General features: G+C 32.5%; 97 protein-coding genes and 1 tRNA gene (2 of these 98 cut by a window edge). 54 read left to right on the plus strand and 44 right to left on the minus strand.

The features are described from left to right. The 9 genes from DU428_RS07355 to DU428_RS07395 all read right to left on the minus strand — a co-directional run. Positions 1-1,534, minus strand: the 5' portion of a protein-coding gene (locus DU428_RS07355) for an AAA family ATPase (protein WP_113966008.1). The gene continues 428 nt to the left of window position 1, outside the view; only the first 1,534 of its 1,962 coding nucleotides appear in the window; it begins with the start codon at positions 1,532-1,534; the stop codon falls past the left edge of the window. Positions 1,535-1,610: 76 nt separating this feature from the next. Beyond that, positions 1,611-2,657, minus strand: a complete 1,047-nt coding sequence (locus DU428_RS07360) for a hypothetical protein (RefSeq protein WP_113966007.1) — start codon at positions 2,655-2,657, stop codon at positions 1,611-1,613. 115 nt (positions 2,658-2,772) lie between these two features. Then, positions 2,773-4,113 carry a coiled-coil domain-containing protein gene (locus DU428_RS07365; RefSeq protein WP_113966006.1) on the minus strand — a complete coding sequence of 447 codons (1,341 nt, stop codon included), beginning with the start codon at positions 4,111-4,113 and terminating at the stop codon, positions 2,773-2,775. 262 nt (positions 4,114-4,375) lie between these two features. Further along, complete coding sequence (ettA, locus tag DU428_RS07370; RefSeq protein WP_113966005.1) at positions 4,376-6,067, minus strand: energy-dependent translational throttle protein EttA; 1,692 nt, start codon at positions 6,065-6,067, stop codon at positions 4,376-4,378. Continuing rightward, a complete protein-coding gene (locus DU428_RS07375) occupies positions 6,067-6,249 on the minus strand; it encodes a CAL67264 family membrane protein (RefSeq protein WP_072349490.1) in 183 nt (60 codons plus the stop codon). The genes ettA and DU428_RS07375 overlap by 1 nt, the downstream gene beginning before the upstream one ends. A 77-nt stretch (positions 6,250-6,326) precedes the next feature. Then, positions 6,327-7,046, minus strand: coding sequence for a pirin family protein (locus tag DU428_RS07380; RefSeq protein ID WP_072349491.1), 720 nt, complete (start codon positions 7,044-7,046; stop codon positions 6,327-6,329). Continuing rightward, complete coding sequence (locus tag DU428_RS07385) at positions 7,043-7,483, minus strand: MarR family winged helix-turn-helix transcriptional regulator (RefSeq protein WP_072349492.1); 441 nt, start codon at positions 7,481-7,483, stop codon at positions 7,043-7,045. The genes DU428_RS07380 and DU428_RS07385 overlap by 4 nt, the downstream gene beginning before the upstream one ends. Positions 7,484-7,493: 10 nt before the next feature. Next, positions 7,494-8,309 (minus strand): GNAT family N-acetyltransferase, encoded by an 816-nt coding sequence (locus DU428_RS13595; RefSeq protein ID WP_072349493.1) that lies wholly within the window; start codon positions 8,307-8,309, stop codon positions 7,494-7,496. A gap of 1 nt (position 8,310) precedes the next feature. After that, positions 8,311-8,667 (minus strand): DoxX family protein, encoded by a 357-nt coding sequence (locus DU428_RS07395; protein ID WP_072349494.1) that lies wholly within the window; start codon positions 8,665-8,667, stop codon positions 8,311-8,313. Positions 8,668-8,813: 146 nt separating this feature from the next. Between DU428_RS07395 and DU428_RS07400 the strand changes: the two genes are divergently transcribed. After that, a complete protein-coding gene (locus tag DU428_RS07400; RefSeq protein ID WP_072349495.1) occupies positions 8,814-10,442 on the plus strand; it encodes an acyl-CoA carboxylase subunit beta in 1,629 nt (542 codons plus the stop codon). Between the two features lie 64 nt (positions 10,443-10,506). Here the strand turns inward: DU428_RS07400 and DU428_RS07405 are convergent, their stop codons facing one another. The 3 genes from DU428_RS07405 to DU428_RS07415 are packed head-to-tail and all read right to left on the minus strand — an operon-like array spanning position 10,507 to position 13,580. Further along, positions 10,507-11,580, minus strand: coding sequence for an AMP-binding protein (locus DU428_RS07405; protein WP_072349496.1), 1,074 nt, complete (start codon positions 11,578-11,580; stop codon positions 10,507-10,509). Next, the gene (locus tag DU428_RS07410; protein WP_072349497.1) at positions 11,580-12,545 is read right to left on the minus strand and encodes a CPBP family intramembrane glutamic endopeptidase; all 966 of its coding nucleotides are present in this window, start codon (positions 12,543-12,545) and stop codon (positions 11,580-11,582) included. Before DU428_RS07410 ends, DU428_RS07405 begins: the two co-directional genes overlap by 1 nt. 3 nt (positions 12,546-12,548) lie before the next feature. Continuing rightward, positions 12,549-13,580, minus strand: coding sequence for an o-succinylbenzoate synthase (locus tag DU428_RS07415; protein ID WP_207802364.1), 1,032 nt, complete (start codon positions 13,578-13,580; stop codon positions 12,549-12,551). Between the two features lie 86 nt (positions 13,581-13,666). Between DU428_RS07415 and DU428_RS07420 the strand changes: the two genes are divergently transcribed. Then, positions 13,667-14,611 (plus strand): sterol desaturase family protein, encoded by a 945-nt coding sequence (locus DU428_RS07420; RefSeq protein ID WP_072349498.1) that lies wholly within the window; start codon positions 13,667-13,669, stop codon positions 14,609-14,611. 9 nt (positions 14,612-14,620) lie between these two features. Next, a complete protein-coding gene (locus DU428_RS07425) occupies positions 14,621-15,412 on the plus strand; it encodes an SDR family oxidoreductase (RefSeq protein WP_113966004.1) in 792 nt (263 codons plus the stop codon). Between the two features lie 93 nt (positions 15,413-15,505). Here the strand turns inward: DU428_RS07425 and DU428_RS07430 are convergent, their stop codons facing one another. The 3 genes from DU428_RS07430 to DU428_RS07440 all read right to left on the minus strand — a co-directional run bounded on the left by DU428_RS07430 (position 15,506) and on the right by DU428_RS07440 (position 18,062). Beyond that, the gene (locus tag DU428_RS07430; RefSeq protein ID WP_113966003.1) at positions 15,506-16,183 is read right to left on the minus strand and encodes a metal-dependent hydrolase; all 678 of its coding nucleotides are present in this window, start codon (positions 16,181-16,183) and stop codon (positions 15,506-15,508) included. Between the two features lie 94 nt (positions 16,184-16,277). Beyond that, on the minus strand, positions 16,278-17,171 hold the full coding sequence (gene menA, locus DU428_RS07435) for a 1,4-dihydroxy-2-naphthoate octaprenyltransferase (RefSeq protein WP_113966180.1): 894 nt from the start codon (positions 17,169-17,171) through the stop codon (positions 16,278-16,280). Between the two features lie 51 nt (positions 17,172-17,222). After that, positions 17,223-18,062 (minus strand): 1,4-dihydroxy-2-naphthoyl-CoA synthase, encoded by an 840-nt coding sequence (locus DU428_RS07440; RefSeq protein WP_072351732.1) that lies wholly within the window; start codon positions 18,060-18,062, stop codon positions 17,223-17,225. Positions 18,063-18,321: 259 nt separating this feature from the next. Here DU428_RS07440 and DU428_RS07445 point away from each other — a divergent pair, with 259 nt between their 5' ends. Further along, positions 18,322-18,750, plus strand: coding sequence for a hypothetical protein (locus DU428_RS07445; protein WP_072351730.1), 429 nt, complete (start codon positions 18,322-18,324; stop codon positions 18,748-18,750). A gap of 27 nt (positions 18,751-18,777) precedes the next feature. Here DU428_RS07445 and DU428_RS07450 read toward each other — a convergent pair whose 3' ends face one another. From DU428_RS07450 to DU428_RS07475, 6 genes are all read right to left on the minus strand, one after another. Beyond that, a complete protein-coding gene (locus DU428_RS07450) occupies positions 18,778-19,614 on the minus strand; it encodes a CvfB family protein (RefSeq protein ID WP_113966002.1) in 837 nt (278 codons plus the stop codon). 116 nt (positions 19,615-19,730) lie between these two features. Further along, complete coding sequence (locus DU428_RS07455) at positions 19,731-20,075, minus strand: DUF2853 family protein (protein WP_072351727.1); 345 nt, start codon at positions 20,073-20,075, stop codon at positions 19,731-19,733. Positions 20,076-20,201: 126 nt separating this feature from the next. After that, on the minus strand, positions 20,202-21,962 hold the full coding sequence (menD, locus tag DU428_RS07460) for a 2-succinyl-5-enolpyruvyl-6-hydroxy-3-cyclohexene-1-carboxylate synthase (RefSeq protein ID WP_072351725.1): 1,761 nt from the start codon (positions 21,960-21,962) through the stop codon (positions 20,202-20,204). Between the two features lie 225 nt (positions 21,963-22,187). Further along, complete coding sequence (locus DU428_RS07465; protein ID WP_072351723.1) at positions 22,188-22,598, minus strand: hypothetical protein; 411 nt, start codon at positions 22,596-22,598, stop codon at positions 22,188-22,190. Between the two features lie 24 nt (positions 22,599-22,622). Next, positions 22,623-23,750: a chorismate-binding protein gene (locus DU428_RS07470; protein WP_113966001.1), complete on the minus strand. Its 1,128-nt coding sequence runs from the start codon at positions 23,748-23,750 to the stop codon at positions 22,623-22,625. Then, positions 23,750-24,175, minus strand: coding sequence for a PaaI family thioesterase (locus DU428_RS07475; RefSeq protein WP_072351720.1), 426 nt, complete (start codon positions 24,173-24,175; stop codon positions 23,750-23,752). The genes DU428_RS07470 and DU428_RS07475 overlap by 1 nt, the downstream gene beginning before the upstream one ends. A 41-nt stretch (positions 24,176-24,216) precedes the next feature. Between DU428_RS07475 and DU428_RS07480 the strand changes: the two genes are divergently transcribed. Then, on the plus strand, positions 24,217-24,852 hold the full coding sequence (locus DU428_RS07480; RefSeq protein WP_072351719.1) for an alpha/beta hydrolase: 636 nt from the start codon (positions 24,217-24,219) through the stop codon (positions 24,850-24,852). 23 nt (positions 24,853-24,875) lie between these two features. On the opposite strand, the gene DU428_RS07485 is transcribed toward DU428_RS07480, so the two are convergent. Further along, positions 24,876-25,823, minus strand: coding sequence for an NAD(P)H-dependent flavin oxidoreductase (locus DU428_RS07485; RefSeq protein WP_113966000.1), 948 nt, complete (start codon positions 25,821-25,823; stop codon positions 24,876-24,878). Between the two features lie 223 nt (positions 25,824-26,046). Between DU428_RS07485 and DU428_RS07490 the strand changes: the two genes are divergently transcribed. Then, positions 26,047-26,766 carry a Crp/Fnr family transcriptional regulator gene (locus DU428_RS07490; RefSeq protein ID WP_113965999.1) on the plus strand — a complete coding sequence of 240 codons (720 nt, stop codon included), beginning with the start codon at positions 26,047-26,049 and terminating at the stop codon, positions 26,764-26,766. Between the two features lie 188 nt (positions 26,767-26,954). Next, the gene (locus DU428_RS07495) at positions 26,955-27,467 is read left to right on the plus strand and encodes a hypothetical protein (RefSeq protein ID WP_123796493.1); all 513 of its coding nucleotides are present in this window, start codon (positions 26,955-26,957) and stop codon (positions 27,465-27,467) included. Between the two features lie 89 nt (positions 27,468-27,556). Here DU428_RS07495 and dnaK read toward each other — a convergent pair whose 3' ends face one another. Next, positions 27,557-29,461: a molecular chaperone DnaK gene (gene dnaK / locus DU428_RS07500; protein WP_113965997.1), complete on the minus strand. Its 1,905-nt coding sequence runs from the start codon at positions 29,459-29,461 to the stop codon at positions 27,557-27,559. Between the two features lie 220 nt (positions 29,462-29,681). Here dnaK and DU428_RS07505 point away from each other — a divergent pair, with 220 nt between their 5' ends. The 3 genes from DU428_RS07505 to DU428_RS07515 all read left to right on the plus strand — a co-directional run bounded on the left by DU428_RS07505 (position 29,682) and on the right by DU428_RS07515 (position 32,832). Beyond that, the gene (locus DU428_RS07505) at positions 29,682-31,103 is read left to right on the plus strand and encodes an L-serine ammonia-lyase (protein ID WP_072351711.1); all 1,422 of its coding nucleotides are present in this window, start codon (positions 29,682-29,684) and stop codon (positions 31,101-31,103) included. 151 nt (positions 31,104-31,254) lie between these two features. Beyond that, positions 31,255-32,073, plus strand: a complete 819-nt coding sequence (gene panB, locus DU428_RS07510) for a 3-methyl-2-oxobutanoate hydroxymethyltransferase (RefSeq protein WP_072351709.1) — start codon at positions 31,255-31,257, stop codon at positions 32,071-32,073. Positions 32,074-32,121: 48 nt separating this feature from the next. Next, on the plus strand, positions 32,122-32,832 hold the full coding sequence (locus tag DU428_RS07515; protein WP_072351708.1) for an RluA family pseudouridine synthase: 711 nt from the start codon (positions 32,122-32,124) through the stop codon (positions 32,830-32,832). Here DU428_RS07515 and DU428_RS07520 read toward each other — a convergent pair. The 4 genes from DU428_RS07520 to DU428_RS07535 all read right to left on the minus strand — a co-directional run bounded on the left by DU428_RS07520 (position 32,829) and on the right by DU428_RS07535 (position 36,591). Then, positions 32,829-33,644, minus strand: a complete 816-nt coding sequence (locus DU428_RS07520; protein ID WP_083585103.1) for a sensor histidine kinase — start codon at positions 33,642-33,644, stop codon at positions 32,829-32,831. The two genes, DU428_RS07515 and DU428_RS07520, sit on opposite strands and share 4 nt — an antisense overlap. A 23-nt stretch (positions 33,645-33,667) precedes the next feature. Further along, a complete protein-coding gene (locus DU428_RS07525) occupies positions 33,668-34,240 on the minus strand; it encodes a hypothetical protein (protein WP_123796495.1) in 573 nt (190 codons plus the stop codon). 191 nt (positions 34,241-34,431) lie between these two features. Beyond that, positions 34,432-34,941: a hypothetical protein gene (locus DU428_RS07530; RefSeq protein ID WP_072351704.1), complete on the minus strand. Its 510-nt coding sequence runs from the start codon at positions 34,939-34,941 to the stop codon at positions 34,432-34,434. Positions 34,942-35,022: 81 nt separating this feature from the next. Continuing rightward, a complete protein-coding gene (locus DU428_RS07535) occupies positions 35,023-36,591 on the minus strand; it encodes a YifB family Mg chelatase-like AAA ATPase (protein ID WP_394340974.1) in 1,569 nt (522 codons plus the stop codon). Between the two features lie 172 nt (positions 36,592-36,763). Here DU428_RS07535 and DU428_RS07540 point away from each other — a divergent pair, with 172 nt between their 5' ends. Then, complete coding sequence (locus DU428_RS07540; protein ID WP_113965995.1) at positions 36,764-37,741, plus strand: NAD(P)H-dependent flavin oxidoreductase; 978 nt, start codon at positions 36,764-36,766, stop codon at positions 37,739-37,741. Between the two features lies 1 nt (position 37,742). On the opposite strand, the gene DU428_RS07545 is transcribed toward DU428_RS07540, so the two are convergent. The 5 genes from DU428_RS07545 to pabB all read right to left on the minus strand — a co-directional run bounded on the left by DU428_RS07545 (position 37,743) and on the right by pabB (position 45,062). After that, positions 37,743-38,705 (minus strand): YheT family hydrolase, encoded by a 963-nt coding sequence (locus tag DU428_RS07545; RefSeq protein ID WP_113965994.1) that lies wholly within the window; start codon positions 38,703-38,705, stop codon positions 37,743-37,745. Positions 38,706-38,713: 8 nt separating this feature from the next. After that, positions 38,714-40,336, minus strand: a complete 1,623-nt coding sequence (gene ade / locus DU428_RS07550) for an adenine deaminase (RefSeq protein ID WP_072351698.1) — start codon at positions 40,334-40,336, stop codon at positions 38,714-38,716. Between the two features lie 80 nt (positions 40,337-40,416). Next, positions 40,417-42,378: a protein-disulfide reductase DsbD family protein gene (locus DU428_RS07555; protein WP_113965993.1), complete on the minus strand. Its 1,962-nt coding sequence runs from the start codon at positions 42,376-42,378 to the stop codon at positions 40,417-40,419. Further along, positions 42,375-43,688, minus strand: a complete 1,314-nt coding sequence (tilS, locus tag DU428_RS07560; protein WP_072351694.1) for a tRNA lysidine(34) synthetase TilS — start codon at positions 43,686-43,688, stop codon at positions 42,375-42,377. The genes DU428_RS07555 and tilS overlap by 4 nt, the downstream gene beginning before the upstream one ends. Positions 43,689-43,760: 72 nt before the next feature. Continuing rightward, positions 43,761-45,062 (minus strand): aminodeoxychorismate synthase component I, encoded by a 1,302-nt coding sequence (gene pabB / locus DU428_RS07565; RefSeq protein ID WP_072351693.1) that lies wholly within the window; start codon positions 45,060-45,062, stop codon positions 43,761-43,763. 80 nt (positions 45,063-45,142) lie between these two features. Here pabB and DU428_RS07570 point away from each other — a divergent pair, with 80 nt between their 5' ends. The 4 genes from DU428_RS07570 (at position 45,143) to DU428_RS07585 (ending at position 50,536) form a co-directional block, all read left to right on the plus strand. Further along, on the plus strand, positions 45,143-46,033 hold the full coding sequence (locus DU428_RS07570) for an aldose 1-epimerase family protein (RefSeq protein WP_113965992.1): 891 nt from the start codon (positions 45,143-45,145) through the stop codon (positions 46,031-46,033). Between the two features lie 40 nt (positions 46,034-46,073). Beyond that, positions 46,074-47,429, plus strand: a complete 1,356-nt coding sequence (locus DU428_RS07575; protein ID WP_072351690.1) for a DEAD/DEAH box helicase — start codon at positions 46,074-46,076, stop codon at positions 47,427-47,429. A gap of 178 nt (positions 47,430-47,607) precedes the next feature. After that, on the plus strand, positions 47,608-48,195 hold the full coding sequence (locus DU428_RS07580; RefSeq protein ID WP_113965991.1) for a hypothetical protein: 588 nt from the start codon (positions 47,608-47,610) through the stop codon (positions 48,193-48,195). A 97-nt stretch (positions 48,196-48,292) separates the two neighbouring features. Further along, positions 48,293-50,536: a transglycosylase domain-containing protein gene (locus DU428_RS07585; RefSeq protein ID WP_113965990.1), complete on the plus strand. Its 2,244-nt coding sequence runs from the start codon at positions 48,293-48,295 to the stop codon at positions 50,534-50,536. 86 nt (positions 50,537-50,622) lie between these two features. Here DU428_RS07585 and lpdA read toward each other — a convergent pair whose 3' ends face one another. The 3 genes from lpdA to DU428_RS07600 form a co-directional block, all read right to left on the minus strand. Continuing rightward, on the minus strand, positions 50,623-52,023 hold the full coding sequence (gene lpdA, locus DU428_RS07590) for a dihydrolipoyl dehydrogenase (RefSeq protein WP_113965989.1): 1,401 nt from the start codon (positions 52,021-52,023) through the stop codon (positions 50,623-50,625). A 162-nt stretch (positions 52,024-52,185) separates the two neighbouring features. Continuing rightward, positions 52,186-53,781 carry a S41 family peptidase gene (locus DU428_RS07595; protein ID WP_113965988.1) on the minus strand — a complete coding sequence of 532 codons (1,596 nt, stop codon included), beginning with the start codon at positions 53,779-53,781 and terminating at the stop codon, positions 52,186-52,188. Positions 53,782-53,819: 38 nt separating this feature from the next. Next, on the minus strand, positions 53,820-54,278 hold the full coding sequence (locus DU428_RS07600; protein ID WP_072351683.1) for an Lrp/AsnC family transcriptional regulator: 459 nt from the start codon (positions 54,276-54,278) through the stop codon (positions 53,820-53,822). Positions 54,279-54,458: 180 nt separating this feature from the next. On the opposite strand from DU428_RS07600, the gene DU428_RS07605 reads away from it, so the two are divergent. From DU428_RS07605 to ribB, 11 genes are all read left to right on the plus strand, one after another. Further along, complete coding sequence (locus DU428_RS07605) at positions 54,459-55,661, plus strand: aminotransferase class I/II-fold pyridoxal phosphate-dependent enzyme (protein ID WP_113965987.1); 1,203 nt, start codon at positions 54,459-54,461, stop codon at positions 55,659-55,661. A 189-nt stretch (positions 55,662-55,850) separates the two neighbouring features. Then, a complete protein-coding gene (gene nhaC, locus DU428_RS07610) occupies positions 55,851-57,317 on the plus strand; it encodes a Na+/H+ antiporter NhaC (protein ID WP_113965986.1) in 1,467 nt (488 codons plus the stop codon). 142 nt (positions 57,318-57,459) lie between these two features. Beyond that, positions 57,460-58,098 carry a peroxiredoxin gene (locus tag DU428_RS07615; protein ID WP_072351677.1) on the plus strand — a complete coding sequence of 213 codons (639 nt, stop codon included), beginning with the start codon at positions 57,460-57,462 and terminating at the stop codon, positions 58,096-58,098. A gap of 24 nt (positions 58,099-58,122) precedes the next feature. After that, positions 58,123-58,431 carry a thioredoxin family protein gene (locus DU428_RS07620; protein ID WP_072351675.1) on the plus strand — a complete coding sequence of 103 codons (309 nt, stop codon included), beginning with the start codon at positions 58,123-58,125 and terminating at the stop codon, positions 58,429-58,431. Positions 58,432-58,488: 57 nt separating this feature from the next. After that, positions 58,489-58,746, plus strand: coding sequence for a DUF6952 family protein (locus DU428_RS07625; protein WP_072351674.1), 258 nt, complete (start codon positions 58,489-58,491; stop codon positions 58,744-58,746). Positions 58,747-58,868: 122 nt separating this feature from the next. Further along, entirely contained in the window at positions 58,869-59,369 is a 501-nt protein-coding gene (gene tpx / locus DU428_RS07630; protein WP_072351672.1) for a thiol peroxidase, read from the plus strand. Positions 59,370-59,467: 98 nt separating this feature from the next. Then, positions 59,468-59,839: a diacylglycerol kinase gene (locus tag DU428_RS07635; protein WP_113965985.1), complete on the plus strand. Its 372-nt coding sequence runs from the start codon at positions 59,468-59,470 to the stop codon at positions 59,837-59,839. A gap of 157 nt (positions 59,840-59,996) precedes the next feature. Beyond that, entirely contained in the window at positions 59,997-62,402 is a 2,406-nt protein-coding gene (locus DU428_RS07640; protein WP_113965984.1) for a DNA translocase FtsK, read from the plus strand. 30 nt (positions 62,403-62,432) lie between these two features. Then, a complete protein-coding gene (locus DU428_RS07645) occupies positions 62,433-63,068 on the plus strand; it encodes a LolA family protein (protein WP_072351666.1) in 636 nt (211 codons plus the stop codon). A gap of 34 nt (positions 63,069-63,102) precedes the next feature. Next, entirely contained in the window at positions 63,103-64,935 is a 1,833-nt protein-coding gene (locus DU428_RS07650) for an LptF/LptG family permease (RefSeq protein ID WP_113965983.1), read from the plus strand. A 16-nt stretch (positions 64,936-64,951) separates the two neighbouring features. After that, complete coding sequence (gene ribB, locus DU428_RS07655) at positions 64,952-66,106, plus strand: 3,4-dihydroxy-2-butanone-4-phosphate synthase (protein ID WP_072351664.1); 1,155 nt, start codon at positions 64,952-64,954, stop codon at positions 66,104-66,106. 124 nt (positions 66,107-66,230) lie between these two features. Here ribB and DU428_RS07660 read toward each other — a convergent pair whose 3' ends face one another. The 3 genes from DU428_RS07660 to DU428_RS07670 all read right to left on the minus strand — a co-directional run bounded on the left by DU428_RS07660 (position 66,231) and on the right by DU428_RS07670 (position 68,691). Beyond that, on the minus strand, positions 66,231-67,433 hold the full coding sequence (locus tag DU428_RS07660) for a DegT/DnrJ/EryC1/StrS family aminotransferase (RefSeq protein WP_072351663.1): 1,203 nt from the start codon (positions 67,431-67,433) through the stop codon (positions 66,231-66,233). 98 nt (positions 67,434-67,531) lie between these two features. Then, on the minus strand, positions 67,532-67,993 hold the full coding sequence (locus DU428_RS07665; RefSeq protein ID WP_072351662.1) for a thioredoxin family protein: 462 nt from the start codon (positions 67,991-67,993) through the stop codon (positions 67,532-67,534). A 62-nt stretch (positions 67,994-68,055) separates the two neighbouring features. Then, positions 68,056-68,691: an NAD(P)H-dependent oxidoreductase gene (locus tag DU428_RS07670; RefSeq protein WP_072351660.1), complete on the minus strand. Its 636-nt coding sequence runs from the start codon at positions 68,689-68,691 to the stop codon at positions 68,056-68,058. Positions 68,692-68,868: 177 nt separating this feature from the next. On the opposite strand from DU428_RS07670, the gene DU428_RS07675 reads away from it, so the two are divergent. From DU428_RS07675 to DU428_RS07765, 19 genes are all read left to right on the plus strand, one after another. Further along, positions 68,869-68,953: transfer RNA gene (locus DU428_RS07675), tRNA-Ser, on the plus strand. 273 nt (positions 68,954-69,226) lie between these two features. Further along, entirely contained in the window at positions 69,227-70,474 is a 1,248-nt protein-coding gene (locus DU428_RS07680) for a site-specific integrase (protein ID WP_113965982.1), read from the plus strand. A 98-nt stretch (positions 70,475-70,572) separates the two neighbouring features. Then, positions 70,573-71,409 carry an RteC domain-containing protein gene (locus DU428_RS07685; protein WP_113965981.1) on the plus strand — a complete coding sequence of 279 codons (837 nt, stop codon included), beginning with the start codon at positions 70,573-70,575 and terminating at the stop codon, positions 71,407-71,409. Positions 71,410-71,635: 226 nt separating this feature from the next. Then, positions 71,636-71,935, plus strand: coding sequence for a helix-turn-helix domain-containing protein (locus tag DU428_RS07690; protein WP_113965980.1), 300 nt, complete (start codon positions 71,636-71,638; stop codon positions 71,933-71,935). A 26-nt stretch (positions 71,936-71,961) separates the two neighbouring features. Next, positions 71,962-72,771, plus strand: coding sequence for a transcriptional regulator (locus DU428_RS07695; protein ID WP_113965979.1), 810 nt, complete (start codon positions 71,962-71,964; stop codon positions 72,769-72,771). A 96-nt stretch (positions 72,772-72,867) separates the two neighbouring features. Continuing rightward, positions 72,868-73,473 (plus strand): ATP-binding protein, encoded by a 606-nt coding sequence (locus DU428_RS07700; RefSeq protein ID WP_113965978.1) that lies wholly within the window; start codon positions 72,868-72,870, stop codon positions 73,471-73,473. Positions 73,474-73,710: 237 nt separating this feature from the next. Next, positions 73,711-73,950 carry a helix-turn-helix transcriptional regulator gene (locus tag DU428_RS07705; RefSeq protein ID WP_102996206.1) on the plus strand — a complete coding sequence of 80 codons (240 nt, stop codon included), beginning with the start codon at positions 73,711-73,713 and terminating at the stop codon, positions 73,948-73,950. Next, the gene (locus tag DU428_RS07710; protein ID WP_113965977.1) at positions 73,922-74,239 is read left to right on the plus strand and encodes a HipA N-terminal domain-containing protein; all 318 of its coding nucleotides are present in this window, start codon (positions 73,922-73,924) and stop codon (positions 74,237-74,239) included. Before DU428_RS07705 ends, DU428_RS07710 begins: the two co-directional genes overlap by 29 nt. Next, complete coding sequence (locus tag DU428_RS07715) at positions 74,236-75,192, plus strand: HipA domain-containing protein (RefSeq protein WP_113965976.1); 957 nt, start codon at positions 74,236-74,238, stop codon at positions 75,190-75,192. The genes DU428_RS07710 and DU428_RS07715 overlap by 4 nt, the downstream gene beginning before the upstream one ends. A gap of 21 nt (positions 75,193-75,213) precedes the next feature. Continuing rightward, positions 75,214-75,606 carry a hypothetical protein gene (locus DU428_RS07720; protein ID WP_113965975.1) on the plus strand — a complete coding sequence of 131 codons (393 nt, stop codon included), beginning with the start codon at positions 75,214-75,216 and terminating at the stop codon, positions 75,604-75,606. A gap of 230 nt (positions 75,607-75,836) precedes the next feature. Beyond that, the gene (locus DU428_RS07725) at positions 75,837-81,002 is read left to right on the plus strand and encodes a DEAD/DEAH box helicase (RefSeq protein ID WP_113965974.1); all 5,166 of its coding nucleotides are present in this window, start codon (positions 75,837-75,839) and stop codon (positions 81,000-81,002) included. Positions 81,003-81,004: 2 nt separating this feature from the next. Beyond that, a complete protein-coding gene (locus DU428_RS07730) occupies positions 81,005-83,815 on the plus strand; it encodes a helicase-related protein (protein WP_113965973.1) in 2,811 nt (936 codons plus the stop codon). Positions 83,816-83,817: 2 nt separating this feature from the next. Beyond that, on the plus strand, positions 83,818-87,948 hold the full coding sequence (locus DU428_RS07735; RefSeq protein ID WP_113965972.1) for an Eco57I restriction-modification methylase domain-containing protein: 4,131 nt from the start codon (positions 83,818-83,820) through the stop codon (positions 87,946-87,948). 142 nt (positions 87,949-88,090) lie between these two features. Next, positions 88,091-88,486 (plus strand): hypothetical protein, encoded by a 396-nt coding sequence (locus tag DU428_RS07740; protein WP_113965971.1) that lies wholly within the window; start codon positions 88,091-88,093, stop codon positions 88,484-88,486. Between the two features lie 18 nt (positions 88,487-88,504). Then, the gene (locus DU428_RS07745) at positions 88,505-93,082 is read left to right on the plus strand and encodes a sacsin N-terminal ATP-binding-like domain-containing protein (protein WP_113965970.1); all 4,578 of its coding nucleotides are present in this window, start codon (positions 88,505-88,507) and stop codon (positions 93,080-93,082) included. 115 nt (positions 93,083-93,197) lie between these two features. Then, a complete protein-coding gene (locus tag DU428_RS07750) occupies positions 93,198-93,872 on the plus strand; it encodes a HEPN domain-containing protein (RefSeq protein WP_113965969.1) in 675 nt (224 codons plus the stop codon). Positions 93,873-93,890: 18 nt separating this feature from the next. Continuing rightward, entirely contained in the window at positions 93,891-95,384 is a 1,494-nt protein-coding gene (locus DU428_RS07755; RefSeq protein ID WP_113965968.1) for a DUF2779 domain-containing protein, read from the plus strand. Positions 95,385-95,432: 48 nt separating this feature from the next. Beyond that, positions 95,433-99,860 (plus strand): DEAD/DEAH box helicase, encoded by a 4,428-nt coding sequence (locus tag DU428_RS07760; RefSeq protein ID WP_113965967.1) that lies wholly within the window; start codon positions 95,433-95,435, stop codon positions 99,858-99,860. Further along, complete coding sequence (locus tag DU428_RS07765) at positions 99,853-103,743, plus strand: UvrD-helicase domain-containing protein (protein ID WP_113965966.1); 3,891 nt, start codon at positions 99,853-99,855, stop codon at positions 103,741-103,743. The genes DU428_RS07760 and DU428_RS07765 overlap by 8 nt, the downstream gene beginning before the upstream one ends. Positions 103,744-104,568: 825 nt before the next feature. Here DU428_RS07765 and DU428_RS07770 read toward each other — a convergent pair. The 5 genes from DU428_RS07770 to DU428_RS07785 all read right to left on the minus strand — a co-directional run bounded on the left by DU428_RS07770 (position 104,569) and on the right by DU428_RS07785 (position 106,829). Then, a complete protein-coding gene (locus DU428_RS07770) occupies positions 104,569-104,901 on the minus strand; it encodes a helix-turn-helix domain-containing protein (protein ID WP_113965965.1) in 333 nt (110 codons plus the stop codon). A gap of 322 nt (positions 104,902-105,223) precedes the next feature. Further along, complete coding sequence (locus tag DU428_RS13415) at positions 105,224-105,397, minus strand: hypothetical protein (RefSeq protein ID WP_165839152.1); 174 nt, start codon at positions 105,395-105,397, stop codon at positions 105,224-105,226. 4 nt (positions 105,398-105,401) lie between these two features. Further along, positions 105,402-105,644 carry a hypothetical protein gene (locus DU428_RS07775; protein ID WP_113965964.1) on the minus strand — a complete coding sequence of 81 codons (243 nt, stop codon included), beginning with the start codon at positions 105,642-105,644 and terminating at the stop codon, positions 105,402-105,404. Between the two features lie 28 nt (positions 105,645-105,672). Beyond that, a complete protein-coding gene (locus DU428_RS07780; RefSeq protein WP_113965963.1) occupies positions 105,673-106,071 on the minus strand; it encodes a DUF5675 family protein in 399 nt (132 codons plus the stop codon). Then, entirely contained in the window at positions 106,071-106,829 is a 759-nt protein-coding gene (locus DU428_RS07785) for a hypothetical protein (protein ID WP_113965962.1), read from the minus strand. Before DU428_RS07785 ends, DU428_RS07780 begins: the two co-directional genes overlap by 1 nt. 1,453 nt (positions 106,830-108,282) lie before the next feature. Here DU428_RS07785 and DU428_RS07795 point away from each other — a divergent pair. The 9 genes from DU428_RS07795 to DU428_RS07840 all read left to right on the plus strand — a co-directional run bounded on the left by DU428_RS07795 (position 108,283) and on the right by DU428_RS07840 (position 114,870). Further along, entirely contained in the window at positions 108,283-108,612 is a 330-nt protein-coding gene (locus DU428_RS07795; protein ID WP_113965960.1) for a hypothetical protein, read from the plus strand. Positions 108,613-108,897: 285 nt separating this feature from the next. Then, positions 108,898-109,215: a GNAT family N-acetyltransferase gene (locus DU428_RS07805; RefSeq protein ID WP_113966179.1), complete on the plus strand. Its 318-nt coding sequence runs from the start codon at positions 108,898-108,900 to the stop codon at positions 109,213-109,215. Positions 109,216-109,308: 93 nt separating this feature from the next. Then, on the plus strand, positions 109,309-110,199 hold the full coding sequence (locus tag DU428_RS07810; protein ID WP_113965959.1) for a pirin family protein: 891 nt from the start codon (positions 109,309-109,311) through the stop codon (positions 110,197-110,199). Positions 110,200-110,204: 5 nt separating this feature from the next. After that, positions 110,205-110,597, plus strand: a complete 393-nt coding sequence (locus DU428_RS07815; protein ID WP_072351655.1) for an OsmC family protein — start codon at positions 110,205-110,207, stop codon at positions 110,595-110,597. Between the two features lie 202 nt (positions 110,598-110,799). Further along, on the plus strand, positions 110,800-111,489 hold the full coding sequence (locus DU428_RS07820; protein ID WP_113965958.1) for an SIR2 family NAD-dependent protein deacylase: 690 nt from the start codon (positions 110,800-110,802) through the stop codon (positions 111,487-111,489). 215 nt (positions 111,490-111,704) lie between these two features. Continuing rightward, on the plus strand, positions 111,705-112,127 hold the full coding sequence (locus DU428_RS07825; protein ID WP_113965957.1) for a DUF1810 domain-containing protein: 423 nt from the start codon (positions 111,705-111,707) through the stop codon (positions 112,125-112,127). Positions 112,128-112,194: 67 nt separating this feature from the next. Further along, on the plus strand, positions 112,195-112,755 hold the full coding sequence (locus DU428_RS07830; RefSeq protein WP_113965956.1) for a hypothetical protein: 561 nt from the start codon (positions 112,195-112,197) through the stop codon (positions 112,753-112,755). Between the two features lie 114 nt (positions 112,756-112,869). Beyond that, entirely contained in the window at positions 112,870-113,673 is an 804-nt protein-coding gene (locus tag DU428_RS07835; protein ID WP_113965955.1) for an SDR family oxidoreductase, read from the plus strand. Between the two features lie 135 nt (positions 113,674-113,808). Continuing rightward, positions 113,809-114,870, plus strand: a complete 1,062-nt coding sequence (locus DU428_RS07840; RefSeq protein WP_113965954.1) for an endonuclease — start codon at positions 113,809-113,811, stop codon at positions 114,868-114,870. An 81-nt stretch (positions 114,871-114,951) separates the two neighbouring features. On the opposite strand, the gene DU428_RS07845 is transcribed toward DU428_RS07840, so the two are convergent. Next, positions 114,952-115,343 carry the final stretch of a universal stress protein gene (locus tag DU428_RS07845; RefSeq protein ID WP_072351647.1) on the minus strand. Its footprint extends 427 nt past the window's final position, so only the last 392 of its 819 coding nucleotides appear in the window; the start codon falls outside the window, past its right edge — the gene reads right to left on this strand; it ends in the stop codon at positions 114,952-114,954.

Consider the following 115,343-nt stretch of genomic DNA (forward strand, 5'->3'; position numbering starts at 1 on the left):
CACTTGGTTTATCAACTATTTGTAAAATTTCCCCCATACTTTTTGCCAAACCTTGATCGGATAGATATTTATAATGCTTAGGGTCATTCATATTTATAAAATCTGGCATGGTATTTTGCATTTTCCTCCACCATATATAATCTTGATCTACAAAATCATGTTCAGTACGTGCTCCATCTATTTTAAAACGCCCTTGTACACGAGAAATCACCGCCTTGTCTAACATTTCTGGAAGGTTGGTAAACAAACCAATAGAACTGTTTCCGTAGTTTACAGCATAAGCTCCTTCGGTATAGCGTAAAAACACACCAATTACTTCTTTTACTCCTGCAGAAACTCCTTGAGCTGTTCGTTCTTGTAAATTATTCTCAGCATCATCAATTGGTGCAAAAATTAATTTTGTTGGATCTTGCAAAGGCTTCATCCATTCTACCATTTTTTCAGCAGAACCTCCTTGAAAGGTACTTATCAAAGTATCTGGCATTGGGTGGAATAAAAACGGAATATCTAAATGATCGGCATGTTCTTTCAGTCTAGTTGCAATGGCAGCAATGAGCATACTCTTTCCTGTTCCCGGAATTCCGTAACCCATAAAAACGGGCATAAAACCACCTAGTTCTTGAAAGGGATTCTTTTTAACTTCAAAATCATAGCTTAGCATACGTTCTGTTAAACGTCTTGCAAAGTGCTTTGCATCTTTGTTTCCTACAATTTGTTCGAATTGAATTTTATTAAACGCGACACTTTTTGCCGTTCCTTGAAACATATTATCCCATCCCGAAATGGCAAAATCAGAGTTTTCTAACTTATAAGTTCTATCTACAATGGTTTCGGTGTATTCTAAACTGCTTTTACGAAGTTGTATTTCATCTATTAAAGCTTCAAAATACACTACAGCAAAATCAACAACATCCTTATCTGATTTAATAATATCTGGATGTGCCAAATACTTATCTAAATAGAATAAATTACATGAAATTCCTTTTAACGGACTAAGTAGTGACACCTCTGGAATTCCTGCAAATTTTTGTTTCATTACAGATAAATCATCGGAAGCATGTGGTTTTAAATCATGTAAAATTTTATATGCAGATGCAAAAAGCATAAAGGCCGTAGCTGTGTACATTTTGCTTTCATATTCTCGTCTTCCGTTGGTATCTAAAGCCGATTTATTTTGATTTAAAGTAGTTAAGCCTGAAGCATCATAATAACTATCCTTTACCCAAATACCTAGCGTAATCCCCTCTTGAATCGCATATAAAGCTTGGTTTAGATATATTGGTATCGCAACAGACTCGGGTAATAGTCGTTTTTTTAAAGCTAAAATAGTTTTAGAAATAGACGTCGTACTTATATTACTTCCATTTTTTGCTCTGGATAAATACAGTAATATAGATGCATCGTTAGCATTTTTATCCTTGTTTTTAGCTCGTTGGCTTTGCTCCCATTGTACAGATTTTAAATAAGAAGTTGCTTCATCACGAAGCATATCTAATTCATTTTGTTTTATAGGAAAAGTTGTATTGTGTTCCATTCTTTTAGTCGTTAGTATACAGTATTTAGTGCTTAGTATTCATTACTGATAACTGAGGTATATACTGTTAACTTTTTTAATTATCTATGCTTAATTCTGAAATTTGAATTGGAGCTTTCTCCAGTTTATTCATTATTTCTGGTGTTTTATTATATAGCAATTGAATGATTCTGTGAGGTGCAAATACGTAACGTTTTCTATAAATCGCATCCCATTTTTGATAGATTTGCTTACTGAAGAAGCCACCTTCTTTAAATTCACTTTGCGATTTTAATTCCTCTATTTTAAAAGAAATAGCATACGAGTTTAATGGAATAGTTTTACTCGCAATTCCCTGTAGTATAGCATGAGTTACTAAGTTTTCATCTTTGGCAAATACATTGTGTATTGGACCTAAATCTACTCGTTTTATTAGTTTTGGAAATACTTTTGCTAAACGCTTATCTATAGAATAAGCCATAGTATCAAAAGCCATTTCTCTATCTGCTACATTTTTTAAGGTTATGTAAAGATCCTCTCGTACTTTCTCTATATTACTGCCTTCATAATCAAAATACATATAGCAAATAAATGGACGGTTATGAGATACATCATAAAAACTCCAACTAACTAAATACTTTGCTGGGGCATTTTCTGGCGCATCTAGTATCTTTCCTTGTACAAACCGATTAAATATATATTCTTTTTTAGCCGAAGTATAGTACACAATTGAAGCGGCTTGAAATAACTTCCTTTTAGGAATTGCCTCTTTTTTCCGAAGAAGTGTGTCAAGAAACTCATCTTTTAAAGTTTCTACATTGGTAAGCTTTTGAAGATAACTTTCCCGAAGTTCTAAATCATTAAATAAATAACGAAACTCTAAATAATTAGGAAAACCGGAGTCGGTTAAATCTACTCGCATGTTTTCTTCTTCGTCATACATATATTTAATACGCATTGCCTCTATAGAATACAACAGTAAATCAGAATATTGTTTGAACAAGAGTATTTCTTGCTGGTTTAATAATTGATTTCGTTGCACAGCTACAAGAAGCTCTTTTAGAGCAAAGTCCATCATTTTATGATAGAAAACGTATTGCTCTTTGGAGTCTAATTTTGCCGAATCTAAAGGTGTTACAATCATAAAAAAATGGACGTTTAATCTATAGGATCTATGTAGCGAGTTTTAATAATAGCGTGAATAGTTAAGCCCTAGCAGATTCTTCCTTGAAATCAAAAGTTACAAGGGCCTTAATATGTTAACCTAATAAATCATCCTCGTTAGCTTCTGGCTTTGGCTTTTCTGATGGTTTGCTATCTCCAGAAGGAGCATTTGCATCTGCTTTATAATACTCTTCAAAAATCTCTTTCATATCAATACCGTAGCGGTCTGCAAAGTTTTTCTGAATTTCAGAATCTTTAGCTCTAATTTCGCTTAATGCTTCTGCATAACTACCATAAACCCCTTGCATCACTTTTTCGTGTACAGGAATATTGTCCATCATTTCCTGACGGGCTTTTGCACTTGCTGTATGCATTGCTGCAAGCGTTTCGCCAATATGCTCATCTGTTTTTACTCCTAGATGTTCTAGGATAGCTGCAAATTCTTGATCGGTTCTAGCTTTTAATGCAATAACATAACCGTCGTAGTATTTTAATCTCTCGTCTGTATCCGACTTTAATTTAGCACGATGTGTTTGTAAGTTACTGCGTAAAGAAGTTAGTACTTTAATGGTTAAATTATGTTTGTGTACAAAACTATCTTTAGAAGCTGCTAAGGTTGTGTAAGCGTTTTTAAGTCCTTCTAACTCCTCTACCGCTTGCTCTAATGTGGTTACTTTTGATAATGCATCAGAATACTCTGTAGATTGCTTATCTGAAACCTCTTCTAATGCTTGGCGTGATTGCTTTAGTAATGAGTATTTCTCTTCTAGCTTATCTTCTACTTCTTTCTTTTTTTGAAGTGCCTTTGTGTGATTATTACTTGCTTCTACAATAGCAGTTTTAAGACTTTCTTCTACTTCTTTAATTTCAAGTTCTCGATCTTTTAACCTTTTAATTGCAGCTTGACTTTTAAAGGATAGTTCGTTTAAAAGTGTTTGTACGTCAGCATTTTCTATACGTAACTGAAACTTCGCTTTTGCTTTATTATCTGCTGCATCTCTTTCTTTTTGCGCATTTTGAAGTTCCTGCTCTGCATTCTTGATTTTGCTTTTTCTTCCCCAAAGGTTATTCCACCAAGTATCTGGTTTGTTATTTGCGTCTTCCAATTGCACTCTAGCACGTTCTAAGCGCTTAACAGCATCGTCTATTATTTTTTGTTCTTCGGCATTTAAGGCTGAAAAACCTTCAAACATAATTCCAACCTCATCTTGATAATCGGTAAGATCTTTAATAGCATCTAAAAGAGTGGTTCTATCCTTCTCTGCCATATCTACAACATTATCTAATGTTGCATTTAAAATTTTCTGACGACTTTCGGGATCATCTTCTTGTGCCAATTTAGACTTCATTTGGTCTATGGCTTTTCCCCAATTCACATCTACTTTCTCCGTTTTTTCGTTGGAATTTGTTTCTAATAAATCAAAATCATCAGACATACTTATAAAATTTTAGGTTAATCGATTAGTTGCTAAGCAATTTCGATAAAAAATATCAGTTACTGAAACGAAATCGCTTAAAATATAAGTAGCAGAATTTTATAATTTGTTACAAGTTGCTTTTAAAACTTATCTAGTAATTTGCCATAAATGAAATATTTACGATTATAACAAAATAGAAAAACGAAGTATTTACTTCAGGGCGTGAAACAAAAAAAGCCTGCAATTGCAGGCTTTTATTTAATAAATAAGTTGATTTGAATTATCTAACTAACTTTTTATATTTAATTCGTTTTGGCATTAAATCTCCACCAAGACGTTTCTTTTTGTTTTCTTCATACTCAGAGAAACTTCCTTCAAAGAAATACACTTGCGAATCTCCTTCAAAAGCTAGAATATGCGTACAAATTCTATCTAAGAACCATCTATCGTGACTAATTACTACTGCACATCCTGCAAAGTTTTCTAGCCCTTCTTCTAGTGCTCTTAGTGTATTTACATCTAAGTCGTTTGTTGGCTCATCTAATAAAAGAACGTTCCCTTCTTCTTTTAGTGTCATTGCTAAATGCAAGCGGTTACGCTCACCACCAGAAAGTAGTTTTACTTTTTTATTTTGCTCAGAACCTGAGAAGTTAAACCTACTTAAATAAGCACGAGAATTTACTTGTCTACCCCCCATCATGATAAGCTCTTGCTCATCACTAAAGTTTTGCCAAATTGTTTTCTCTGGATCTATATTAGAGTGTTTTTGATCTACATAAGCCAGTTTTGCTGTTTCTCCTACCTTAAACTCTCCTTTATCTGGAGTTTCCTCTCCCATAATCATCCTGAAGATAGTAGTTTTACCTGCTCCATTCGGACCAATAACACCAACAATTCCAGCCTGTGGCAGATTAAAGTTTAGATCTTCATATAACAACTTATCGTCATAACCTTTGCTTACACCAATAGCTTCAATCACATTGGTCCCTAAACGAGGTCCGTTTGGAATATAGATTTCTAGCTTTTCGTCTAACTGCTTTTGGTCTTGACTTAATAATTTATCGTAGTTATTTAAACGAGCTTTTTGTTTTGTTTGGCGACCTTTTGCTCCTTGACGTACCCATTCTAACTCACGCTCTAATGTTTTTTGTCGTTTTGAAGCAGATTTACTTTCTTGTGCCATACGTTTAGATTTTTGGTCTAACCAAGAAGAATAATTTCCTTTCCAAGGAATCCCCTCTCCTCTATCTAACTCTAAAATCCAACCTGCTACGTTATCTAAGAAATACCTATCATGCGTTACAGCAATTACGGTTCCTTTGTATTGTGCTAAATGATGCTCTAACCAATGTACAGATTCTGCATCTAAGTGGTTGGTTGGCTCATCTAATAATAATACATCTGGTTCTTGTAAAAGCAAACGACATAAAGCAACACGACGACGTTCTCCTCCAGAAAGCACAGATATCTTTTTGTCTCCGTCTGGAGTACGCAAAGCATCCATTGCTATTTCTAACTTGGTATCTAATTCCCAAGCATTAGAAGCGTCTATTTGATCTTGTAATTCGGCTTGTCTGTTCATAAGCTTCTCCATTTTATCTGGATTGCTATAAACTTCTTCTAAGCCAAACATATCGTTAATCTTATTGTACTCATCAAGAATTGCAACAGTTTCTGCTACACCTTCTTTTACATTTTCTAAGACTGTTTTTTCTTCATCTAACTGTGGCTCTTGCTCTAAGTATCCTACAGTATATCCTGGAGAAAATACTACGTCTCCTTGGTAATTTTTATCTACTCCAGCAATAATTTTAAGCAAAGTAGATTTACCAGAACCGTTAAGTCCTAGTATTCCAATCTTCGCTCCGTAAAAGAAACTTAAGTAAATATTTTTTAAAACCGGTGTTTGTGCACTTTGAAATGTCTTAGTTAAACCAGACATTGAAAAGATTACTTTTTTATCATCGCTCATTATACTCTACCTTTTAATGCGTTAAAAACCCACGCTATTGCAAAAAAGCCAATTCCTACAGCTGCAAATCCCCAACCTGCAACATCATCATATCTAAAAGCTCCTAAAGCAATAAGCCCTAATCCTACAAAAATCATTACCCATGTTGCCCATGCTAACACAGTATTTTTATTCATTGCCATTTTCTATTTCAATTATAGTTAGTTAAATACAAATATCTATATTTTGTATAAATTTATCATGAAAAATTGCTTCTAATTTATAATAAAGGAACTTCTATAAGTAGTATTTCAGAATCTTCCTTAGATTTTATTTCAAAACCTTCTGTTTCTGAGATTCCAAGAGCATCTCTTGTATATAAAGTTTCAGCATTAATTTCTATTTCTCCATAGATATTCATAACATAAACTGCATGATTTTCACTTTTTAAGGTATAGGTGAAACTTTTGTCTTTGCTTAAATCTATTCTAGAAATTAAAGCATCTTGGTGAATTTTCAAGCTTCCTTCTAAATCTTCATCTATAGAAGAAACTAGTGTTTGAAGCTTGTTTTTCCTTTCTTTAGTATCAAATCGATTTTGATCATATCTTGGCGATACATTTTGCTTATTGGGGATAATCCAAATTTGAAATAAGCTTAAATGTTTATCATCAGAACCATTAATCTCTGAATGCTCTACTCCAGTTCCAGCACTCATAACTTGTACTTCGCCTGCAAGTACTTCTTGCCATTCCTCATGCATATTATCTCGGTGTTTTAACACACCGCTTAAGGGAATGGTAATAATCTCCATATTATCATGTGGATGCGTACCAAAACCCATTTTAGGAGCAATTATATCATCGTTTAAAACACGTAAAACTCCAAAATGTACTTTATCCTTATCAAAATAATTTGCAAAACTAAAGGAATGATTTGCTTGCAACCAACCATGATTTGCAAAACCTCTACTGTCTGCTCTGTGAATTATTGTCTTCAATTTCTTATTTTATCTAATAAATTACTTAATTGAACTGCTTCATCTTCGGATATATTCTCTAGTAAATCTTGATGATCTGCCTTTGATATATCCTCTAACAATTCTAAACCTTGTGTTGTTATTTCTATGTTTACTACTCTACGATCGTTAGGACATGGAGTGCGTTCAATAAGATCTTTAGCATGAAGCTTATCCATTAAACGAGTAGCATTTGGAGATCGCTCTATCATTCGTTCTTTAATAGTTTGCACCTTTAAAGGCATTCCTGCTCCTTTCAAAATTCGTAACACATTAAATTGTTGTGCTGAAATATTGAATGGTTTGAAAAAAGCATTTTGATAACTGCTAATCCAATTTGCTGTAAATAGAATATTAATCATTGCTTTTACTTTGCTATTAGGAAAAGTAGATTGTATGTCTTTAGAAATATCTCCCATAGCCCTAAGTTTAAGCCAACCTTTCGGCGTACTCTTCTTTTTTATTAAATACAGCGGCTGCGTATGAACAGGAAGGAGCTGCTTTTATTCCTTTTTCTTGCATAAACGCAACAGCTTTTTCAACAAGTTTATAACCTACTCCTTGTCCTTTTAAAGAAGGATCTACTTCCGTATGATCTATATCAATTTTCTTATCGCCAATGTATTTATAAGTCATTTCTGCTACTTGTACACCATCAACTTCTATATAGAACTTTCCTTCTTTATCCGTTTCTGTATGTTGAATTTGTAAAGCGAAAACATTTTCTTTAAAACGCTTAACTTCCTCCAGTAATTTCGCATTCAATTCCTCGTTTACTATTTTTCCATCTGAAAAATTATCTGCAAAAAACGGTAAAGAAAAGGATGCTACAATATTTCCTTCGTGAAAACGAAACCTATCTTTAGCGATAGCTAAAACAGAAGCTCCTCCTCTACCTCCTGGAGATGCCGCCATTAATAACATTGGTTTCTTTTTAAAAGTTTTAGTATCAATTCTAGACATCCAATCAAATAAATTCTTAAAAACCGCAGAGTAAGCTCCGTTATGTTCTGCTAAGGAAAGAATAATTCCGTCGGTATTTTTAATTTCTTCAAATAGTCTTTTAGCATTTTCTGGATGTCCCATTTCAGCTTCTAAATCGACACCAAATAACGGAACATCAAAATCATTTAAATCTAAAATTTTCACCTCTACGTCTTCTACTAAGGAAGCTGCATAGGCTGCCAATTTTTTATTCATGGATTTTTTACTATTACTTCCTGCAAATGCTATAATTCTCTTCATATTATGCTTGTGTTTTTTTGTTAAAAATATATGATACTATTAATAAGATTAATGCTATTAAAGCTGAAAAATGCTCTCCATCATTAATCATAAAATGCGCAAAGAATGCTAAAATAAACGCAAAAAAGAATCCGGAGTATGCCCACTCTTTAATGACATTAAAATTAGGATTCCAAATTGCAGCTAAACCCAATAATTTTACCACAGCATAAGGGTAAATAATATAGGTTGGGTAACCGAATTGCGTAAACATTTTTGCTACTTCTTCATAATTAAAAAAGTACATTCCAGCTGAAAACAGTATTAAAACTGATAATAATCCTGTTGCTACATAATAGATAATCTTATTCCTTTTCATATAAATATTTTTAATTTAGATAGGCAAATTTACAATAAAAATATTTATTCACCTAGGAAAATACTTCCATGTGAAATGATTTATCAAATATTTAGCTTTTAATACAAGCTTTGGTTTTGTAAATTCGTGGCAAATATTTAACAGGAATGGATATAAATTTTAATAAAAACGAAGACCACAATAAACTTTTAGTTTCCGATTTAACCAATCGATTAGAAAAAGTAAAGCTAGGTGGTGGTGTAAAACGTATTGAAAAACATCATGCTAAAGGCAAAATGACAGCAAGAGAACGCATAGATTACCTACTAGATAGTAAGGCTAAATCTATTGAAATTGGTGCTTTTGCTGGTGATGGAATGTATGAAGAACACGGTGGATGCCCTTCGGGAGGTGTTGTTGTTAAAATTGGTTATATAAAAGGAAAACAATGCATTGTTGTTGCCAATGATGCTACGGTAAAAGCAGGAGCTTGGTTTCCTATTACCGGAAAGAAAAACTTACGTGCACAGGAAATAGCAATAGAAAACAAACTACCTATTATCTATTTAGTAGATTCTGCAGGGGTATATTTACCAATGCAGGACGAAATTTTCCCAGACAAAGAGCATTTTGGTCGTATTTTTAGAAATAACGCTGTAATGAGCAGTATGGGAATTACTCAAATTTCTGCTGTAATGGGTTCTTGTGTTGCTGGTGGTGCTTATTTACCAATCATGAGTGATGAAGCCTTGATTGTAGATAAAACTGGGAGTATTTTCCTTGCGGGAAGTTATTTAGTGAAAGCTGCTATTGGAGAGACTATAGATAACGAAACACTTGGTGGTGCAACTACGCATTGTGAAATCTCTGGTGTTACAGATTATAAAGCAAAAGACGATAAAGACGCTCTAGATACTATTAAGCGATTAATAGATAAGATTGGCGACTATGACAAAGCTGGATTTAATAGAGTGAAGCCTATTAAGCCTTTAGAAAAACAAGAAGATATTTACGGAATCCTTCCTAAAAGTCGTGCCGATCAATACGATATGTATGAAATCATAAAACGATTGGTGGATAATTCGGAATATGATGAATATAAAGCTGGATACGGAAAAACTATTATTACAGCTTATGCAAGAATTGATGGTTGGGCTGTAGGTATTGTTGCTAACCAAAGAAAACTAGTGAAAGCCAAAAAAGGGGAAATGCAGTTTGGTGGTGTAATCTATAATGATAGCGCCGATAAAGCAACTCGTTTTATTGCTAACTGTAACCAAAAGAAAATTCCTCTAGTGTTTTTACAAGACGTAACCGGATTTATGGTTGGAAGTAAAAGTGAACACGGCGGAATCATTAAAGATGGTGCTAAAATGGTAAATGCAGTAAGTAATTCTGTAGTACCAAAATTCACTATTGTTATAGGAAACAGTTACGGAGCAGGAAATTATGCTATGTGCGGAAAAGCTTATGACCCAAGACTTATTGCTGCTTGGCCAAGTGCAGAATTAGCTGTAATGAGTGGAAACTCTGCTGCTAAAGTACTTTTACAAATTGAAAAAGCTTCTCTTGAAAAGCAAGGAGAAAAAATTACTCCAGAAAAAGAAGAAGAACTTTACAACAAAATCAAAGACAGATACGATAACCAAGTATCTCCTTATTATGCTGCTTCAAGAATTTGGACAGACGCAGTGATCAATCCTTTAGATACTAGAACATGGATTAGTATGGGTATTGAAGCTGCAGACCACGCTCCTATCGAGAAAAAGTTTAATATGGGAGTTTTACAAGTGTAATACCACAATATTTATAAAATTAAAAAGCGACCAATTTGGTCGCTTTTTTTTGTTTTGTATTTAACTACTTTAAGGCTTTAATCGTTTCGTGCCGAAGGACTTTTCCGTTAGCACTTTCTATAAATTTTTCAATAGCGTATATTTTCTTCGGAACTTCAAATTTATCTAAACCTTCAAAAACGGAAGCTTCTAATGTATTAGATGTACTTTCTAAAACTAAAATAAGTCGTTCCCCTAATACTGCATCTGCTTCTTTTGTAATAAAAAATCTACCTGAAATAGTTTTAGCAAGCTTCGCTTCAATCTGTTCTGGAAACAACTTCACTCCTCCAGAATTAATAACATTGTCATAACGGCCTAACCATTCAAAGGAATTTTCTGCATGTAATTTCACAACATCATTGGTAATGATTTTTTCTTTGGAAAGTTTAGGTGCTTCAATTACTAAACAATTTCTATCATCCTGACTAATATTAACATTCGGGAGTATTTTAAAATTATTAGAAGTTGCTAGTTCTTCAGAAGACAAATTATTGATTTTCTTTACTGCAATATGCGTGATGGTCTCCGTCATACCATAGGTTTCGTAAATATTTGCCTTCACATTTTGGATGGCTGCTTTTAAACTAGGAGAAACCGCTGCACCACCAACAATAATAGTCTTCATATTATAGATTTGAACTTTGGTTTTTTGAAGCTGCAAAGGTATCATGGCGCAAAACTCATAATACTTTTCAGTATCAAAAACGGGTAAAGAAGTTGGCTCGATTAGATCTATTTCCAATCCTAAAACCATAGCACGAACAAGCATCATTTTACCTGCAATATAGTCTGCAGGCAAACAAAGAAGCGCTTTATCTTTTGGTTTTAAATGGAAGAATGCTCCAGTTGCTATGGCTGAGTTTACCATAGCTTCTTTTTTCAGTTTAATTGATTTTGGTGTTCCGGTAGAACCTGATGTTTTCACCAAAACATAGTCCTTATCATCTAACCAATCTATTAAAAAATCACCGATTACTTTTTCAAAAGGAAGTCCGTGTTTAACGTGACTGTAGGCTACTTCTTTTAATTCTTCAAAAGAATAACTACTACCGTTTATTTTAAAACTCTCATGAATTTCTTTGTAAGACGCTTCCACTAGTCTAAAATTTTATAATCTTCTTTTATTGGTTCTTCTACTCTTCCAAATAATTTATCTTTCCAATCGGCCCATTGATACTTCTTAGCTAGAATAAAAATAAGAATAGGAAATACTACAAAAACAGGCATAAATACATCTAAAAACCCTGCGCTAGTTGGTTCGGAAATATCTTTTAAAAGGGAATCTGTTTGTAAGGCTGTCCAATCTGCAGTTACCAATAAAGCGGTAAACAAATTATTAGCTGCATGAAATCCTAAAGCTAACTCTAAACCATCATCCATAAGGGTAATAATTCCTAAGAAAAAACCAGTCCCTATATAATAAACCATGATGATATACCCCAACTGTCCTACTTCTGGGTTTGCAATATGCATTAATCCAAAAACTACCGAAGTAAAAATTAATGGAAACCATCTAGTTTTAGTAATTACTCCCAAACCTTGCATTAAGTAGCCTCTAAATAAATATTCTTCTAAGCTAGTTTGAAGTGGAATAAATAGAATTGCTATTACTGCTAGGGTAAGAAAGGGTACTAATTGGAAATTCCATTGATAAGATTCTGGTTCTAGGTAAAAATCTAGTAAAACAAAGAAAGAGGATACTACGCCCCATAAAATAAAAATAAACCAAAATCTGCTCCAATCTATTTTCTTTCTAGTTGTAGTTAGTTCGGTAAATGATTGTTTGTGAATGGTTTTTGTATTGAAAATTAAACCAACCAAACCAATAGCAAAAGAAAGCAACATTAAGAAAAGGAATAAGTTGTTTCCTAGAATATCGGACATACCAGCAATATCTGTTGGGAAATCTCCATTTATAATTCCTTCTGTTCCTATAGAATATAAAAGCGCTCCAATAAGCGGAAAAGAGCCAATTACCTGCCATACAAAAAATATTATAAGGATTCCTACTACATACCTCCACCACTCGTGTAATGATTTAAAAGCTTGTTCTATATACATATTCTATAAATTAATTTTCCAGTTTTTGTTATTGTCTATTTGCAATGTACCATTTTTTACTGTTAACGGACTTTCAAAATTATTGGTAAACAATCCTCCTGTACCTAGACCTTGAGGCATTTTACTTTGTAAAGTATATGTGAATTGTGCAATAGCATTTAATCCAATATTACTTTCTAAAGCACTAGTTATCCACCACCCTATTTGTTGTTTATTAGCTAAATCTATCCAGTTTTTACTTCCAGAAATACCACCAACCAAAGCAGGTTTTAAAATAATATATTGCGGCTGTAAGGTTTGTAGTAGTTTCTCTTGATTTGTTACACCAAACACACCAATTAATTCTTCGTCTAAGGCTATTGGCAGTGGCGTATCCTCACAAAGCCTAGCCATTTCCTGTATTTGACCTTGTTTTATAGGCTGTTCTATGGAATGTAAATCTAAATCGGAAAGCACTTTTAATTTCTCTAAAGCTTCTTTTGGAAGAAAAGCACCGTTAGCATCTACTCGTAATTCAATATCATCAGCTGAAAACTCTTTTCGTATAGATTGCAGAAGTTTGATTTCTGTTTTAAAATCTATAGCTCCAATTTTCATCTTGATACAAGTAAAACCAGCTTCAATTTTATCTTTTATTTGCTGCTTCATAAAAGCTTCCGATCCCATCCAAATCAATCCGTTGATAGGTATTGCATCGCTTCCTTCGGTAAAAGAAGAAGGAAACAAATTATGGTTTTCAGAATTTAAATCTAAAAAAGCTTGTTCTAAGCCAAATTGAATACTTGGGAATGCTATTAATTCCTTCAGTAATACATCTAAACCTAAATGAATATTATTACACGTCCATTGCAGCTTCTCTTCGTAGTTTGGCAAGTCATCTGCGCTTAACCCTCTAAAAAGTGGGCATTCGCCAATTCCTTTCTTGCCTTCATTTTCAATAATTAGAAACCATGTTTCTTTGGTTTTTAAAACTCCACGAGAAGTTCCGCTAGCTTGTTTGAAATTTAAAATATATTGTTGGTAAGTTGCTCTCATAATTATGTTCAAAAATAGACAATAAATTTTGTAATTTGCATAAGCCACAAAAGTAGGGTTTATAGTAAACAATTAGAAAATAAGAAATGACAGAATTCCCAGATATTATACTTTATGCTATTCCTTTTTTTGCTCTCTCCATGCTTTTAGAGATTTTTATTACTACTAAAGAAAATATTAAAAGCTATCAAGCAAAAGATGCTATTTCCTCTATTACTATGGGCTTAGGAAATGTGTTTTTAGGGTATTTTACAAAGGCTTTAGTATTACTAAGTTTCTTTTATGTGTATGAGAATTTCAGACTTTTTACCATTCCTGTAGTTTGGTGGAGTTTCATTCTTATTTTCTTTGCAGATGATTTTGCTTATTATTGGTTTCATAGAATTTCGCACGAATGCAGACTATTTTGGGCTTCGCATGTAGTACATCACTCATCACAACATTATAATTTAAGCACTGCTTTGCGTCAAACATGGTCTGGAGGCTTCTACACATTTATTTTTTGGCTATGGCTTCCTCTTATAGGTTTTCATCCCGGAATGATTATTCTACAAATGTCTATAAGCCTGATATATCAATTTTGGATACATACGGAAGCTATTAATAAAATGCCAAAATGGTTTGAAGCAGTTTTTAATACACCTTCTCATCACAGAGTCCACCACGGTAGCAATCCTTTATATCTAGACAGAAACCATGCTGGAATTTTAATTATTTGGGATAAACTTTTTGGCACTTTTCAAGAAGAGCTAGAAGAAGAAAAGGTTGTGTACGGCTTGGTTTCAAATATAAACACTTATAACCCTATAAAAATTGCTTTTATAGAATGGATACAAATGTTTAAAGATGCCTTTACCGGAAGAAAATCCTTAAAAAACAGATTACTATATTTTATAAAACCTCCTGGATGGAAACACGATGGAACAGGGAAACTAAGTTCGGATTTAAGAAAAGAATGGCTGCAAGGCAATATGCAACCACAATCGGTTATAAAAAAAGAAGTTTTTATTAAAAAAGCTACCAGCCAATAAAAGTAGAATATGACATTTAACAACAAAATAGTATGGATTACAGGTGCTTCTAGCGGAATAGGCAAAAGTTTAGCGTTAGCACTTTCTAAAGAAAACTGCAAGCTCATTTTGTCTTCTAGAAGAAAAACAGCACTAGAAAAAGTCAAAAGCCTCTGTGATAATCCAGAAAACATATCTGTTTTAACTTTAGACTTAGCTGAAACCGAAACTCTTGCTGATATTACAGAAAATGCCATTTCTATTTTCGGAAAAATAGATATACTTATCAATAATGGCGGAATAAGTCAGCGCTCAGCAATTATTGAAACCAAAATTGCCGTTGACAGAAAACTCATGGAGGTGGATTATTTAGGCACAGTTGCTTTAAGCAAAGCTCTTTTACCTCATTTTGTTGCTAATAAATCTGGACATTATGTTGTGGTTTCAAGTTTAATGGGAAAATTTAGCTCGCCGTTTAGATCTGCTTACTGTGGAGCAAAACATGCTTTACACGGATTTTTTGATGCCTTACGATTGGAACATGATGCTGATAATATTAAAGTCACTATGATTTGTCCTGGCTTTGTAAATACGAATGTTGCAAGAAACGCACTTACTGCAGACGGTAGTAAACAAGTAGAACAAGATAGTATGACTGAAAACGGTTTACAAGTAGATGTTTTTACGAAGAAAATGATTCGAGCTATTCGAAAAGAAAAGTTTGAAGCTTATATAGGGAAAAAAGAAATACTTGGAGTGTACTTAAAAAGAATATCGCCAAGACTTCTTCATAAAATGGTTTTACGAAGTAAGGTTCGTTAAAACTGCACTAGGAATACTTTTAAAAATAAAAACCTTAAAGGTATAGTTTTGCACTATTCTATAAGGTTTTCATTTAAATTGTAAAAGCTTTTCCTATAGCTCTATACTCTCACCTATTTCTAACAACATAAGATCTTTATCTTTGTTAAAGAACATACGTTTTGCCATTTCATGATCTATTTCAATATATCCAAAAGTATCAAAGTGATAGCCTAATACTTTATCGCACTGCACAAAATCACTAGCAATAATAGCGTCTTTAATTCCCATGGTGAAATTATCTCCTATAGGTAAAATCGCTAAGTCTAAATTTGTTTGCATAGGAATAAGTTTCATATCATAAGTTAGAGCAGTATCTCCAGCTATATAAATATTTTTATGCTCTCCTTCAATCACAAAACCACCTGGTTGTCCGCCATATTTTCCATCTGGAAAAGAAGATGTATGAATAGCGTTTACATATTTTAAACTTCCAAATTCAAAATCCCAAGAACCACCGTGATTCATAGGGTGTGCTTCTAAACCTAAAGCTTGAAAATGCGAAACTATTTCGAAGTTAGAAACAATTACTGCATCAGTACGTTTTGCAATAGCTTCAACATCTAGAATATGATCTTGATGTGCGTGTGTTAGCAAAATATAATCGGCTTTTAAATCATCTATATTTATATGAGAAGCCTTAGGATTTCCTGTAATAAACGGATCTACTAAAATATGTATATCTTCTATTTGTATTCCTAAACTGGCATGTCCGTAAAATGTGATTTTCATATATAAATTTTTTAAAAAAGTAAATTACAAAAAAACGCAGACCTACTATAATTTACCTCTGAGTTTTTCTAATCGTAAAAATATATCTATAAAACTATATTAATTGTCCTATACCTAATAAAACAGATAAAAAGAAAGTAGTTAATGCTAGTTTTTTAAGCTCTGGGTCTAATAAAACAGGCTTCGTGTTATCCTTTACGGTTTTAAGATGAATACCTAATGGAATAAATGTAATTAGATAAATGAAGTTATTGGGAGATTCATAATTTAAAACTCCAAATAATAAAGACAAAACCATTGCTGTGACAACTAAAAAGTAATGATAATATTTAGCTTTAACACTTCCCATTTTAACAACCAGCGTGTTTTTATTTGCCTTTCTATCAGATTCTATATCCCGCATATTATTCAAGTTTAGTACAGCCGCACTTAGCAGTCCGATAGCACAAGCAGGCAAAACAGTAATAAAATCTAGCTGTTTACTATATAAAACGTAACACCCAATTACACTTACTAAGCCGAAAAACACAAAAACAAAAACATCTCCTAAACCTCTGTAACCATAAGCATTACTTCCAACAGTGTACTTTATAGCTGCATAAATAGAACTTACGCCAATAATAAAAAACAATAGTGCTAACAGAAAGTGATCGGAACCAAAAGCTGCAAAGATCAAACCTACCGATAAAATAAGGCAGATAATAATGTTTAGCTTTATCCCATTAAGCATACTTTTTGCGGTAATATTACCACTTTGCAAAGCACGCATTGGCCCTATCCTATCTTCATTATCTGTTCCCTTTACTCCATCCCCATAGTCGTTAGCAAAATTAGATAATACTTGTAAGCTTATGGTTGTAAGCATGGCCAAAGTAAAAATTTGCCAATTAAAGATACCTTTTGAAGCAGCTAAACAAGAAGCTACTATTATTCCGGAAACCGAAAGTGGTAATGTTCTTAGTCTTGCTGCTTCGAGCCAGTGTTTTATTTTCAAAGTATATGTTTTAGAATTCTTAAAAAGTTTTTTACTCCTTACAAATTAAGGAATCCACTTTTTAGGAAAGTTTGGCTTACGTTTTTCTAAGAATGCATCTCTACCTTCTTTGGCTTCGTCTGTCATATAAGCTAATCTAGTGGCTTCACCAGCAAAAACTTGTTGCCCAACCATACCATCGTCTGTTAAGTTCATTGCAAACTTAAGCATCTTGATAGATGTAGGTGATTTTGCTAATATTTCTTGAGCCCATTCATAAGCAGTATCTTCTAACTCATTATGAGGAATAACCGCATTTACCATTCCCATTTCATAAGCTTCTTGAGCAGAGTAATTTCTTCCTAAGAAAAAGATTTCACGGGCTTTTTTCTGTCCTACCATTTTTGCTAAGTAAGCAGAACCATAACCACCATCAAAACTAGTTACATCTGCATCTGTTTGTTTAAAAATAGCATGTTCTCTACTTGCTAAAGTTAAATCGCAAACAACGTGTAAGCTATGTCCGCCACCAACTGCCCAACCTGGAACAACAGCAATTACTGCTTTTGGCATAAAACGAATTAGTCGTTGTACTTCTAATATATTCAATCTGTGGTAACCATCTTCACCAACATAACCTTGGTGACCTCTAGCTTTTTGATCTCCTCCTGAACAGAAACTCCATATGCCATCTTTGGTAGAAGGTCCTTCTGCTGATAATAAAACTACACCAATACTAGTATCTTCCCCTGCATCATAAAATGCATCATAAAGTTCTTTAGTGGTTTTTGGTCTAAAAGCATTTCTAACATTTGGTCTATTGAAAGCAATTCTAGCTACACCATTACATTTCTTATATGTAATGTCTTCATATTCTTTGGCAGTCACCCATTTTATTTCACTCATATTCTTTTTTTTGGTTTGTAAAAATACTGATTTTTTTCATTTCTATTGACAGACTATATCACTTAGCAATTGCTATTTCTAAATAACCTCACCCAAACCATTATAATAGTCTAATTTTCAATAAATTATGTAATTTCTTACTAATTATGTGCAATATAACTTTCATTATTGCTTTTAAACGAAAATTATTAGGAAACCTTAATTTTATTGAAACTAAAACCGAAAAGACTCATACTTTTGTACCCGATAAATTACATAAATGAAATTAATTGAAACAAATTATAAGTCTTCTGTTTTAAAAGAAGCAATTACACCATTTGGTCACATCTATTTTTTTAATAATTATATAGTTTCTGAAGCCAAGGAAGGAGTTAATCTAGATTGGAATTTCTTTCAAGAAACTTTAAAAATTATAACCAATTATTATGGTACAAATAGAAAAATAAGTTTAATATCTAATAGAGTTAATAACTATTCGGTAGTACCGACCATCTGGTTAGATTTCTATAGAAAAAATCCTAACAACATTTTAAAATCCATGTCTTTTGTAACTTACACAAAATTAGCATACTCAAATGCAAGACTAGAGAGCTCTTTTTTTAACTGTAAAACAGAATGTTTTACAAATCTTGAAGAAGCAATTAATTGGACAGAAAATTTAACTCCTTTTATATCAAAACAAATATAAAAGGAGTAAATTTATAACTGACTTTATTTATTTTTTTAGTAAATAAATTCCGTCTTCTTTTATATCAATTTCTTTTTGCTTGTATAAGTTTCCTATAGCTTTTTTAAAGCTCTTTTTACTCATTTGAAGCGTATCTTTTATAGCATCTGGACTAGACTTATCCGTAAGGTTTAAATAGCCACTATTATCTTGAAGATAATGCATTATTTTTTCAGCATTAGGTTCTATATTTCTATATCCTACTTGCCCTAAAATAATATCTAATTTATTTCCAGGTCTAATTTTCTTTACAACACCTTGCAGTTTATCTCCTACACTAATATCTTGAAAAATATTATCGTTATAAATTAAACCTGCATGCTTTTTATTTACAATAACATTCCATCCTATATCACTAGGGTGAGAAGCTATTAATTCTACCTCATCAAATTCTGAAACGGTAAGTTCTTTATTATCTAAAAAATGATTGGTTTTACTAGATGCTACCAATCTATTTGTTTCTTCATCTATATAACAATAAACCAAATACCAACCTCCTTTTTTCATTTTGAAGGCTTGTTCTTTATATGGGCAAAATAACTCTTTTAGCATTCCCCAATCTAAAAATGCTCCGTAATTATTTACTTCATTACAACGTAATAGAGCAAACTCGTTACGTTGAATATATGGTTTATCTGTAACAGCAACCATACGCTCTTCATTATCTAAATAGACAAAAACTTCTATATTTTCTCCAATTTCAAATGCTTCTGGAACGTATCTGTTAGGTAATAAAACCTCATTATCATCTGCATCACTCAAGAACAATCCTGGTTCTGTTTCACGTATTATGGTAAGTGTATTGTATTCTCCTATATGTATCATGCTACAAAAGTAATAATATTAAAAGTTAAAAATGCTATTTATTTTCAAACGAAATGACTCAAAAATGAAAAAAGCGTTACATATAGTAACGCTCTGTAATATATTAAAAAAAAAGACTATTTATTATAAACAGACTCTTTCTTGAAGTGCTTAGCTAATAAGTAGTATACAACTGCTCTGTATTTGTTTCTGTTTGAACGACCATAAGTTTCCATAACAGAATCAATTGCTTTATCTAATTCTGAACTATCTTTTAAACCCAATTTCTTAATTAAGAAGTTGTTTTTAACTGTTGCTAGTTCCGATTCATCAGATCCTGAAACTGTAGATGCATCTGCATTGTAAATAGAAGGACCACAACCAATTGTTACCTTAGTTAATAAATCCATATCTGGCGTAACACCACATTTTTCTTTTAAATCTTCTGCGTATTTAGCAATTAAATCATCTCTTTTACTCATGATAATACTTTATTTTAGTTAATGATTGTTTTAAACTTTTTAAATATAAGATTTTTAAAGGTTTTTCCTATAGTTTTAAGGTTAAAAATCTCTTAAGTTTGATATTTTATTAAAATAATCTACAAATTACTTTAATGCTTTAAAATAATTCATTAAAACAGTATCATTTGTTTTTCTTGGAGTAAATATTTCTAGAATTTTAGGTTTAACTCCTTCTGTATAAAAAGAAGATAATGCCGAAGATAATTCTTCTTCGTTCGATGCTTTTTGGTATTCAAAGCCATACATTTCACTTAAATGAATAGCAGATAATGAATGTTTGGTTTCAAAAAAAGTATCAAAATTTTCTGTATCCTTTTTACCTGGAAGAATTCTAAATATTCCACCTCCTTCATTATTGATTATTATAATTCGGAAGTTGTTTGGGATATAATTATTCCAAAGTGCATTACTATCGTAGAAAAAACTTAGATCTCCTGTTATAAAAGTTGTTTGTTTAGGATTTCCTACCGCACAACCAATGGCTGTACTAGTACTTCCATCAATTCCACTTGTTCCTCTATTACAGAACACCTCAACGCTCTTATTGACCTTAAATAACTGTGCATATCTAATTGTAGAGCTATTTCCTAGTTGTAAAACAGAATGATTAGGAATGGCTTTTAAAACAGATTGAAATACTTTTAAATCTGAAAACGCTATACTATTTAAATACGCAGCGTGTTTTTGTTTTCTATCTTTTTTAACCTGTAACCAAAATTCTTGATAATCGCTTTTAGCTACATGAGTAATTTTTGGTGAAAACTGAGAGAAAAACTGATTTGGGGTGGTTTTAATATGATGTTCTAAATTAAAAAATGTGTCATTTGCTTTTTTCGTATCAATATGCCAATGGTGTTTCGGCTTGTTGTTACGTAAAAATGCTTTGATTTTTTTAGAAACTATTAGTCCTCCAAAAGTCAATAAAATTTCTGGTTGTAATGCCTGAAGCTGCTCTTCATTTAAAGGAGCTATGATTTTATCTATACTAGGAAAAAATTTCGGGTGATGTATATTAGAAGTACTTTCTGTAAACACAACAACGCTTTCATCTTCTGCTAATTCATCTAACCATTTTTGCTCTATAGTGTTTGGCTGATTTACCCCAACAATAACAAGCTTTTTCTTTGCGTGATACCAAGCATCAACTATCTCATCTAAGAGTACATCGTCTATCTTAGGTGTTTTACTAAAAACTTCTATAACCTTAGGTTTTACGGTAAGCGCTTCTACTCTTTCGTATAAAGGCTCATCAAAAGGTATGTTTATATGTACTGGACCTTTTTTACGAATAGCTATATTTAAAGCTTCATTAATTCCTTCTTCGTTTTGAGTTTGAATATTTTGCTGTATTCCTAAAAGTCTCTCTAACTTATTTTCAATATTCTTAAAAATCGGCAAATCTTCATTTACTAAATAGCTATTTTCTTCTTTTAAATCTTGCTTTAAGTTAGCCGAATATAAAATGTGATTTTCAAATACATTTTCTTGATTGATGGTTTGCCCGTCACCTATTCCTAAAAGGTGTTTTGGCCTATCTGCAGATAGCACTACTAAAGGAATATCACTATAAAAAGCTTCAGCAACAGCTGGGTAATAATTTAGCAAGGCACTTCCTGAAGTACAAACAACTGCAACTGGTTTCTGTATTTGTTGTGCTATACCCAAGGCAAAAAAAGCAGCGCAGCGTTCATCTACAATACTATAACAATGGAAGTAATCATCATGACTAAACCCTATGGTTAAAGGAGCGTTTCTGCTTCCTGGTGAGATTACAATGTGCTGAATATTCTTTGCTTTACAAAGTTCAATAACTGTTTGTGCTAAAGGAATTTTTGGGTGTATCATAGTCTCTTCTCACGAAAATGAGAATCTATTTTTAATTAAGAAAATCGTAATATACAAAGGTAAGTTTTTGCTCGTAATAGACGAATCTTTTAAGGTGATTTATAGCCCTTCACAAAAACCACAATGAATATAAAACGAAGTTAATCTATTATTTTATAATTGGAAGGTTTCAATATTGTTCTATCTAAATTGAATGTCTTTTGAAACTATTGTTGAATGGATTTTTTATATCAAATTATATTTTTTCAATTCATTTTTCAACTCCTTTAGAGAATTCGGTTCTGTAATTTGAGTGTCAATTATAAACTCCGTTTTTTGTGTAATCAGTTTTAAGTCACCAGCAAATTCCTTTACAGTATTTATTTCGTCTAGTTTTATCTTTTTAGGAAAAAGAGAGTTTTTTATTAATACTCCGTTTTTCAGTGTCAGATATTGTTTTCTGTTTTCATAGCAATAAATCAAAAACATAAAAACTCCAGCTCCTATTTGTCCAACTCCCACAGATGTTAATGAAATTTCTCTCCATTCAGAAGAAATAAAAGATAGTAAAACAAGAATAATTCCAACTGCTACAAAGAATATTCCCATTCTTAAATTACTTCTTAATCTTTCTTTTGAATAGCTAATTTTCTTCATTTTTTAAAAGGTTACAACAACCTACTATAAGACTTTTTTTATAGTTTGTGTTTTATTTACAGTTTCCTGCCATTCGTTTTCTGGAACAGAATCGCCCGTTATACCGCCTCCAACATAAAGTAAAGCTTGCTTATCTTTAAGCTGCATGCAACGTAAATTCACAAAAAGATTAGTAACTGTTTTTATAGTTGCATAAGCATTGTTTTCAACGTTACGCCTATTGGTATTTCTTGTCTGGCTTTCTTTTAAGTTTAATTCTCCTAAAAATCCAGAGTAAAATTCTCTATGATAATTTTCGTTTTTCAGAATGTATTGCTTTGCTTTTTCCTTAGGAAATCCACAAACTGCAGGGGTTGGATGTATAGCTTTCAACACTTCTTTTAAATAAGAATCCTGAGTATCTATAGTTCCTGAAATAGCAGTTTTAAGGTGCAATAAACTTCCTGCTCTTGCTGTTTGGGTTTTAGAAACTTGTATACTTTTAACTAAAGGCTCTAAACTACTAACAATAAAGTCTGTTACAATCTGCTGTTCTTCCTTTTCCTTCTCTTGCCAAATAACATCTTCGGTTCCATGATATTTTTGGGTTCCTGCCAAAGACATGGTTTTAAATCTATTATTAGAAATCGAAATTAGCGTCTCTGGCGTTGCTCCTAACCATAAACCAACCTTAGGATGAAACCAACAATACACAAAAGCTGTAGGATAATTATATAGCAATCGTTTAAAGGTTTCTAAAGGATTTTCTTCTGAAATATTTAGGGCTTCACATCTAGATAAAACTACTTTTTGTAACTCCTTATTATTGATTGCATTTACGCCATTTTGAACCAAAGCAATATGTTCCTCTCTTTTTTCGGCAGAAGGAATTACTTCTTTCTCAGAGGGAGTAGCATTTAAAACTTCAGATGTTAATTCATATTTAGTTTTTAGTACTTCACAAGCTTCTAAAGGAAGCAATACACTCACCTCTTGATCATTAAAAGGAGCGAAAACAAAGCCGCTTTCTGAATAATCTTCCGTAGTATAAAGTTTATTATCCTTTTGAAGCAATACTTGAATATCAGACACATTTGGTTTTTTATAAACCACAAATGGTAATGCTGCTTGTAAATGCTTCTGAACTTTATCAAAAAAATCGGTAAAACCCATTACTTCTTTTTTGGTAAGGAGATGGTTGATAATCTACAAATAGAAATTAAGTTATCCTCTTCATCTGTAACTCTAATATCTAGTAATTGTGTTGTTCTTCCTTTGTGTAAAAAGGTTGCTTTGGCGTAAATATATCCTTCTGTAACACTCCTAAGGTGGTTTGCAGTAATTTCTAAACCACGAACAAACTTATTTTCGGTATCTATAAAAATATGCGATGCAAAACTCCCAACACTTTCTGCTAAAGCAGCTGTCGCTCCTCCGTGTAAAACGCCGTCTGGTTGATAAACTCTAGAATCTACAGGCATTCTTGCTACCAAAAAATCATCCCCATAATCTACCATTTCAATATTTAGGGTTTCCATCAAGGTGTTTTTGCTAGCAGCATTCGCCTTTGCCAACACCATTTCTTTAGATAATTGCATATAAATAATGTATTTTTATTTTCTGAATGTAAAAGTACAAAATGAATTTAGAAGAAAAAGAAATTTCATACACAACTACCAATAGTTATGGCACTTTAAACAGCTTAACAGATAAAACCAAAAACGTTTGGTTTGTCTGTCACGGAATGGGATATTTAAGCAGGTATTTTTTAAGATACTTTAAAAACTTAAATGCCGAAGAAAATTATATCATAGCGCCACAAGCACAAAGTAAATATTACTTAACTTCAAAAAACAGGCATGTTGGTGCTAGTTGGCTAACCAAAGAAAACACTGTTAAAGAAACAGAAAATATTCTGCGTAATTTTGATGCCATTTTAGAAGCTGAAAACCTACCAAAAAACATAAACCTTATTGTTTTAGGATATTCACAAGGCGTAAGTGTTGCTGCAAGATATATAGCTAGAAGAAAATTAGCGTGTTCACAATTGGTATTACATTCTGGCGGAATTCCTAAAGAATTAAAAGCGGAAGACTTTGAGTTTCTTGAGGCTAAAGTTTCTATGATTTACGGTACCGAAGATGAATACCTAACCGAAGAGCGTATTACAAACGAAACCAAAAGAGCCAAAGAGTTATTTGGTAAGAACCTACATATAATTCCTTTTGAAGGCAAACATGTGGTAAATGTAGACCTAATAAACTCGTTGGTTTAATACTAGATTAAACCAACGAGATCTTAATGCGTTAAGTTTCTAATAATATCTTTTACGGGTAAAATTTCTTTGGTATGCTCTATACTTGGTCCAGCAACCCAAACAGTTTTATAGGTTGCTTGTGTAGCTGCTATGGTTGTAGCATTCATCCCAATGGAAAAACGAATCATTTTCACCCATTTTTTTAGTTTCTTGTTTTTATTTAAAACAGATTCTAACCAAGTTTCTTTAGTTCCTATTTTCTGAACATAAGGTGTATTGATTACTGTACATGGCGTTCCAGAAATACGCTGTGTCATAACAATATCATCTGCTCCATAATCTACACAAGCTTGTTTATATTCCTGTGTAACTCCTGCTTCTATAGAAGCTATAAAGGGACTACCAACCGAAACTCCTTCTGCACCGTAACTTAACATCTTATCAATATCTTCTTTACAGCCTACACCACCTGCAGAGATTACCGGTATACTTAATGCTTTACTTAATTGAGACGTTAATTCTTGTGGAGACAATTCTCCTCTATGACCACCTGCTTCATTGTTTACTGCAATGGCAGCATCTGCTCCAAGTCCTTCCACCTTTTTTGCAAAATGTAAGTCGGTAACATCACAAAAAACTTTTATTCCAGCAGCATGTGCTTGTCTAATTGTTTCTTCTGGACTTCCTAAAGAGGTAATTATAAAATCACAACCTTCTTCACAAAGCACTCGTAATTGCTCCTTATACTTTACATTAGATTTATTAACAATTAAATTAAATCCAAAGGATCCACCTTCCACTTTGTCTGCTTTCAATTCTTTAATTGCAGCTCTTAAGTCATCTAAAGTTCTATAATTAAGTGCAGGAATACAACCTGCAATTCCGCCTTTCATAGCTTCAATAACCATTGCTGTATTAGACACCAAAAACATTGGAGCCTGAATGATTGGATATGTTATATTTAGTAGTTGGGTTAGCTGTGTTTGCATAAGTATATCCTCGGTTTAGAGGTCTTTTTAATGATTCTGAAATGCTTTTCAGATGAATATTTTAAACAAATATAAGGAAATTTACTATGCATGCATAACAAGCAATTAAAAGTTAAAGTTTTATATGTTTTGTCTCTTTAATTGTAATTTACAAGGACGGGTCAAATAAACTATCAATAATTCTCCTATTTATTAATTTTTCGACCAATAAACACAAAATGAAATGAAGCCAAATATAAATAATTTCGACTGTAATTCTCATTTTAACACACTAAGAAATAACAAGTTGTTTAATCATGCATCCAACGAATCTATAAATGCTTTATTAAATCAATGCAGACTTGAAACTTTTGAAAAAGGAGAATGTATCATTAACAAAAAGAAGACTTTATATAAGTTTTATTATATGATTAATGGTAAGATTAAAGTATTCAATTTAAATCAAGAAACAGACAAACACTACACCTTATTCTTATTATTAAAAGATGATGTTTTTGATGTTTTTTCACTTATTAGCAAACATCAGCATAATGTATGTTATGAAGTTTTAGAGGACACAGAGCTCTTGGTTTTTTCTTGTGAAACCATAAGAGAATGGTTATTAAAAAACCCTATTATTTTAAATGAATTATTTAAATATACCATTCAGAAATTACAAGTTTTAGAATATCACCTTTTAGATCTTGGAACAAACGGCTTATTAGTAAGACTTGCTAATTTATTGCTAGAAAATTATAATATAAATACACAGCAAATTGAAAACATCAACAATCTTACGCACAAAGAACTAGCCGAATTAATTGGAACCACCCGAGCTGTATTCAACAGACATATTCAAGCATTAAAAAAAGAAGGGATTATTCGAATAGAAAGAAAGAATATTTATGTAATAGATGTAAAGCTTTTAATTGAAAAAAGCAGCAAAAGCAATTTTATAGATTAGAAATATGTGCTTGTTAATCTTAAGTTAAATAGAAAAATATGCTAATTAAGTAGCAGATACAATGAAGCTTAAGTTATAATTTTGGGTAATAGAAAAAGGACCGCTATTAATTACTGCAACTAATTACTATAACCATCTCCCTTATGTAATTACAAAAGATGCCAGCTATTAATCTAATACCTAATATTATGAAAAATTTATTTTTCGGCTTAATGTTTTTAGGAATTGCCAGCCTAAGTTACTCCCAAATAGCAGAAGTCCAACTTGAAGATGTAAATCTTACACCTTTAAACACTAGTTATTTAAATGAAGTGTCCGATAAAAGCACACCTAAAATAGTTAGGAGATTTGAATCTGAAGTTGCTAGATATGACATTACAGAAGCTCCTTTTTATGATGATAAATTTGAAGCCTATGAGGTTATTTTCGAAGGCAAAAACTCAGACCAATGTAGGATTGTTGCAACTTACGATAATGAAGGTAAAGTATTATCTTCTTTAGAAAGGTTTAAAGATGTAGCATTACCTTATGCTGTAAGAAATTCTATTGAAAAAAAATATCCGGGATGGATAGTTATTAAGGATACTTATCTAGTTTCTTATTACTTAGATAAAGAAGTAAAGAAAATGTATAAGCTCAAAATTGCAAAAGGAAATAAAAGAAAAAATATAAAAGTAGATGTTTTAGGAAACACTATTTAAACTTTCAATCTTTTATTAAAACAAAAAACGCAATCAAATATTTGATTGCGTTTTTCTTTATTTTAATTTCTGCCTGTGCAGAAGTCAATTTACTTTACTTCTTCAAAATCTACGTCTTCTACGTCGCTTGATTCTTTAGAGTCTGCTCCTGCATTTGCATCAGGTCCTGCTTGTGCACCACCTTGAGCTTCTGCTTGCGCTTTATACATTTCTTCGCTAGCAACTTTCCAAGCTTCGTTTATTTTCTCTAAAGCTGGCTCAATTACAGCTAGATCTTTAGATTCGTAAGCCTTTTTAAGTTCTTCTAAAGCTTCTTCAATTGGTTTTTTCTTATCATCAGATAATTTATCACCAAATTCTTTTAATTGTTTTTCCGTTTGGAAAATCATAGAATCCGCTTCGTTTAATTTCTTAGCGCTTTCTGCTGCTTTAGCATCTGCTTCAGCATTTGCTTCTGCATCAGCTTTCATCTTTTGAATTTCTTCTTCTGTTAATCCTGAAGAAGCTTCAATACGGATGTCTTGAGATTTGTTAGTAGCTTTATCTGTTGCAGAAACTTTAATAATTCCGTTTGCATCAATATCAAAAGTTACTTCAATTTGTGGAACTCCTCTTTGTGCTGGTGGTATACCATCTAAGTGGAAACGTCCAATTGTTTTGTTATCTGCAGCCATTGCTCTTTCTCCTTGTAAAACGTGAATTTCTACTGAAGGTTGGTTATCTGCTGCTGTAGAGAATACTTGACTTTTCTTAGTAGGAATTGTTGTATTCGCTTCAATAAGTTTAGTCATTACATTCCCCATAGTTTCAATACCTAGTGATAAAGGTGTAACATCTAATAATAATACATCTTTAACATCTCCAGATAAAACTCCACCTTGGATACCTGCTCCTAAAGAAACAACCTCATCTGGGTTTACTCCTTTACTTGGTGCTTTTCCAAAGAATTTTTCTACTGCTTCTTGTACAGCTGGGATACGTGTAGATCCTCCTACAAGAATTACTTGGTCTATATCACTTACCGTTAAACCTGCTGCTTTTAAAGCCGATTTACATGGGTCTATAGTACGTTTTACTAAATCGTCAATTAATTGCTCGAATTTAGCTTTTGTTAATGTACGCACTAAGTGTTTTGGTCCAGATGCAGTTGCAGTAACGTATGGTAAGTTGATTTCTGTTTGAGCAGAAGATGATAATTCAATCTTTGCTTTTTCTGCAGCTTCCTTAATACGTTGTAAAGCCATAGGGTCTTTACGTAAATCAACACCTTCTTCAGCGTTAAACTCGTCTGCTAACCAATCAATTACTTTTTGGTCTACATCGTCTCCTCCTAAGTGAGTATCTCCTTCTGTAGAAAGTACTTCAAATACACCATCTCCTAATTCTAAGATAGATACGTCATGCGTTCCACCTCCAAAATCGAATACTGCGATTTTTTGATCTGTTCCTTTTTTATCTAATCCGTAAGCTAATGCTGCTGCAGTAGGCTCGTTTATAATTCTTCTTACTTTTAATCCTGCAATTTCACCTGCTTCTTTAGTAGCTTGACGTTGTGCATCGTTAAAGTAAGCTGGTACTGTAATTACAGCTTCAGTTACTGTAGCTCCTAAATAATCTTCAGCAGTTTTCTTCATTTTTTGAAGAACCATTGCAGATAATTCTTGTGGTGTATATAAACGACCATCAATATCTACTCTTGGCGTATCGTTATCTCCTTTTACTACTTTATATGGTACACGTTCTGCTTCTTTAGTAGACTCAGAATATTTATTACCCATAAAACGCTTAATAGAACTAACCGTTTTTGTTGGGTTTGTAACTGCTTGTCTCTTTGCTGGGTCTCCAACTTTAATTTCGCCTCCTTCAACGAAAGCAATAACTGAAGGTGTTGTACGTTTACCTTCTGCGTTTGGGATAACAACTGGTTCGTTACCTTCCATTACAGAAACGCAAGAGTTTGTTGTTCCTAAATCGATTCCAATAATCTTACTCATAATTTTATTTTTATTTTTTTTAGTTTTCCGCTTTCGCGAAACTATCGTGTTGATATTTATTTTTTAATTCATGTTGTAATAGTCAATGACTATGCCAACAAAAAAAAACTGACAAGCTGTCACTATTTGGAAATGAAATCAGTAAGTAATTAATCTCATTAGTACTTTTATTGACAAAAAAAGAGTTTATCTTTGTTTTGATTAATAACAGAGTAATTATATGGAATGTATTTCGGTTTTTGATATGCTTAAGATTGGTGTTGGGCCTTCGAGTTCTCACACACTAGGACCTTGGCGAGCAGCAGAACGATGGATTAAAGAGCTTAAAGAAAAAAACACTTTCGATAAGGTAGAAACCATTCATGTAGATCTTTATGGTTCTTTATCCTTAACAGGGAAAGGACATGCAACAGACTTAGCTGTAATGTTAGGTTTGTGTGGCTACGACCCCGAAACAATTCCTACAGAAAATATTCCGGAAATAATAGATAACATTAATAAGGAAAAAACTTTATCCTTTAATGGTGAAAAAGCTATTTCCTTCGATCCTAAAACAAATATTGTTTTTAATAGAAAGTTTTTACCATTCCATTCTAACGGAATGATTTTTACTTCGATAATAAATGGTAAAAAGAAAAAATCCACCTTCTACTCTATTGGTGGTGGTTTTGTAGTAAAAGAAGAACGTACCATTCACAAAAAGAATTTAGAAATAAAATGCTCCTTCCCATATCCTATAGATAAAGGAACAGAACTTCTAGCATATTGTAAAGAGTTAAATCTCCCAATTTCTGAAGTTGTTTTAGAAAATGAAAAATCTATTCGTACAGAAGAAGAAATAGATAAAGAGTTACATCGTATTTGGGATACCATGCTAGAGTGTATGTACATAGGCTGTCATACCGAAGGAAACCTTCCTGGCGGATTAAACGTAAGACGCCGTGCTTATGACATGTACGAAAACTTAAAAGGAAGCACTCCGTATTCTAATCCTGTAGAATGGATTTACTCGATACGAAACACAGAGGTTAGGTTTAGACAGATATTAAAATGGGTTAGCTGCTTTGCTTTAGGTGTAAACGAAGTAAATGCTTCTTTAGGCCGAGTAGTAACTGCTCCAACAAATGGAAGTGCAGGAGTTATTCCTTCCGTTTTAATGTATTACTTGGTAATTGAAAACCACGATGGTAATTTTGAAGACATCAAAAAATTCTTATTAGTTGCCGGAGAAATTGGAAGTATCTTTAAAAAAGGCGCAACCATTAGTGCTGCTATGGGTGGATGTCAAGCAGAAATAGGGGTTAGCTCAGCAATGGCAGCTGGTGCTTTAACCGAATTATTAGGAGGTTCTCCTGAACAGGTTTTAATTGCAGCTGAAATTGCAATGGAGCATCATTTAGGACTTACTTGTGATCCTATTGGCGGACTAGTACAAATACCTTGTATAGAAAGAAATGCCATGGGAGCAATTAAAGCTATTAATGCTGCAGAATTAGCATTAAATACCGACCCTAAAAACGTAAAAGTTCCTTTAGACAAAGTTGTAGCTACTATGTGGGAAACCGCTAAAGATATGAGCTCCAAATATAAAGAAACTAGCGAAGGAGGTCTTGCGGTAAGTGTTAATATGGCAGATTGCTAATTAATCATTCTCAGAATCAACTTATTTTTAATAAACCAAGGCTTCATGATACACAAATGAAGCCTTCTAAATACACTTAGTTTAAGCAATAAATGATTGGTTTCACTTAATTTATTACTTTTACACTATATAATTTTTATACTTAGAACAGATGTCTGTAGCAAAAAAACAATATAAAAGAATTACCGTTAAGTCTCTAGTAGACATGAAAGCTAATGGAGAAAAAATATCTATGCTAACTGCTTACGATTATACTATGGCAAAAATAGTTGATGGCGCAGGAATAGATGTTATACTTGTTGGTGATTCTGCAAGTAATGTAATGGCTGGTCACGAAACTACTTTACCTATTACATTAGATCATATGATTTATCACGCATCTTCTGTAGTAAGAGCAATTGAAAGAGCTTTGGTAGTTGTAGATTTACCTTTCGGAACTTACCAAAGTGATCCAAAAGAAGCTTTACGCTCTGCTATTAGAATTATGAAAGAATCTGGAGGTCATGCTGTAAAAATGGAAGGTGGTAAAGAGATTAAAGAGTCTATAAAAAGAATTCTACATGCTGGAATACCAGTAATGGGACACTTAGGACTTACGCCACAATCTATTTATAAGTTTGGAACATACACTGTAAGAGCAAAAGAAGAACAAGAAGCGAAACAATTAAAAGAAGATGCTTTAATGCTTGAAAAAGCAGGTTGCTTTGCTATTGTATTAGAAAAAATCCCAGCAGCTTTAGCGAAAGAAGTTGCAGAAAGTGTTTCTATTCCTGTTATAGGGATTGGTGCTGGTGATGGTGTTGACGGTCAGGTTTTAGTACTTCACGATATGATTGGTATGACACATGAGTTTAACCCTCGTTTTTTACGTCGCTATATGAATCTTTACGAAGACATGACAAACGCCATTTCTCAATATGTAGATGATGTTAAGACTGGAGACTTCCCTAATGAGGAAGAACAGTACTAATTATAAATAAATATGAAACTTCATAAATTACTTAAAGGTTAAAAATTGATGGCTAAAAAAGCTTCAGATAAAATATTATCAAACAAAAATAATCTACAAGTAATTTATGAAGACAACCATATAATCGTTGTCAACAAACGCGCTGGTGATATTGTTCAAGGGGATAAAACTGGAGACAAACCTTTAAGTGACGTAGTAAAGGATTATATCAAGGATAAATACAATAAACCTGGAAATGTTTATTTAGGTACTGTACATAGATTGGACAGACCAACAACGGGGATTGTCATCTTTGCTAAAACTAGCAAGGTTTTACCTAGATTAAATAAGTTATTTGTTTCTAAAGTCATTCATAAAACCTATTGGGCGCTAGTAAAAAATGCACCTGCAAAACCAAAAGACACCTTAGTTCACTGGCTTAAAAAGAACCCGAAAAACAACAAATCTACCGCTTACGCTAAAGAAGTTACAGATAGCAAAAAAGCCATTCTTCATTATAATACCTTAAAAGCTTTAGATAATTACTTTTTACTTGAAGTAGATTTAGAAACTGGAAGACATCACCAAATCCGAACTCAATTATCCAGTATTGGCAGCCCTATTAAAGGAGATTTAAAATATGGATTTGACAGAAGTAACAAAGACGCAAGTATTAGCTTACATGCACGTCAAATTAAGTTTATACACCCTGTTTCTAAAGAAGCTCTAGACATTATAGCTCCTTTACCAAAAGATCCTGTTTGGGACGCTTGCCTTTAGTAATTATATACAATTTGTAACTGTACTCCTTCCCCTATTTTTGAAGTCAATTTAAAATCAGCTTTTATTAGCTCTGCACGACTTTTCATATTTAATAAGCCAGAACCTTTTTCTGAAGTTTCCATATTAAAGCCCTTACCATCATCATTTGCAGAAACCACAAGACTATCTTCTTTATAATCTAAACAAACTTTAATGCTTTCTGCTTCGGAATATTTTACAGCGTTTGAGAAAAACTCTTGTAGAATTCTAAAAATAATTATCTCGTGATTTTTATTGGATATTGGTTTAGAAACACCTTTAATTTCTAAATCTGCATTGGTAAATTTCATTCGTTTCAACCTATCCAACTCATTAACAATAGATTTTTCAAAACCTTGATTTAAAATCACCTCACTATTTAAGGACTTAGAAAGCGAACGAACCTCCATCAAACTCTTTTTTACAATGCTGGTAGTTTCAGAAATATTGTCTTTCACTTCCTGAGAAACCTGCGTGCTTAAAATGCTTAACTGCATATTGGCAACAGATAAAAGCTGACCAATATTATCATGTAACTCCCACCCTATGTTTTTTAGGGTTTGTTCCTGAATTTCTGTCTGAGTTTTAACAATCTCCTTGTCAAAAGCCTGTTGTTGTCTTATTTTTTCTAATAAGAGCTTGTTTTTTCTTTTCTGAAAAACAATAAAGAAAATAACTACCAAAGCAGTAACTACAAACAATACACTAACCATATAAACCAACAGGTATCGTTCTGCTGATGTTGAAACAGTAGCTTGTGCTTGTAATAATATAAGATTAATAAAATACATCTATAAGTTAAAAATTAGTTTCCTTACTCAGGTTTACTCTTTATTAATGCAAAAGCAAATCCTAAATACATAAAAATATTTGCAATTAATTTGATTGTCCACTTTATAGCAACAAAATCCCAATCAGAATCCGTACTATACACTTCAAAAAAGTTTAGAGGTGTTGTTATAAGCCACCATAAAAATAAAATTACTGCTACATAAAAGTAAACCGACTGAAAGGAGTTAATTATTTTTTCAGAATTCAATAATTCAAATAAATAAAAAACAGAACTAATAAGTATAATTGCAACGTTTAATATAGTTATATATGTTGGTCTTATTTCAAAAATGTTTCGATAGTCTGGAATTACCATAAATAATAAAACCAACAAATACAGATATATACAGGCTTTAATAATTCTTTTTAAAAGAAGGGACTCATACTTCCGACTTAAAAACCAGGGATAAAACACTGTTGCCGCCGAAGCCCAAAACAAGGTATACCACCAATAATTCTTTTCTACTAAAGTTCCTTCAATTAAGTGAAATAGTCTCAAGTTTTTGAAATACGAAGGATAAGCTCCTACAATCTCCACTATTACTACCCATGCCAAGAACCATATAAAATATTTTACATGTGTATTTTTATATTTTTTATAAACAAAAACACCAACTATAAAAGCAAAAATCTCAAAGCTCTTAGTTAGTATATCGTAATAATCAAATAAAAATTGTCTCAACAGGTGTTTTATTTAAGTACTAGATTCAAAATTGTTTCGCACAAAATAGGAAAGGTATAAACAAATTACTGCGGATAACTTACAAAAGGTGGATTCCCCATTCCACCGTCATTCAATCCACTTCCACCAGGAATATCTCCTTTTCCATCTTGCGTCATACTAAAAAAAGTACTACCTGCTTTAGAAAGATCTTTTGCCCCAGTAGGAACTAAAAACATTGTGGTATAACCTACCTCTTCTACCGTTGGGTAAGCTCCCAAATACACCCTAACACCAGTCATTGTATACCCTAAATCGGCAGATTCTTTTTCAGCATAAGCTAAATATTTCTGCATGTCTTCTAAAGACCACCATGTCGAACGGTTATCTGGTCGCATCACAATAGATTTACTAATTAATGCATGTCTGCTATCAAAAGCCTCATCTAGCATTTTAGCTTTTTGTGGGGTAATAAGCCCCTTTGGAGGTACTACATCAGTAATTGGAGTATCCGCAACACTAGAATTAGTGAAGAAATAATAAGTAACAAAAGCCCCGATAAAAACACCAAGAAGGAATAAACTAATTTTTTTCATGATTAAATAATTGATTAATAGTTTTTAAAAGTATTAAAAAGAATGAAATTTCTTTCAATTAATCTGTATTAATATCTTAAACTAACCTAACCAACCTTCTCTATCTAAGCTTCTATATTGAATTGCCTCACTTATATGAGATCCTTTTATATCTGCACTTCCTTCAAGATCTGCAATAGTTCTAGATACTTTTAAAATTCGATCATAGGCTCTTGCCGAAAGATTTAATCGGTCCATGGCTGTTTTTAATAAGGATTTTGAAGCTTCATCCAGTACACAGTATTTTCTTATCTGTTTGGTATTCATTTGGGCGTTATAATGTACTAGCTCAGACTCTGCAAATCTTTGTGTTTGAAACTCTCTAGCTTGTATGACGCGTTTTCTAATCTCTACAGAAGTTTCCCCTTTTCGTTCTTCTGAAAGTTTCTCAAAAGGAACCGGAGTTACTTCAATATGAATATCTATCCTATCTAATAAAGGCCCGGAAACCTTACTTAAATAACGCTGCATTTCTGCTGGCGAAGAGGTTACCGGTGCATCAGGATCATTAAAATATCCTCCCGGACTCGGGTTCATACTCGCCACCAACATAAAGGAAGACGGATATGTAACCGTGAATTTTGCTCTTGAAATAGTCACTTCTCTATCTTCTAATGGCTGACGCATTACTTCTAAAACTTCTCTTTTAAATTCAGGTAATTCATCTAAAAACAAAACACCATTATGCGATAAGGATATTTCTCCTGGTTGCGGATAACTACCGCCACCAACAAGCGCTACGTTGGAAATTGTGTGGTGAGGCGATCGAAATGGTCGCTGTGCCATAATTCCTGAATTGGCTTTTACTCTACCTGCAACCGAATGAATTTTTGTGGTTTCTAAAGCTTCTTGAATAGTCATTGGCGGCAAAATACTTGGCAATCTTTTAGCAAGCATCGTTTTTCCAGCACCTGGCGGGCCAATTAAAATAATATTATGTCCGCCCGCTGCAGCAATTTCCATACATCGTTTTATAGACTCTTGGCCTTTTACATCTGAAAAATCAAACTCTGGAAAATTAAGGTTTTTATTAAATTCTTCTTCTACATTTATAATGGTCGGAATTAGCGCTTCGCCTTTATCAAAATAGTGTATAACTTCTTTAATATTTTCTACTCCATAAACATCTAATCCAGAAACTATTGCTGCTTCCTTTGCGTTTTCCTTTGGAAGAATAAAACCTTTAAAACCCTCTTCCTGTGCTTTAATTGCTATAGGCAAAACTCCTTTAATTGGTTGGAGTTTTCCGTCAAGAGATAATTCTCCCATAATAAGAAAATCCTCTAAATTTTCTGCTTGTATTTGTTTACTTGCAGCTAAAATTCCTATAGCAAGTGTTAAATCGTAAGCACTTCCCTCCTTTCTTAAATCTGCAGGAGACATATTAATAATTATCTTTTTTCCTGGAATTTTATAGCCGTTATTCTGTAAAGCTGCTGCAATTCTGTAATTACTCTCTTTTATGGCGTTATCAGGTAAGCCAACAAGATGATAACCAATGCCCGTATCTACATTAACCTCTACAGTTATAGTTGTTGCCTCTACGCCAAAGACGGCACTTCCAAATACTTTTTTAAGCATAATAGACTGATTTACTTTATTGTAAGAAATTATTTTATTAAAAATAGAATAAAGAAACACAAAAAGCAAGTCTAAATATTTCCATGGAATTTCGTTTTAAACAAGGTTTTAGATTGGTATATTTGTAGTTATTGAAATATAAAATCGCTTTTACTAAAAGCCTTTTCCATACTACTTCATAATTTAATTTGAAACAAATACCATGAGTAAACCATCCTTTATAAACGACTTAACATTACCTATAATCGCTGCACCAATGTTTTTAATATCTGGTCCGCAATTAGTGATTGAATGTTGTAAAAACGGTATCGTAGGAACTTTCCCTGCTTTAAACCAACGAACTAGTGAAGGTTTTGAAGAATGGCTAATAGAAATTAAAACAGCTCTTGCTGCTTTTGAAAAAGAAACGGGTAAAAAGGCTGCACCTTTTGGCGTAAACTTAATTGTACACCACACAAACCCTCGTTTAGAAGCAGATTTAAAACTCTGTATTAAACATGAAGTGCCTTTAATAATTACTTCGCTTGGAGCTGTTTCAGAACTAGTAGAAGCTGTACATTCTTATGGTGGACTAGTTTTTCATGACATCATTAAAAAACGTCATGCGGAAAAAGCTGCTGAAGCTGGGGTTGACGGATTAATACTAGTTTCTGCCGGAGCTGGCGGACATGCAGGAACTATAAACCCAATGCCACTTATTGGTGAAATTAAAAGCTTCTTTAAGAAAACGATTTTGCTTGCCGGAACAATTAGTACAGGACGTGACGTTGCTTCAGCTTTACAAATGGGAGCCGACTTAGCGTATATGGGAACTCGTTTTATTAATACAGAAGAAAGTAAAGCACCAAAAGAATATAGAGATATGATTATAGATGCTGGTGCTAGCGATATTGTTTATACTGCTGCTATTTCTGGTGTTGCTGCAAACTTCTTAGGTCCAAGTTTACAGGCGATGGGAATTACCGAAGAAATGCTTAAAAGAGAAAAGAAAGTAGATTTTGGGGAAGAGCTAACCGCACATAAAGACGAAGCTAAAGCTTGGGCTACTATTTGGTCTGCTGGCCAAGGTGTTACCAATATTAACAATGTTCCAAAGGTAGCAGAACTAGTTTCCGAACTTAAAAAAGACTTTAAAGCTGCTATTGAAGATCAATACAAATACTTGGAGATTTATAAGTAAACTAACGGCTTTGCTGAATAAAATCTAAGGCGCGTTTTTCATTATAATAAAACTTTCCCTTATCTATAAATCCAACATGCCCACCGTGTTGTGGCATTTCTAAAAACAAATTTTCATTGTTTTTCGCTTCTTTAACAGGATAACAGTCTGCCGATAAAAAAGAATCGTTGAGAGCATTTATTAGCAGGGTTGGTGTCTTGATATTAGGAAGGTATTGCAAACTAGAGCTCTGTTCATAATAATCGTAAGCATCTTTAAATCCGTGGGCTTTAGAGGTGTACAGATTATCAAAATCGTAAAGGGTTTTAATAGCCTGAATATCAGATTCTTTTATTTCCCCTTGATACTTCTGAGATTTTAAAAGCAACTTAGATTTTAAATTATTTTTGAATTTGTCATGAAAAGCCTTGTTCTTTAACCTGTGTAATTCTTTTGCTGAACCTGCTAAATAACATGGCACAGAAACTGCAATCCCGTATTTTATCTGCTCCGGAATATCTGTGGTTTCCCCTAAATACTTTAAAGTAACATTTCCACCTAAACTAAAACCTTTAAGATATATTTCAGTATAAGATTTTGTTTGTAAGATATGCTGAATCACCTCCTTTAAATCATCAGTATCACCAGAATGATAGGAACGAAAGGTTAAATTATCCTCTCCGCTACAACCTCTAAAATTCATAGAAACAGCATCAATACCATTTTGATTAAAATACTTAGCTGTTCCTGTTATATAATGGCGTTGTGCATTACCTTCTAAACCATGTAAAATAATAATCAGTTTTTTTGATTTTTCTTCGGAATAACTCCAATCTAGATCTAAAAAATCTCCGTCTGATAAGGTAATTCTCTCTCTTTTTTGATCTAATCCTGAAACTTTCCTAATTAAACCAGAGTAAACGGTTGTTACAAAACCATTTCTAAAAAAATATGGTGCTTTATAAGTAGATTGTATAACCGGCATAATTTTAATTATATTTTTTCTAAAGAAGTAAATTGAAAAGTATTCCCGTCAAACAAGCCTTTATCACTTAGTTTAAGCGAAGGAATAACCAACAAGGCCATAAAGGACAAAGTCATATAAGGAGCGTGTAAGGCGCTTCCTAATTGCTTTGCCATCGTATCTAAAGTAGCATAAGCTTTTCCTATGGTTTCACCGTCTTGATCACTCATAATTCCTGCTACAGGAAGTGGAACAATCTTTTCTTCAGAATTAGAAACTGCACAAATACCTCCTTTGTTTTCTATGATTAGATTTACTGCTTTGCAAATAGCTTCATCAGAAACGCCAACAGCGATAATATTATGTGAATCATGACCAACAGAACTCGCTATTGCCCCTTCTTTTAATCCGAAGTTTTTAATGAATGCTACAGCCGGTTTATCATTATTATACCGATTAACAACGGTCATTTTTAACACATCGTTTTCTATATTAGAAACCAAGTTTCCGTTTTCAATAGTAGCTTCTTCTACCAGTTCGTTAGTTACCAACTGACCTTCTAAAGCTTCGATAACTCGAATTTTTTCTGCAGAAGAATCTATTCTAAAATCAGTTACTTCCTTCTTTTCTGTATGGAAATTGTTTAGGTTTTCGAATATAACATCTTTAATATGTACTTTTCCGAAGTCATAAACCAATTCTCCATCCACATAGGTTTGAAGTGTTTTAAAATCTTTTAAATCTTCAACTACAATACAATCTGCCGCATCTCCAATTTGCAATAAACCTACATCTAAATTATAATGTTTTACTGGATTAATACAAGCTGCCTGTAGTACTTTAAAAACATCTATATCTTTTGCTACAGCTCTTGCGCAAAGTTTGTTTATATGATCAATAATTAAATCGTCTGGATGCTTATCATCACTACAAAACATCATATTTTCAAAATGTTCAGGAAGCAAATCGATTAGAGCTTCAAAGTTTTTTGCAGCAGATCCTTCACGAATCAAAATCTTCATACCTTTTTGAAGTTTTTCTAATGCCTCCTCATAGGTAAAACACTCATGATCTGTAGAAATTCCTGCGGCTATATATTTGCTTATATCTTCGCCTCTAACTCCCGGAGCATGCCCATCTACTGGTTTGTTGTTTGCTTTGGCATGTGCTATTTTCTTAAGAACTTCTTCATCATCAAATAAAACGCCAGGATAATTCATCATTTCGGCTAGATACTTGATATCTGGATTTTCCATAAGTAATTTTATTCCTTCCGAATCTATTACAGCACCAGCAGATTCAAAGCTTGTAGCTGGAACACAACTAGGTGCTCCAAAATGAAACTTAAAAGGAACTTGCTTTCCGTTTTCAATCATAAACTCTACTCCTGCTACTCCTAACACATTTGCAATTTCATGCGGATCGCTAACTGTTGCAACAGAACCATGTTGCACGGCTAGTTTGGCAAATTCACTTGGCACCAACATTGAACTTTCAATATGAATATGAGCATCTACAAAACCAGGAAGAATAAAGTGATTATTGGAATTGTCTTTTTCTACTACAGAAGTTATTTTACCATCTTCGATATGCACTTCTCCCTTAAAAATTCTACTATTAGGTATATCTACTATATTTCCTTGTATTTTCATGACTCTTTACTGTGTTTTATAAAAACGAATATAAATAAAAAACCTTCCGATATTGGAAGGCTTTTTATCATTTTACGAATTTACTTTTTATAATTTTCAACTCCTTTTACTAACCAATTATAATAAGTATCGGCATTTGGCGTATTACCTATTGGGTGATTTAGTAACTCCATGTCATGGTTTAATAATACATAATATGGTTGGGAGTTATTTTGGAAGTTAAGGGTTTGTAAAGTTGCCCACTTATCTCCTATTGTTTTAATATTTTTAACGCTTCCGTTTTGTTTTAAGAACTGGAATTGTTCATTCTCCTCCAACTCTTTTCTGTCGTCTACATATAAAGAAATAATGATGTATTCTTCACTTAAGACTTGATAAATATTGTCTTTACTCCAAACTTGCTCTTCCATTTTTCTACAGTTTACACAAGCCCAACCTGTAAAATCTAACATGATAGGTTTGTTTTCTGCTTTAGCAACAGCAACTCCTTCTTCTAAATCTTTGTAGCAATCTAATCCTAATGGACAATCTGAATCTTGTTCGTAAACACTATAAAACATTGGTGGTGGGAAACCACTTAATAATTTCAAGTTTGCATGTTCTGTATTTGATAATCCTGGAATTAAGTAAATAACGAATGCTCCAACTAAAACAGCGAAAGAGATTCTTCCGAAGCTTAATTTCTTAATTGGACTATCATGTGGGAATTTAATTTTTCCTAATAAGTATAATAATAATCCGATTCCTAAAACAATCCAGATTCCAATAAATACTTCACGCTTTAATAATCCCCAGTGCTTTACTAAGTCCGCATTAGATAAGAATTTGAAAGCCATTGCCAGCTCTAAGAAACCTAAAACTACTTTGGTTGTATTTAACCATCCACCAGATTTTGGTAAGGCATTTAACCATTTTGGGAACATAGCGAATAAGGTAAACGGTAATGCTAGCGCTAATCCGAAACCAGACATTCCTAGCGTTAGTTGCATTGCTCCACCATCACTTGTAAGTGATCCTGCTAGTAAAGACCCTAAAATTGGACCTGTACATGAAAAGGATACAATAGCAAGTGTTAAGGCCATAAAGAAAATACCGATGATACCTCCTACGTTTGAAGCAGAATCCATTTTATTTCCCCAAGATGCCGGTAAGGTTATTTCGTAATATCCAAAGAATGAAAATGCGAAAAACGCTAATATGACAAAGAAAATAATATTCAACCAAACGTTTGTAGATATCGTATTTAATATCTCTGGGTTAAGCGAATCTAAGAAATGGAAAGGTAAACTTAAAAGCACATAAATCACTAATATAAACACCCCGTACATCATTGCATTTGCAAGACCTTTTTGGGAGTTACTAGCACTCTTTGTAAAGAATGAAACGGTTAATGGAATCATAGGGAATACACAAGGCGTAAGCAATGCGATTAATCCTCCTAGGAATCCAAGAATAAATATTCCTAAATTAGATTTTTCTTTATACTCTTCTTTTTCATAATTATCCCATCCTGTTACATTTAACTGTAATTTCTCTGACAACTCTTTACTTCTCTCATCCACATTAGCAACGGGCGCAGTAACTTCAGAGCCATCTAAGCTGAAGTTTACTATTTCGCTTTCAAAAATACATCTTGCATCATCACAAGCTTGGTAGTATATTTCACTAGTAATTGTAGTTACTTCTGGATTTAAAAGTTCTATTTTTTGTGTAAAAGTTGCTTCGTTATCAAAAAAGGTTAAATCCATTTGAAACACCTTATCAAACTCGGTAATGCTCTCACTTTCTAAAACTTTACCTACACGTCTATAGTCGGTTGTCTGTGCAATAGAATCGAATAAGAATTCTGTTGGAAGTGCTCCACCTTCTGGTAAAACCTGAGAATATAAATGCCAATGATCTTCAATATCTGCCTTAAAAACAAGGTTATATTCCTTATCAGAAATTTTCTCTACTTCTGTTGTCCATTTTACGGGTTGAATCTGGGAAAAGGATTGACTAAATGAAAAAACGGTGAGTAGTACTAGTAAAAAGTGTTTCATTTTTGAAATGTAATTTTTAATATGCTATTAGTTTTATCTGTGACTTTATAACGATTGTCACCACGTTTATTTATTATCCAAATTATATTTTCTTCAGAACACAACACTAAAGCTTTTTCTTTTTCTAAAAGTGAGTATTTCTCATCTTTAAAAAATTTGCTTAGCTTTTTCTTTCCTTGCATCCCAAAAGGGTAAAAATAGTCCCCTTTTTTACAATGTCTAATAGTTAAAGGGTATTTTAACAAATCTTTATCAACAAAAATACAATTAGGGCTTGTTTCTGTTATAGTTTCTACCTCCTCAAAAAGCAAATCACCTAAGGTTGTTTCTGTTTTTTTAGTATTTTCTGAAACTTGTATTGTGTTGGTATTTTCTTCGGAAGAAATCCTGGTTAGCAAGAGATACTCTCTATCTTTCAACAATCTAAATTCCTTAGAAAATACTTGCTTTCCAGATTGTGCTTCTAATAAATCATAAACATCCTTCCATTGGGTAAAACCAAAATCCTTCAACAATTCATATAAATATGCTTTGGTATTGGATAACTGTTGAAGCTTTGCAATATGAAATTTGATGAGATCTCCTTCTTCCGAAACTACTTCATTCTGTACTTTTGAAACAGCATCGACAATTAAAGATTTAGAATCTTGTAAATGATTTATGGTTTTTTCAAAATTTGAAAGTAACTCCGTATTAACTTCTTTTAACTTCGGAATAACCTCATGACGTAGTTTGTTTCTTAAATATTTGGTTGAAGCATTTGTTGCATCTTCTCTCCATGCAATATTATTTGCCTTTGCGTAAGTTTCTAGTGCTTCTCTAGAAAAACTCAACAATGGTCTAACCAGTTTTTTATTGACTTGTGGAATTCCCGTAAGTCCTTCTAAACCGGTTCCTCTTGTTAGGTTAATTAAAAAAGTTTCTAGGTTATCATCTGCGTGATGAGCAGTTAGGATATAATCGAATTTCAGTTGTTCGCTTAATTCTTCAAACCAGTCATAACGCAACTCCCTAGCTGCCATTTGCGTAGAAAGCTTGTGTGTTTTGGCATAGGCTTCGGTATCAAAATTCTGTACAAAGACCTCTACATATAGATCTTCTGCTAAATGCATGACAAAATCCTCATCTGCATTACTAGCTTCATTTCTTAAATTAAAATTACAATGTGCTAGTGAGAAATGCAGTTTTGCTTGCTTAGATAAATGCGTTAAAACCACCGAATCTAATCCGCCTGAAATAGCGATAAGAAGTTTTCCTTCTTTTAAAAAAGGCAGGTTTTCGTTTATATGGTTTTTAAAGGCTTTTAACACAGCGTAAATTTAGCATTATTTTACTTCTAGCATCGTGGAATATAAAGGAATTTTAATATCGTAAATGGGCGTTTAATTTTCTAATACTTCACGCATCGCTCTTGCCTTAACCAAGCACTCTTCATACTCGTTAATTGGGTTGCTTTTAGCTGTGATGGCTCCACCTACAGAATAGGAAACATATTTATTTGTTTCGTTGTATAAAATGCTTCTAATGACTACATTGAAATCGAAGTTGCCTTTTGGACTGAAGTAGCCAACAGCCCCAGAATAGAGTCCTCGTTTGGTTTCCTCAACATCTTCTATAATATTCATAGCCGAAACTTTTGGCGCCCCGGTCATGCTCCCCATAGGAAAGGTTGTCTGAATGACATCTACCGGGTGAATATCTTTTTCAACTTTAGAAACTACGGTAGAAATCATTTGATGCACCTGATTAAAAGTGTAAATCTTACAAAGTTCTTTCACTTTTACACTTCCTTTTGTTGCCGTTTTAGACAAATCATTTCTAACCAAATCAACAATCATGATATTTTCACTTCGCTCTTTATCATCATGCTTTAATTCATATTTTAAAGCCTGATCTTCATGATGGTTTTTACTGCGTTTTGCAGTTCCTTTTATAGGCTGCGAAATAATTTTATTTCCTTTTTTCTTGATATATCGTTCTGGCGAAGCAGATAACAAGTACTTATCGTTGATTTTTAAAAAAGCAGCAAAAGGAGCTTGAGAAATGGCGTTTAACTTATTAAAGGTTTCTAAAGGATGAATAGTAGTTTCCTCCGCATAAAACTCCTGACAAATATTAGCTTCGTAAATATCCCCTCTTTGGATATGAGCAAGAACTTTGTCTAACTTTTTAAAATATTCTTCTTTATGAATTCGAAGTTTAATATTTACTTCGTTTTTCTTATTTAATGTTTCGTTTTTAGAAACAAGTATTGCGTTCAAATCTACTTCCCATTCGTCATCAACAGCATGTAGGTATTTTATCTTAACCGTATTTCCTTTGAAAAAGAAGATTTTTTTAGGCTGAAAAAAACATAAATCAGGAAAACCCAATCCGTCCAAGTTTTTAGAGCTTAGCTCTTCTACATCGTTCTTTAAATCATAAGTCAAATAGCCAAAAATCCAATCGTTTGTAGATTTTTGATATTCTTTTAGCTTCTTAAAACCATCTATATAATCGGTTTGAATGCTTGTAAAGGCATCAACAGCCAAAATAGCATCATAGCTAGAATATTTTTGTTTTTTCGGAAAGTTTTGAACATTAGAGTCTAACCAAACAACTTCAGAAAATTGCTGACTCCAAGCCAGTAGCTGACTTTTAAAAGCTTCAATAGATTTGGGCGTATATGTAGTTGTTGTTCTCAAGGAAAAAAAATTACGCGTAAAGTTAAGGAGAATACTTAAAAAACAATATCTTTTCGGTACTAGATTAAATTCTTTCTTAAATGTATCAGATATCCAATAAGTTAATAAAAATTGCAGTCAAAAAAATTGGTGCAGAACTATATGAAATTTCTTCCGTAAAAAACAAAACTGCATTTATGTGGGATGCAGACCCAACTATTTGGGGAAGCTTTGCCCCTAACCTATTCCCTATTATTGGCGCTTTAAAAAACAATGAATATATTTTTGAAGGCAAAACTTACAACATGCCAAAGCACGGTTTCATTAGGCATAATCCCGATATAAAACTAATTGAAAAAACAGAAAGTAGTTTAAAATTTCAACTAAAATACAACCAAGAAAGCTTAAAATTATATCCTTTTAAATTCTGTTATAATATACAATTTAGCTTAAAGGAAAATATTTTACATATACATCATGAAGTAAAAAACCTTGACAACAAACCAATGTTTTTCTCTATTGGCGGACATCCTGCTTTTAAATGTCCAGTTTATGAAAATGAAAAATATTCAGATTATAATCTTCGTTTTGAATTTACGGAAACTGCCGAAACATATTTACTAAATTTAGAAAACGGATTACTAACAAACCAAAAAGAACTAGTCCTAGACAAATCAAATACCTTAGATTTAAACTACAGCTTATTCAACAAAGATGCTTTGGTGTTTAAAGATTTAAAATCTAGAAAAATAACTTTAAACAGTAAAAACAAAGGTGATATTATAACTCTAAACTATGCCGATTTTCCGCATTTAGGTATTTGGGCAAAACCAAATGCAGACTATGTTTGTATAGAACCTTGGATAGGCTATGCCGATTTAGAAACAACAAACCAGCAATTACCAAGTAAAGAAGGCATCATTAAATTAGAGGCAAGCTCTAATTTCAAAGCGAAATATAGTATTGAAATACATAAAGCGCATGTAGTCTAATAAATATTTAAGTAGTAAATTTGCAACATATAAAATAACCATGAGTACTTTTCAAGATCTTAATTTAAACACACCTTTATACAACGCCTTAGATGATTTAGGTTTTACAACACCCACTCCTATTCAAGCAGAAGCATTTAATGTGGTTGCTAGCGGAAAAGATATGGTTGGAATAGCACAAACAGGAACAGGAAAAACCTTTGCCTATATGCTTCCAATCTTAAAAAACCTACCATTTTCTAAACAAGAAAACCCTAGAATTTTAATTTTAGTACCAACTAGAGAATTAGTGGTACAGGTAGTTGAAGAAATTGAAAAACTTTCAAAATACATAAACAATCGCGTTTTAGGTGTTTATGGAGGAACCAATATCAATACACAAAAGCGAGCAATTGCCGAAGGAATTGATATTTTAGTTGCTACTCCTGGAAGAATGTACGACTTGGCTCTATCTAGAGTTTTACAATTAAAGTCTATTCAGAAACTAGTTATAGATGAAGTTGATGTGATGCTAGACTTAGGTTTCAGACATCAGCTTATTAATATTTTCGACATTTTACCAAAGAAAAGGCAAAATATCATGTTTTCTGCAACTATGACAGAAGATGTAAGCGAGCTAATTAATGATTTCTTTATTAGCCCAGAAAGAGTTTCTATTGCTGTTTCCGGTACACCACTTGAAAATATATCTCAAACAAAATATAGTGTTCCTAATTTTTACACTAAACTAAATTTATTAAAGCATTTACTTCAAGACACTGAAGAATTTAATAAGGTTTTAATTTTTGTTGCCAATAAAAAAATGGCCGACAGATTATTTGAAGCACTCGACGAAGAATTCCACGAAGAGCTTTGCGTAATTCACTCTAACAAAACACAAAACTACAGACTACGTAGTATCGAACAGTTTAGAGAAGGTTTCAACAGAATTCTAGTTGCAACAGATGTAATGGCCCGCGGACTTGATATTGAAAATGTAAGCCACGTAATTAACTTTGATACGCCAGCTTACCCAGAAAACTATATGCACAGAATTGGTAGAACTGGTCGTGCAGAACGCGAAGGCCAATCTATTATTTTATACACCGAAAAAGAGCAAGAAGCTCTAGAAAACATTGAAGCTTTAATGGAAATGGAAATTCCTGTAATTTCTATTCCTGAAGAAGTTGAAATTTCAACGGAATTAATTGAAGAAGAAAGACCTCAAATAAAAGAGCGTAACAATCCACATAAACGCAGAAAAGACGAAGATGCTCCTGGACCAGCTTTCCATGAAAAATCAGAAAAAAACTCTAAGGTAAATTTAGGAGGTTCTTATAAGTTTAGAATTGCAGCCAAATATAAAAAGCCTAAATCCCGAGGAGATAAAAACTATAACAAACGAAACAAAAGATAGTTTCTTTCCTGTTTTTTAATCACTTATTTTGCTTGTAACTGCGAAAGGTTTTTTCTTGTATAAGAATAAAATTAGTTGTTTATGCTAGAACTTATTTGCTTCAAAAAAGTAAATAAACCCATTTATGGTTTTCCATTTATATAATTATTCATTAAGTTAGTTATATAAACGCAATCCAATGGCTTCTTCCATTTTTAACTTACTTCCAAACCTAGAAGATTTTCATTATGCTACCCATTATGAAAAACTATTTCTTAATCAGCATTGGGTTTTGGTAAACGGAATTTCAAAAAAGAAAGCCGTTTATATTTTTAAAAACGAGAACCTCCTTCACATCCATGAAAACCATAAAACTATTGAAACCTCTTGGACTTTAGAGACTAAAAATATTTTTTCTATTAAAACCGAAGACGGAAAAGTTATTGTAAAAGCTTATTTTAAAGATGATGATATTCTCGTTTTAAAAAAACCAAAAACTAACGATTGCGCGGTATTTATAAACGAAAACAGCTATTCAAACTCTTTAAATTCTGTAGAAGATGTACAGCAATTTCTTCATGATAAATACAAGGAAAAAGCTACAAACATCATTTACGAACACGAATTTTACTATATCGAAAAATCCAAAGAATTCGGACCATTTACAGTAGAAGAACTTTCAAAAAAAGTATATGAAAATACTATAAGTGAATACTGCTTCGTTAGAGATGTAAACGAATATAATTACAACAAACGCCTTCGCATCAGAGATTTAATTTACACCTAAATGACTTTTTGCGGTTTAAAGGACTTATAAATCTTTGTTAAGAACATAAAATAAAAGCTCTAAAATCTATAATTTACCATTTTAAAACCTGACTTATTTGAAACGCTACATACTTTTAGCTGCTAAAATAGCAATCGGCTTATTCTTACTTCTAGTCCTTTTTATTCTAGCTGTTCGTTGGAATGTCTTCGGAAAAATATATACAGAAGAAGAACTTATTCATTATAAAAATGAAACAGCTTCTGTGGTCTTATCTGAAAACGAGGTGGTTTTAGGGAAATACTTTGATAAAAACCGAACAAATGCAAACTTCGAAGAATTCCCAAAACACTTAATAAATGCTTTAGTTGCTACCGAAGATGCACGTTTTTTTGAACATGACGGTGTAGATACCCGAAGTCTGTTGCGTGTACTTTTCAAATCTATTTTATCAGGAGACAAACGATCTGGTGGCGGAAGCACCATTTCGCAACAGTTGGCAAAAAACATGTTTGGAAGAAGCAATCACGGTTTTTTAAGCCTTCCTGTAAATAAAACGAAGGAAATTATTCAGGCCAAACGCATCGAATCTATTTTCTCCAAAGAAAACATACTTACCCTGTATTTTAACACGGTAGCTTTTGGCGAAAATGTTTACGGAATTGAAAGTGCTGCTCTACGCTATTTTAATAAAAAAGTTAGCGATTTAAATATCGAAGAATCTGCTGTTCTTGTTGGGATTTTAAAAGCGAACACCTACTACAATCCTAATAAAAACCCTGACAATGCCTTAATGCGTAGAAATGTGGTTTTAAACCAGATGCATCGGTATGAATACATTAACAAAAAAACTGCCGACTCGCTAAAACAACTTCCTTTAAAATTAAATTACAATAATCTAACTACTAAAAACAAAGCTGGGCATTTCCTTACTTATGTAAAAAAAGAAGCAATCAAAATTATTGATTCTATAAATAAAGTAGATAAAACATCTTATGATATTGAAAAGGATGGTTTAGTAATTTCTACAACCTTAAACGAAGAATTACAAACCTATGCCACAGAAGCTTTTGCTTCGCATTTAAGCGATATGCAGGAGAAAATAAGAGCACAATACCAACGCAATAAATATCAAAAAAGAATTTTAAACACTTTAGTAGAAACGCAATTAAAACAGATGAAGATACATCCAGATTCTGCAAAAGTGAAACGAAAACAATCTATATTTAGTTGGAAAGAATCTAAAACAGATTCTATTAGTACGCTAGATAGCCTAAGCTTAGAAAACACCATTCTTCATGCAGGTTTACTTGCTTTATCCCCAAAAACGGGAGCAGTAAAAGCTTATGTAGGTGGAATTGATAACCAGCGTTATGCCTATGATCAAATATTTTCGCAACGACAATTGGCTTCTACTTTTAAACCTATATTGTATGCTACTGCTTTTGAAAGTGGTAAACACCCTTGTTATTATCTAGATAACGATTCTATTCAACTAAAAGAGTATAAAAACTGGAGTCCAAAGAATGCCGACAATACTTTTGGCGGTAAATACTCCATGCAAGGAGCATTATTAAATTCCAAAAACATTCCGACTATAAACTTATATCTAGAAACAGATTTTGAAAAACTAGATACTATATGGTCTCGATTGAAATTTAGCTCTAGACTAAAAAATGTTCCTTCATTAGCTTTAGGAACTACCAATGCTAGTATTTACGAAGTAGCAAATGCTTATAGTGTTTTTGCCAATTCCGGAAAAGCTACCACCCCATATACGATTGTGAAAATTGAAACATCGTCGGGTGAAGTGCTTTACGAACACAAACACAAATCAGGAAAAGAAGCACTTTCCAAACAAAGCACAGCCTTTATAAATGAAATTCTCCAAAATGCTATTTCGCGAGGAACCGGGCAACGTTTACGTAGTCAGTATGGAGTTACTTTACCTTTAGCAGGAAAAACAGGAACCTCACAGGACTATACAGATGCTTGGTTTGTTGGCTATAACCCAAATATTGTAGTGGTAAGTCGTGTGGGTTGCGATTCGCCAAAAATACATTTTAATAGCGGATTAGGAGCTGGAAGTTCTTTAGCCATGCCACTTGTTGCTAAAACACTTAAGAAAGCTGAAAGCAATACGAAATTAAGAAAGGAACTCAATGCACATTTTTCTCCTCTTACAGAATTTGAAAGACTGCAATTAGACTGCGAAGATTTTAAAGAAAAAACTGGAGTTGAGAAGTTCTTTGAACTGTTTAAAAAACAAGAAACATCTTATAAAAAGGAACAGGAAAAAGCTAAAAGAAAAGCCGAACGCAAGAAAAAAGGCTTCTTTAAACGTCTTTTTGGTAAAGACTAAATAGAAAATATTATAGCATAAAAAAAAGCAACCAAAAATGGTTGCTTTTTTTTTATGCTATTTTTAAATTTTCACTTTCGTAAAAATTAAATATGTAAAGCTCTATCTTCTGTAGCAGCTAAAGCAGCTTCTTTAATTGCTTCTGTAAAGGTAGGGTGTGCATGAGACATTCTAGATACGTCTTCGGCAGAAGCTCTGTACTCCATAGCTACAACTGCTTCAGCAATCATATCTGCAGCACGTGCACCAACCATATGTACTCCTAAAATTTCGTCAGTAGATTTATCTGCAAGTACTTTTACAAATCCATCTAAATCCATACTAGCTCTACTTCTACCTAAAGCACGCATTGGAAACTGACCTATTTTATAAGCTACACCTGCTTCTTTAAGTTGCTCTTCTGTTTTACCAACAGCAGCTACTTCTGGCCAAGTATAAACAACACCTGGAATTAAGTTATAATCGATATGTGGTTTTTGTCCAGCTAAAGTTTCAGCTACAAATACACCTTCTTCTTCGGCTTTATGAGCTAACATCGCTCCTTTAATTACATCACCAATTGCGTAAATGTTAGAAGCACTAGTTTGTAAATGTTCGTTTACTTCTACTTGACCTCTTTCATTTAATTTCACTCCTGCAGCTTCAGCGTTTAATCCGTCTGTATATGGTCTACGACCTACAGAAACTAAACAGTAATCACCTGTAAAAGTTACTACTTCTCCTTTTTTGTTTTCAGCCTTTACAATAACTTCATCTCCGTTACGCTCTACAGACTGTACTTTGTGAGAAGTGTTTATTTTGAATTTTTGTTTCTTTAAAACTTTGTTTAATTCTTTAGAAACACCAGCATCCATAGTAGGAACAATTCTGTCCATAAATTCTATAACTGAAACTTCTGCTCCTAGTCTTTTATAAACTTGTCCTAACTCTAAACCAATTACTCCTCCTCCAATAACAATCATGTGTTTTGGAATTTCTTTAAGCTTTAAAGCTTCTGTTGAAGTAATAATTCTTTCTTTATCAATTTCTATAAATGGTAAAGTAGATGGTTTTGAACCTGTAGCTATAATTGTATTTTTAGCTTCAATTTCTGTAGTTTCTTCTCCAGAAATAGTAATATGCGTAGCGTCTTTAAAAGATCCTAAGCCTTGATAAACGTCAATTTTGTTTTTCTTCATTAAGAAATCTATTCCACCAGTAGTTTGATCTACTACAGATTGCTTACGAGCAATCATTTGTTTTAGATTTACTTTAATATCTCCAGGGATATCAATTCCGTGCTCTTCAAAATGTTTGATAGCATCTTCATAATGATGACTAGAGTCTAAAAGTGCTTTACTTGGTATACAACCAACGTTTAAACAAGTTCCACCAAGGGTTGAGTATTTTTCAATAAGGGCAGTTTTCATGCCTAATTGTGCGCAACGAATTGCTGCTACATATCCTCCAGGACCTGAACCAATTATTGCTACATCGTATGAATTCATAAGAAATTTTTTGTAGTTCGTTAAAAATCGAGTACAAAAGTACAATTTACATTTATGATTTGCGAATGAGAACTAATGAATTTTTAGAGTATTCTAAAAGAAATAAACCATCCTTTGATATTTCATAAATGGGAACTTTTGATTTTAGATTAACAAAGCTTGTTATTTTTGGTTTTCAATGGTTTCTAAGATCCAATTTAATTCTGGATCCTTATTTTCTAATTTGTCTGTTAGTGTTGGTAAAATCTCATAATCTGGTTTTACACCATAGCCTTCTGGCTCTTGTTTGTGAGGAGTTTCTAATTGCATTAATCCTATTTGTAATTGCAATTTACTTTCTGGCAATTCGTACTCTTTAAATACTCCTGCAACAGTAGAATTATATGCTCCACCAGTCTCTTCTCCTACAAAAACAGCTCTTTTATTTGCTTGTAATTGGTTGGATAAAACAGAGGATGCAGAAAAAGAATGCCCGTTGATTAAGACATAAACATTTCCTTTAAAATTATTTTCTTTTGGTTCTGCTATTTTTGACTGCTTGTGCTTGTAATATAACTTCCCATCTACTTTGCTAGTTTTTAAATAATTGTGTGCAATTACTACAGGCGAAATCGCTCCTAGAAATATTTTTAATCCTGTTGGTGTGGTATTCGACATAAATGCTTTTAAAAAAGGAACTCTACTATTTACCTCGCTTTTTTTAATAAACTGATGGGGTTCATCGGTTAAATAAGAGTATAATTCGGCTATTTCAGCTAGACTTCCTCCTCCATTATCTCGTAAATCAATTATTAAGTTTTCAGATTTAGCTTCTTCTATTTTATGAAAAACTTCCTCGTAGAAATCTTTATATTTTCCACCTATAAACCCTCGAATCTTCATATAAGCAACCGTGCTATCTTTTCCTATAAACTCTATATTTCGAGTGTATTCCTTTCTTGATTTTACATAGCCATACACACGATGATGCTCGCGAAGTTCTTTCTCTTTAAGTCTTTTTGCTTTGCGTTCTGCCTTGCTAAGTTTTGGAGCAACTATAGTATCTTTTTTTATACTGTCTTTAGGAATGCTGTCTTGTTTCTTTTCTTCCTTATCTACTATCTTAAATGTTTTATTAAAAATAGAGTCTTCCTTTTTAAAAGTTACCTCTAAGCTGTCTACAGAATATTTATCACTAAAGTAATAGCTTGCAAAACGTTTTCCTATTACCCTATCATATAAAGTGGTATTGTATCCATCTGAAGCAATTTGCTTTTTAAAACCTGTTACTATTTCTGGAACGGCTTCATCTTCAATTTTAATGATTTCGCTTCCGATTAAAAAAGAATCTTTAGACCTTATATTAGTCACCAAAAGTTTATCTTCAATATAATCTAGATCGAGTTCCGTAAAATTGAATTTCTTTTTAAGCCGCTCTCTATACTCCTTTTTAGTATATCTTTTTTTAGGTGCAAATACTTTTAAATGTCCTTGTCGTACATTTTTAACCACAGGCGCTAGTTTATGATAAAACTCATAGCTTGTAAGGGGCTGCTTTATGCTTTGTTTTAAACTGTCGAATTTAAACTCTAATTCCTCTGCACTTATGTATAAATCAAGATTAGGATGGTGCTTTTTTAGTTGATTATAAGCTTTATCCACATCGCTTTGCAGAGAAGCTACAGAATGAAGTGATGAGATTTGTTCGTTATGCTTTTTAACACTAGAACAGGAAACTATTAATAAAACTAAAGCGATTAAGAGGAAATGTTTTTTCATAAATATTTTGTCAAGTATAGAAATTCAGGTTTAGGGTATTAAATACTAATAGCTGTTGTATGTTTTACTTCATTAATAACAAACATACTTAAAGTGCTTCCTATATGGTTGATTTTAGTTAATCTATTTACCATAAATTCTCTAAAAGCTCCCATGTCTTTTACAATTACCTTTAATAAGTAGTCATAATCACCACTTATATGATAACACTCTAAAACTTCGGGTAAATTTGCCACTTCTTCTTCAAACTTAATAACATATTCTTGAGTATGCTGAATAAGTTTTACATGACAAAAAGTAACGAATGACTTCTCGATTTTATCGTTATTAATTAGTGCAACATACTTATTTATAACGTTATGATTCTCTAACTTTTTAATTCTTTCGTACACAGCCGTAACCGAAAGATTTAATTTATTAGAAAGTTCTTTATTGGTCTGTTTACTATCTTCCTGAAGAAGTTGTATTAGTTTTCTGTCGATTGCATCAAAGGTCATAACGAAAAATTTTCAGATTAGAGTTAATTTTATCTTGTTTTGATTAATATTAAACTGTTTTAAAGAATAAAAATAGATTTTTTTTCTCAATAAACACATAAGCATTGATTATTAACCTAATTTTAACGAGTTTTACGTAAAACTAATCAACCAAAAATTTCTATTAAAACATAAAACTACATGAAATTTAAACCAGCAAACAACATACAAGACTTACAATATTTTGGAGAATTTGGAGGAGTAAACCCTTCTATTTCTGATTCCTCTACTTACACTTTCTTATCGGCTAAAACCATGTTTGATACTTTTGAAGGTAATGCAGATGGGTGCTATTTATATTCTCGTCATTCTACACCTTCCAACCTTTATTTAGGCGAAGCACTTGCAGCCATGGAAGGAACAGAAACAGCAAACGTTACAGCTTCTGGAATGGGTGCAATCACTCCGGTGATAATGCAGCTATGCGGATCTGGAGATCACGTAGTTTCTAGTAGAACTATTTATGGTGGAACTTACGCTTTCCTTAAGAACTTTGCTCCTAGATTTAATGTAAAAACTTCATTTGTAAACATTACAAACCTAGAAGCAGTAGAAGCAGCAATTACGCCTACAACAAAAATATTATACTGCGAGTCTGTTAGTAATCCTTTATTAGAAGTAGCAGATATTGCAGCTTTATCTAAAATAGCAAAAAAACATCATCTTAAATTAGTAGTAGATAACACTTTTTCTCCTTTATCTGTTTCACCTGCAAAATTAGGTGCAGATGTAGTATTACACAGTTTAACAAAATTTATCAACGGATCTTCGGATACTGTTGGAGGAGTTGTTTGTGGAACACAAGAGTTTATTGACGAATTACGTAATGTAAATGATGGAGCATGTATGCTTTTAGGTTCTACAATGGACAGCCTACGTGCTGCTTCTATCTTAAAAAACCTAAGAACACTTCATATTAGAATGCAACAACATAGCTTAAACGCTTCCTATCTTGCTGAAAAATTTGAAGGACTAGGACTTAAAACTGTATATCCAGGATTGGTATCTCACCCATCTCATAAATTATTCAAAAGTATGATGAATGAGCAGTACGGTTTTGGAGGTATGCTAACCATTGATGCTGGGTCTTTAGAAAAAGCAAATGCTCTAATGGAATTAATGCAAGAGAAAAACCTTGGATACCTAGCGGTTAGTTTAGGATTCTATAAAACCTTATTCTCTGCTCCAGGTAGTTCTACTTCTTCTGAAATTCCAGAGGAGGAACAAGCTGAAATGGGCTTAACAGACGGATTAATAAGATTCTCTATAGGATTAGATGCAGATATCGAACGAACTTTTGAAATGATGAAAGCCTGCATGATCGAATTAGATATCATTAAATAATAAAATACTTTATACCGAGTAGTAAAACAAAAAGCCTGATTTATTCAGGCTTTTTAATGCACTAAATTTACCACCCATACTTATTTATAAATCAGCACCAATAAACTAACACAAAGTGAAGCGGAGTAATTCCATTTGCATACTTTAAGTGAAAATCGTAACATTACATCCATTAAACCGACCTCAATTATGCACGAAGACGATAACCTATCCAAAATCAAAATACAAGAACAAAAGATTGTAGACAATAAAGAGTTAAATATCTTAGAAGCACTGATTCCTGTTGTTGTTTTAATGGGTTTACTTGCTTATAATATCTTTTTAGCTGGCGGAGAAATGTTTGGTGAGTACTCTAACCAAATCATTCTTTTAATTGGTGGTTTTGTAGCTTTTATGGATGGCATTTTTAATAAGGTTTCACCTATTACAATGGTGAAAGAGGTTTATGAAAACCTGAAAAGTGTCTTTATTCCCATTATGATTCTTTTTCTTGTAGGTGCATTAGCTGGAACTTGGTTGGTAAGCGGTGTAATTCCTGCAATGGTTTACTACGGACTACAAGTTTTAAGCCCTGCTATATTCTTACCTGCTTCGGTAATTATTTGTGCAATAATTTCTATTGCAACTGGAAGTTCTTGGACAACCTCTGCAACCGTTGGTATTGCATTAATCGGTATTGGTTCCGCTTTAGGAATCCATCCAGGTATGATTGCTGGTGCTGTAATTTCTGGTGCCTATTTTGGAGATAAAATGTCCCCATTAAGTGATACTACAAACCTTGCTCCTGCTATGGCAGGAACAGATTTGTTTACACATATTAGATATATGGCTTTCACTACAGTTCCTACTATAATTATCACCTTAATAGCATTCTCTATAATGAGTGCTACAATTGATACAACGGGTTCTGCTGATGTAAGTGATTTATTAGAAAGTATTAAAAACACTTTTAACATCACTCCATTATTATTTTTAGTGCCAGTTGCAGTAATCGCTTTAATTTTATTAAAAACAAAACCACTTGTCGCTTTATCTTCAGGAGTTTTATTGGCTGCTGTTTTTGCATTTATATTTCAATCTGATGTTTTAAACGGTTTATCCGATTCTAACTTTTCTGCAATTATAAATGCTGTTTTTACAGACACCCAAATAACTACCGATAACGAAAAACTAAACGATCTTTTTTCTGCCGGTGGTATGAAGGGAATGTTATGGACTATCTTCTTAATTTGCTGCGCAATGGTATTTGGTGGCATCATGGATGCTATAGGAGCTCTATCTAGAATCACGAAAGAACTTTTAAAACTTGCAACTACGGTATTTGGTTTATTTGCCAGCACCGTTATTAGCTGTTTAGGACTTAATGCAATTGCATCCGATCAATATTTAGCCATTGTTATTCCAGGTAAAATGTTTAAAAAAGCCTACGAAGACAAAGGTCTTGCTCCTGAAAACTTAAGTAGAACTTTGGAGGATTCTGGAACTGTTACTTCTGTATTAATTCCTTGGAACACCTGCGGAGCATACCAATCTGGAGTATTAGGAGTTGGAGTAAGCGAATATTTTATTTACGCAATTTTCAACTGGCTAAGCCCATTCACCACCCTATTCTTTGCTGCTTTAAACCTTAAAATCAGGATGCTAAAATCTAAATAAAGTTTATTTATGGTTTTTAAAACCAACTATAACTAAACTCTATATGTAGATAAAATTTTACAATTTCATTAACCATGAAATATGAAGCTTCTATTGTATATTTGTAGTAAATAAAAAAATTAATAACTAAAAAATATATACAATGACAGCAGTAGGTAAAAAATTTCCGAATTTGAATGTAGATGCCATGAACGAAATGGGAGACACTTTTAAATTAAACGTATTTGAAGAAGCAGTAAACAACAAGAAAAAAGTTCTTTTATTCTGGTACCCAAAAGATTTCACTTTTGTATGTCCAACAGAATTACACGCTTTCCAAAATGCTTTAGCTGAATTTGAAAAAAGAAACACAATCGTAATTGGTGCTTCTTGTGATACTCCAGAAGTTCACTTTGCATGGTTAAACACGCCAAAAGACAACGGTGGAATTGAAGGTGTAACTTACCCAATCTTAGCAGACTCTAACAGAAACTTAGCTTCCGCTTTAGGAATCTTAGATGTGACTGAAGGAGAGTACGATGAAGAGTCAGGATTATATGTAGTAGAAGGTGATAACGTAACTTACAGAGCTACTTACATAATCGACGAAGATGGTGTAGTACAACACGAAGGTGTAAACAATATGCCAATCGGAAGAAACGTAAACGAATTCTTACGTATCATTGATGCTTTAACACACGTACAAGAAAAAGGTGAAGTTTGTCCTGCAAACTGGCAAGAAGGTGAAGACGCTATGCAAGCTAACGCTAAAGGTACAGCTGAATATTTAGCTTCTCACTAATTTTAACTCATTAAAAAAGTATTTATTATGCAAGAATTGACTCAAGATAACTTAGCAGAAATAGTTTCAAATAACGAAACTGTTGTAGTACAGTTTTCTGCTACATGGTGTGGAAACTGTAGAATTATGAAGCCAAAATTTAAAAAATTAGCTTCAGAAAATGAAAATGCAACTTTTGTAATTGTAGATGCTGAAAAATTTCCAGAATCACGTAAAATGGCAACGGTAGATAATTTACCAACATTTGCTACTTTCAAGAACGGAGAATTTGTAAAGCAAACGCAAACAAACAAAGCAGATGTGTTACAAGAACTAGTTTCTGAAGTTATTTAATAAGAACCAAGTATTAATTATTTCCGCGAAAGCGAAAATCTAAAATATTTTATAAACATGAAGTTACCAATTATAAAACACCTTACAGAATTTATAGAAACTAACGATGAGGATTTCGTAAACGAAACCATTGAAACGCTAGAATCATTAACAGAAGTTTCTTCGCTCACAGATGAAGAACTTAATATAATAGGAGAGCTTATTTCTAATATGTACGGTGCCATTGAAGTTAACAAAATGGTTAAAGATGGTACACCTAAAAGAGAAGCTTTAAATAACTTCATGAAAAGAGTATTAGGTTCGATTGATAAATAATTGAAATTTTAAATACTAAAAGATAAAAACCACTTCTATTTAGAAGTGGTTTTTTTATGGCTTTCTGTTACAATAAGAGCACAAAAATTCTTAATTTTATACTTCAACAAAAAATAGATATTATGGCAACATTAACCCTACAAGGAAATCCAATAAAAACATCTGGCGAACTACCTAAAGTTGGTACAAAAGCACCAGATTTCACACTAACAGCAACCGACTTATCTTCTAAATCTTTATCTGATTTTGCAGGAAGTAAAGTAGTACTAAACATATTCCCAAGTATTGATACTGGTACCTGTGCGCAATCGGTTAGAACTTTTAACAAAGAAGCTAGTAACCTTGAAAACACAAAAGTATTATGTATTTCTCACGATCTTCCTTTTGCACAAGCTCGTTTTTGTGGAGCGGAAGGGCTAGATAACGTGGTAAACCTTTCGGATTTTAAAGACGGAAGCTTCGGAAAAAATTACGGACTAAACTTTACTAACGGTCCATTAGAAACTCTTCACTCTCGTTGTGTGGTTGTTTTAGATGAAAACGGAATCATAAAACACACAGAGCAAGTTCAAGAAATTGCAGACGAACCTAATTATAAAGCAGCATTAGAAGCTTTAAAATAAACTATTTAAAATAATTACTTAACTTTATCTACAAAGCCTAACCAGGTTTTGTAGATATTTTTTTAATAAGTAAAGTTGCTCCAACAGCCTTATAGCACATGAATAATCAAAAAGATTCCTTTTTAGTTAACCGACTTAAAAGTATTAAATACGCCTTTAAAGGTGCTTATTTATTAGTAACTACCGAAAACAGTATTAAAGTACAATTTAGTATTGGGGTATTACTTACTATTCTTGGGTTTTACTACGATATTTCTGCTACAGAATGGATGATTCAAACACTTTGTATTGCTCTTATTTTAGCAATTGAAGGTATGAATACAGCTATTGAGGAAATTGCAGATTTTATACACCCAGAATTTCATCCTAAAATCGGACTTATAAAAGATCTTGCCGCTGGAGCAGTATTTTTATTTGCAGTAGCTGCAGCAATAGTAGGTTGTATCATATATTACCCCAAGATTTTTTAGTTGATACAGCATACAAAAGCTTTTAAAAACATTGTTTACAATTTTTTTAAATAAAGTTTCGTTAACGTTACTAATTTGTATTTTTGTTTCTTATCAAATTTAAATAAGCTAATACATCAATAAAGACTAAAGATTTGCACTTTCGCAGAAAGTAAATATGGCAAAAAAGAAAACTAAAACAAAAACTAAAGCTAAAAAAGAACCTAGATTCAAGGCGCCAAACTTAAATTTTAAACTTACAAACCAACAAAGATTGGTCTACGGAAGTTTAATAGCTATGCTTGGTTTATTGCTTTTTATAGCATTTCTATCTTTCTTTTTTACTGGGAAAGCAGATCAAAGTATCTTAAGTGAGTTTACTACTAAAGAAGTAGAAGCAGAAAATTGGCTGAGTAAAACTGGCGCTTGGTTAAGCGATTTTTTTATTCAACGTGGTTTTGGTGTTTCTTCCTTTATTTTTTCCGGCTTAGTTTCCCTTTCAGGAATCTACATTTTATTAAAATTAAAATTAGAAAAACTTCGCAGACATTGGTTTTGGGGAACAAGCATCGTTATTTGGTTTTCTATTCTTTTTGGTTTCTTCTCTTATAAAAATGATTTTTTAGGCGGAACTATCGGTTTTGAAATCAATGATTTTTTACAAGCTTATATTGGAAAAACAGGAACCATACTCCTACTCCTTTTCGGATTAATAACCTATTTAGCTATTCGACTTAAAGTTACCGTTGAAACGTTCCAAAGACTATTCCATAAAGCTAAAAAAGAAATTAGCGAGGATATAGACAACATCAAAGAAGATCTAAAACCTTTAGATAATGATTTAACTGCGGAAGCAGAAGAAATTAAAAAGGCACATCAAATTAGTTTAGACGAAGAGAAACAAGTTGTAGAAGATAAACCAAAATCGGAAGCACCTGCAAAACCAAAAGAGACTAAAGTTTCTGAAAGTTTTGAAGTGGAAGTTGCAAAAGAAGAAGACCACTTAGAAATTGAAGTAGAAAAAACAGAAGAAGAAATTTCTGAAACAGATAACCTAGCAAATAAACTAGTAGAAGACTATGGTGCATTTGATCCAACTTTAGAACTTGGAAATTACAAATTCCCTACCCTAGACTTACTTAAAAAATACGATTCTGAAGGTATTACTATAAATCAAGAGGAATTAGAAGAGAATAAGAATAGAATTGTTGACACCCTTAATAATTATAAAATTGGTATTGCTAGTATAAAAGCTACCATTGGTCCAACAGTTACTTTATACGAAATTGTTCCAGATGCTGGAGTACGAATTTCTAAAATTAAAAACCTAGAAGACGATATTGCTTTATCACTTTCGGCTTTAGGCATTCGTATTATTGCTCCAATTCCTGGAAAAGGAACTATTGGAATTGAGGTTCCAAACAAAAACTCTACAATCGTTTCTATGCGTTCTGTAATAGCATCGCAGAAGTTTCAAAAATCTGAAATGCAGCTACCTATAGCATTTGGTAAAACCATTAGCAACGAAACCTTTGTAGTAGACCTTGCTAAAATGCCACACATGCTAATGGCAGGAGCTACAGGTCAAGGTAAATCGGTTGGATTAAATGCAGTACTTACCTCCCTACTCTACAAAAAACATCCTGCAGAAGTTAAGTTTGTTTTAGTAGATCCTAAAAAAGTAGAGCTTACTTTATTTAATAAAATAGAACGTCATTATTTAGCTAAACTTCCAGACGAAGCAGAAGCTATTATCACAGATAACACTAAGGTTATTCATACATTAAACTCGCTTTGTATTGAAATGGATAACCGCTACGAAATGCTTAAAAATGCATTATGTAGAAATATTGTAGAATATAATACCAAGTTTAAAGCACGTAAATTAAATCCGAATGATGGACATGCATACTTACCATATATCGTTTTAGTGGTAGATGAGTTTGCCGATTTAATTATGACTGCTGGTAAGGAAGTAGAAACCCCTGTTGCTCGTTTAGCGCAATTAGCTCGTGCTATTGGTATTCACCTAATAATTGCAACACAAAGACCATCGGTAAACGTAATTACTGGTATTATTAAAGCAAACTTCCCTGCAAGAATTGCATTTAGAGTTACTAGTAAAATTGACTCTAGAACCATTTTAGATGGCGCTGGAGCAGATCAACTTATTGGTCGTGGAGACATGCTTTATACCCAAGGAAACGAAATGATTCGTATACAATGTGCTTTTGTTGATACTCCAGAAGTAGAAAGAATAGTAGATTTTATTGGTGCGCAAAAAGCTTATCCTGAAGCACATCTACTTCCAGAGTATGTTGGTGAAGAAAGTGGCACAAGTATTGATATAGATATAAATGATAGAGACAAACTATTTAGAGAAGCTGCCGAAATTATTGTTACATCACAACAAGGTTCTGCATCCCTATTGCAACGTAAGTTAAAATTAGGTTACAATCGTGCAGGGCGCTTAATAGACCAGTTGGAAGCTGCAGGAATTGTTGGTGGTTTTGAAGGAAGTAAAGCAAGACAAGTATTAGTTCCAGATTTAGTTGCTCTCGATCAATTATTAGAAAACGAATAACTATAACAAAAAGAAAAACAAACACCCATTATGAAGAAGTTAATTTTCATATTCACCCTTTTACTAAGTATAACAAGCTTTGCTCAAAACGATGCAAAAGCATTATTAGACGAAGTTTCTAAAAAAGTTAAAAGCTATGACAATATTGCTATAGATTTTAAATACGTATTACATAATACAGCAGAAAACATAAAACAAGAAACACGTGGAGATGTAGTGATGCAAGGGGAAAAATACAAATTAAACATCCTTGGTATTACTAGAATTTACGATGGTAAAACACTTTACAGTATTAGTCCAGAAGATGAGCAAGTAACTATTTCTTCAGAAAGCATGGACGACGAAGGAAGTATCACTCCTAGTAAAATGTTATCTTTTTACGAAGATGGATTTACCTACAAAATGGATATTGTTCAAAATGTACAAGGAAGAAAAATTCAGTATGTTTTATTAAATCCGAAAGATTCTAATTCAGAAATTAAATCTATTCTTTTAGGGATTGATGCACACACAAAGCATATTTACAATTTAATTGAAACAGGTAAAAACGGTACAAAAACGACTTTAACTGTTAATTCTTTTAAAACTAACGAGCCAATATCAAAATCCTTATTTACCTTTGACAAAAGTAAATACACAGATTATTACATAGAAAATCTGGACTAAACTAAACCTCAACTAATTAGCAACAAAATAAAGTGTGAAAATATTAGATAGATACATTTTAAGCACTTATCTAAAGACTTTTATCAGCGTGTTTTTAATACTCATGCTGATTTTTGTTTTACAAACCATTTGGCTTTTCATTAAAGAACTTGCCGGTAAAGATTTAGATTTAGTGGTTGTTTTAAAGTTTCTATTATATTATTCACCAAAATTAGTTCCCTTAGTTTTACCCCTTACCATCCTATTATCCTCCATCATGGTTTTTGGAAATTTCGCCGAAAACTATGAATTTGCCGCAATGAAATCTACCGGAATTTCCCTACAGCGTGCAATGACCGGGTTGGGGATATTTATTGGAATTCTAGGAATAACTACCTTCTTTTTTAGTAATAACGTAATTCCGTGGGGAGAATATAATTCATATAACCTTAGAAAAAACATTCAAAAACTAAAGCCTGCAATGGTAATTGCCGAAGGACAGTTTAATGATGTTGGAAATTTTAATATTAAGGTAGAAAAGAAAAGCGGACTAAACGGTAAGGACCTAAAAGGAGTTGTTATTCATGAGAAAACTAGTAGTTCTGGTGGAAACAAAAACCATAGAACTATTGTTTCTAAAACAGGTGAACTTATAGGAGATGAAAAATCTAGTGTATTGAAACTAATTTTACACGATGGGTATTTTTATGACGACACCCCTCCTAGAGACTTTAAAGCTAGACAAAAGCATCCCTTAGTAAAAAGTCACTTCCAAAAATACACCTTCAACATAGACCTATCAGATCAGACTAATCTAGATTTAGACGAAAAGAATATTACAGATAATTATACCATGCTAAACATTAGAGATCTTAGCTATACGATAGATTCTCTAAAATTAGAAACAAAAAAGGATTATGATGAATTAGCAGAAAACCTGCATAATAGATCCCATATCAATGCCCTTAACACAGGAATTACCCCTGCAAAAGATTCCGTTTTTACTGGTAATTCTATTATAGATATTTTTGAAAACAATAAGAAAATACAATTAGTTGATTTAGCCTTAAACGCAACTAAAAGCACCAGACAAATAATCCTGACAAAAGAAACCAATTTCAAAGGAAAGAACATAAATTACAACAAACATATTATTGCTTTACACGAAAAGTTTGCCTTAGGTTTTGCTTGTATTATTTTATTCTTTGTTGGTGCGCCACTAGGAGCTTTAATTAGAAAGGGAGGTATTGGTTTACCAATGGTTGTCGCCATTCTATTATTCCTTACCTATCACTTTATTGGAATTTTCGCAAAAAACAGTGCTAAAGACGGAAGCTTCAACCCGATGCTTGCCGCATGGTTTTCAACCTTAGTTATGTTACCTCTCGGAATATTCTTAACCAAAAGAGCTACAGAAGATAGAGGCCTTTTTGAATTTGATCATATTGTTGAACCTCTAAAAAAGATTTTCAAAATAAAATCAAAAAACAAAGAAAAAGTAGAAGAAAAAACTTCAGAAAACACCATAAAAGCGGAAGACACGAAAGCGGTACAAGCTATTTCTAAAGACTATAACTTTCATTCTAAAACTGCTTTCGTTTTCTATATTTCAGGCTTAGTTACTTTAATTCTGTTTTTTGTATTCAGAAACAACAAACTACCAAGCTTTGCTTCAGCATCGGTACAACTAAGCGTAATTTCCTTTGCTTTAGTAGTATTCTATTATTTAAAAGCATGGCTAAATATGAAGAAACTTTATAGTTTCCTAAAGGATAAAACAAATTCAAAAAACCCATTTATACTTATTTTTGGTTTTATTTTTTACCCTTTAACCCATTATTTAAGAAGAAACAAAATCAACGAAGACTTTTACAATACTTTAAAATAAGCAATATCTTTGTAACATGAAGACAAAAACTGAAAACAACAATAAAGAGTATAAGCTAGACACCATTGAAGATGCGATAAACGACATTAAAAATGGAAAGGTAATTATTGTTGTAGATGATGAAGACAGGGAGAATGAAGGAGATTTTCTTGCTGCAGCAGAAAAAGTAACTCCGGAAATGATTAATTTCATGGCTACACATGGTCGTGGTTTAATTTGTACTCCTCTTACCGAAAAACGTTGCAAAGCTTTAGAGCTAAATATGATGGTAGATAACAACACCGATCCTATGGAAACTGCCTTTACTATTTCGGTAGATTTAAGAGGAAATGGTGTTACTACAGGAATTTCTGCAAGTGACAGAGCAAAAACCGTTAAGGCACTTATAGATAGAGACACAAGACCTTTTGAACTTGCAAGACCAGGACATATTTTCCCTTTAGTTGCTAGAGAAGGTGGTGTTCTACGTAGAACAGGTCATACCGAAGCTGCCATAGATTTTGCCCGTTTAGCCGGACTTGAGCCAGCTGGAGTGATTGTAGAAATCATGAACGAAGACGGAACCATGGCTCGCTTACCACAACTTTATAAAGTTGCTAAAAAATTCGATTTAAAAATTGTTTCTATTGAAGATTTAGTAGCATACAGAATGCTTCATGATTCTTTAATTGAGAAAAAAGAAGACTTTAATATAGAAACTCGTTTTGGAAGCTACCGTTTAAGAGCATACCAACAAACTACAAACAATCAAGTGCATATAGCCTTAACCAAAGGTGATTGGGCTACGAACGAAGCGGTTTTAACACGAGTAAACTCTACCCTAGTAAACAACGACATCTTAGGTACTTTAACTAATAATGCCGACGAAAAATTAGATGATATGTTTCGTGTGATTAATAAGGCTGGAAAAGGTGCTATTATCTTTATAAATCAAGATGCTCAGTCTATTAACTTATTAAACAGATTACACATCTTAAAAGACGCACAAGAACCTAACAAAATTGTAAAAGCTCCAAGAATTAAAATGGACAATAAAGATTTTGGTATTGGCGCGCAAATATTACACGATTTAAACATCCATAAATTAAAACTAATCTCTAACTCAGAGCAAAGCAAACGTGTTGGTATGATTGGCTACGGATTAGAAATTGTAGAGTATGTAAGCTATTAAAAAAAAGGAAACAACTTTAGTTTTTACTTTAGTTGTTTCCTTTTCAATATTAACTTTTTATGTTCTGTAAAACATCAAAATCTTTATAGATTAGTAAAAAAAAGCCTAGTACACAAACACCTAACTAACTCTTAGTTAACACAGAAGTAATTACATTACGCATTTTATTAGCTCTTTCTTTCACCTCCTCTTCTGTCCAAGACAATTTAATTAAGCAGGAAATATTTCTTCCAATATAGCTATCAGATTGCTCAAAGGTTTTGGTTTGAAGGTATTTTAAACCTTCTTTTACTTCTGCAGGAATAGGATATAAAGTCTTAAGTTCTTTAAGATGCTCCCATTTTCTTATATAGTGCCAATTATTGTCATAATAATGGAAACAAGCATCTACACCATGATCCTTCAATGCTGCTGAAGCTTTTCTTGCAGTTTCTATATCTGGTAAAAAGAAGCTTAAAAACGAATAGCTTTCTTCTCCCCCTTCCGGAACGGTTCTAAAAGTAATTTCAGGAATTCTAGAAAGCGCTTCACGTAGCATGTTATAGTTCTTCTTCTGAATAGCTACAAACTCATCTAAACGCTTTAATTGCGCCAAACCTACAGCTGCATGTAATTCTGAAATTCTAAAATTATATCCTAAAAACGGATGCGTTTCTGCTCCTCTATCGTTTCCTTTATGATCGTGCCCGTGATCTGAAAAACGATCTGCATGTAATGCATATTTCGGATTATTAGTAAGTACTGCTCCCCCTTCACCTGCTGTAATAATTTTCACAAAATCTAAAGATAGACAACCTAAATCTCCAATACTTCCCAATGGTTTTCCTTTATAAGTAGCTCCTGTAGCTTGAGAGGAATCTTCTAAAAGAATTAAATCATGCTCCTTACATATCTTTATTAAAGCACCCATATCTGCCATACTTCCGCACATATGCACAGGCATTATAGCTTTTGTTTTAGGAGTAATAGCAGCCTCAACCGCTTTAGGGTCTAAGGTTAAAGTATCATCAATATCTACTAAAACAGGAATAGCTCCTAGCATCATAATAGCTTCAAAACTAGCCACAAATGTAAAAGTTGGCATAATAACCTCATCTCCTGCTCCAATACCTGCTGCTGCTAAAGCAATTGTCACAGCTGCAGTTCCGCTAGAAACTAATTGAGCATGCTTCACTTGTAGTTTTTCTTCTAAGGTTTGCTCTAGTTCTTTAGCTTTCCAATGGCCATTTCGCATACCATCAAAACCATAGCGCATAAGCACTCCAGAATCTAAAACATCGTTTACTTCCTTGCGTTCTTTATCTCCAAAAAGTTCAAATCCAGGCATATTTGTATTGTTAGTTTTTCAAATTTACGACTAATATAAGGAATAAAAAAAGCGCCAAAACCCTAAGTTTTGACGCTTTTTATAAATTATTTATTCTTTTAATAATTCTCTAATACCGAGTCTACAAAAGCATAGTGTCTATCTGTTTCACGCAGAAAGGTATAGCCTGATATTTCACCAATTACTTTTCCTTTTGCGTTTAAAGCAACCAAATTTGGATAGCTTCCGTTTTTATTATACTTACGAACCAAGTCCATATTAATTTTCTTTTGTTCTGGAGAAATAATATCTACTCTTCTTGGGATATCTACCATCACCAAAACCATCTTTTCTGCCTTTTCTTCAAATTTAGGAGTGCTGAAAAAGTCTTGTTTTAACATTTTACAAGGTGCACACCAATCGCTTCCTGTGAAATATAATAGAATTGGTTTCTTTTCTTTTAATGAAATTAATTTTGCTTCTTCTAAATCTGTAAGCCAATTAAGATTAGACATATCTTCTTCTTGTGCAGATACATTAAAAATTAATGTTAAAGCAAATAGTAATATTAGGTTTTTCATTTTGTTTTAAATTGTGCGTTTTACAAATGTAATTTATTTATTAAAACAACAATCTTGCCAAGTTATTGTTTATGAATTATTACAGAATCTAAAACTTCTTTTCTTACTTTCTTAAAATCGGCAAACATATCGTCTTCAGCTCTATAACCTATAGGTAATAACAGTACCGATTTAAGGCCTTTTTTGTATAATCCTAAAACCTCATCATATTTTTCTGGTACAAATCCTTCCATAGGGCAAGAATCTATTCCTAATGTAGCACAAACAGTTAATAAATTCCCCATAGCAAGGTAGGCTTGTTTAATAGCCCATTCTTCTATATTATCTTGTGATTTACTAGTGAAATTATCAATTAAAAAGTTTCTAAACGGTGATAATATTTTATCTGGCGTGTTTCTTATTTGTTTTACTCTTTCAAAGTAGTTTATAATAAATTCTTTATCTATATCCGTTTCAATACAAATCACTAACACATGAGAGGCAAGCGCAATCTGTTGTTGGTTCATGCTATGCTCGACCAAAGAAGTTTGCAGTTCTTTATCCTGCACGACTAACAATTTTATAGGCTGTAAGCCATAAGAAGTTGCTGTTAGATTAAAAGCTTCTAACAAAACTTGTAATTTTTCGTTTTCAATTAATAGTTTATCATTGAATTTTTTTGTTGCATACCTCCAAGATAACTGATCAATTATATTCATATTTTAAGTGTTTTGGCAAAAATACTATTTGTAATGACTTTTTTAACAAGTTGAGAATAAAATTAATAGAAGAATTTTAAAAAAAAGATTAAAATTTTTTCTGTTTTTGTTGGTTAGAATTAAAAAGGATTTCTATATTTGCACTCGCATTTGGGAAATACCCAATGAGGCACTCAAGGAGAAATGGCAGAGTGGTCGAATGCGGCAGTCTTGAAAACTGTTGAGGGTCACACCTCCGGGGGTTCGAATCCCTCTTTCTCCGCTAGGAATTAAACAAATTCCACCAAAACCCTTTAAAACGTACGTTTTAAAGGGTTTTTTCTTTTTAGCATATACCAAAATATTCATTAAATCGTGTAACAAAGGTGGTAAATTCGGTTACCTCAACTTTTTCAATTTTTAGGGTAACCGAATTTTAAGCTTTCCTCAATGTTTACAAGAGTTAACCAGTACTAAAACTGGTTCAAAAATCAAACATCTTGTGTCGTATTGAGGTAAAAATTAAGTTTATTATTAATTAAAAAGGTTACCAAAAATGAAAACAAAAGTTTCTATCCTCTTTTATGCAAAAAGAGCAAAAGTCAATGCGAATGGCTTATTCCCTATTTACACACGCATTACAGTTAACGGAAAACGAATTGAAATGAGCACCGGAAGATTTGTAGATCCATCCAAATGGTCCACCTCTGCAGGCAAAATGAAAGGCCAATCAGAAGAAGCTCGTTCAGTAAATAGACAGCTTGATATGCTAAAAGTCAAGATTATTGACATGCAGATGGAGTTAATTCATCAAAATATTCCAATCACAGCAAAAGCATTTAAAAGCAAACTATTAGGTCTTGATGAAAAGCAACGTATGCTCATACCTATATTCGAAGATCACAACAAAAAGATTGAAGAACTGGTAGGTAAAGAATACGCACCAGGAACACTGGAACGCTACAAAACATCATTAAAACATACCATTGATTTTTTAGAATGGAAGTATAAAATTTCAGATATCGACATTCTAAAAATAAACCATGCCTTTATCACGGAATATGAATTCTATTTAAGAAGCGTAAGAAACTGTAGTAATAATACAGCTGTAAAATACATCAAGAATTTCGGCAAAATAATCAAGATTTGTCTAGCCAATAATTGGATAGATAAAAACCCATTTAGCAACTACAAGGCGAAAGTTAGAGAAGTAGAACGTGTATATCTAACAGAAGATGAAATCCAGAAAATACTAAACAAAGAATTCCCAACAGAGCGCTTATCACTAGTTCGAGATATATTCTTATTTAGCTGCTTTACTGGTCTGGCTTATATCGATGTAAAGAACCTAACCAAATCTCACATCAGTTTAGGTATTGATGGTGAGAAATGGATATTTACACACCGTCAAAAAACGGAATCTGCTTCTAAAATTCCGATCCTTCCGGTAACACAATTAATTATCGATAAATATTTAGAGCATCCACAATGCTTAAATGAAAATCGTTTACTACCCATATTAAGCAATCAAAAAATGAATGCCTATTTAAAGGAAATAGCAGGAATTTGCGAAATAAACAAGGAACTCACATTCCATATTGCGCGTCATACATTTGCGACTACAGTCACCCTTTCAAATGGCGTACCTATCGAAAGCGTTAGTAAAATGCTTGGTCATAAAAATTTAAGAACCACACAGCATTACGCCAAAGTTTTAGATAGAAAAGTAAGCGACGATATGAGACTTTTAAAGGAAAAACTGGGTAATACACATACCATTACAAAAGCCAAACAAATTGGTTAATTTTGATGTTGTTGAAAACTTTTTAAGTGTTCAATTCAATAATTTTAACAGAAAATGGTTTATTTTGATAGCACTCGAAATAAACCATTTTTTAATCTATGAATACCTTTTGCATACCATTCTTTCAGGAATTGGAGCGTGACTTTGAATTACTCAAAAGCACCTATTGCAATAGTATTGAGCATAGTCAAAAAATGATTTTCTTTTTAGAAAAAAAGTTAAAGCAAATCAATAAATGGGTGAAAACATTTTGCTTTGATAATGAAAAAGATGAAATCTATTTCTTTAAAGAATTAAAACCATCATTAGTTTCTAAAATCTTATACTACAAATACATTTTAAAAATTGAATCTACATTGCCTCCAGGCAAAAAAGGAAAACGCAAACATTACATCAAGGCGTTAAATAAAGCGACTCAATTAGGAAAAGAAAATCGCGAATTCTATGAATACTTTAGATGTAGAGCAACTTACAGCGACACCAATTATTTTATAAGAAGACCCTATAAGGATATCATTCGTGATCACTCCATGCTTTTGTTTTTTGACTCTAAAATATCTACTTCCCATGATTATCAGGTAGCCAGCTTGATTAGTGCTGATATGCTGATTAATTACTTGGAACGCAAAATTGATGAAATCGATAATAAAAATGGCACCAATAATTTTGGCCAACCTGTAAATTATTCCTGGTCTGGTACCAAAATAGATTTGGTAGAACTCATCTATGCTTTAAAACATGCGAAGCTGATTAATAATGGTAATACCGATGTTAAAGAATTAGCGACTCATATTGGTAAAATCTTTAATATTGAATTAGAAGATAGCATTTACCGAGTATATCAAGATATCAAGATCAGAAAAACGGTTCGAACAAAATTCTTAAATAGTTTGGTGGAAAGCCTCAACCAAAAATTGATGGAAGAAGACTACTAAAACACACAAGGTCTTCCCTACTATGGTTTCCATTATTAAGGCAATAATTTAAACAGCTTTCAACTTCTCATCTAAACAAACCTATAAGAGGTCGCTAGTCATATAATTAAAAATCAGCATATTAAATATTTTTCAGTTAAAATAGCACCCACCTTGGGTTCACCTTGTTAATGAAAAATTACGAAATGAAGTTGCTTTGTATCATAACAAAACAAAACACTTTATTATGAATTTAAATCCAAAAACATTGTTCCCTGAAACCGAAAATTTAGAACTCCTAAATCATCAACTAGTTACTAAAAGATATCTATTAAATGTGGTTAATGCATTACTTAAAGAATTAAAAAATGTCAAAAAAGAAGACAAGCCAGCGCAATGGTTAAAATCATCAGAAGTTAGAAAACTATTACGCATCTCTCCAGGGACGCTTCAAAATCTTCGAATTAACGGAACACTCAATTTCAAGCGTGTTGGTGGCATCATTTACTATAAGTATGAAGACATCCAAAACATGCTAGAAAATTAATCATCAAAAAACTTGAATTTTTAATCATGAACTACATCAAACACTTAACAGGCTTTTTTGATAAAGTTATTAACGACCATACTTTAAACCCAACACATATCAGTTTATACATCGCACTGTTTCAATTCTGGAACTGCAACCGTTTCAGAAATCCTATTAGCATTTCGCGTGACGAAGTAATGCGAATAAGTAAAATAAGTTCCAAAGCGACTTACCATAAATGCTTAAAAAATTTACACGCATTAGGATATATAAAATACGAACCATCATATAATCCCTATAAAGGAAGTTTGGTTCATCTCTATAATTTTTCAGGAAACCTAAAACCAAAACCAAAAAACAGCAAGGTTATTAAACAAGCAACAGACAAGTCTTATACTAGCACTGGTACAAGTCCTGAACAAGCAGAGGCATCTTATATAAACAGTATAAACAATACAAATAAGTTAAACAATTCAAACGTGAACAAGCAATCTCTAAATTCTAAAAATGAAACTTTAGATTTAAAAAAAGAAGCTGCTAATACAAAACAAAAAAAGTTGCGCAAAAAAAATAAAAGTATGGTAACGCCAAATGAAAAAGACCTAATCAATTACTTCCTGGAACAAAACTTTCCAGAATTAGAAGCTAAAAAGTTTTTTAATTACTTCTCCAGTAATGGTTGGTTAGTAGGTGGCAAAACACCTATGGCTAATTGGAAAGCGGCGGCACAAAATTGGATGATTAATAGTAAAAATTTCAATGCACAACACCACCACAACACCGACATAACACCGACAATTCGCCCAAAAAACCTCAACACAGCAACCAATAAAAATTATTCAGAACCTCTCTAACTGTTATTGCGAGACACAAAGCAAATGCAAAGCATTCACGAATACCAAAATGTTTAAATAAGAATGCATGAGTAATCTCATTATAAAAAACGTAATATGTACAACTACCAAAAAGCAACCAAATGGCTAGAATCTAAAGGACAAGAACTATTTGGCAACCACTTCAAAATTTATGATGAAGACAAAACCATCATTCACAAACTCATGGCGTACAGCACAGGTGATGAAGAAGTAACAAAGCAACTCGATATTAATTTAGAAAAAGGGATTTTGCTTTCTGGCCCTATTGGTTGTGGTAAAACAACGTTAATGACACTAATGAAACATTTAGCAACCCCTCAAAACAAATACTATGTAAAATCCTGTAGAGAAGTGGGTTTCGAGTTCATTAAAGAGGGTTACGACGTCATAATCAGATATAGCAAACCAAGTTTGCATCAATCTAAAGTAGGCATCATCTGCTTTGATGATCTTGGTACAGAAAACAATTTAAAATACTTTGGCAACGAATGTAATGTGATGGGCGAAATTCTATTAAGTCGCTATGATTTATTTATTAGCAAAAAAGTTAAAACACATCTCACCACTAACCTATCTGCATCAGAACTAGAACATCATTATGGCAATCGAGTTAGAAGCAGATTAAGAGAATCTTTCAATCTAATAGCCTTTAATAATAACTCAAAAGACAAACGAAGGTAATAGCACAGTATTTTAAAAAAATTATTGATGTTGGTGTTTATTATTCTTTGTTGTTCATTGACAATGAACATGCAAAATTTATGAACGAATTAGTAATTAACTCAATTCAAATCACAAATTAAAAATAGCATTTTTACACCCTAAAAGGTACAAAAACAGCAGTGTTAAAATATTTACACCCTTTAAGGTATAATTATAAAATAAATCACTATATTGTACCCATAAAGGTATAATACCATGGAATGGGATAGAGAAAATACAATAGCCCAATTTGTAAGGGATAGACGTAAAAAAGCAAATCTAACACAAGTAGAGTTATCAGACTTTACAGGTGTAGGCTTGCGTTTTGTACGCGAACTCGAACAGGGAAAACCAAATGTAATGACCGATAAAGTAAATCAGGTATTATTATTTTTTGGACACACACTAACACCAACACCTATAAGCGATGAGACAAGGAGAAATCTGGGTAAATAAAACGTTGGCAGGCATATTAACCGAGGACGATAATGGCTATCATTTCAAGTATGACAAAGCATACCTAGAAAATGAAAGCGCATTAGCAGTGAGTTTAACCTTACCATTACAAGAAGAATCGTTTAGTGCCGAATACCTATTCCCTTTCTTCGATGGTTTAATTCCGGAAGGTTGGTTATTAGATATCGCACATAAAAATTGGAAAATAAATCCAAGAGACCGCATGGGCTTATTATTAACCACATGTAGAGATTGTATTGGCAATATTAGCATTATAGAGAAAGTATGAACTACTGTTTAGCATGTCACAAAAAACTAGAAGATGGTAACATAAACTACCATCAAAACTGCCTAACAGCATTTTGGCAAGAAGACACGCCTGTACTAAAATTAGAATATGAGATGTCTCAAATCGAAGCCTTGGCAAAAGAAAACGTAGCACAACGCATCATTGTTACTGGTGTACAACCAAAATTATCATTAGGTTTCACTCAAGAAAATGCTCAAAACAGGTTAACCATTGTAGGTGCATTAAATGGCAGGTATATTTTAAAACCACCATTTCAAATGTACCCACAAATGCCAGAAATTGAGGCACTATCTATGTTATTAGCACAAGCTTGTGGCATAGCTACAGTACCCTTTTTATTAATCCCATTAAAAGATGGTGCTTTAGCTTATTTAACCAAGCGTATAGATCGAACTGCCAATAACGAAAAATACCCAATGGAAGATGCTTGCCAATTCACAGAGCGACTCACTGAACACAAATATCGTGGTTCTTACGAGCAAATTGCAAAAGGCGTTATAACCTATGCACAAAATCCATTACTGGATGCCGTAAAATTTTATGAGCAAGTTATTGTTTCTTTCCTGATTGGAAATAACGACATGCATTTAAAAAACTTTTCACTAATTGCACAAGACAGTAAACACTATACATTGGCACCAGCCTATGATATGGTAGCGGTTAAATTATTAATTCCGGAAGATCAAGAAGAATTAGCACTAAACCTCAACGGTAAAAAGCGAAAAATTAAACGTCTAGATTTTAACGAAGCCATGACCAAAGCACAAATACCTGCAAAAGCTATTGAAAACCTATGGAATCGTATAGAAAAAGGCATGCAGCAATGGCAAGAATTAATCGCCTGTAGCTTTTTAAGTAAAGAAAATAAAAGTACTCTAATGACATTAATAGAAAATAGAGCAAAACAATTAGAATTAAATACTAAATTGTAATGCTAATAAATTACAAACACCATGCAACCACAAGAGTTAGTTCAAAATATTGAAACTTCAGAAAAAGTTAAATCACAACTTATACAAGTCCTTGATGCCTTCCAAAATATGGATTACCACAAGCTAAACGATTTGTTAGATAACGAAGCCTATTACGAGGACATGAAAAAAACAGCGTTTATCTATAAACAAATGCAAATCTTTAAAGAATTTCATAAAAAAGGAGATACATATCTTAATCTTTCAACAAATATTTGTACAGGCTGTTTGTGTAGCGAACCCGTTTTTGTGTTAACAGGAAATAATTCTGCCAATAAATACGCCATCTATGTCCAATTTACCCAAGGTGAAATAACCGATATTTTTAGATGTTCAGAACAATCCAATGGTTTTGACTGCCTACCTCCTTTTTAGAATTAGTATATATTAGCATTTAATTGTAAGTTTTTCTGTATTATTTTAAGTGCTTTTTATATCTTTAAGTCTCCCTAATTACAATTAAAATAGCTCAAATCGAACTAAATTTAATTGTAATATTTTTTTGCATTGATACTATTAAAAATTTAGCATAAAATATAAGAACAATAGTTGAAGAATTTCATCCAATTAACTTGGTAATAGAATATAAAACATAGTCAATATTAATGGACGCATTTAAAACACACGATCAAGTCATATCAAATTATAGAGATTATTTAAATTCATTTTTAAACATTGCAGATGATAGAATTAAAGAAGAAGTTGGCAAGGCATTTGAAGGTGATGGTTTTATACCTGATCCTTTAATACAGTTTAACCCTTCTTTCAAGAAAGGTGATTCCTTGCAAGATCTTTACAATCAGAGATTAATTAATAAACATCTAATAAAAACTTTTGGGGATTTTAATTTGTATAGCCATCAAACCGAAGCTATTCAAATTGGGATTCAAAATAAAGGATTTGTGGTAACATCTGGAACAGGATCAGGAAAGTCATTAACTTATTTAGCGACAATATTTAACTCTATTTTCAATCAAGAGGGAGATAAAAAGAAAGGCGTAAAAGCAATTCTTGTATACCCTATGAATGCATTAATTAATTCGCAACAAGGAGAAATTGAAAAATATGCTGAAAACTTTGGAAATGAATTCCCTATAACCTTTGCAAAATATACAGGGCAAGAAAATGCTGAAACAAGAGATAAAATAAAAAATGATCAACCAGATATCATATTAACAAATTATATGATGCTAGAGTTGATTATGACACGTCAATCAGAATCTTGGTTACGTGATTCCTTAAAAGATAATCTACAATTTTTGGTTTTTGATGAATTACACACCTATAGAGGGAGACAAGGATCTGATGTTAGTATGCTCATAAGACGTATAAAAAGCTTATGCACTTCAAACATTATATGTATTGGTACTTCGGCAACAATGTCTTCCGGAGGTAGTCCTATTGAAAAAAAAGAAGCCGTAGCAAATGTAGCAACCAAAATATTTGGTACCAACTACAACACCAGTCAAATAATAGGCGAATATCTACAAACCTGTACTAATGGTAAAGAGTTTAATGCAGTAGACTTAAGAAACGCTATACTAAAAGGAATTAATAATCAAGATAACGAAGAGGTTTTTATTAATCATCCATTAACGAATTGGTTAGAATTAAATGTTGCTTTAAAAGAAAACCAAGAAGTACTTGAAAGAGGTCAACCAAAAACGATAAAAGCTATTGCGTCATTATTAAATAAAGTGACTGAAGTTGAGAGTCAATTAATTGAGAATGTACTTGTAGATTTATTAAAATGGACAGAGCGTTTAAATGAAATAAATAGAGTTAATAAAACAGGTAAAAGTTTTTTACCATTCCGATTTCATCAATTTATTTCTCAAACAAGTACAGTTTCGGTTACATTAGAATCAAGAAACACAAGAGGTATAACTATAAAATCTGGTAGATATTTAAAGGATGGAGATGATGAAAAATTTCTGTACCCCATTTTATTTAGTAGGTATTCAGGTGTAGATTTTATTTGTGTTGAAAAAGACGTAGACAAACAATTATTGTTACCTAGAAATCCAGATGAACCAGTTAGAACACTAACATTAAAAGAAGGGACAAGAGAAAACCTAGTAGAAAGAAATTTTAGTTCAGGTTATCTGGTTCTTGATGAAGGTGAATCTTTTTGGAATGAGGATCCAATTGAAATTGCTCCTTCTAATTGGCTAAACCCAAGCGAAACCCAATTCAAACCTTATTATAATTGGCAAATGCCACAGTTAGTTTATTTCAACTCTAGTGGTGCTTATTCATCTGAACCTATATATCCTCTTAAGGGGTATTATATTCCAGTGAAACTACGTATTGATCCCACTGCTGGTATTATATATGAAGACTCAAAGACCAATGAAGGTACAAAATTAATGAAGTTAGGTAACGAAGGGAGAAGTACAGCTACAACCATAATGTCTTATGCTGTTATAGATTCTTTGTATAATCAAAATGAAGAATTAAAAGATCAGAAACTATTAAGTTTTACTGATAACAGACAAGATGCTTCATTACAATCGGGTCACTTTAACGATTTTCTTTCTTCAATTAGGCTTCGTTCCGGTTTATACCATGCGCTTAAAAATAACCCTCAAGGGTTAAAAGTTCATGATATAGCAGAACGTGTTTTTAAAGAATTGAAATTAAAGGAAGAAGCATTTGCTAAAGATCCTTCTTCCGATCCAGACTTTCCAGATCCAGACAATGAAAGAGCTATAAAAACGTATTTATTAATTAGAATTTTTCAAGACCTTAAAAGAGGTTGGCGTTATACCTTACCGAACCTTGAACAAACAGCATTATTAAATGTAAAATATAATGAATTGAGTCGATTGTGTGCAATGGATCAAAAATTTGCACACATTCCATTTTTTAATGAACTATCCCCAGAAATAAGAGAGGAAATTCTTATTCAATTTTTTAATTTTTTCAGAACCAATTACGCCATAAACCATAGATATCTTGTTGATGATCGATCTGAAACAGAGAGTTTTTTAAAAAATAAATTGGATGATAAAAAATTATGGTCTTTAGATCATAAAGAATCTATAGAAACACCTACATATATGGTTTCTGTAAGACCTGGTAGAAGCACACAGAGAGGAATTTATTTTGCTACAATAGGTTTACGTTCTGGCTTGGGGAAATATATAAAACGAATGATGTTGGAAAATAATTTTGACCCTTTAGGTCAAGATGATTACAGAGGTTTCATAGAAAGTTTATGCAATTTACTTACAGATACTAACTTTTTATCTAAAAGAGAGAATTTAAGAGGGTCAAACGGCACAATTAACGGGTATCTTTTAAGAGCTGATAACCTAATATGGATGCCTGGAGATTTTAAAACAGTTCCGATTGATGCAACCAGAATAAACACCTATCGTAATTTGGTAATTAAACCAAACTTATACTTCCAGAATTTATACAAAACGGATTTTTCAAAATATCAAAAAGAAATTCAAGCAAGAGAACATACAGGACAAGTTAACAGTGAGTTGAGAATAGAACGTGAAGAAGCATTTCGAAAAGGTGAAATATCATCCATGTATTGTTCACCCACTATGGAGTTAGGTATAGATATATCCAATTTAAATATTGTACACATGCGTAATGTGCCACCCAATCCAGCAAATTATGCACAACGAAGTGGTCGTGCAGGAAGAAGTGGTCAAACAGCTGTGGTGTTTACCTATTGTTCTGCTTGGTCAGCTCATGACCAAAATTATTTTAAAGCTTCTGATACCATGGTAGCAGGAAATGTAGTACCACCTAGGATTGATTTAATAAATGATGAATTACTTACTACACATTTTAATGCTTATGTCTTAATGGAATTAGCTCTGGCAGATTTAAATTCTTCAGTTGCAGATTTATTGGACTTAACTGATGAAAAAAAATTATCTGTTAGACAAAATATTTTAGATGCTATTGATAATGGCATATTAAACCATAAAGATAAATGGCTACCAACATACAGAAAAGTTCTCACTAGTATAGAGCCAGAACTCAAAGAGACCTGGTGGTATTCTGACAATTGGTTGGAAAATAAACTAAATTCATTTACGCAACGGTTTGATGAAGCTTTCAATAGATGGCGTAATTTATTTAGTGCTGCTACATCTATGATTTTAAAATCTCATATAGTGTTGAAAGATCCTGTTATCAGGTCTGATAGTGATCAAAAGAAAGAAGCAAAAAAACAACAGGCTATCGGCTTGAAGCAAATAGAACTTCTCAAAAATGATACGACAAAAGGCTATAAAGATCAATCTGAATTTTACGTTTTCAGATATTTAGCATCGGAAGGATTTTTACCAGGATATAATTTTACACGCTTACCGGTAAGAACATTTATAGGTTATAAACATACAGATCAAGGCGAATACCTTTCTAGACCTAGAGGCATCGCTCTTAAAGAATTTGGTCCACACAACACGCTATACCATAATGGAAGTAAGTACCGAATGAATCGAATGATGTTAATGGATTCTGATACACACCAACGCAAAATAAAAATATCAAAGGCAACGGGTTATGCTTTTTTAGATGATGAAGCTGAATTAGCAAATAACGACCCTATTACACTAGCTGAATTAAAGGGTGACAATCATGAATATAGGAGTACTTTAATAGAGTTGTCAGAATGTGAAGGTGTACCTCAAGAACGAATTTCATGTATTGAAGAAGATAGATCATCTATTGGTTATGTTGTGGAAGAATATTTTAGATACGCAAAAGGCATTGAACATACCAAAAACCTGGTGGTTCAAAGAGGTGGTGAAAAATTGTTAAACTTAATTTTTGACCAATCTACAGAATTAATCAAATTAAACCGACGCTCTCGTAGATCGGCATCAGATACTGATGGTTTTGCTATTGATAAAAGAAATGGTAAATGGCTGACTCAAAAAGATATAGATAACAATCAAGAGGTGGCTGACAACAAAAAAGATGTAATGATTTTTGTTCGAGATACAGCTGATACTTTGTATATCCAGCCATTGGCAAATTTAGAATTAAACCCTGATCAAATCATTTCTTTAAGTTATGCACTTAAACGAGGTATCGAAAGCTTATTTCAAGTGGAAGAAAGTGAAATTGGTGTCAATGTATTAGGTAATGCAGATAATCCAAACATTTTAATTTATGAAGCTGCAGAAGGGAGTTTAGGTATATTATCCCAACTCATTCAAGAACCTGAAAAACTAAATCAATTATTTGTAGAAAGTTATCGAAATATCCACTTTGACCCTGAAACACGAGAAGAAACGGAAGTTGGAGAAAAATTACCTAGGGCATCTTATGAAGACTTATTGTCTTATTACAATCAACGTCATCATGAAATTTTAAACAGATATAGTATTAAAGAAGTTTTAGAGCAATTAATAGATTGCGATTTATCTCTCGTGCAACAAGGTAATGATCGACAAGAGCAATACCGTTATTTATTAGATGCCTACGATAAAAATAGTGCTACGGAATTACCTCTTATAAAATACTTGTATAAAAACAAATTGGCTTTGCCTGATAAAGCACAGGTGTACATGGATGAATTTTATATCAGTCCAGATTTTGTGTATAACACATCTAATGGTCCTGTTTTATTGTTTTGTGACGGATCTGTACACGATAACGAAAATGTCAATAAAGATGATTTACATAAACGAAAGCTATTAAGAGATGCCGGTTATGATGTCATTGAATGGCACTACAAAGAAACCATCGAGGATTTAGTAGCGAGAAGAAAAGATATTTTTAGAAAAGTGAATTAAGTATGACTAACACACAACATCAACCAGGAACACTTATCCATTATCGAAAAAGAGATTGGATGGTTTTACCATCAGATGACAAAGATATATTACGTATAAAACCACTTGGTGGTTCTGAAGAGGAAGAAACTGCCGTTTATTTACCACTTACAATTTTAAATGAAAAAATTACCTCTGCTCATTTTCCAGAACCTGAAGCAACAGAAATAGGAGCTTTTGAAACGGCTCGCATATTATTTGATGCGTCTAGATTATCATTCAGAAATGCTGCTGGGCCATTTCGCTGCATGGGGAAATTATCATTCCGACCACGAGCATATCAATTAGTGCCATTAGTCATGGCTTTAAAACAAGATATTGTTAGGTTAATGATTGCCGATGATGTAGGAATTGGTAAAACAGTAGAAGCCCTTATCATTCTAAAAGAACTCATGGAACGTGGCGAAGTTAAAAAGTTTGCTGTTATTTGTCCACCTCATTTGTGCGAGCAATGGCAAGCTGAATTAAAAGATAAATTAGACATCGATGCAGAAATTATTCGTTCCAGTACGGCTGCTAAATTAGATCGTAAAATTCCCGATGATCAAAGTGTATTCCACCATGTCGCTTTTCAAGTAATCTCTATTGATTACGTTAAATCAGATAGACGACGAGGTATTTTTATTAATGATTGTCCAGAATTAATAATTGTAGATGAAGCGCATACATGCGCATTACCAGAAGGTGCAAAATCAAAATCACAACAACAACGTTATGCCTTACTTCATGATCTTGCTGAAGATAAAAATAGAAATATCGTACTATTAACGGCTACACCACATAGTGGTAAAGATGGAGAGTTTACATCCCTTTTAGGACTGTTAAAACCTAAATTTGGTAATTTAAAATTCGAAACAATTGATCAAAACGATAGAAGAAAGTTAGCAAGGCATTTTGTACAGCGCAAGCGCGAAAACATTAAGAGATGGCTTAAAGAAAAAACAGAGTTTCCAGAGCGGGATTCTTTAGAAATTGGATACGCATTGTCCCCAGAGTATCAGTTATTTTATCATAATTTAATTCGTTTTGCCAGAGGTATTTCTTCAAAAGAGACCGATAACAAGCAAACGCAATTATTACGTTCTTGGGCAGCAATAGCCTTAATTAAAGGTGCCATGTCAAGTCCTATTATGGCTGTAGAAATGCTGGAAAGAAGAAAAGAAAAATTAATTACTGGTGAAGAAACTATAGAAGCACCTTCATTAGAAGACACCTTGTTTGAAGATTTAGAACATATATCTGATATTCCAAGACAAGATTTAATAGAAAGTATTGACTTTGAAAATGAAGAGTTAAATGATTTAGAAAGTTTGCAGAAAGAAGCTGTTTTACTTCAACAAGACCAGTTAGATAGAAAAATTGAAACCACTATTAAATATGTCAAGCAATTAATCAAAGAAGGTTTAGACCCTATTGTATTCTGTCATTACATAGCAACAGCCAATTATGTTGCCAACAGATTAAAAAATGAATTACCAAAAAACATCCATATTGAAGCCATCACTTCTGAACTTGCTGATGAGCAACGTAAAGAACGTATCGACATCATGGGTAAAGCCGAAAAAAGAGTTTTGGTGGCAACGGATTGTTTAAGTGAGGGAATAAATCTTCAAGAACATTTTACAGCGGTTTTACATTACGATTTACCTTGGAACCCAAACCGATTGGAACAACGTATTGGTCGTGTTGATCGTTTTGGTCAATCAGCACCAAACATTAAAAACTATATTCTATATGGCGAGGATAATGATATGGATACCTTTGTATTAGAAGTTTTAATAAAAAAGGTTGTCGAAATACAAAAGTCTACAGGTGTTTCTATTGCTATTGGTGAAAACAGTAAATCGGTTATGGCTGAAGCGGCTAAACATTTATTATTTGATGAAGAAAAAGCTGAAGGTAAACAGCAAAAGTTATTTGCTGAAGAAACGGTAAGCAACGAGTTGGATTTAGCGCGTAAAAAAGGTGATAACTTAAGAAGCATTTTTGCGCATGAAAGTATTGACCCAGAAACCATTAAGAAAGATTTAGATGAGGTTGACGAGGCTATTGGTGATGATCAAACCGTTGCACAATTTGTGAGGAGTGCAGTGCAGCAATTAGGTGGTAATTGCGAATGGGATGGTATTAATGGTTATAATTTACAGGCTCAAAATTTACCACCACACATTAAACGTTTTTTTAATTCGGATAAGGTGTCCAAAATTAGTTTTGTTTCACCTACACCTAAAGGCTATCGATATATTGGTCGTAATCATCAATTTGTGGAGCAATTATGTCAGTTTCTATTGGCTATTGCTTTTGAACCGCATCCAGAATACGGTCGATTAGCACGTGTAAGCGAAATACAAACCGATGCCGTAAATACCAAGACTACGTTAGTGATGTTCAGAGTTAGAAATGTTATAAAGGAAGTGGCTTCAAAAAAAGAAGCTATTGCCGAAGAAATGTATCTCTGGGGTTATCAATCGGTTTCAGGAAATTTAGAAGTATTAGATTACACCACTGCGAAAAATTTAATGACTACAGCAAAAAGTTTATCCAACCTTTCTAAAGAACGTCAGCAAGAAGATCTTGAAGCTGAACTGAAACACTTTGAAACCATGAAACCTCAATTTATTGATTTGGCTAATGATCGTGCTGAAAAATTAGTAGAAGCGCATGGAAGATTTAAAGAATTAGTTGGTGGTCGTCGTTTCGAAAAAGCAACACCTGTACTACCACCAGATGTGATGGGTGTTTATATATTAATGCCTAAACCTAAATCCTTGTAACTATGAATTACAGTGCAATTTCAATACAAGGTAATATCATTTCAAGTGAAATCCTTGAAAAAATAAGAACGGAAGACATTCGTTTTCAAAAGGCAATAGATTTTAATTTAAACCCAAGTGCATCCATTCGTGATGAAATTAATCTTGCTTGGTCTATTGCATCCTCTAACTGGAACGCTTTTAAACAGAAAAGAGAAAATTTAAACGAAACAGACACCGGAACTACAGAAACCAGACGTTTCTGGATGCTACCATTACTAACGGTTTTAGGGTATGAAATGACCACTGCCAATGCAGAAATCATTAATGGTAAATCCTATGCCATTAGTCATCGCTCAACCAATCGAGACGGCTTTCCTATTCATATTGTTGGGGTCAACCAATCGTTAGATAAGCGTCCCGATACTGGTACTACGCGCTTATCACCTCATGCGCTGGTACAAGAGTATTTAAACAACAACGAGCACTTATATGGTTTGGTTACCAATGGTCGTTTTTTAAGAGTACTTCGCGATGCCACACGCTTAAGTAGATTGAGCTATTTGGAGTTCGATTTACAACAAATCATGGAAGAAGGTTTGTATGTAGAGTTCGCCTTGCTTTTTAGAGCATTGCATGCTACCAGAATGCCGGAAAAAATAGATCTTGGTCCAGACAGCATTTTTGAATTTTATCATCTAGAAGCCATTTCATCCGGTTCTCGTATCAGGGAACGCTTAAGTTTAGCAGTTGAAAGTTCTATTAAAGAGCTGGCAAATGGCTTGTTGCAACACCCAACTAATGAAGACTTACGCCAACGTGTTATAGAAGATAAAATTTCTGCTAAAAACTATTACCTCTATACTTTACGCTTGGTATATCGCATCTTGTTTTTATTGGTTATTGAGGAACGTAAACTCATTTACCCAGAAAAGCGTGATGAAGAACTCAACAAGAAAAAGCGTATTTATTACGACTTCTACAGTTTACAACGCTTAACCAAATTAGCCGAAAAACTGGTATATGTAGATCCTAGAAAAACCGATTTATGGCAATCCTTATTAACAACGTTTGCTTTATTTGAAGATGGGCAATACGGTAAAGAATTAGGGATAGATCCATTGGGTTCAGGTTTGTTTTCTCCTAGTTCTTTGGGGATTCTTAACGATCAATTATTGGATAATGAATGTTTACTAAAAGTACTACGCTATTTAGTAACCTTTGAAAATGAAAAAGGACAACGTGTTCGAGTTAATTATGCCGATTTAGATGTTGAAGAATTCGGCTCGGTATATGAAGGCTTGCTAGAGTACAAACCTGTATTAACAAACCATGTAGACCAACCTATTTTTAGTTTTGTTAAAGGGGACGATCGCTCTTCTAGTGGGTCGCATTACACCCCTGAAGAATTAGTAAAACCTTTAATCACACATTCATTAGATTATTTAATTGCCGATAAATTAAAAGAACAAGATCCAGAAGCTGGATTATTATCTTTAACAGTGTGCGATGTAGCTTGCGGTAGTGGACATATTTTATTATCGGCAGCAAGACGCATTGGCTTTGAGTTAGCAAAATATCGCAGTAAAGAAGACCAACCTGCCCCAACCGAAATGCGAAAAGCCACTAGAGACGTGATCCGTAATTGTATTTATGGGGTCGATTTAAACCCATTGGCAGTAGAGCTTTGTAAAGTAGCCTTATGGCTGGAAGCACACGACCCTGGGCAACCTATGAACTTTTTAGACCACCATATTAAATGTGGGAATGCTATTGTGGGGTTGGCACATTTTGAAGAATTGGAAAAAGGCATTGCTAGCGAAGCCTTTAAAACCTTACCCGGTGATGACAAAGACATAGCCTCATCATTTAAAAAGCGTAACGATTTAGAAGTAAAAACGAAAGGCCAATTAAGCACCTATGAAATTGCTAAAGTAGATGAAGATTTAAAGGGCTTACAAAAAGAATTTGCTAATTTCTCACAACTACCAGAAAACACCCCAGAGCAAATTGCTAAAAAGGACAAGTTATACCAAGAGTTAACCCAAGGTAAAAAGTGGTGGCGCTTAAAACAATTGGCAGATTTACAAGTAGCCCAGTTTTTTATACCAAAAACTGCAGAAAACAAAGAGAAACTAACCACCCATAGCCAATACATGAGTTACCTTAAAACGGAAACCCAAATTTTAGATCGTGGTACAGCAACAGCAATAAGCCAAGACAAACGCTTTTTCCACTGGTTTTTAGAGTTTCCACAGATATTCCAAAACGGTGGCTTTGATTGCATTTTGGGGAATCCTCCTTTTTTGGGAGGTTTAAGAATTTCTACAAATTATGGGGATCAAATTTATAATTTTATTAGGAATTATTTTAACCCGATTGGTGGAACCTGTGATCTAGTCGCATATTTCTTTAGAAGAAATTTTACCATTATACGTGACTCTGGATTTATGTCGTTAATTTCTACTAATTCTATTTCTCAAGGTGATACGAGAGAAGGTGGATTAGATCAAATTATTATTAAAGGAGGTAAATTGAATCACGCTATTAAATCTATTAAATGGCCAGGAGTAGCGAATCTTGAAGTGTCATTAATATCAATTTGTAAATTTGGAAGGGATATATCTCCAGTTCTAAATGGTGAAAAAGTAGGTTATATTTCTTCTTTGTTAGATAACAATGAATTCAATTTTATGCCAGAATTAATTAATGCCAACAAAGGGAAAAGTTTTGTGGGCTCAACAGTTCTTGGTAAAGGTTTCATTCTTGATAAGAAAAAAGCCGGAGAACTTCTTAATGAAGATATAAGAAATAAAGAAGTGATTTTACCTTATTTAATTGGTAATGATATAAATAACGAACCAAATCAAATTCCTACCCGATATATTATTAATTTCTATAATTGGGAAATAAATAAAGCTCAATCTTATAAAAATCCTTACAAAATTATATCAGAATTAGTTTTTCCGGAAAGACAAAAAGTAAAAAGAGAGGCTAGACAAAAGTACTGGTGGAGATATGGAGACAGAGCTGTTAATTTATATGCTAATATTAATAAATATGAATTTGCTATTTGTGTTTGTAGAGTAACTAAACATTTGTGTTTTTCAGTTTTTCCGAAAAATTACGTCTATGATGTAGGTACGAATACAATTCTACTAAATAGATTATCTAAATTTTCTATTCTTCATTCATCGTTACATGAGTCTTGGGCAAGAAAATATGGTAGTTCGTTAGAGACACGATTAAGATATACAAGTGAGGACTGCTTTGAAACTTACCCTTTTCCAAATGAGGATAATAATGTAGATATTAAATTAGAAAAACTTGGTGCCAATTTTCTTGATTATAGAAAACAATTAATGATTAAAATTAATCTTGGTTTAACAAAGACATATAATCAATTGCATAATAAAGAATTAGTTGGATCAGTAGAGCAATTAAGTTTTAAGCAATTTCAAAAAAAATACGGTAAAGAAACTTGGAATTTATACAATCATTTAGAAGTCAAAAAAGAAGGTAATATATCTTATGAAGAAGCAGTAACACTCATTTTTAAATTAAGAGAATTGCACAAAGAAATGGATGAAGCCGTTTTAGAAGCGTATGGTTGGCAGGACATAAAATTACGTCACGATTTTTATGAGGTAGAGTATTTACCAGAAAATGATAGAGTGCGTTATACCATGCACCCAGAAGCTCGTAAAGAGGTTTTAAAACGCCTTTTACTCCTTAACCACGAGCGTTATGAAGAAGAAATAAAACAAGGCTTACATAAAAAAGCAGATGTTGTGGCTTTTTATAAACAAAAAGGTAAAGAAACACCAGAAGGTACTACGTTTAGTGATGTAAAAACAAAAAAAAGAGCCATTAAAAAAGCAAAAATAAATGTGGTTAAAGAACCTACCGAACAGTATGGCTTATTTACAGAGGCAACTAATGAGGTAAGAGAAAACAGTAAAGTAACCATTCAAAAAGAAGACAACACCAATTTTAAATACCACATTACTAAAAACGCTGTTAAAGGCAATTTTTCTGGTGAGTTTAAGCAAATAGCAACAAACTCAACACTTGCAGAAAACATGCTAGGTAGAAAAGTTGGAGATGCTTTTGTTTTTGGAGGTGTTAAGTATAAAATTTTAAGTATTGAGTAGTTATGATGCATACGTGTCATTCCGACGAAAGAGGAATCTCATCCCGTCAGTTCGAGTGATTTTGAGAAGAGAAGCGGAACAAAATTGTATCGAGAACTTGAATAAGTATAAAAAATGAAAAAAAAAATAAGAAACACGAAGTATGGATGAACCAATTATCATAGAAAAAATAGAAATGAAAGCATATCTAGAAGCAGTTATTTTAAGTGAAAGCTTGATAGCCCAGAAACTTAAAGATTTACTTCACAATAAAACCAAAAGTGATAGATACCTAGATAAAGATGTAACAAGTGTCATTAGTTCTATAAGTCGCTATTCTTGGGACCAAAGATTAGCCCCTTTTTTAAAAGAACAAGTTTTAGATTGGTGGAAACGCAGATGTACCTTGTTTCATAGTAAAGCTTATGTTTTAAATAGCCTAGATAAAAATCAAAAAAAACTAGAAGAACTTGCTATGGATGGTGCATATCTTAACGCACAATTAAATCATATTTTATTTACTTATAAAGAACCTAATGTGATTAGAGTTTCAGTATAAACATCTATTAAATAAAATATGACAGAGAAAGTAATTGACATACAAGACGAAATAGAAAACCTTATACATAAGAATGAGGAAACCTATAAGATAAACCCTAACAGAATCATTTCTGATTTTCGTGGCGAAAAACAAACCACCAACGATTATAGAGGGCGTCAATTACTGGAATTACTGCAAAATGCTGATGATGCCAAAACAGATAAGGTTGGAATTCATTTAGACACCGTTAATAAAATATTACGTGTAGCTAATAATGGTGATAAATTTGATTTAAATGGTATTCAATCCCTTTTAATTGCCAATTTAAGTTCTAAACATAAAAAAGAATTTATAGGTAATAAAGGTCTGGGCTTTAGATCTATCTTAAATTGGACTTCTGAAATTAATATAAAAACCAAAGATTTTACGCTTACCTTTTCACCAGCGTTAGCCAAACAAAGATTTCTGGAGTTTTTTCCAGATACACAAGTTAGAAAAACAATACTAGAACAAAACCAAAAGTATTTAGATAAAGCCGAAGTGCCGTTTGCTATTCTGGCATTACCAGAACACAAGGATGGAAACAGCAATCAAAAATGGGAAACCATTATTGAATTAAAGTACCACGAAAAATATGAGGATGAAATAATTAAGCAATTAGAAACCATAAGTCCTAAAATTTTACTCTTTCTCAATCACACCAACGCTATTGAAATTTCTGGGATTGAACATTTAAACGCAAGCATTACCAGGCACTTTCTAAACGAAGATAAAAGTGAAATTAGGGTTAACGATACCACTTGGCATATATTCGATTCTGGGGAATTAAAATTCCCAGACAACGACGATAAGTTCTATCAATTTAAAATAGCTTGGCAAGACGATTTAAGTGATGAAGATTCAACGTTCTTCTCCTATTTCCCCACCGAGGTAAATACACAATTACCGTTTTTAATTCACGCAACCTTTGAACTCAATCAATCTAGAAACGACTTATTAAAAGGCGATGTCAATCAATTTTTACTGGAGGAAATAGCAAAGGCAATTGGTGAAATTGCCTTAACAAGAATGAGAAATATGGGTAAAAGTGACTGGAAAGCCTTTCAGTTTTTGGAACCCTTAAATTACAACAGCAACCCCAAATTAAACGCTTTTTTTGAGAAGCTGTTACAATTACAAACGGAATTGGAAATATACCCTTGTGTAGATGGCTCGTATTGTATTTTGGAAGAAGCTGTTTTTTACAACGATGAGTTTTCAAATTGGGTTCGTCGCAACAAGGTGGAACAATCATTTGAAGATTTATTAATCCCTTTAGAAGATAACGAATTACCAGATGAAGATTTCCGGTATTACACCTATGAAGGTTGGCTAGAAATAATAAATCAAATAAATAATAAAATAGAGAGCTTACACGAAAGAGCCCTATTGATAGGCTTACTCACCGGATATAAATTTCGCGAAATACATGGTTCAAAAGTTAAATTACCATTACTTCTTGATAAAAACGGTGATACTATTTCTGAATACACACAAGTATTTACCCTTACAAAAGCGCATATAGCACAATATAAAATTCCTGATTATGTAGATATTGCTTTTATGTCTAGTGAGTTGTACGAAAAACTATTAGAGGTTTTAAAAGAGGAAGTAGATGATAAATGGAATGGTGCCGAAGATAAATCCAGACCATTAAAAAGAGTTATTGGAGACGTTGTAAACATAGGATCTAACGACATTACAGAAGTAATTCGAAATATTGTGAGCACTTCCGATAGGGAAATGAAAGAAGCCGAAGGTGAAGCTAGAAATGATATAGCCATTGGTTTAGTAGAATCACTCTTTTCTATTTATCAAGTAAATCCAGACAGACGAAATAGCATCAATCTCAATATCACACTACTAAATAAAAATTTAGATTTATGTTCTGCCAGAGATTTATACTTGGGGTCAGAGTATGATTTAGGCACGACAACTTCAATAATTTTTAAAGATATTTTCACGGATAAGGATTTTGTAGCTGGTAATGAATTTTGGCAGTTAGAAGAAGGTGGTTATGAATATTTGGAGAACTTTTTTGGTTGGTTAGGAGTTAATAGACTGTCTAAAACAAACACAAAATCGCAATACCTAAATAGAGATCAAGAAGACGGTTATTCGAATTTTGTATTTAACAAAGTAGGTTGGCCAGATAATAATTCCCATAAAGATTATACAGTTCTTGAATTATTGGATTTTACTAAAATAAGTTCAAGTCCCAATTTTAGATTGGAAAACTTAATTGCCTGGGTGATTTCTGATCCAAAAATATGGAGTCAACTAGATTTTGATAATAGCGATAGTTTCAGTCATTCCTATCACAATAAAGTAACACCCGTTAATTACAAGCCTTCATATATTTATTATCAATTAAAAGAGCTTTACCTTAATAAACAAAATACCAAAATAATAGTCGATCTTGATTTTGCTACCGAATTAGGGCATAATGCCATAGATTTCGAACATCCTATTTTTAAAGAATTGGGTATTGACGAGCACGATATTATTGAAGTCCTAGACCAACTAGATATCAGCATATCATTTAACGATTTAGAGCCAGAAGAAGTCTATGATTTAATTCAAGATTTGTCGAGCGTAGATATAGAAGGTAAAAATGCACGAAAATTATACAATCTAGCTTTTAATTACTTTAGAACGAAAACAGAAGTCGATTTTTCTCAATATTCAAAAAAGCATAAGCTATTTGCAAAAAGGAAGGGTAAAAAAGAATACATTGCGGTTGATGAGGTGTATTATAGTGATAATGCCACATTACCCTCAAAAATTGCAGAAGAATTTTGGATGTTCGATTTCCCTAAAAGAATGGGAGAAAGTCAGATATCTAAATTTTTTGGAGTAAAAACCTTCAAGGATGTTGAAATTAGGATTCAAGAAGACTCGATTAAAACCAGTAATGCTTATCAGGATTTTCAAGCCTGGTTTAAGCAAATAAAGCCTTACATACTTACCTACAGGCTTCGTTCTATTAATAAATCGATAGAAAAAACGGAAGCTGACGAACTTAAGAAGGCTGAAATCACATTGGTTTCTTCATTAAAATATACCATTAAAATAGGAGAAGAAAAATGGTTGTTACCAGGAGAGTTTTTACCTAAAGGGAATGCTAAAGGATTCTATTTATGCGTAGAAAATAACACCACATTAGATAGAATAAAAGATACGCCAAAGGTTTGCGAAGCATTTGCCGAAATTTTATGCACCATTTTTAAAGTAAATGACCATAAAGATGATTATAGAGCTATTTTTAAAGACAAGAATAGCTTAAAGGACACAAAGTATTTAATAGATGTCAAGTCCTTAAATGAGCTTTACAAAACAGCATTAAATTTATTAGGGATATCAAATGAAGAAATCAGTTTTTGGTCAAAAATCTATGATTTTAAAGAGCTGACTTTACCCAACACTATAAAAGATACCAACGAGCTAAATAATTTAGTGCTTAACGATTTGGGTTTTGATATATCCCAATATCAAACCAATATCGATTATCAAAGTTTAGACAATCAAGAGTCGGTTCAATTTTTAAAAGCGATTAAAAATGAATTGGACGTACCGTTATCATTAATTTTTGAATCCAATTCTAACGGGTTATTACATTATCATCTTCTCACTTTTGAAACCATAATTTATGATCATAAAAAGTACTTTAATTCAAGTTTATGGTCATACTTAAACGAGAATAAAAACAAACAAAAGCATCTTATTTCCTTCCAAGAAGATTATGAACTTTTAAGGGAGTCTCAAGAAATTCTAGATAAATTATACGAAAGCAGATTTCTTTTGGAAGTTGATTATTTAGAAATTCTAAAAAATGTGGTTAAAAAAGTTTTTGATTTTGAACTAAAAAAGGATGAAAGCAATAAAATAAGTATACAACCTGAATATATTAAATTACTTAAAGAAAATAATCTTTCAGAAGTTGATATTGAGGATGTTGAAATAAGGAGTTTACTATACTTTGAAGGCAACGAAGCTGTGCTAAAGGAGCGGTTAAAGATTGATGAACAGGATAGTTCTACAAAACCCGAGAAAACCCCTAAAGAAAAATTAACAGGAAAATTAATATTTAGCAACACAGAAAAGGTTGTGCCTAAATCATCTAAAAAATCAACTGGTAAACGAGGTAGTTGGAATCATGGAGATAAAGATGTAAAGCGTAATAAACAAGCTGGAAAAGAAGCTGAAGAACGGGTATATAATGCATTAAGGGACAGCGATGAGGTTATCAATGTCGAATGGGTATCTAGTTTTTCTAACACCTCTGATAAATCAGACACCAAACATTATGATATAAGGTATAAACCAGTGAATAGTAATAACTGGAAGTATTTAGAGGTAAAAGCATTTAATGGATCATATTTTCATTTAAGTAAATCAGAGAAGGAAGAAGCGATCAAAAGAGGTAAAGATTTTGAAATAGCGTTAGTTATGGGTGAAGAGATTCACATTTTAAGGGACTATTTTAAAAAGGAAATTGATTTTGATAATAATAACTTGTTTTATGCCTCACCTTCTGATTATATCATTACGCTAAAAATAACTAAAGAAAAGTAATAACGTATGCTACCATCACAACAAGCTTACGAGGTTGAGCAATCGATATTAGAATACTTAAAAGCAACCATTAATTTATATCTAGTCAAAATTATTTAAGACTTAAAACTTAATCATGAAAGAATCAGAACAACATATTGAACTAATAAAGGCTTCCCTTTTAAAGACGGAACTTAAAAAATTATATGGCAAAATAGATCAAAATGATGCCATTAGATTACATCGTGCCATTAGTTGGGTAAAATGTGCTGAAGATCACGAGAATAATCCAGACTTGAAATTTATTACGCTTTGGATAGCATTTAACGCCTGTTATGCAGATAATGATGCTCATGAGTATATCCTTTCAGAAAAAAAACGTTTTAAAGAGTTTATCAGTAAGTTGGTTCAGTGCGATAGTGAAGAAAGATTCTTTAAATTATTATGGTATAAATTTTCTGGCCCAGTAAGATTATTAATCGATAATAAATATGCTTACAAACAATTTTGGGATGCACAACGCGGTGAAAATATAGACTGGGAGCGATTGTTTAATCAATCCAAAATAGATTCTAGAAACTATTTAGCAAACCAACAGGTATCAAAATTATTAGGATTGGTTTTAGATAGATTGTATACCGTGCGCAATCAATTAATACATGGCGGAGCAACTTATGAAAGTAATTTAAACCGATCTCAAGTTCAGGATGCAGGTCAGATTTTAGAATTTCTTATGCCTATTATCATAGATATAATGATTAACAACATTTTTGAAGATTGGGGTGTTATTAATTATCCGGTCATAGAATAACTTATTAGATAAAAATATATGCAAAAACCAATCCTTTCAAAATCAACGTTTATAAGAGGTTTACAATGTGAAAAATCATTGTACCTCTATAAGCATCACTATAAATTAAAGGATGAAACGCCGGCGCAATTACAAGCTATTTTCAATCAAGGTACCAATGTTGGGTTATTGGCTCAAGACTTGTTCCCAAATGGTATGGATGCATCACCACCGGATCATTTTAAAATGCAAGAATCGGTTTTTAAAACCCAAGATTTTATTGCCAATGGAGAAACCATCATTTACGAAGCAACCTTTCAATATAATGGTGTTTTAGCAGCTTTAGACATCCTTGTAAAAGAAGCTGATGGTTGGAAAGCCTATGAAGTTAAAAGTTCTACAAGTGTTTCAGATACCTATATCTACGATGCGGCCATTCAATATTATACTATTGTGAACTCTGGTATCGATTTAAAAGATATTTCCATAGTATATATTAACAACCAATATGTAAAAAATGGCCATATTAGTATTAATGACCTTTTTACTATCGAATCTGTTTTTGAAAGGGTTCAAGAAATTTTACCAAACATTCCAAACCAGATTGAAAACTTAAAGCGAGTTATAAAGCAAGAGGAAATACCTAGTATTGATATTGGCGCACATTGTGATTCCCCCTACTCTTGCGATTTTAAAGGTCATTGCTGGAAACACATTCCCGAGTATTCCATCTTCGATATATCAAATTTATGGGCAAGCAAAAAGTTTCAGTTATACGAAAAAGGGATTACAACTTTTGATCAGATAGATTTAGACAATAATCCTTTAAACTCAAATCAACTCTTACAAGTAACTAGCGAATTAAATAATACCAAGCATATTGATAAAAAGAATATCTCGGCATTTTTAAATGACCTAACCTATCCAATATATTTTCTCGATTTTGAAACCATGGGATCTGCCATTCCTGTTTACGATAATACGAGGCCATATCAACAATTTGTATTTCAATACTCGCTGCATATACTACCCGAAGAAGATGGGGTTTTAAAGCATTATGAATATTTAGCAGAAACAACCACCAATACAGACCCAAGAATAGGCTTTGTAAAACAATTAATAACCGATTGCGGTACTTCTGGCGATATTTTAGTCTACAATATAGGTTTTGAAAGAGGTAAGCTCAACGATTTAATAGAGTTATTTCCTCAATATACTAATGAGATAAATAATATCATAAATCGCTTAAAAGATTTAATGATTCCCTTTCAAAAACGATGGTATTACACACCAGAAATGAAAGGCAGTTATTCTATAAAATATGTACTCCCTGCATTAGTGCCAGAGTTGTCATACCAAGATTTAGAAATCAAAGAAGGTGGAACGGCAAGTAACATATTTGCTGAAATGGTTAGTGGTACGTTTACCGGCGACTACGAAAAAACAAGAAAAGATTTACTCGAGTATTGTAAATTAGATACCTATGCGATGGTAAAGATATATGAGGTGTTAACTAAAGTTTCTCAAGATTAATATGAAATAAAAAATGATGGAAGTTATAGTGCTTCTATAATAGTACAAATGGACTTTAAAGAATTAGAAGAAAAATATAATTTAGATTTTAATAAGCTCGCTCAAATTTTAAAAAAACAGCATATCGTTTTAAAATTAGAGCATCTCAATGATATTCCAGTAGAATGGATTCCTATTATTGAAAAGTCTCTGGGTTTAGTGACTTCAAAAAAATCAATTGAAAAAGCAAAACCTCGCGGACTAGATCTGCTATTCGAACAACGAGAAAAGGAAACGACGGAAAAGCAAAATAAGGATGATATAAAACGGAAAGTATTTCGAGATTTCCAAGACCTTTCTCATCCAAACACTGTTGGGAAGATTGATTTAAACCCAACTAAAAAAAACACCGAGAAACTTAAATTTTCTGAAACGTTAATAAAAGATGATACAGAAAATGAGGCAATTATATTCCCCGTTGAACAAATAAAAACGGAATATCAAAAACTTTCAGGCCCTCAAATTTCTAGTGAAAAAATTGACCTTTCTCAATTTAAAAAGCCAAAGAAAAAAAATAAGGATTTAAAGCATAACTCAAAATCAAAAAAACACACAAGTGAAGGTTTCTATGCGTACGTAAAATATGTGGGGCCAGAATTTGACCATGCATTTATAAAACGTATCGATGATATCAACGCTATCGCTTCATTAGATTTAAGAGCAAGAGATGATGCCGATTTCACACTAAAAGAAGATTGTACGACACTTCAACGTGGGCAAATCATACTTTGTGAGTTAAAATCAAATAAATATCATTTAGCACAAATTATTTCTGAAACTTTTGAGGGAACCATTTCAAAGGTTGCACGTTCAGAGCAGTTTATTGATTGGCTATCTTTTCAAAATCCTGTTGTTTTAAATAACATAAGAACCTTTGGCTTTAGTGATGATGATGTATTTGTGACTACAACATTACATTTTTTTAGCGGCAGATTACGCTGTAAAAAAACAGATATTGAGGCGAATAATACGCGCATTACTTCTAAAATGGAAGAAATTATTATTCCTATAATTTCAAAATCAGACATAGAAGAAAATGATATTCAATTTATAAAATTTTATAAATCAAATGTTGACAGTTCACTTTATGATAGCATTATAGCAGATCAATTTAAAAAGGATTTGAGTAATGAGCAAAATTTCTCAAATGAATCAAATCTTTTAGCATTTTTCGCTAAATGGCGGTTACTTAAATTAGAGAATTTAGTTTTAAGCAATATTAAGCATACCGAACATTTAAACATGTATGTGAAGTTATGGTTGGACAAAAAAATAAATAAATCCTTTTGGGAAAATCACCTTATTGATGCACTAATTAATTACGAAATAAAAACATACGAAAACGCAGAGTCAAATCAATTATCGTTCCATGATAAGCTAATAGGCGCACACATTGAAGAAATTTCTTCAGCTATTGATACTTATTTTCAAGATGAATTGATTACCGATTCTATAAAGGTGTTTAATATTTTAGAACGACTTATCGAAGTTTCAAATTGCCAAAATAAAGCGGCTTACAAAACACAATTAAAAAATAGTCTAGCTCCAGAATTAGCTTTTGATCTATGGTTGCAAGATGACCAAGTTACGTTTCCAAAAGAGTTGGCAATTGCAAAGTTTTCTACTTTAGAAACTGAAGTTCAAGATAGAATTATTGACTTAATTAATGATATTGAATTAAAAAATTTAATTCCAGAGCTTAAGGAAGTAACCAAAGTCGAGCATAAAAAACGGATAAATAGAATACTACATGAACAAATAGCTGTAGTTTTTAATCCATTAAGCTTCGATTTAGAATCTGACACAAAAAACATCTACGAAATAGCTTGGAATGAAAATAAAGATTGGAAGTTTTATAATGACAAGGAATCTATTGATCAAGGGATTAGCTTATTTAAAAATAATATATCTCAAAATGATAATGTAGTTATTGGTCATAATATCTTAAGCTTTGATTTACCAATTCTAGAAAATTATAGTGTAGTAGTAAATAAGAAACAAATATGGGATACAATTCAAATTGAACCATTTTTAAGTCCAGAGTTCAACAATTTAGCTTTAGCAACGTCACATTCTGCAAAAGAAGATGCACAACTAACTTTAAATTTATTTTTTAATCAAATATTTAGAATTCTTAAATCACCAAAAGAAGAACTAACATACATATTTGAGTATTTACCAAAACATATTACAGAAAAAATAGAAAAGTGCAAAGCCCAAATTCCAATAAAGCTTTTAGATAAAACCCTATTAAAAGAAGAAGCTAAATCTTTTTATAGACCTCAAGCAAAACCTCATCCAATTTTAAAAAAATTAGAAAACGTATTAAAGGTTTCTAGTGCAGCAAAAACAATCATTATTGGAGAAGAAAGCCTTCGTTTAGAGGTTAGTAAAGTATTGAATATTCAATTTTTTATAGAGACACAAACAGAAAATCGATATGCACTTCTTGATGGTGAAAAAATTGAAAATTCAGAGCTTTCCGATTGGTTAATTAATGTTCTTAAATCCTACTTAAGCTACACAAAAGTAAATAACCTTTCTCCTATTTATGGAAATTTAGCACCATATATACGAAATAAAATTTCCGAAGAAATTAATGACGTGTCTGTGTTATTCAAAAGTGATCACACAGATGTATTAAAAAATAAAAGAGTCTTATTTATTACTATAAATGATTTACTGAATCACTACGAAGATTTAAATAAACTAGATGAGATCGAACTAATAGTTCTGCAACCAGATTTTCTTGCTACATCTAATAAAATAAAATTAAAGGAACTCGATTTGCAAGATTTAACTGCTGCATCTCACAATATCAATCATTTATGGATGAAATTTTCTGGTGGTCAAAGTTACGTTCAACTGTCAAAGCAAGAATGTATCGCTTTAAATATTGATTGTTCTCCAGTTTTAACAAACTTTTGGATTGAAAAATATAAATATGCAAAATATATAGTATGGGGCAATTATAATTGGGAGAAACTCATAAATAAAATGTCTCCAAAAAAAGTGATCAATCTTGAACTCAACGAAGAATCTAAAGACCTCACCTATTTCACTAAAATAAACGCTACAGCTTCTTACTCCAATGATTCAATTAGGTTTAATCCTGAATCTATCTATAGATCGAGATATTGGGTATATCAAAAAGAACTAATTAATCAAATTTCATCGAATAATAATCCATCAATTTTGTTGGTTGAAAGAAATGATGAAATTGAAGTACTAGAAAACTATTTTAAAGAACTTGGATACTTTGTTCCTGATAATACTATAAATATGGGAAGAAGACTCGAATTTATACATTTGAATAGTATCAAAAACAAGATTATTATTGACCATGTTGCCAATTTAAATAAAATCCTATCAAGCAATTATTTAGGTGCTTTAAATATCATAGTTGATAGTTTTAATCTGGCAGACAAATATTATATAGCACAAGAAACTTCCCATTTTAATAAGTTATTTAAGGCACAGCAAAAGGAGTTAAATAGTGATAATAATAAGCAAACTATCGAAGATGAAGATTTCAATACACCTAAAAAACCATTACTAAAAGACACCTTCTTTTTACTAAAATTACTCAAACCTATTATTTCAAATTACAGAGCCACTATTCACAATTACAATGCAGAGCATCAACTCTGGTTATTGGATTCTAGAATAGCCGATTTCCCCAACCTTGGTAATCTCTGGAATATTAAAAGTAGATCATTAAACGTATGGCATAGTAAAGAAGCTTACGAAGAAGATTTGAAATTAGCAGACTTGTGTATCCCTGGAGTAAAACCTCTAGAAAATTTACCTTTTTCTATTGAGGAAACAAAAACAATCTTAAGCAATGTCTTTTTAAATGGAGCCAAATGGTACGATTACCAGGAACCATATCTAGATTTAATAATTCCTGGTAAAACAGATTTATTAGTAACATTACCAACAGGTGGAGGTAAGTCTTTATTATTTCAAGCACCTGCGTTATTCAAAAGCTCGTTCACAAATAGATTAAGCATTGTTGTAACACCACTAAAAGCACTAATGGAAGACCAAGTTGATAAACTATGGCAAAATGGGTTTTATGGTAGTGTAGAGTACCTAAATTCAGATCGTAGTACAGACACCCAAATTATTTACAGAGCTATGGCAGGCGGTGAAATAGCATTACTATTTGTAACACCAGAAAGGTTTCGAAGTCGTTCTTTTAAAAATGCTTTAGAAGTGAGGATGCAATCCGATGGAGGTCTAGAATATATAATTTTTGATGAAGCACATTGTGTTTCTCAATGGGGCCATGAATTTAGACCAGATTACTTTAATTGTGCGAAAGAAGTGCAAAGAATGAAAATGACAGCACAGGAAGACATACCATTATTGTTATTTTCTGCTACAGTTTCAGAAAAAATTTATCAAGATTTTATTCAAATATTCAATGATTAAACGTCTAGAAAAAAATACAGTTTATAATCCTATAAGAGATCATATAAAAATGTCTTTTAATATTGTTGGTGATAAATCAGAAATGACATCTGGGGTAGCCGAGGATCTTAAAAGAAATAACTTCAATCCCGACAAAAGTAGAGTACTCATTTTTGTACAAACAAGAAAAGGAACTGAAGAGGCTGTTGAGGAATTAAAAAAAGAATTAACAAAAAATAAAGCGGAGTATGCTCAAAAGGTGGATTTTTATCATGCTGGTTTAGACGGTCAAGATAGAGAAGAAAAATATGAAGACTATAAAAATGGAAAACTTGTAATCCTAATAGCTACAAAAGCTTTTGGGATGGGAATGGACATTAAAAATATCCATTTTATTTATCATTTAGGGCCATCATCAACTTTCGAAGATTTTTTACAAGAAGTTGGTCGAGCAGGTCGCGATCCAGATATGTTGAAAGCAGCTGGTTATTCAAGTCAAAATCCTTTAAGGACAAAATGTCTTCTTACAAATAGAGATTTTCAAGATTTAAAAGATAAAAATCATCGTAATCGAATTGCTTGGGAAGAAATTGAGAACATTAGAAAGACGATTCTACAATATATATCAATGTTTAGACCATTGGCTCCAGATACAGACAATGCATTCCCATTACCTCTTGATTTACTAGATCAGTATCCCCAATTTGAGGAAATATATAATAGAGATACCTATTTTCGAGTTATTTTATATTGGCTAGAAAAATTAGAAAGATTCAAATTAGGAGTTTTCACACCTACACATTTACCTATAAAAATTCATGAAGACCAAGAGGATTTCAGATCAATTTCTAACAACGATGAAAGAAAACAACTAAAAAAACTACATACGGCTTTATTGTCATACCAGAATAAAAGTTTTAAAGACTTTAAAAGTGTAATGGTAAGCATGAATTTTCTGAAGGAAGCTGCACAAGAGAAAAGTAATCAGAAGGTATATAAATTATTATTTAAGGCGCAAAAAGCGAAACTATTAACCATTGAAAGAGAAGTTAAACTTACGCCTACAAAATTGAGAACCCCTCAATTAAAAGAATGGAACGGTTATAAGTCTATTCCAACTATTGAAGCTTTATTTGATTTATCAGAAAAAATAATGTTTGCTTCCAAACATGGAGATCAAACAGAATTTTTAGGAGATAAAGTAGATGAATTAATTAATGAGACTACTAACCAGATATTTATACCTCAAAATATTTTTTGGAAAGAATCAAAAATCTCCAACAACAATAATATAAATATTCCCAAAGAAGAAATTAATAAGTCACTTCTTGATGATTTTAAAAATACTAGAGCAAAATTTTCTTTTAAAGCCATAAATTTTTTATCTAAAATTCAGCACAAATCAATTATTGAAATTGACAAGCATGATAACAAAGCAAAAACCATACAGTTAGTGTATAATGGTTTCACTTCATCTGATGAATGGCTAAACGATTTAAAACAATTTAAAACAGAATTAATTGAACTTATAAAATATGTTTCAAATCAATATTTTAATAAAAATAAAGAAGTATTTAATATCGTAGACTTAATGATTCATCTAGGTCTAGAAGACAAAGGTGAAGACCATTTTCAAAAACTAATATTTATTTCTAAAGGACTAGGATTTTTAAAAGGTGGAGGCGATTTAGTGCCAATGGGTATTGAACTTTATATTCGTGATATTAAAGAAATAGATACGTCCGATTCAAATTCAAAAGATTCTAACATTCGAAAAGAATTTGATGAAACAAATAAAATGAAGGAATTACGACTATTGGCATTAGAATGTTTGTCCGGTGCTTCAGAATCAGATTTCGATAACTTCATTAAAGGCTATTTTAAATGTGCAAGCCAAAGTGATTTAATTCAACTTCTTGAGGAATATTTTGGAAATAATCACACAAAACTTCGCGCTTTCAGGGAAGAAGCGCTTAAAGCTGAAAAAGAAAAACTAAATCCAGATCAAGAAAAAGTTTACAAGTCTCAATTAAATAGAAACCTGCAAGTAATTGCGGGTCCTGGAAGTGGTAAAACGCATACGTTAACATTAAGAATTGCTAGATTAATTCAAGAAGAGGGAATCAATCCCCAGAATATATTGGTTTTAGCCTATAATAGAGCTGTTGTTATTGAGTTAAAGGAAAGATTGAGTAAATTATTTCGTGACCTAGGGTATTATAAACTAACCAAGAGTCTACAAGTTCACACTTTCCATAGTTATGCAAAAAAGATTCTTCAACTTGAAGGAGATAGTTTTCATGAATGGATAACATTATTTATTGCTGCATTAGAAAACAAAGAGCCATTAGTAAGGGAAAGAATTGGAACCGTTCGTTATATTTTTGTTGATGAATTTCAAGATATAACTTCTGAAAGGCTTAAATTTTTAAAGCTTATTTCTGAACCATCAAATGCTAAATTATGTGTTATTGGCGATCCCAATCAAAGCATTTATGGCTATGACAGATTGCGATTAGGCGATACAATGGATCCAAAACCATTTTATGATGAGTTTAAGGAATTATATAAACCTCGCGAGCTGAATTTAACTATTAATTACCGTTCATTTCCAAATATTCTAGAACAAGCCGAAAAACTTTTAAATCTTAACGCTTCTAAATTCCAAATGCCCAAATTAGTTGCGTTTAATGATCCAAACACCAGTTTTAATTATTGCAACTTTTATAATTCAACACAAGAAACAATTAACTGGGCTGATAAATTAATTGAGTTATTAAATTATAGAGATCACCTAGGAGATAATTACAAGCAAATAGCAGTAATGTTCCGTTCAAATGATGAGGTTTTTAGAGCTTTCAATAAAATTCAAAGTCTTATGTTACCAAATACAAGCTTACGAATCCAAGGGGCTAAAGGTGCATTAAGTAAGACGCGTGAGTTTTACTATTTTTTAAGTGCTTTAAAAGAAAAAAAATCACAAATACTGCCAAATAATTATATCGAAGAATTAAAACTATTAAAAAATCAAAAAGAAACAGAACATACAAATTGGGATAGTTATTTGATGAATGTATTCCTATGTTTAGTTATGGAATTTGATAGTGATAAAGAAGATGATGACACCTATGAAAATCTAATTCAGTTTATTTTAGAAGTGGGTTCTAAAGATGATGGCCAATTCGGAAAAATTTATGAAAATCATATAGAACAAATTACGGGTCAACAACAATCTCAAGAGATTGTACTCACAACCATGCATAAAGTTAAAGGTCTTGAATTCGATGCCGTTTTAATACCACCTTCGGTAGCTAAATTAGCTATTAATGCTGGCGATAAAACAATGGAATATATTGAAGAAGAACGACGTCTCTACTATGTGGCTTATACAAGGGCAAAAAAAAGATTAGTAGTAATAAAGCATCATCGAGAAGTGGCTTTAGATAACGGTAGATCCTATGAATATCCAGAAGCTGCCATTAGAAATAGGTATGGTATTATGCTTAAGGAAGGAATTGATAAGTTCACAATGTATTGGAGCGCAGGATCCTATGGAGGTAATTCATTTAACACAATTAAAAATGCTATAAAAATCGGTGACCCTATTATTCTAGGAAATGAACAAAGAGCAGGTTATATATTTTGGTATGCATATATAAACAATCAAAAGGTAGCTCAATTATCTAGAGATTTAGTAAATCAAATTAATCAATATATGAGTCTATCTGGTTTCGTAGTTTCTTCTGTTTATGTTCATACCTACGAAGAAACCATACGTTCTGATGAAAATCGCTTATTAGAAAACCGTAATGCCCAACAATATGCTACTAACTGGACTCAAGCTGCAATTGATAGAGGCTTTATTTATTTAATTGATTTTTCAGGATTTGGTAAACCAGAATAAATGAAAATTAAATAATTCCCCACAACCCAAAACCCGGATCGAGCGTGTAGAATCTATCCAGTGGATAGATTTAGCGAAGAGGCCAGATGGCGCAGTGACATTTAAACTATTTTCTTTTAATCCCCCACAACCCAAAACCCAGTTTATTGCTATCGCAATAACCCTCTGTCTTTTGTGTTGTTCCGCTTACCTTACAAGTTTAGCGTTTTTTTGGTCTTCAAGGTAATAGCACAATGCAGTTTTGGTTTTCATAAAATCAAACCAAAATACAATAAGCTATTCCTCTATTATGGTATCATAAAAACCCTAAACTTCCCCAAGCTATGTTACATAATACAAGTTATAATACTTCCCTTTTTTGGTTGCCCTATCGGGCGTTTTATTATTTCGGGCGATAGTTATAACTGGTATTATGTAAAATATCGGCTAGCCTTTACGCACAATTTTGTACAAAAAACACAATTAGCCGATATTCACGAGTACATTCATTTTAAATAGAAAAGGCACGAGCTAAATATCGGCTTGCCTACGCTCAAATTTGAACTTAAACATAAACTTTTCGTTTCTTTGAAATTATAAAACCACTTTTCCCCACCACCCAAGTCAGTGGTTATAAAAAAATAGGCATACAAAATGTATTTATACGCCATAGCACATTACTTTTTTCGTTCCTTAAAAAGCAATAAGCTATTGTCTAAAAGTCCTGTATAAGTAGCTTGTTTAAATGCTGTTTTATCAAACAACTATTTAAAACGCTACCCATACAAACGCTTCATCCAACGCTCAAATACGACCTGAAACCTATTTTTTTAAGTGTTAATTCCCCTAAAAGTGTTTCCCTTTTTTAATTAAATAATCAGATGCTTGTTTTTCAATATCATCCTGTGTCCATATTTTATTTTCCAACACCCAACTATTTATCGTTTCCTTATCAAAATAAAGCCTTTTACCTCTTTTAGAATGCGGTATAGTATGACTACTTGTTAGTTTATATATTTGCGATTTTGATAAACCTAAATAATTTGAAAGCTGTTCAATATCCATAATTTTAGAAGTAATAATATTGGTTTCTTTTGTACCAATATTTGAATAGATGTTTTCAAGTAAGTTTTCAATTCTCTCTAATCTTTCGTTAATAATTTCAAAAGGATTTTCCATAATAATCAAGTTTATATTAGAGTATGAAAATAAAAAAAGGCAGCAAATATAGGTAGCTTCCTTCTGCCAGCTCCCAATGCTATAAAGGTCAAGCCCTACGGGTTTTGAATAAAACTTTTTTCAAATAAACTCTAAATGTCAGATTCAAGGTTTTAGTATAAAAAACTTTTATCCAAAAACCTTGACAGCATCACCCACGCTACCTTAACATCAGCTTTCTTTTTTCTTTTCTTTTAAAAAATTAATGGCAAAAGAAAAAGTCCAATCGAAATGACCGGACTTTGTATAATTCAGTAAAGGTTACCTATCAAAACTGAATATTCTATTTTTTAGATTTTGTTAACCATTTTAAGAAAAGAGATACAGCGAAACTAACCGAAGCACCAACGACTGCTAAAATAACAGTTTTTAAAATATCTTCCGAAAAAATATTCGGCACAATGCTCAAAAGTGTTCCAGAAGTAGTGCCTACTTTAAGTGAAATATCTGTTTTCATGGTTCTATTTTACTTCGCCATCTTTTTGGATCTCATTTTTTACCTGATCATCAACTGTAACTTGACTAACAGCAGATAAAACGCCTCCTGCAACCGCTACATAACCGGCGATGGTTACGATGCTTGCAGGTAAGGCAATCGGAGCAGCAATAATACTACCGCTAACAGCTAATAATGATAATCCGATGGTCCTCAAAATTCTAAAAAATTTAGGTGTGGGAGCTTTAGCTCGTTCTTTTAAATTCATAACATATATTTTTAAGATGAAACGTCTTTTAAGCAGAGGTAATTAACAATTCCACTTCCGTATTCTTGTCTAACAGTGGAAAAACCAAATCAGTCAATTTTTTGAGTGCTTTTCTTGAATAATTACCCTTACCTATTCCAGTGCAATTAGATACTGGTGCAATGCAACCTAACAGTTCTTTTTTGGCATCATTTGCAGGATGAATTAATATGAATTGTCTTCCTGGTACATCAATGAGATGTATATGCCAACCAAACTTTTTACTAAATCGCTTTTTTAGAATGTACTTCCCTTCAGGAATACAAGACACCATGCGCCTGTTATTTAACCAGGGCAATTCAATGGTATAACAAATATTATCGCCATCTTTTTGCAATAGCCCTAGTGTACCTTCAGGGAAATAGATTCTATGTAATACTAAAAGCATTACACACCACTATCCACTTTTACAATAGATAATGGATTGTAAGCGCCATTTTTAAGCGGATACATTTGGCCATTAACCTCTTGATAAAACTCAATACCTAGTGCTAAAAACAAAGGGTTTGTACTGTTAGCAGTAACAGCATTACTCAAATTGATAGCTGCAGTTGCAGTGGTATCCCATGGAAATATGGTTGTTTCTGAAGTAGCAACAACAAAAGTTTCTGCTTCAAAGTCCACTTCAGCACCACCAGAAACCATTTTAAAATGAGTCGTACCACTTGGAGCTGCAATCATATTCGATGGAATAAAAGACGCTAAATCTGCATCCAAAGTACCAGCTACACGATCAATCGTTGCTGTAAATGGAGCAAATAAACTCGTTCCTAATTTCCCTCGAATATTAAATTCAAATCCAAATAATAATTCAGCTTCACCATCAATCACGTTTCGTAATCCACGTACACTAGTCGTGTCCGCTTGAATCACTTTTACCATAGATTGGGTTAATCTGCTTACCATTCTGCTATCTGCAGAATTTAAGAGCAATGGACGTAATGCAGTTCTTAAAAGTTTACCTGCCTTCCCTGCTCTACCAAACTCCGACCCATTTTCACGCGTTCTTTGAAACGCAGGATCATTTGCAATTCTATTTGCATCAATACCACCTTTTTCGCGAGCTAAATGTCCGTCTTGGGTTTTATAAAAGGTAATATCTCCAATAGTACCTTTTAATTTAATTATGCCTGTTTGCTTTGCCATAATTTTAAATATTTAGTTAAACATTCCGTTTAAATCTTTAAGATGTTGCAACAAACTTGATAGATTTTAAAACAAATATGACGTGACTAAATCAATAATAAAAGCAAGCTCGATTCCATATGTCACTATCTGCTACAGATGGCAGAAAACAACATAAATAACCTCTAAAAAGGCGTGAAAGTTGAGGTATCTTTCTAAAAGAAGAATTAAATTAAAAAAATAGTATTTTTATTCAGGCTTAAAGTAGAATCATTTAGTAAGCTAATGTATATCAAAGCCTAATCAAAAGTATAGATAGTATATGAAAAATGACATGCAAAGAGTATGCATCTATCCAAAAGACGTTCAGCTAATCACAGGAAAGAGTTATCGTCAAAGTGTTAGACTCGTACGGAAAATTAAAGAAGAGCTCAATAAAACCACCAATGAGTTCCTAACCATTGATGAGTTTTGTTCTTATGCTGGCATAAAATATGAACAAGTCTCTCACTTGATTTTAGGATAGTAAATCCATTTGGTAATTGAGGAGATAATTCATCAACAAAAACAATCTACGCCCTATTAATACTAGTTCAAATTTTAGTATTCTATATCTAAAAACCCTTGTATTTATTGACTTAATTCACTATTTTTACAATACACAATTTAGTGGTATCTAGTACGTTAAAAAAGGAGTCCAAATCGGTTACCTTAATTGATAATAAAATTATAAGCAACTGATTTATAACAGCATAGAACGAGGAATAAAATCCCTCTTTCTCCGCTTAGAGATTAACAAATCTCACCAAAAGCCGATAAACACTATGTTTATCGGCTTTTTCATTTCTACACTTTATCAAATAAAACCATCTAAAACCATAGGCATCGGTTCACTATTCGGTTCACTATTTGTAAAATTCCAATAGTGAACCGAATGAACTATGAAAAGATAATTAGATTCAAACAAAAGAAATATCCCCACATTATCCCCACTTAACAAAGTTTTACTCCCACCTTAATGACAAAGTGAATTATTTATTTCTAAAATGGTAAAAGATAATCTACAACAGCATTTCATCTGACAAACAATCAGTTACGTTTAACCATCCTGGATCCTGCTTTTAAAATCACAAAAGCAAATTCTCACAATTAGTATTATTTCACTAAATTACAAACGCGAAAAACTTAAAACCTATAACTAGAAGGGTGTAAATTAAAGGAATAGTATTCCTGTATTTAACCCTTTATCTAGAACATTATGAAAAAAATATTATCAATAATCTCATTATTTCTAATCATTAGCTGCTCAAGCTCTCAAAAAGTAGTTAAGGAAGCAAAATGTCCGAAAATATATAAGAATAAGTATACCGAAATATTATCTGAAAAATATGAAACTATCTATAATAATGACACAATATCATTTAACGAAATAAGATTTGAATGTGTCTTTTCAGCATTTTACTCACATAAGGTTATGTTTGATAAATTCGGAAAGTGGGACAAAACAATTTATCCAAGTAATAAGAAGCATCCGATTTTAGTTTGGGAAAAAGTAGAGTTATTCTCAAATGGTGAAAAATATAATGTATACACAAACGGAATGGAGGAATGGAAACACATTTATGCGTCTGTCATGGTATTTGACGAAAACAACAAAGATTTACTCTCTAATGAATCAACTCAAAAAGAAAGACTTACAAACTATTTTGCAGATTTAATTAAGAATCATAAAACGGAGAAAAGAGATTTTTATGAAGCTTACTGGACAACGGTTGACCCAGAACATTGGGAAAACATAAAATGATAAAAATATTTCCTAGGCTATAAAACCATAGAAGACTATGGCTCCGAAGACTTTTATTGTTTCGATGATCTAGACGTAGAACCTACCGAAAGAAACTACAGAAAATCCTGTAACGTCATTGATGTAATCTTCTTATCCTGATACCAACACCATATAATCGACACATTATTTTTCACACCAAAAACATTAGCTTGTTTTGAATATAGGGAATATTAGCTTAACTTATTACTTTTGCTAATAGCATCCTAAAACAGTATAAGTAAGTAGTAATTAAACACACACAATATAAAAACCGAATATATCGACATTCCACTAGTAAAAAACGAAGAAAAAAAACGCTTCGAAATTAATATTGATGGTCATTTTGCCTTTATAAATTATGGGGAATTTGGTAACCAAATAGCATTAGTTCATACGGAAGCCGAACCTGAATTAGCTGGAAAAGGTGCCGCAAGTGCTGTAGTTGAGAAAACCTTACAATATCTTGATGAGAATAATATCTCATTACTTCCTTTTTGCCCTTATGTTTTTGCTTATATAAAAAAGCATCCTGAATGGAAGCGTATAGTTAGTCCGAAGTTTAAAGGTTATGATAAACTTTAATAAGCTAATTAACATCTTCTAAAAAAGGCAACTTAGCTTTTCAAGTTAAAAACATCTAGAAATTAGACTTTTAAAATTAAAATTCATAAACTCATGTCAAACGTCAAACTTATTATAGAAGAACGTGCTGCTGATATCGGTAATTTTATGGTAGGCCGTTTATTACCATTTCGTCAAAAACGCATGGTAGGTCCCTTTATATTTATAGATCATATGGGCCCTGCACAATTAGGTCCAAATGAAAATATGGATGTAGATATGCACCCACATATTGGCTTATCTACCTTAACATTTTTATTTGAAGGATCTGTATTTCACAGGGACAGCTTAGGTACTGCAATCGAAATAAAACCAGGTGCCGTAAATTGGATGACAGCAGGAAAAGGTGTAGTTCATACGGAACGTACGCCAGAGTATCTTCGAAACCAAGAGAAAAAATTACACGGATTACAAATATGGGTGGCTCTACCTAAAGAAGACGAGCAGTGCGAACCTTCCTTTACACATATAAACGCAAATGACTTACCAGCTTGGGAGGAGGATGAAGTGAAATACAAACTCATTGCAGGGGAAGTTTTTGGCAAAAAATCACCCGTTCCGGTTTATAGTCCGTTGTATTTAATAGAGATTAAAACAGAAAAAGCAAAGACAATAAATATTGGAGAACATCTATTTGGCGAAAGTGCCTTATATATTTTAGAAGGGGAAGTTAAATCAGACGGAAATAGCTTTGGACCTAAGCAAATATTAGTAGCCAAAGACAGTTCCTTATGTGCTTTTGAAATGGAAGCAAACACCTCTGTTTATATATTTGGTGGAGAGGCATTTCCTGAAGAACGATTTATCGAATGGAACTTTGTGTCCTCTAAAAAAGAATTAATTGAGAAGGCGAAAAAAGATTGGAATAACGATGCCTTTCCTAAGGTTCCAAACGAAACTGTACGAGTTCCTTTACCGCAACCTAAATCCTTTAAATCTAAATAAAAACAATGAAAAAAGTAAAAGCGAGCATTGGCTCACAAAAATATAAAACAGAAATTCAAGCCAAAAATCACATCATCACAGCAGATGAACCAGTAGAAGTTGGCGGTCAAAATTTAGGCTTCACTCCTACCGAATTATTAGAGTCTTCTTTAGCAACATGTACTGCAATGACTTTAAGAATGTATGCCGATAGAAAAGAATGGGAATTAAAAGAAGCTAAAGTAAATGTAAGTTTTAAACGAAATATTAAAACGCACGAAATTAAATTTAGAAAAGAAATAGAGCTTTTTGGAAACCTTACTGATGAGCAACGTGAGAAGTTATTAGAAATGGGAAAAAAATGTCCGATTGAGAAAATATTAAAAGGAGATATTACAGTTGATTCTAAGCTTCTATAGATTTTTACATTGAAATATTCAGCAAAATAACCATAGCCTATAAACATAATATTTATAGGCTATTTCATTTTAACAATTTTTGTCTTAAATTTCAAAAAACGAAAATTAGTTTTTTCATTGGAGAAGTAATAAAGCCCATGTTTATTATTTACTTTATCTACTCATACAGAAAACACAAACCCTGATAATCAAAATATTTTTAATGAATCAGAAACATCACATCGTATTCTTCACAGGAGCCGGCATAAGTCAAGAAAGTGGAATTGAAACCTTTAGAGATACAAATGGGCTTTGGCATAATAATAAGATAGAAGACATAGCATCTAAAGAAGGTTTTGAAAAAAAACCTCAAAAAGTATTAGACTTTTATAACGAAAGAAGAATAAAAGTAGAAAAAGTACAACCAAACTTAGCGCACGAACTAATAGCTTCGTTAGAAGACCGATATAAAGTTTCTGTAATTACACAAAATGTAGATGATTTACATGAAAGAGCAGGTTCTTCAAATGTTTTACACTTACATGGAGAACTAAACAAATGTAGAAGTAGCAAAGATGCTTCGTTTATATATCCTTGCACAAAACCTATTCAGGTTGGTGATTTGGCAGAAGATGCTAGTCAACTTCGCCCACATATCGTTTGGTTTGGAGAAGAGGTTACCGAAATAGAAAAAGCAATTGAAATAACGCAAACTGCCGACTTGTTTATAATTATTGGAACTTCAATGGTTGTGCAACCTGCAGGATCTTTATTATTATCTGTACCAGTAGATGCGCAAACAGTATATATTGATACAAACCCTGATGTAGAAGAAGGAATCAATTTATTAGTTCTTAAAGAAAAAGCTACAGATGGAATGAAGCAATTAGTAGAAGATTATTTACCTTACTAAATTAGTATGTATCACTAATTCTTAAAAACCAATAAATTGAAAAAAAATCTCCCATTTATCATAATTTTACTGAGCTCCGTTTTATTAATTAGAGAAATTATATTTTTAAAAGAAGAAAATACAGGTTTTTGGCTAAGTATTTCAACTAGTATATTATTAATAATCGCAATGATTTTACTAATTAGAGAGAACAAAAAACAAGATTAAGAGAACATATGAATGACGAATTTAATTTAGAAAGGTTTATTGAAGCTCAAAAATCAGATTACGATAGGGCTTTAGAAGAAATTAAAAACGGTAAAAAGCATAGCCATTGGATGTGGTATATCTTCCCACAATATAAAAACTTAGGAATAAGTGAAATTTCAAAAAGATATGCTATACAAAGTAAAGAAGAAGCACTAAGCTACTTCAACCATCCTATTTTAGGCAAAAGACTGCATGAAATAACATTGACATTTCTTTCTACAGAAAACAAATCGGCATTCGAAATCTTAGGAAGTCCAGATCATTTTAAAATGAAGTCTTGTATGACTCTTTTTCATCTAGCACAAAATGAAACTGATCTTTTTAAAAAAGTGATAGATGTCTTTTATAAAGGAAGTTTATGCGATAAAACAAAGAAAAACTTAAATTAAAATAAAAGCGAAGCATAAAGGGAATTTAATTGTAAATTAAGCATACAAAAGTTATACGAATCCGATTATGAAAACATACTTCGCTACCTTTCTATTTTTGCTCATAAGCGCTTCAGTATTTGCGCAAAACATTCCCTTCAATCAAAACCCAAAATACACTTCAAGCGTTAATCCTAATTATAATTCTAGAATAAATCCTGAATATACTTCAGATATAAACCCTAGGTACAATACAGAGATTAACCCAAAATATAACGCGAAAATTAACCCTACATTCAATTCGAGTATAAACCCAAAATATCTATCTAAACTAAACCCAACTTACAACTCTAAAATAAATCCTAAATACAACAATAACCTTAACCCTTTATATACTTTTACAGATAAAAAGTATCTTTTCAATGAAGCCTCTGAAGCTATTGGAGTACTGATTTACGCTAACTCTGATGTATATTTATATTACGATATGAACAACGAATGGATTGGCTATTTTATACGGGCTAATACCAATTACAATCTTTTTAGTTTAGATAGTGAATGGACAAACAAATATTTGTGCTCCGATTTACAGAATGGTTATAATTTATTTGAATCTAATGGAGAATGGACAGGAAATCACGTTAAATAACAAAAAATAATATTTCACTTTTTTACTGTATATTAAGCGGTTAATAAGATATAATTTCTCACTTTTACTTTTCAGAAAACAAAACAAGCTTCAAAATATTACAATTCAAATAACATGAAAAACTTACAAGGAAAAACAGTATTAATCACCGGTGGCGCATCTGGTATTGGTAAAATAATGACTCGTTTAATGCTTGAACGTCAAGCCAAAGTGATTATATGGGATATTAACGAAACCAACATCAACGAAACGCTTAAAGATTTCTCTAAGTATTCTTCCCTTTTCAGTTTTAAAGTAGATGTTTCAAATTTTGAGGAAGTAAAAGAAACTGCTGCAAAAGTAAAGCAGGAAATAGGAATTGTAGATGTTGTTATAAATAACGCAGGTATTGTTGTTGGTAAATATTTCAACGAGCATAGTGTAAAAGAAATAGATGCTACCATGCAAATTAACAGCCTTGCTCCTATGTATATCACAAAAGTATTCCTGGATGATATGCTAGCTCAAAACTCTGGCCATATATGTAATATTGCTTCTTCTGGCGGACTAATTTCAAACCCTAAAATGTCGGTTTATGCTTCTAGTAAATGGGCGCTTATAGGATGGTCTGATAGTTTGCGACTAGAAATGATGCAGATGAAAAAGAACATTCATATTACTACCATAATGCCTTATTATATATATACTGGCATGTTTGATGGGGTGAGATCGAAAATTCCAATTTTAGAACCTGAAGCTGCCTCATTAACTATTATAAAAGCTATTGAAGGGAATAAAAGAATGGTAACAATTCCGGGATACATATATAGATTTACAAGATTTGGTCAAGCAATCATGTCTATAGATGTTTTTGATTGGTTTACAGGAAAAGTACTAGGTATTTACAAAACAATGGAGCACTTCGTAGGAAGAAAATAATAAAAAGTTTTTAGCAAAACGGAAGCTTTTAAATAGAAATCGATATTTTTAATGTCATGATAATACACATATTGTTATATTAACCTTCCTTAATTTTAATAAAGCACCCAAATAACCATAATAAATCTGTAACTTTTGAAAAACACCTTACTTAACTTTTTATTATTCATATTTTCTTTAAGTCTATATGCGCAGGTACCTGCTTATTATAGCGAAATAGATTTTTCACAAGACAGCGATAATTTAAAACAACAATTATCCATTTTAATAACCAATACGCATACAACCCTACTTCCATATACAAGTTCGTATACAGACACTTGGGACGTATTAAAGCAGTCGGATATAGAGATCATTAATTCTGATAATATTTATCTTGTATACGGATATAATGATAGGGATACAGACGTTTCTAACGATAAATTAAGAGACAAAAGTCTTTCTTGTCATAGTAACTCCTGCTACGGTTTATGGAATAGAGAGCATGTGTTTCCAAAATCTTTGGCAAACCCAAGATTAGACACTAGTTACCCTAGCGCAGGAACAGATGCTCATAATTTAAGACCTGCAGATTCTCAAATGAACTCTTCAAGAAGTAATCGTGTGTTTGCTTTAGGATCAGAAAACTCTAATATAACGCCACAGGGTCATTTTTTTCCTGGTGAAGAATGGAAAGGTGATATTGCACGTATTATCATGTATATGTACCTACGCTACCCTCCACAATGTAAGCCTAACGATGTAGCTTACAGTACAAACAATTACCATACAGATATGCCTGATATCTTTTTAGAATGGAATGTAGAAGACCCTGTGTCTGAATTTGAAACACATAGAAATAAAACTATTGCTAGTTATCAAGGAAACAGAAATCCTTTTATTGATAACCCATATTTAGCAACGCTAATTTGGGGAGGAACTGCTGCAATAGATTCTTGGGAGACTTTAAGTGTAGAAGAAAAAGTAAATAATAAAGAAAAAATAAGTGTGTACCCTAACCCTACTTCTTCTACTTTAAATCTCAAAAACAATAGCAATTCAGATATTGAAACCAAAATTTATACAATAGACTGTAAACTAATAGAAACTAAAAGGAGTAACAATAAAATAGATGTTAGCAAATTAGAGAGTGGTCTTTATTTCCTAAATATCAAACAAGACAATCAAACACAGACTATCCCCTTTATTAAAAATTAGTTTGGTTTAAATAAAAAAATTCGGTGCTTCACTAATAATAAAACACCGAATTCATAAAATAAATACACTAATACTATTTTATTACATTTTAAAAGTAATTACCGGACGTCTTGAGTGGTTTGCTACGTCTTCAGAAACACTACCTTTAATAAAGTGATTTAATCCTTTTCTTGCATTCGTTATTACAGCAATTAAATCTGCATCTACCATATCTGCATATTGAATAATACCATCTTCAATAGTATAACCAGCTATAAACTCTACCTGATCAGACCCTCCTGCAGCTGTAAATTCTTTTACTTTTTTATTGAAAACTTTAGAGCTTATAAACCTTTTGTTTGGTCCATTAACATAAACTAGTTTTACGCTACTACCAAGTTTTGAAAGTAGGCTTGCTGCTTTCTTATACGTATCGATACTTTCTATACTAAGGTCTGTTGCTAAAACAACATCTTTAAGTGTAAAGTCTATTG

This window comes from Oceanihabitans sediminis (assembly GCF_003337215.1).
GTDB classification, from domain to species: Bacteria; Bacteroidota; Bacteroidia; order Flavobacteriales; family Flavobacteriaceae; genus Oceanihabitans; species Oceanihabitans sediminis.

Excerpts from the sequence above, each read along its gene's own strand:
- DU428_RS07400 (WP_072349495.1), top strand. The coding sequence starts at position 8,814 with ATGGATATAAATTTTAATAAAAACGAAGACCACAATAAACTTTTAGTT.
- DU428_RS07810 (WP_113965959.1), top strand. The coding sequence starts at position 109,309 with ATGTCAAACGTCAAACTTATTATAGAAGAACGTGCTGCTGATATCGGT.
- DU428_RS07815 (WP_072351655.1), top strand. The coding sequence starts at position 110,205 with ATGAAAAAAGTAAAAGCGAGCATTGGCTCACAAAAATATAAAACAGAA.
- DU428_RS07735 (WP_113965972.1), top strand. The coding sequence starts at position 83,818 with ATGAATTACAGTGCAATTTCAATACAAGGTAATATCATTTCAAGTGAA.
- menD (WP_072351725.1), bottom strand. The coding sequence starts at position 21,962 with ATGATACACCCAAAAATTCCTTTAGCACAAACAGTTATTGAACTTTGT.
- DU428_RS07425 (WP_113966004.1), top strand. The coding sequence starts at position 14,621 with ATGACATTTAACAACAAAATAGTATGGATTACAGGTGCTTCTAGCGGA.
- DU428_RS07490 (WP_113965999.1), top strand. The coding sequence starts at position 26,047 with ATGAAGCCAAATATAAATAATTTCGACTGTAATTCTCATTTTAACACA.
- DU428_RS07705 (WP_102996206.1), top strand. The coding sequence starts at position 73,711 with ATGGAATGGGATAGAGAAAATACAATAGCCCAATTTGTAAGGGATAGA.
- DU428_RS07775 (WP_113965964.1), bottom strand. The coding sequence starts at position 105,644 with ATGAATTTAAAAGAACGAGCTAAAGCTCCCACACCTAAATTTTTTAGA.
- DU428_RS13415 (WP_165839152.1), bottom strand. The coding sequence starts at position 105,397 with ATGAAAACAGATATTTCACTTAAAGTAGGCACTACTTCTGGAACACTT.
- DU428_RS07495 (WP_123796493.1), top strand. The coding sequence starts at position 26,955 with ATGAAAAATTTATTTTTCGGCTTAATGTTTTTAGGAATTGCCAGCCTA.
- DU428_RS13595 (WP_072349493.1), bottom strand. The coding sequence starts at position 8,309 with ATGAAGAGAATTATAGCATTTGCAGGAAGTAATAGTAAAAAATCCATG.
- DU428_RS07720 (WP_113965975.1), top strand. The coding sequence starts at position 75,214 with ATGCAACCACAAGAGTTAGTTCAAAATATTGAAACTTCAGAAAAAGTT.
- DU428_RS07660 (WP_072351663.1), bottom strand. The coding sequence starts at position 67,433 with ATGCCTGGATTTGAACTTTTTGGAGATAAAGAACGCAAGGAAGTAAAC.
- DU428_RS07710 (WP_113965977.1), top strand. The coding sequence starts at position 73,922 with ATGAGACAAGGAGAAATCTGGGTAAATAAAACGTTGGCAGGCATATTA.
- DU428_RS07555 (WP_113965993.1), bottom strand. The coding sequence starts at position 42,378 with ATGAAACACTTTTTACTAGTACTACTCACCGTTTTTTCATTTAGTCAA.
- DU428_RS07505 (WP_072351711.1), top strand. The coding sequence starts at position 29,682 with ATGGAATGTATTTCGGTTTTTGATATGCTTAAGATTGGTGTTGGGCCT.
- ribB (WP_072351664.1), top strand. The coding sequence starts at position 64,952 with ATGAAGACAAAAACTGAAAACAACAATAAAGAGTATAAGCTAGACACC.
- panB (WP_072351709.1), top strand. The coding sequence starts at position 31,255 with ATGTCTGTAGCAAAAAAACAATATAAAAGAATTACCGTTAAGTCTCTA.
- ade (WP_072351698.1), bottom strand. The coding sequence starts at position 40,336 with ATGAAAATACAAGGAAATATAGTAGATATACCTAATAGTAGAATTTTT.
- DU428_RS07415 (WP_207802364.1), bottom strand. The coding sequence starts at position 13,580 with ATGAGAGCAACTTACCAACAATATATTTTAAATTTCAAACAAGCTAGC.
- DU428_RS07780 (WP_113965963.1), bottom strand. The coding sequence starts at position 106,071 with ATGCTTTTAGTATTACATAGAATCTATTTCCCTGAAGGTACACTAGGG.
- DU428_RS07360 (WP_113966007.1), bottom strand. The coding sequence starts at position 2,657 with ATGATTGTAACACCTTTAGATTCGGCAAAATTAGACTCCAAAGAGCAA.
- DU428_RS07385 (WP_072349492.1), bottom strand. The coding sequence starts at position 7,483 with ATGGGAGATATTTCTAAAGACATACAATCTACTTTTCCTAATAGCAAA.
- DU428_RS07690 (WP_113965980.1), top strand. The coding sequence starts at position 71,636 with ATGAATTTAAATCCAAAAACATTGTTCCCTGAAACCGAAAATTTAGAA.
- DU428_RS07470 (WP_113966001.1), bottom strand. The coding sequence starts at position 23,750 with ATGGGTTTTACCGATTTTTTTGATAAAGTTCAGAAGCATTTACAAGCA.
- DU428_RS07755 (WP_113965968.1), top strand. The coding sequence starts at position 93,891 with ATGCAAAAACCAATCCTTTCAAAATCAACGTTTATAAGAGGTTTACAA.
- DU428_RS07700 (WP_113965978.1), top strand. The coding sequence starts at position 72,868 with ATGTACAACTACCAAAAAGCAACCAAATGGCTAGAATCTAAAGGACAA.
- DU428_RS07520 (WP_083585103.1), bottom strand. The coding sequence starts at position 33,644 with ATGTATTTTATTAATCTTATATTATTACAAGCACAAGCTACTGTTTCA.
- DU428_RS07730 (WP_113965973.1), top strand. The coding sequence starts at position 81,005 with ATGACTAACACACAACATCAACCAGGAACACTTATCCATTATCGAAAA.
- DU428_RS07395 (WP_072349494.1), bottom strand. The coding sequence starts at position 8,667 with ATGAAAAGGAATAAGATTATCTATTATGTAGCAACAGGATTATTATCA.
- DU428_RS07580 (WP_113965991.1), top strand. The coding sequence starts at position 47,608 with ATGGCTTCTTCCATTTTTAACTTACTTCCAAACCTAGAAGATTTTCAT.
- DU428_RS07545 (WP_113965994.1), bottom strand. The coding sequence starts at position 38,705 with ATGCCGGTTATACAATCTACTTATAAAGCACCATATTTTTTTAGAAAT.
- DU428_RS07835 (WP_113965955.1), top strand. The coding sequence starts at position 112,870 with ATGAAAAACTTACAAGGAAAAACAGTATTAATCACCGGTGGCGCATCT.
- DU428_RS07760 (WP_113965967.1), top strand. The coding sequence starts at position 95,433 with ATGGACTTTAAAGAATTAGAAGAAAAATATAATTTAGATTTTAATAAG.
- DU428_RS07625 (WP_072351674.1), top strand. The coding sequence starts at position 58,489 with ATGAAGTTACCAATTATAAAACACCTTACAGAATTTATAGAAACTAAC.
- DU428_RS07485 (WP_113966000.1), bottom strand. The coding sequence starts at position 25,823 with ATGCAAACACAGCTAACCCAACTACTAAATATAACATATCCAATCATT.
- DU428_RS07440 (WP_072351732.1), bottom strand. The coding sequence starts at position 18,062 with ATGAGTGAAATAAAATGGGTGACTGCCAAAGAATATGAAGACATTACA.
- DU428_RS07680 (WP_113965982.1), top strand. The coding sequence starts at position 69,227 with ATGAAAACAAAAGTTTCTATCCTCTTTTATGCAAAAAGAGCAAAAGTC.
- DU428_RS07725 (WP_113965974.1), top strand. The coding sequence starts at position 75,837 with ATGGACGCATTTAAAACACACGATCAAGTCATATCAAATTATAGAGAT.
- DU428_RS07670 (WP_072351660.1), bottom strand. The coding sequence starts at position 68,691 with ATGAATATAATTGATCAGTTATCTTGGAGGTATGCAACAAAAAAATTC.
- DU428_RS07795 (WP_113965960.1), top strand. The coding sequence starts at position 108,283 with ATGTTTGATAAATTCGGAAAGTGGGACAAAACAATTTATCCAAGTAAT.
- DU428_RS07770 (WP_113965965.1), bottom strand. The coding sequence starts at position 104,901 with ATGGAAAATCCTTTTGAAATTATTAACGAAAGATTAGAGAGAATTGAA.
- DU428_RS07595 (WP_113965988.1), bottom strand. The coding sequence starts at position 53,781 with ATGAAAAAACATTTCCTCTTAATCGCTTTAGTTTTATTAATAGTTTCC.
- DU428_RS07465 (WP_072351723.1), bottom strand. The coding sequence starts at position 22,598 with ATGAAGAAAATTAGCTATTCAAAAGAAAGATTAAGAAGTAATTTAAGA.
- DU428_RS07600 (WP_072351683.1), bottom strand. The coding sequence starts at position 54,278 with ATGACCTTTGATGCAATCGACAGAAAACTAATACAACTTCTTCAGGAA.
- DU428_RS07645 (WP_072351666.1), top strand. The coding sequence starts at position 62,433 with ATGAAGAAGTTAATTTTCATATTCACCCTTTTACTAAGTATAACAAGC.
- DU428_RS07420 (WP_072349498.1), top strand. The coding sequence starts at position 13,667 with ATGACAGAATTCCCAGATATTATACTTTATGCTATTCCTTTTTTTGCT.
- nhaC (WP_113965986.1), top strand. The coding sequence starts at position 55,851 with ATGCACGAAGACGATAACCTATCCAAAATCAAAATACAAGAACAAAAG.
- DU428_RS07375 (WP_072349490.1), bottom strand. The coding sequence starts at position 6,249 with ATGGCAATGAATAAAAATACTGTGTTAGCATGGGCAACATGGGTAATG.
- DU428_RS07450 (WP_113966002.1), bottom strand. The coding sequence starts at position 19,614 with ATGATACATATAGGAGAATACAATACACTTACCATAATACGTGAAACA.
- DU428_RS07685 (WP_113965981.1), top strand. The coding sequence starts at position 70,573 with ATGAATACCTTTTGCATACCATTCTTTCAGGAATTGGAGCGTGACTTT.
- DU428_RS07530 (WP_072351704.1), bottom strand. The coding sequence starts at position 34,941 with ATGAAAAAAATTAGTTTATTCCTTCTTGGTGTTTTTATCGGGGCTTTT.
- DU428_RS07695 (WP_113965979.1), top strand. The coding sequence starts at position 71,962 with ATGAACTACATCAAACACTTAACAGGCTTTTTTGATAAAGTTATTAAC.
- DU428_RS07445 (WP_072351730.1), top strand. The coding sequence starts at position 18,322 with ATGAAATTAATTGAAACAAATTATAAGTCTTCTGTTTTAAAAGAAGCA.
- DU428_RS07785 (WP_113965962.1), bottom strand. The coding sequence starts at position 106,829 with ATGGCAAAGCAAACAGGCATAATTAAATTAAAAGGTACTATTGGAGAT.
- DU428_RS07635 (WP_113965985.1), top strand. The coding sequence starts at position 59,468 with ATGAATAATCAAAAAGATTCCTTTTTAGTTAACCGACTTAAAAGTATT.
- DU428_RS07750 (WP_113965969.1), top strand. The coding sequence starts at position 93,198 with ATGAAAGAATCAGAACAACATATTGAACTAATAAAGGCTTCCCTTTTA.
- DU428_RS07540 (WP_113965995.1), top strand. The coding sequence starts at position 36,764 with ATGAGTAAACCATCCTTTATAAACGACTTAACATTACCTATAATCGCT.
- DU428_RS07605 (WP_113965987.1), top strand. The coding sequence starts at position 54,459 with ATGAAATTTAAACCAGCAAACAACATACAAGACTTACAATATTTTGGA.
- ettA (WP_113966005.1), bottom strand. The coding sequence starts at position 6,067 with ATGAGCGATGATAAAAAAGTAATCTTTTCAATGTCTGGTTTAACTAAG.
- DU428_RS07820 (WP_113965958.1), top strand. The coding sequence starts at position 110,800 with ATGAATCAGAAACATCACATCGTATTCTTCACAGGAGCCGGCATAAGT.
- DU428_RS07430 (WP_113966003.1), bottom strand. The coding sequence starts at position 16,183 with ATGAAAATCACATTTTACGGACATGCCAGTTTAGGAATACAAATAGAA.
- DU428_RS07665 (WP_072351662.1), bottom strand. The coding sequence starts at position 67,993 with ATGAAAAACCTAATATTACTATTTGCTTTAACATTAATTTTTAATGTA.
- DU428_RS07410 (WP_072349497.1), bottom strand. The coding sequence starts at position 12,545 with ATGTATATAGAACAAGCTTTTAAATCATTACACGAGTGGTGGAGGTAT.
- DU428_RS07745 (WP_113965970.1), top strand. The coding sequence starts at position 88,505 with ATGACAGAGAAAGTAATTGACATACAAGACGAAATAGAAAACCTTATA.
- DU428_RS07455 (WP_072351727.1), bottom strand. The coding sequence starts at position 20,075 with ATGAGTAAAAGAGATGATTTAATTGCTAAATACGCAGAAGATTTAAAA.
- lpdA (WP_113965989.1), bottom strand. The coding sequence starts at position 52,023 with ATGAATTCATACGATGTAGCAATAATTGGTTCAGGTCCTGGAGGATAT.
- tpx (WP_072351672.1), top strand. The coding sequence starts at position 58,869 with ATGGCAACATTAACCCTACAAGGAAATCCAATAAAAACATCTGGCGAA.
- DU428_RS07715 (WP_113965976.1), top strand. The coding sequence starts at position 74,236 with ATGAACTACTGTTTAGCATGTCACAAAAAACTAGAAGATGGTAACATA.
- DU428_RS07515 (WP_072351708.1), top strand. The coding sequence starts at position 32,122 with ATGGCTAAAAAAGCTTCAGATAAAATATTATCAAACAAAAATAATCTA.
- DU428_RS07640 (WP_113965984.1), top strand. The coding sequence starts at position 59,997 with ATGGCAAAAAAGAAAACTAAAACAAAAACTAAAGCTAAAAAAGAACCT.
- dnaK (WP_113965997.1), bottom strand. The coding sequence starts at position 29,461 with ATGAGTAAGATTATTGGAATCGATTTAGGAACAACAAACTCTTGCGTT.
- DU428_RS07615 (WP_072351677.1), top strand. The coding sequence starts at position 57,460 with ATGACAGCAGTAGGTAAAAAATTTCCGAATTTGAATGTAGATGCCATG.
- DU428_RS07575 (WP_072351690.1), top strand. The coding sequence starts at position 46,074 with ATGAGTACTTTTCAAGATCTTAATTTAAACACACCTTTATACAACGCC.
- DU428_RS07830 (WP_113965956.1), top strand. The coding sequence starts at position 112,195 with ATGAAAACATACTTCGCTACCTTTCTATTTTTGCTCATAAGCGCTTCA.
- DU428_RS07825 (WP_113965957.1), top strand. The coding sequence starts at position 111,705 with ATGAATGACGAATTTAATTTAGAAAGGTTTATTGAAGCTCAAAAATCA.
- DU428_RS07475 (WP_072351720.1), bottom strand. The coding sequence starts at position 24,175 with ATGCAATTATCTAAAGAAATGGTGTTGGCAAAGGCGAATGCTGCTAGC.
- DU428_RS07570 (WP_113965992.1), top strand. The coding sequence starts at position 45,143 with ATGTATCAGATATCCAATAAGTTAATAAAAATTGCAGTCAAAAAAATT.
- DU428_RS07365 (WP_113966006.1), bottom strand. The coding sequence starts at position 4,113 with ATGTCTGATGATTTTGATTTATTAGAAACAAATTCCAACGAAAAAACG.
- DU428_RS07740 (WP_113965971.1), top strand. The coding sequence starts at position 88,091 with ATGGATGAACCAATTATCATAGAAAAAATAGAAATGAAAGCATATCTA.
- DU428_RS07765 (WP_113965966.1), top strand. The coding sequence starts at position 99,853 with ATGATTAAACGTCTAGAAAAAAATACAGTTTATAATCCTATAAGAGAT.
- DU428_RS07480 (WP_072351719.1), top strand. The coding sequence starts at position 24,217 with ATGAATTTAGAAGAAAAAGAAATTTCATACACAACTACCAATAGTTAT.